We start from the raw sequence: 92,337 nt of genomic DNA, 5'->3' as shown, positions 1-92,337 counted from the left end.
GTCATCCTTGGTGGTCTGCCAAGCGGCGAGCGTCCGCTTTTATCCCGACACCCGCATGTTCCGCTCGAACACGAGCCTCAACCCGAGCAACGTCAGATCCGGCACGTGCCCCTGGATCGTCGCCGACTCGGCCACCACCAACGAGGCAAGCCCACCGGTGGCGATCACCGTGACGGGTCCGGGCTCCGCCGCCTGCAACTCCGCCACGATCCGGCGCACCAGGCCGTCCACCTGCCCGACGAACCCGTACACGATGCCGGATTGCAGGCACTCCACGGTGTTCTTCCCGATCACCGACCGGGGACGGACCAGCTCCACCTTCCGCAACTGCGCGGCCCGCAGCGCAAGCGCGTCCACGGAGATCTCGATCCCCGGCGCGAGCGCTCCACCCAGGAACTCGCCCTTGGCGGAGATGACGTCCAGGTTGGTGGACGTCCCGAAGTCGACCACCACGCACGCGGTGCTGTAGAGGTGGTGCGCCGCCAGGGTGTTGATCACCCGGTCGGAGCCGACCTCCTTGGGGTTGTCGACGAGCAGCGGCACCCCGGTCCGCACGCCCGGCTCCACCAACACCTTCGGCACCGCCGAGTAGTACCGGCCGACCATGACCCGCAGCTCGCGCAGCACCGCGGGCACCGTGGACAGCGCCGCGATCCCGGTGATCTTGTCCGCGTACTCGCCGAGCAGGCCCCGCATGGTCAACGCGAGTTCGTCGGCCGTCATCCGCGCGTCGGTGCGCATCCTCCAGTCACGGACCAGGGCCGCCTTGTCCCCCGTGCCGTCGTACAGGCCCAGCACGATGTTCGTGTTGCCGACGTCAATCGCAAGCAGCACTGCGCTTCCTCTCCCCTGACCGGGCTCAGCTCTCCGCTTGCAACAACGCGTCCAACGCGGTCGCGTCTTCAGTCTCGGAGGCACTCTCTTCAGAGCCAACGCCCCCAACCACAACCGAGGACCCGCTGACCAACCCGGACCCTTCAGGCGCACGAGCCGGGTCGACCCCCAACTCCACCACCTTGTTGTCCGCGTCCACGAACACGACCTTCGGCCGGTAGGCACGGGCCTCGGCGTCGTCCATCTGGCCGTAGGCGATCAGGATGACCAGGTCCCCCGGCCGCACGAGGTGCGCCGCCGCGCCGTTGATCCCGATGACGCCGCTGCCGCGCTCGCCGGGGATGACGTAGGTCTCCAGGCGCGCCCCGTTGGTGACGTCCACGATCGCGACCTGCTCGCCCGCCAGCAGGTCGGCGGCCTCCATGAGGTCCTCGTCCACGGTCACCGAACCCACGTAGTGCAGGTCGGCCTGGGTCACCGTGGCGCGGTGGATCTTCGACTTGAGCATGGTGCGGAACATCGCGGTTCCCCTCACTCGTCGCCCGTGCCGAGCAGCACGGGCACGTTGTCGATCAGTCGGGTGGACCCCACCCTCGCCGCGACGAGCAGTCGCGCGTCCCCGTTCTCCGGCGCCGGCCCCAGGTCGGGCGCGCGCAGCTCCAGGTAGTCCACCACGACGCCGGGTTCGGCGGCGAGCACGCCCGCGGCCGTCTCCAGCACCGCGGCGGCGCCCTGACCGCTCACGTGCGCCCCGGCCACCAGCGCCGCGGACAACGCCACCGCCGCCGACCTCTCCTCCTCCGACAGGTACCGGTTGCGGGAGGACAGCGCCAGGCCGTCGTGCTCGCGCACCGTCGGCACGCCCACCACCGCGACCGGGAAGTCCAGGTCCCTCGCCATCCGGTGGATCAGCGTGAGCTGCTGGTAGTCCTTCTCGCCGAACACCGCGTACGTCGGCTGCACGATGTTGAACAGCTTCGACACCACGGTCAGCACACCCGCGAAGTGACCCGGGCGGGACGCGCCTTCGAGTTCGTCGCCCAGCGGACCCGCCGACAGGGTGATCGACGCGCCCGGCAGGTACATGTCCTCGGCCGACGGCGCGAAGACCAGGCCCACGCGCTCCTCGCGGCAGATGTCGACATCGGACTCCAACGTGCGCGGGTACTTCGCGTAGTCCTCGCCCGGTCCGAACTGCGCCGGGTTCACGAAGATCGACACCACGACCACCGTGTTCTGCATGACCCGCGCTTCGCGGATCAGCTTGCGGTGGCCCTCGTGCAGCGCGCCCATGGTGGGCACGAGCGCGATGTTGCGCCCGGCGGCACGCAGGGCGCGCACCACCCGCCGCAGCCGCTCCGGGTCGCGGTGCACCGTGACGTCGTCGGGCGCGTAGTCGTCTTTGCTCAGCGGCTTGGTCATCGGTCCTCAAGGGTGGTGCGGACGTCGTCGGCCGGTTCGGGCTTGAGCAGCCCGGCGGCCTGCGCGCGGTCGACGGTGCGGCGCGCGAGAACTCGGTACGGGGCCAGCGTGTCAGGCGCTTCGGACGCCAGTACGCGCAGGTGCTTCGCGACGGTGCCGCGGTCGCCACGCGCGACGGGCCCGGTGAGGGCGCGGTCGCCGTGCCGCAGCACGTTGTCCAGCGCCGCGGACAGCAGCGGGCCGAGCACCCGCTCGGCGTTGGCGACGCCCGCCGCGCGGAGCAGGTCGGCGCAGTCGGCGACCAGCGTCATCAGGTGGTTGGCGCCGTGGGCCAGGGCCGCGTGGTAGAGCGGGCGGGCGGCTTCGGGCACGCGCACGGGTTCGGCGGACATCTCCACGACCAGTGCTTCGCCGACGTGCCACGCGGCGTCGTCGCCGTCCGCGGCGGTGATGCCGACCGAGCACGCGGTCATCCGCTCGACGTCCTCGGGGCGACCGGTGAACGTCATCACCGGGTGCAGCGCCACGCACAAGGCACCCGCTTCGGCCGCCGGTGCCAGCACCCCGACGCCCTGCGCCCCGCTGGTGTGCACCACGATCTGCCCGGCACGCAGCGAGCCGGTGGCGACCAGGCCGCGGACGAGTCCGGGCAGCTCGTCGTCGGGCACGGCCAGCAGCACGAGGTCGGCCGACGCGGCGACGTCCGGCGGCGGTGCGACCGGCACGCCCGGCAGCAGCTCTTCGGCCCGGCGCAGCGAATCGCGCGACACGGCGGCCACCGCGCTGACGACGTGGCCGGCCCTGGTCAGGGCGGCGCCCAGCACCGAGCCCACCCGGCCCGCCGAGATCACCCCGACGGCCAGCCGCGCGGGGCGGGGGGTCGCGTCCATGCGACGTACTCCTTCAATGGCGTTCCAGTCCCGTTGCGGGTACCGGACGACGGCCGCGAGCGTAATCCCGCGTCCGCCGGACCGAACTCAACTGCGACGAACACCACCCGCGGCCTTGAGCGCACCCGGTGCGTCGACAGCCGCCTGACGTGCGGTGACCAGCGAATCCAGCAGCTCGGCGTGACGTTCGTCGGCCCGGCTGCCCGCCGTGCCGAGCGCCATCCGGTGCCGCAGGAACGCGAGTTCGGTGGCCGCCACCTGGTACCCGGCGACGGCACGCGCCGCCTGGTCGCCGACCTTCCGCCGGACCGCGCGCCGCCACCGCCGCCTGCCCTGCAACGACGCCAGCAGCGTCACCTCGCTGGAGGCGATCCACCGCCGCGAGGCCATCTCGGGGAGCTGCTCCGCGACGATCCGCTGCTCGCGGCGGCGCTGCCAGACCACCAGCCACACCATGCCCGCGAACACCGGCACCATGATCAGGAAGTACAGGTTGATGAACGTCGAGCCGGTGCCCACGGTGGTGGAGAAGTTCCACAGCGAGTGCAGCCCGACCGCGCCCAGGTAACCCAGCAGCGGCGCGACCACCCGCAGCCGCTTGTTGCCGGTCAGCGCCGCCACGCCCACGCCGATGCCGGTCATCGAGGTGAACAGCGGGTGCGCGAACGGCGACAGCACGCCGCGCAGGATGAACAACGCCACGACTCCGCTGCTCAGGTCGCCGAAACCGCTGTCCACGAACACGCGCGCGAAGTAGTAGATGTTCTCGGTGAACGCGAAGCCGGCGGCCGTCACGCCCGCGTAGACCATGCCGTCCACGACGCCGTCGAACTCCTCGCGGCGGCGCAGGAACAGGGCCAGCACGAACGCGGCCTTGGTCGCCTCCTCCACGATCGGCGCGCCGACCACCGCCGCGAACGTCGAGCCGTCGCCGTTGTTGATCAGCTCGCCGAGCACGTGCGCGGTCTGGTTGAACACCAGCGACGTGATCGTCGCGCCGCACGCGCCCCAGGCGAACGCCAGGAGCAGGATCTTCGCGGGTTCCGGTTCCCACCGGTCCACCCAGAGGAAGGCGCCGAGCACCGCGACGACCGGCACCAGCGCCGCGACCGCGCCCACCAGGATCGGGCCGACGCCGATCCGGCTGGTGCCCAGCGCGAGCAGCACCAGCCCGCACACGCCCAGCGCGATCAGGCCGACGACCGGCAGGAGAACGGTCCAGCGGCGCTGGTTCGCGCGCTTGCGGGCGGGTGACGTCACAGTGGGCAACCTTAAAGGGACACTTGACCAGTGCGGGATTCGGAATCGGCGTGGCGGTCGGCGCTGTACGGGCCGAACGGCTTCTTCAGCGGCGGCGCGGTGCCCGCCGACCACTTCCGCACGGCACCGCTGATCGGCCCTGAGCTGGCCGAAGCCCTTCTGGTGTTGCTCGATCGGGTGGACTTCCACCTGGGCAGGCCGAGCCGGCTGGACTTCGTCGACATGGGCGCGGGTGGTGGTGAACTCGCCGCGGCCGTCCGGGAACTCGCGCCACGCGCGTGCGCCGACCGGTTGCACGTCACGGCGGTCGACCTGGGACCGGTGCGCCACCACCCCGGTGTCACGTGGACCCGCGAGGCCCCGTCCGCCGTGACCGGTCTGCTCGTCGGCCACGAGTGGTTGGACGCCGTCCCGTGCCCGCTCGTGGTCGGTCCGCACGACGACCCGTGGCTCACGCGCTGGTGGCCGCTCGCGCCGGGGTGGCGGGCCGAGATCGGCACGCCGCGCGACCGGGCGTGGGCGGACGTCGTGTCCCGCGTGCGTGGTGCGGCGCTCGCCGTGGACTACGGGCACCTGCGAGCCGACCGCGCCGCCGGGCGCTACCGGGACGGGACGTTCGCCGCGTACCGCGCTGGGCGGCGCGTGGAGCCCGTGTTCGACGGCACGTGCGACCTGACCGCGCACGTGGCTCTCGACGCGTGCGCCGCGGCGGCCGGTGGCGACCACGTGCTGGTGTCCCAACGCGACGCCCTCGCCGCTCTTGGCCTCTCCACCGCACCCACCGGGTCCGGTCTCGCGTGGCTGGAGTCGGCGAGCCGCGCGTCACGCGTGGCCGAACTGCGCGCCCCGGGCGGGCTCGGCTCGTTCGGCTGGCTGCTGCACGGCGTGGGCGTCCGCACGGCCGACCTCCTGCCGCCGCTGCCGCCGTGGCGGCCGTGAGGCGATGTCCGAAGACCGCCGGCCGCCGGGTTTCCACGCCGCGAGGCTTGGCGGCATGAGGATTCACGCGCTGCCCACCGACGTGGTGGAGCGGGCCCGGCGGCGGGCGGGCACGGACGACTACCACGAGCTGCGGGGCGAGGAGGTGGGCGCGCCGCTGCGGTGCTGCCTGCGCAAGGCCGGTCCCGGCGAGCCGGTCGTGTTGTTCCGCTACTCGCCCGCCGCCGGGCGCGGGCCGTACGAGGAACTGGGTCCGGTGTTCGTGCACATGCTGCCGTGCGAGGGGCCCACCGAGGTCGACGCCGTGCCCGAGGCGTTCCGGCACAACCACCGCCTGCTGCGCGCGTACGACGCGGACGGGCGCATCCACCGCGGCGAGGTCGCCGAGCCCGCGGTGTTGACCGACCGGATCGAGGCGTTGCTCGCCGCGCCCGCAGTGGCGGAGGTCCAGGTGCGCAGCGTGTCGCACGGGTGCTTCCTGTTCACGGTGACCGCCGGCTGACGCGCACGCACGACCCGACCGCCGGCTGACGCGCACGCACGACCCGCACGCCGGCTGACGCGCGCGCACGACCCGCACGCCGACCGACGTGCGAGCATGACCGGGTGGAGATCACCGTTGGCGTCGGTGCCGGCGCGCGTCACCTGGGCGTGGACCGGGTGGTCGACCTCGGCCCCCTGCACCCCTCGGCGCACGGCGCGTACCGGCTGCGCCTGACCGTCCGCGACGACGCGGTCATCACCGCCGCCGAACCCCTGGTGGGGCACCTGCACCGGGGCGCGGAGAAGCTGTTCGAGGTCCGCGACTACCGGCAGGTGCTGACCCTGGCGAACCGGCACGACTGGCTGGCCGCGTTCTGCAACGAACTCGCGGTCGCGCTCGCCGTGGAGCGGATGACCGGCATGGACGTGCCCGCGCGCGCCCAGGTGCTGCGGGCGTTGCTGTGCGAGCTGAACCGCGTCGTGGCGCACCTGGTGTTCCTGGCCCCGCTGACCGCGGCGCGGGGCCGGGAGGCCGTGCAGACCGTGCTGGAGGAGGCGTCCGGCGGGCGCGTCCACTTCATGTTCAACCGGGTCGGCGGGCTGCGCGAGGACGTGCCCGCCGGGTGGACGGGCCGGGTCCGCGCGGCGCTGGCCGAGGTCGACCCGGGCGAGGCGCCGACCGGCCTGGCCGGTCTCGGCGTGCTGACCGCGGACGCCGCGCTCGCGCACGGCGTGACCGGTCCCATCGGGCGGGCGTCCGGCGTGGACCTCGACCTGCGCCGCGACGACCCGCTGCCCGGTTACCGCGACCTCGGCGTGACGCCCGTCGTGCGGACCGAGGGGGACGCGGAGGCACGCGTCCGGTGCATGGTGGACGAGGTGCGCCAGTCCGTGCGGCTGGTGGAGCGGTGCCTCGACGTGCTGCCCGCCGGTCCCGTGAACGTCCGGCTGCCGAAGGCCATCAAGGCGCCCGAGGGGTCCGTCTACACGCGAGTCGAAGCGCCGTTGGGCACGTCCGGCGTGCACCTGGCGTCACGTGGCGAGAAGACCCCGTGGCGGCTCAAGCTGCGGACGCCGTCGTTCAACAACGTCCAGGCGTTGTCGGCGTTGCTGCCCGGCACCGGCGTCGACGACCTGCCCGCCGTGCTCGGCTCGTTCGCCGTCGTCGTCGGGGACATCGACAAGTGATCAGTCCTCACCGCGCCGCCGACGCCGACGGGGCGACTCGCCCCCGCCGAACGCGGCCAGCAACTCGCTGACCGACTTGCCGTCCGCGTGCGCGCCTTCGGGTTCGGGCGCCTCGCGCCGCGCGGGCCGGTCCTCGGCCCGCCGCCGCCCACCGCCGTCCGCCCGGTGCCCGCCCGCCTCGGCGGCCGGCTCGCCACGCGCGGGCTCGGCCGGCTCGGCGTGCCGCACCTGAACCGATTCCGAGTAGCCGCTTTGCTCGGCGGCACGACGCGTGGTGGCGGGCTCCGCCTTCGGCGGCGCCGCACGCCGGACGGGTTCGGCCAACGCGTCACGACTGATCATCTCGGTCCGCTCGGCGACCCGGCTGCGCCGCTGCGGCGCGGGCTCGGCCGCGGACTGGCCACGGGCCGGGGCGAAGAAGTCCTGCCCGGCCGCCCTGCCCGCGTCCACCCGCGACACGTCACCACGCACCGGGGCCATCCGCGTCTGCTCCGCCTTCGACTGCCCCTGGGGCTGTCCTTGCGGCTGCGCTTGCGGCTGTCCGGCCGGCGACTGTCCACCACGCGACGGTCCACGCGGCGGCTCCTTCGGCGGCTCCACTCGCGACACCGGCCGGCCGACGAGGTCGGCCCGGTTCACCCGTTCCGTCGGATCGGGCACGCGCACCGCGCCTTCCGCCGCACGCACGGTCGCCGGGCGCTGCCCACCGCGACCCGCCTCCCGCCGGTTGGGCTGGGGACCCTCCCGCCGGGACTGGTCGGGGCGCACGGGCTCGGGCCGGCGGGCCTGGTCCTTCCGGGACGTGTCGTGCGGCACCCGCTCGATCAGCTCTGTCCGGTCCGCCGCCTTCTCCCGGTCGGCCGACTTCGCCGCCTTCCCGGGAGCGGCGGCCTTCTCGGCCGCCTTCTCAGAAACCTTCTCGGGAACGGGAACCCTCTCCGCGCCCTTCTTCCCCACCGCCTTGGCGGGCGCGGCGGTGATGATCCGCTGGTCGCTCACCGCCATCAGCCGGGACTGGTCGGACAGGGCGCGCATCCGGGTCGACTCGGCACGCAACGCGACGCGCTCCACCAGCACCTCGCCGCCGAGCAGGGCCTCCAGGTTCTCCCGCAGGGCACGCAGCTCGCCGCGCAACGCCTCCAGGTCGTCCTTGGCCTCCTCGCGCACCCGCTTGCGCGTCTCGGCCTCGACCTCCAGCTCGTACTCGCGCCGCGCGGCGACCTCGCGCTCCAGCTCCAGCTCGTACACGGACTGGAGGTCGGCCACCTCGTCGGCGCGGTCCGCGACCTGGCGGCGGTAGCGGGCCGCGAGGAAAGCGCCCACCAGCGCGGCCCACAGCGCGGCGACCACGGCGAGCCGGAGCCACCGCGCGCTGTCGCTCAGGACCAGCACGGCGGCGGCCCCGAGGGCCAGCGCCAGTGCGGCCACCAACAGCAGTCGCCCAGTGGCACGACCGTGATCTTGCTGCTCGTCGTCCTGCGACGCGCCTCGCGCGGTCATGGGCCCTACCGTACCCGGCAGTTATCCGATTGAGACCAAGACGTCGGTATTCGGCCCCCGGCCGGGCGGTCCTCACGCCTCCCGGTGGGGCTCGTCCGGGGTGCGGCAGCAGTGCTCCAGCCACAGCCCGGCACCGACCAGGACCGCCGCGCAGCACACCCCGATGACCGCGCTGACCAGGTCGTGCCGCGCGGCGTCCACTTCGGCGCGCACCGGGAGCACGTAGATCAGCACGCCGCCCCACGCGCCCGCCATGATCGCGCCGAGCACCGACGAAGCCTTCGCGAGCGCTACGGCCCGCGCCGCGGTCAACGGTTGGACAGGCGCGGCACCGGGCCGGCGCTGGATGCGTGCCCGCAGCGAGAACGCCAGCACCAGGTCGACCGCGGCGATCACGAGGAGGGTGAACCCGGCGAACGTGGGCAGCGGCGGCAGCGTGTCGTAGGCGAGCCGGAGCAGCAGGTGCGCGAGCAGACCCGCGACGAGGGCGGCGGCGAGCAGGTCACGGGACTTGGTGAACCTCACGGCTCCCATGGTGTCATTCGACCAGCGCGGTATCCCTGGTGCCGAACAGCTGGAGCGCGGCGAGCCACCGGGTCGGGTCGGCGTCCCAGTCGAGCGACCGGATCTGGCTCTCGCTGCGCCGCCCGCCCACGACCCGCAGCAGCTCGAACGCCGACGTGCGCAGCGTCGCCGTCGGCTCGCCCTCGCCGAGGATGCGGTCCCCGTGCTCCAGCACGACCCGCAACGCGGGCAGTTGCCGCGCCCGCAGCCGCTGGTCGACCTCCTGCAACGGCCTGGTCAACGCGGCGCGCACGGACACGCCACGCCGGTCCCCCGGCCGGCCCAGCGCGGTCCGGATGTCGTGCTCGTGCTCCACGACCTCGGCGATCAGCACGGCGCCCGCGGGCGAGTCGAACAACCCCTCGGCGACCTGGAAGTTGCGCTCCCACTCGGCGAACACCTCGCCCAGCGTCCGGGACCGCCGGTCGCGGACCTGGCGCTCGCCCCACTCGCCGGTGTCGACGCCGTCCAGGTTCCGGTTGGCGAAGTCGCCGAGCCCGCCCGCCAGGTGCGCGACCACGTCCTTGACGGTCCAACCCGGACACGCGTCGACGGCGGCACCGGGGTCGCCGGCGATGACCAGGCCGATGATCCGCCGACGCGCGGCGTCGTACGTGACCGCGTTGCTCATCGCCGACCTCCCGTGGCCGACGCTAACCCGGCCCGCCGATCAGCGCAGCACGAGGTCGTCCCGCCGCCGCACGCCGCTCACGTCGAGGCCGGCGACCAGGTCGGCGACCCGCCCGTGCCCCGGCAGCTCGGCGTCCGGCGCGACGTCGAGCCACGGCACCAGCACGGTCGCCCGCTCGAACGCGCCGGGGTGCGGCAGCAGCAGCTCCGGGTCGTCGGACGTCACGCCGTCCACGGTCACCACGTCCACGTCGAGCGTGCGCGGTCCCCACCGCAGCGTCCGCACGCGACCGGAGGCGTTCTCCAACGCCTGCCCGCGCCGCAGCCAGTCCCACGGCCCGAGGTCGCCGGACACGACCAGCACGGCGTTGAGGAAGTCGTCCTGGTCGGTGACACCCCACGGCGCGGTCTCGTACACCGGCGACACGGCCACCAGCTCGGCCCGGAAGCCCTCGACGGCCGCCCGGAGGTACCCGAACCGGTCGCCCATGTTCGAGCCGATGGACAGGACGGCGCGGCTCACCCGCGCTCCCGCCGCACGGTCACCGACACGTCGGCGAACTCCAGCGGGATCGGCGCGGACGGCTTGTGCACGGTCACCTCGGTGGCCCGGACCCGCAGGTCGGCCATCACCTCGTCGGCGATCTTGGCCGCGACGGTCTCGATCAGGTCGTACGGCCCGCCCGCCACGATCGCGGCGGCCCGCTGCGCCAGCTCGCCGTAGTGCAGCGTCTCGCGCAGGTCGTCGGTGGCCGCCGCGCGGGACAGGTCCAGCCACGCGGTGACGTCGACCAGGAAGTCCTGGCCGTCGCGCTTCTCGTGCTCGAACACGCCGTGGTGCCCGCGCACCCGCAGCCCCCGCAACGAGATCCGGTCAGTCACGTCCTGCCCTCCACGCCCGCGCCACGGCCACCGCGTCCAGCGACTTGTCCACATCGTGCACCCGCACGCCCCACGCGCCGCGGAACGCCGCGAGCGCCGACACGGCGGCCGTGGCGTCCTCGCGGCCGTCCGGCGGGCGGTTGCCGAGCAGCGTGCCGAGGAAGCGCTTGCGCGACGCGCCGATCAGCACCGGGAAACCCAGTGCCAGCAGCTCGTCCAGGCGGTTCAGCAACTGCCAGTTGTGCTCGGCGCGCTTCGCGAACCCCAGCCCGGGGTCCAGCACGATGTCGTCGGCCGCGACACCCGCGGCCAGGGCGACGTCGACCCGGGCGCACAACTCGTCCCGAACGTCGCGCACGACGTCGTCGTACACGGCGAGCCGGTCCATCTCCCGGCTGTGCCCGCGCCAGTGCATCACCACGTACGGGACGCGGGCGGACGCCACGACCGCCGCCATCCCGGCGTCGGCGAGCCCGCCGGACACGTCGTTGACGATCGACGCGCCCGCCTCCAGCGCCGCCGCCGCCACCTCGGCGCGCATGGTGTCCACCGATACCACCACGCCGGCCGCGACCAGCTCGCGGATCACCGGAGCGACCCGCGCCGCCTCCACGGCGGGCGCGACGCGTTCCGCGCCCGGCCGGGTGGACTCGCCGCCGACGTCGATCACGTCCGCGCCGCGCCGGGCCATGGCGACGCCGTGCGCCACCGCGTCGGCCTGGTCCAGGTACCGGCCGCCGTCGCTGAACGAGTCGGGCGTGACGTTCAGGACGCCCATCACGACGCAGTGCCCGGGTCGCGGCAAGCTCACCGCGTGCGTCCCCGGATGAGTTCGATGGCCTCCGCCCTGGTCGACGCGGAGGACCGCAGCAGCCCGCGCACGGCCGACGTGGTGGTGCGCGAACCGGGCTTGCGCACGCCGCGCATACCCATGCACAGGTGCTCGGCCTCGACCACGACGATCACGCCGCGTGGCTCCAGCCTGCGCACCAGCGCGTCGGCGATCTGCGACGTCAGCCGCTCCTGCACCTGGGGCCGCTTCGCGTACAGGTCGACCAGCCGGGCCAGCTTGGACAGGCCGGTGACGCGCCCCTGCTCGTTCGGGATGTAACCCACGTGGGCGACACCGTGGAACGGCAGCAGGTGGTGCTCGCAGAACGAGAACATCGGGATGTCGGTGACCAGGACGAGTTCCTCGTGGCTCTCGTCGAAGGTCTTCGCCAGCACCGAGTCCGGGTCGGTGTACAGGCCCGCGAACAGCTCCCGGTACGCCCGCGCGACCCGCGCCGGCGTGTCCTGGAGACCTTCGCGCTCGGGGTCCTCGCCGCACGCGAGCAGCAGCTCGCGCACCGCCGCCTCGGCCCGCTTCTGGTCGAACGCCCGCCTCGTGGGGCCGGCCTCCCCGTTGGCGGGAAGGCCGGCCTGGTGTGTCTCGGTCACTGGCGGTTGTCCGGATCCGCGTCGATCGACCGCTTGTCCGCCTCCGTGGGCTCCGGCTGCCACGGCTGGGCCGGCTGGCCGCCACCGGGGACGGTCGCCGGGGTCCACCCGGGCGGCGCGCCGTAGTTCGGCGGGCCGGAGGACGGGTGCTGCGGCTGGTAGGACTGGCCGTTGCCGTTCGGCGCGGGCACCGCGGGCGGCGTCGGCACCGGGTCCTGCGCGGGCGGCAGCTCCTGGTCGATGGTGTCCTCGATGGCGGGCGGCCACGGCTCGCCGCGTTCCTTGGCGAGTTCCGCGGGCGTCTTCACCGGGGGCTTGTCCGACGGCGTGCGGTTGCCGAAGTCGTTGAACTTCGTGATCCGCGGCCGCTTCTCGACGGAGGCGAACACCCGCTCCAGGTCCTTCTGGTGCAGGGTCTCCTTCTCGATCAGCTCCAGCGTCAACGCGTCCAGCACGTCGCGGTAGGTGTTGAGCACCTCGTACGCCTCGGTGTGCGCGGCCTCGATGAGTTCACGCACCTCCTCGTCGATCTCGTGCGCGACCTCCAGCGAGTAGTCGGCCTGGCGGCCGGCCGTGCGCCCGAGGAACGGCTCGCCCTGCTCCTGGCCGTACTTGACGGCGCCGAGGCGGGCGGACATGCCGTACTCGGTGACCATCGCGCGGGCGATCTTGGTCGCCTGCTCGATGTCGTTGGACGCGCCCGTGGTGGGCTCGTGGAACACCAGCTCCTCGGCGGACCGGCCGCCGAGCGCGAACACCAGCCGGGCGATCATCTCCGACCGGGTCATCAGGTCCTTGTCCTCCTCGGGCACGGACAGCGTGTGACCGCCGGTCCGCCCGCGGGCGAGGATGGTGACCTTGTAGACCGGGTCGATGTCCGGCATCGCCCACGCGGCCAGGGCGTGCCCGGCCTCGTGGTACGCGGTGATCTTCTTCTCCTTCTCGGAGATGATCCGGCTCTTGCGGGCCGGACCGCCGATCACGCGGTCCACCGACTCCTCCAGCGCGGCGGTCGTGATGACCGTGCCGTTCTGGCGCGCGGTGAGCAGGGCGGCCTCGTTGATGACGTTCGCGAGGTCCGCGCCGGAGAACCCGACGGTGCGCTTGGCCAGGCCGTCCAGGTCCGTGTCCGGGGCCAACGGCTTGCCCTTGGCGTGGACGCGGAGGATCTGCTTGCGGCCCTTGAGGTCGGGCGCGGACACCGGGATCTGCCGGTCGAACCGGCCGGGGCGCAGCAGCGCCGGGTCCAGGATGTCCGGGCGGTTCGTCGCCGCGATCAGGATGATCCCGCCACGCGAGTCGAACCCGTCCATCTCCACGAGGAGCTGGTTGAGCGTCTGCTCGCGCTCGTCGTGGCCACCGCCGAGGCCCGCGCCGCGGTGGCGGCCGACCGCGTCGATCTCGTCCACGAAGATGATGCACGGCGCGTTCTGCTTGGCCTGCTCGAACAGGTCGCGGACGCGCGAGGCGCCGACGCCGACGAACATCTCCACGAAGTCCGAGCCGGAGATCGAGTAGAACGGCACGCCGGCCTCGCCGGCGACGGCCCTGGCGAGCAGGGTCTTGCCGGTGCCGGGCGGGCCGTAGAGCAGGACGCCCTTCGGGATCTTCGCGCCCAGCGCCTGGTAGCGGCCGGGGTTCTGGAGGAAGTCCTTGATCTCCTGGAGTTCCTCGACGGCCTCCTCGGCGCCCGCGACGTCCGCGAAGGTCGTCTTGGGCATGTCCTTGGACAACTGCTTGGCCTTGGACTTGCCGAAGTTGAGGACGCGGTTGCCACCGCCCTGGGCGTTGTTCATCATCCACATCAGCAGCAGCAACAGCAGGCCGAGCGGGACCAGGTACAGCAGCATCTGCATCAGGAACGAGTCCTGGCTGACCTTGGTCTCGACGGTCGGCTTGTTGTTCGCCTGGTCGAGGATGGTGAAGACCTCGTCGGTGGAGCTCGCCGGGAACTGCGTGATCAACCGGTTGTGACCTTCGAAGGTCACCCCGTCGTTGAGGGTCAGTTTGAGGCGCTGCTCCTTGTCCTCGATCGTCGCCTCTTTGACCTTGCCGTCCCGCACTTGCTGGAGTGCCTGGGACGTCTTGACCGGGGTGTAACCCCGTGCGTCGTCAAAGAGCACGGTAAAGGCGTAGTAGAGCAGCAACACCGCCACGATCCACAGCAGCGGGTTGCGAAGCAGGCGCTTGCGGTCCATTCACTTACGGCCGGCGGGCGGCCTCGACCCTCCCTGACTTGGTGACGGGCGCGGACGGGCACGACCCGTCCGACCAGCCTACCGCCCTGGACGCGGGCGGAGCGCTCCGCGTGCGGGGCTGTCACGTCTCGTCGGAGCAACGGACGAGGGGCGTCAAGTGTTCCCGGTGGTGAGCGCGAACACGCGACGCAGGTCAAACGGGTCGCCGGCGGTGGCCGGCGGGTGGCCGCGTCGCCCGAGCGGGTCGAACCCGCCCGGTGGGACGCGCCCCGCCGGCGTGACGCAGGCCACTACGGACTGCCACCGACCGACCCCACCCGCTCGCATGACGCCGGACCGCCACGCGGCGGCCCCGCCTGGTCGGCCGCGCCCGCACGACGCCGGCCACTACCGACCGCCACCCGGCAGCCCGCCCGGTCGGCCCCGCCCGCACGCCACAGGCCGCTGACCGCCACCCGGCAGCCCCCGCCCGACCGGACGCGCCACCCCTACAACTCAGGCCGCTACCGACCGCCACCCGGCCGGCCCCGTCGGGTCAGGACGAGTAGACCTTCGGGTCCAGGGAGCCGATGTAGGGCAGGTCGCGGTAGCGCTCGGCGTAGTCCAGGCCATAACCCACGACGAACTCGTTGGGGATCTCGAAGCCGACGTACTTCACCGGCACCTCGACCTTCACCGCGTCCGGCTTGCGGAGCAGCGAGCAGACCTCCAGCGAGCGCGGCTTGCGCGACGCGAGGTTCTTGAGCAGCCAGGACAGCGTCAGACCGGAGTCGATGATGTCCTCGACGATGATCACGTCCCGGTCCACGATGTCGCGGTCCAGGTCCTTCATGATGCGCACCACGCCGGACGACGAGGTGGAGGAGCCGTAGGAGCTGACCGCCATGAATTCCAGCTGCACGGGCACCGGGAGGGCGCGTGCCAGGTCGGTCATGAACATCACCGCGCCCTTGAGCACGGTGATCAAGACGAGGTCGGAACCGCCGTCGGCCGGGTAGTCGGCCGCGACCTTGTTGGCCAGCTCGGTGACCTTGTCGCTGATTTCCTGCTCGGTGATGAGCACGGAGGCGATGTCGCCGTCGTACACGGACGATCCCCTTTTTGTCATGACTGAACTGGTTCAACCGGTGGTTCGTCGGGCCGTTCAACCGCCAGCCTGCCACGTGCGCGGCGCGCCACAAAGCCGCCGGGGAGCCACACGCCGCCCTGCCCGTGCCATTCGCCGACCAGCGCGTCCACGCGCCTCAGGTGCGAGTCGGACAACTCGGGCACCCCCGCGGCGAGCAGGTGGAGACGAAGAACACGCCGCCGCAGCGCCGCCGGCAGCTCCGCCAGGTCGGCGGCCGACGTCGGGTCGCCCGTGAACCGGGCCGCCAGCTCGTCCAGCGCGTCGGCGTCCTCGCGCAGCTGGGCGGCGGTGCGGGCCAGGGCGTCGGCCACGCCCTGCTGGAGCACGTCCTCCAGCAGCGGCAGGACCTCGGTGCGCAGCCGGACGCGGGTGAACGCCGGGTCGGCGTTGTGCGGGTCGGCCCACGGCCGCAGGCCCAGTTCGGCGCAGGCGGCACCGGTCGTCGCGCGGGACACCGCCAGCAGCGGGCGGCCCCACGGCGGGTCGTGCGGGCGCATACCGGCGATGCTGCGCGGCCCCGAGCCGCGGCCCAGGCCGAGCAGGACGGTCTCCGCCTGGTCGTCGCGGGTGTGGCCGAGGAGCACCACGCCGCGGTCCGGGCGCAGCGCCGCGTACCGGGCACGCCGGGCAGCGGCCTCCGGACCGCCGGGACCGGACACGACGACCCTTCGGACTTCCGCCGCGAGGCCGAGTTCCCGGCACGTGCGCGCGGCCCGCTCGGCGACCTCGGCCGAGCCCTCCTGGAGGCCGTGGTCGACGACGACGGCCCGCGCGCCGGGCACGAGCCGGGCCGCGGCGGCGGCCAGCGCGAGGGAGTCCGCACCGCCCGACACGGCGACCGCGACGTCGTCGGGCCGGTGCTCGGCGAGGTACCGCTTGACGGCGGTCCGCACCTCCGCCAGCGGACCGCTCACGGTGCGACGCGGCGCAGCCAGGCGGCCGGGTCGGCGATCTCGGCGCGGGTCGGGAGGGTGTCCGGGCCGGTCCACACGGCGTTGAAGCCCGTCATGCCGACCTGGCCGACGACGTGCCGGGTGAACGCCGCGCCCTCCGCGTACTGGCGGACCTTCGCCTCGACGCCGAGCAGCGTGCGCAGGACGCGGTCCAGCATCCCGCCCGCCTTGCGGCGCGCGGTGAACCGCTCGCGGATCACCGACACCGAGGGCACCACGTCCGGGCCCACCGCGTCCATCACGTGGTCCGCGTGGCCTTCGAGCAGCGTGGACAGGGCGATCAGCCGGTCCAGGACGTCCCGCTGCGCCGGGCTCTGGAGCAGGTCCACGAACCCGCCCGCCTCGCGCAGCTTGCGCGGCAGGTCGCGCAACCGCGGCGCGACGCCCTCGTCCATCGAGCCGACCAGGGTCGCCACCAGGCCGGAGAAGTGCTCGCCCAGCCACGGCACGGCCGTGAACTGGAGCCGGTGCGTGCCCTCGTGCAGGCACACCCACATGCCGAAGTCCGCGCCGGGCACGTCGAGGGCGCGTTGCGCGCCGACGATGTTGGGCGCGACGAGCAGCAGCCGACCGCCGTCGGTGAACGGGTCGTACTGGCCCAGCACGCGCCCGCTCAGGAACGCCACGACCACGCCCGCCTGGACACCGGCGGTACCCGCGAGGACACCGCTGAACAGGCCGGACTGGCGCGGCAGGACGCCGTCGGTGAGCGCGGAGAGGCCCTGGACGGCCGCCCGCACCCAGCCGGGCCGGTCCACCACCTCGCCCGGCCGCAGCGGCAGGCCGCGACCGAGGCCGGTCAGCTCGCGGACGTGCACCTCGGCGTCGATGGCCTGCTCGCGCAGCCGCCAGACCGCGCTGTCGGCCTCCGCTCTGGGCACCACGGGTCCGGGCCGCACCAGGCGCTCGGCGGTCGCGACGGCCAACTCCCAGTCGACGGGGTCACTCCCCGCCGCGCGGTGATCCTGCGTTGCGGCGCTCACCTCGCTGACGCTACCTGCGCGGAGCCGTGCCGCGACACACCGACTCAGGCGCACCCGCAGCCGCGCAGCGCGGCGGCGAGTTCGTCCAGCGCGCCGCGGACCGTGGTGGCGTCGGTCGTGCTCAACGACATGAACGTGAACACCAGCAGCCGACCGTCGGTGTCGACCACCACGCCGGCCAGCGAGTTCACCCCGGTGAGCGTGCCGGTCTTGGCACGCACCCAGCCCTTGCCCGCCGCGCCGGCCGCCTCGTAGCGGCCCGCGAGGGTGCCGCTGCCGCCCGCCACCGGCAACGCGGTGAGCAGCGGGCGCAGCTTCGCCGTCTTCGGGTCCCCGGCGTCCGGGGCGGCGGCGGCCGACAGCAGGTCCGCGAGCAGCCGGGCGGGCACCTTGTCGTTGGGCGACAGGCCGGACGCGTCGACCACGTCCGCGCCGGTCAGGTCGAACCCGTTCTCGGTGAGCACGGAGCGCACCGCCTGCACCGCGCCGGCGAACGTCGGCTCCGCGCCGCGGGCGAGCGCGACCTCCCGCGCGATGGTCTCGGCCAGCACGTTGTCGGAGATCTGCATCATGTTCTCGACCAGGTGGTCCACCGGTGCGGACTCGACCTCGCCGAGCACCTGCGCGCCGGCGGGCGCCACGCCCTGCGCCGTCGCCGCGGTCACGCCGAGCTTGGCGGCGAGCGCACCGGCCGCCACCGCGCCGGGCGTGCCGGTGCGGGGCGTGTCCGGGAGCGTCGGGTCCTGCCGGCCGCCGTCGAGCATCAGCGGGCCGATCGGCGCGACGTAGCCGTTCGGCACGTCCTCGGGGTCCCAGCCGGGTGCGAGGCCGTCGCCCCGGTAGCGGCTGGTGTCGTAGAGGACCTGCGTCACCGGCCCCTTCGCGGCGACCTGGGAGGCGAGGTCGTCCAGCGTGGGCGCGCCGGGGTAGACCGTGTCGCGGCCGGCGGGGAAGGACGACAACGTCGGGTCGCCGCCGCCGACCAGCACCACCGTGCCGGGCTGCTCGCCCTTGACGACCTTCGTGGTGAAGCGCTCGGTGTGGTCCAGCGACAGCAGCGCCGCGGCGGCCACCAGGTTCTTCACCGTGGAGGCGGGCGTCAGCGGCCTGGTCGGCTCCTGCTTCCACAGCGCGGTGCCGGTCGCCGGGTCGACGACCGTGCCGGTGAGGGTGCCCAGCACGCCGTTGCCCACGGGTCCCCGCAACGCCGCCGCGACGCCGGACGCGGAGGGCGTCGGCGCGTCCACGCCGACACCCCGCATCGCGAGGGCTACCGGTGCGGGCGGCTGGGGCGCGGCCGTGGTGGCGGCGGGTGCGCCGCCGAGCCACCCCTGCTGCCACGACACCAACCCGCCACCGGCCAGCACGAGCACCGCGACGAGCACCCCGACGACCACCAACGGCCGCCGCTTGCGCGGTGCCTCCACCTCGGCCGGTTCCACCCGTTCGGGTTCACCACGCGCGCCACCCCCGTCGGGACCGCTCGCTCCCGGGCCGCCCGCACCCGCCTGGGCGGCACCGGGCCGGTCCTCCCCCGGGAACCCGCCCGTGCCGGGACCGTTCGGTCCCCACGCGGGCCGGGCGCCGCCGTTCGGCCCACCACGCCCCGTCGAACCACCCGATTGAGCGGGGTTCGGCCGGGCGGGGCCGGGCGGGGCGGGTTGCGGTTCGGTGGACGTGGAGTGCCTTTCACGTTCCGTGATCGGTTCAGCGGGTGAATTCCGATCTTGCCCACCCACGTCCCCGGAGGTGTCCGGACGCGGCTCCGCGGGCGGCGGCACGGGGATGCGCATGGTCGGCGGGTCCGCCGGGCGAGAGGCCCTGACCTGCACCGTCGGCGGCTCGTGGGCCGCCTCGTCCCCGTCGACGGTCGGCCACGATGGCTCGTCGGGCACGCAGTCCTCCGCGGTTGATTACGGGCAACGTCACACACACGAGCAGGCACGTGGGTGACGGGTGGCGACACCTCGTGGTCCACACTAGTGGCGTAACGAACGTCAAAGACGAGCGAGGACCGCGCAGTGGAGTTCGACGTCACCATCGAGATCCCCAAGGGGGTCCGCAACAAGTACGAGATGGACCACAAGACGGGGCGCATCCGACTGGACCGCACGCTGTTCACGGCCACTCAGTACCCGGCGGACTACGGCTTCGTAGACGACACGCTCGGTGAGGACGGCGACCCGCTCGACGCGCTGGTCCTGGTGCAGGAGCCGACGTTCCCCGGCTGCCTCATCCGCGCCCGCGCCATCGGCATGTTCCGCATGACCGACGAGAAGGGCGGCGACGACAAGCTGCTCTGCGTGCCCGCCGAGGACCCGCGCACCGAGCACCTGCGCGACATCCACCACCTCAGCGAGTTCTACCGGCTGGAGATCCAGCACTTCTTCGAGGTCTACAAGGACCTGGAGCCGGGCAAGAGCGTGGAGGGCGCGACCTGGGTCGGCCGCGTGGACGCGGAGGCCGAGATCGTCCGGTCCTACCAGCGGCTGAAGGACGCCGAGGCCAGCGGCGAGCTGCACTGAGCGCGTGCACCCGGAAGCGTGCACCCGGAAGCGGGCCGCCCCGATCGGGGTGGCCCGCTTCCGCGTACGGGGCTAGTGGACCGCGATCGCCGCCGCGTCCTTCTCGTCGTTCACCCGCTCCAGGCCGGACCGGCTGGACAGCGGCACCTCGCGCAGGAACCAGATGAGCGCGAAGCCGATCGTGGTCACCAGGCCGCCGACCAGGAACACCAGGTCGATGGAGCCGGAGAAGCCGTCCAGGAACGGGCGGGCCAGCACCGGGTCCAGGGTCTTCAGGAACTCGGTGTTGTCCAGGCTCATGCCGGCGCCGTCCTTGGCCGCCGCCGCGAACTGCTGGTTCTCCGGCCGGGCGAGCGCCGCCATGAACTCGGGCTTGCCCGACGCCTCGGCCATCGCGTCGCGGATCTTGTCGCCGACCGTGCTGAACAGGATGGACAGGAACACCGCGGTGCCGACCGTGCCGCCGATCTGCCGGAAGAACGTGGCCGACGCCGTGGCGACGCCCATGTCGCGGGGCTCCGCGTCGTTCTGGATGGCCACCAGCAGGGTCTGCATGCACAGGCCCAGACCCGCGCCGACGAAGAACATCAGCACGAGCGACTGCCACACCGGCGTGTCCGTGCCGATGGTGCTGAACACGAACAACGAGATCGCCATCAACGCGAACCCGACGACCGGGAACACCTTGTACCGACCGGTCTTCGCGGTGATGCTGCCGCTGCTGCCGGCCGCCGTCATGATGCCGAACGTGAGCGGCAGCATCATCAGGCCGGACTGGGTGGCCGAGTAGCCCTTCACGATCTGGAGGTACAGCGGCAGCGAGACCATGCCGCCGAACATCCCGATGCCCAGCACGAAGTTCACCGTGTTGCCCAGCGAGAACGTCTGCCGGCGGAACAGCCGCAGCGGCAGCAGCGCCTCGTCGCCGGCCCGCCGCTCGGCGAACACGAACCCGACCAGGCCGAGCACGCCGATGACGTACATGGCGATCGCGGTGCCGGAGGCCCAACCCCACTCGCGGCCCTGCTCGGCGACGATCAGCAGCGGCACGAGGCCGATCGTGAGCAGCGCCGCGCCGAGGAAGTCCACGCGGTGGTCGACCCGCTTGTGCGGGATGTTCAGCACCTTCGCCACCACGGCCAGCGCCACCAGCGCGATCGGCACGTTGACCAGGAACACCCAGCGCCACCCGGCGGTGCCGAGGAAGTCGTCCATACCCGCGAACAGACCGCCCACGACGGGGCCCGCGACGCTGGAGATGCCGAACACGGCCATGAAGTAGCCGGTGTAGCGGCTGCGCTCCCGCGGCGACGTGATGTCGGCGAGGATCGCCATGGCCAACGACATCAGACCGCCCGCGCCGAGGCCCTGCACCGCGCGGAACGCGGCGAGTTCGTACATCGAGTTCGCGATGCCGGACAGCAGCGAGCCCGCGAGGAACAGCGTGATCGCGGTGAGGTACATCGGCTTGCGGCCGTAGATGTCGGACAGCTTGCCGTACAACGGCGTCGAGATGGTCGCCGTGATCAGGTAGGACGTGGTCGCCCACGCCTGGAGCGTCTGGCCGTTCAACTCGTCCGCGATGGTCTTCATGGCCGTGGCCACGATCATCTGGTCCAGTGCGGCCAGGAACATGCCCAGCAGCAGGCCCGACAGGATCGTCAGGATCTGCCGGTGGGTGAGCAGCGCGGCACCTGGTGGCGCCGCGTCCGCTCGGGTTGTCGTCTCCGACATCACTTCTCCCCTTCTGAGCGCGGCCCCAGTCCGCTCTCAGCGATGAAATCCGGTAGCGCCCGCTCGTAGTCGCCGACGAAGCGCTCGAAGTGGTCGATGAACGCCACGAGGTCCTTTTCGGACCAGTCGGCGAGCATCCGGGCGATGGCCTGGTTGCGCGACCGGCGCCGCTCCTCCAGCAGGCGCATCCCCGCGTCCGTCACGGCCAGCACGCTGGCCCGGCCGTCGTCGGGATCCGCCCGGCGCTCGACCCACCCCTCCTTGACGAGCGACGCGACCTGGCGGCTGACCGTCGACGGGTCCGAGAAGACCGCTTCGGCCAGGGCGCTCGACCGGGAGGGCCCCAGGTGGCTCAGGTTCGCCAGCAGCACGAACGAGGACTTGTCGAGCCCCGTCCGGCTCAGGTGCGCGGCGACGCAGGCGTGCATCTTGTTGAGCCGCACCAACGCCATGCCGATCCGCTCGGCACGGGCGAGCTGCTCGGCACGCCCTTCGTCACCCGCAGGCGTCACCATGGAACACTCCGTTGCTTGCATCATCCAACTAGTTGCTGGATACAAGCTTGAACCTGGAGAAGAGTCTTGGCAAATGAAATAACCGGTGACCCCGGTCTCATGACTACCGCTCGGTAACATGTGGCGGCATGAGCGCTGACTACTCGTTCGTCGCCGACGCGATGAAGCAGGCCGTGCCGTGGGTGAAGACGAGCGGGGTGGAGTTCTCCGAGGTCACGGGCGACCGGGTGGTGGCCGGGCTGCCCGACGACCCGGCCACCCACAACCACGTGGCCGGCCCGCACGCGGCCATGATCTTCGGCCTCGGCGAGACCGCGTCGGGCGCGGTGGCGATGGCCGCGTTCGGCCCGCACATGGCCAAGGCCACACCGCTGGTCGTGCGGTCGGAGATCCACTACCGGAAGCTCGCCCTGGGCGCGCTCCGGGCGGAGGCGGTCCTCGGCCGGCCGGTGGCCGAGGTGGTGGCCGAACTCGACGCGGGCGCCCGCCCCGAGTTCCCGGTGCACGTCACGATCACCAACGCGGAGGGCGTGCCGACCGCGGAGATGGTCGTCGTCTGGACGTTGCGCCCCAACCGCGCCTAGTCCTCGACGGCCACGCCCATCGACCGGGCGGTGCCCGCGATGATCCGCTCCGCGACCTCCGGGTCCGCGGTGTTGAGGTCGGGCAGCTTCCGCTCGGCGATCGCACGCAGCGCGGCGCGGCTCAACGTGCCCGCCGACGCGTGGCCGGGCGTGGCCGCCCCCTTGCCGCCCAACGCCTTCCGGATCAGGAACGCGGTGGGCGGCGTCCGCACCGACAGGTCGAACGACCGGTCGTCGCGGACGGTGACGACGACCGGCACCACGTCGCCGCGCTGACCCGCGGTCACCTCGTCGTAGGCGCGCTTGACGGCGACGAGGTTCACGCCGGTCTGCCCCAGCATCTTGCCCAGGTCCATCATGGACGCGTTGCCCGCGTCCAGGTTCAGCTTGATCACGTGCTTGCTCGCTGCCATGCGGGCGACGCTAGGAATTGACGTCGCGGCAGACTCAACTCCGATTTCACGGCGGCACGGCGCGAGCCGTAGGTTCCACCGGGTGAAGGTCGACCGCCTGGAGATCAACTACGACCCGCGGACCGTCGTGGACGCCGCCCGGCACGCCGAGGCGACCGGGCACACCGGCTTCTGGCTGGCCGAGACCAGGCACGACCCGTTCGTGGGCCTGGCGCGGGTGGCCGGCACGGGGCTGGAGGTCGGCACCGCCATCGCCGTCGCGTTCGCGCGCAACCCGATGAGCACCGCCGTGCAGGCCAACGACCTGCAACTGCTCTCCGGCGGCCGGTTCCACCTCGGCCTCGGCTCGCAGGTGGAGCCGCACATCACCAAGCGGTTCGGGATGCCCTGGTCGCGGCCCGCCGCGCGGATGCGCGAGTTCGTGCTGGCGCTGCGCGCGATCTGGCACGCGTGGGAGACCGGTGAGCGGCTGCGGTTCCGGGGCGAGTTCTCCACGCACACGCTGATGACGCCGTTCTTCGACCCCGGCCCCAACCCGTTCGGGCCGCCGGCCGTGTGGCTGGCCGGGGTCGGCGAGCTGATGACGGAGGTCGCGGGCGAGGTGGCCGACGGGTTCCTGTGCCACAGCTTCACCACCGACCGGTACCTGCGCGAGGTGACGCTGCCCGCCCTGGCGCGCGGGCGGGAGAAGGCGGGCAAGCCGTTGGCGGGGCTGGAGATCAGCGGCCCGTCGTTGATCGCGACGGACGAGGCGGGCGTCGCGGAGGTGCGGCGGCAGATCGCGTTCTACGGTTCGACGCCCGCCTACCGGAAGGTGCTCGACCTGCACGGCTGGGGCGACCTGCACGACGAGCTGCACCGCCTGTCCAGGCGCGGCCGGTGGGACGACATGGCCGCCGCGGTCGACGACGAGGTGCTGCACGCGTTCGCCGTGGTGTGCGACCCGGCCGACGTCGGTGCCGAACTGGACCGCCGGTACGGCGACGTGGTGACCAGGGTGCTCAGGAGCGCGTGAGCCGGTGGTGGAACACCACCTCGGCCCGCACCCGGGCCGCCTCGCACCGCCGAGCCCACCGCCGCCTGCCGACCCGCGCGGCCAGCACGACGAACGGCAGCGCCAGCACCGTGAGCAGGATGGTCGGGACCATGGTCATCACCTCCGCGGTGGCAACGACAGGGTGAACGAAGCCTGACGCCAACGGGCGCAACGTCACCCTGATGGACCAACGCCAGCCACGCAACACCCAACCGGCCGACCATCCCGCCCCGCGGGAGGCCGCGCGCGTGCCACCGACCCGGGAAAAAGAAAGGACCAGGCCGGAAGACCTGGTCCTTCATCTCACCGAGCCGCCTATCGGAATCGAACCGATGACCTGCTCATTACGAGTGAGCCGCTCTGGCCGACTGAGCTAAGGCGGCGAGACGGGACAACTATAGCCCAGCCCCGGGCGTCACCCACCAGGGGGTCCCGTCGTTGGGCCGTACGTGACGCCGCTCACGTCGTCACGGACGGGAGGTCCGGATGCGCCTCATGGCCCTGCCCGCCGCCGCCGTGCTGGTGGCGCTGTGCGCCGCGCCCGCCCTGGCCCAGCCGACCACGCCGGTACCCGGCCCGCGCGACCCGAACCAGCCGCCGGTCTCCGGTACCCCGCCGACCACCCACGTGATCGCCGACGCGGGCACCGGGCTGGCCGTGGTGCGGCTCGCGCCCGGCTCGACACCCGTCAACACGACCCTCCCGGGCCTGGGCGGACCCGACCAGGCCACCGCGGAGATCGGCGTCGGGCTCGCCAACGCCCAGGCCAACACCGAGGCGTTCCTCTCCTACGAACGAGCCGTCGCCCAGGCGTCGCCGCTCGGCTTCGCCGTCCGCGGCCGGTCGCCGCAGACGCCCGGCACGCTGGCGCAGACCGCGTCCCCGGACAACGCCGAACCCCTCACGGGCGTGCTCGCACCGCCGCCGACGCCGCTCGACGCGTTGCTCCGCGTGGGCCTGCTCAACGGCAGCACGCACGCGCGCTGGGACGACCGGCTCGGCCCGTGCGTGCGACCGATCGCGGACGCCCGGACGTCCGTCGCGAGCCTGTCGGCCCTCAACGCCATCCCGACGCTGCCGAGCACGTCCGACCTGACCGGCGTGGCCGAGCAGTCGCCGGCCGACCTCAAGCACCTGCCCGGCCCGCTCAGCCTGCTCGGCGGCCTGCTGTCCGGCTCGCCCGACACCGGCGCGCGGGGCTCGCTGCTGAGCCTCCCGGACACCCTCGCCGCGCGCTCCACCGTCGAGCTGGTGGACCTGCCGGGCAGCCCGAACAAGGCGGTGCGCTCGACCTCCACGCTCCAGGCGACGAGCGTGCGCCTGCTCGCGGGCACGCCGGCGGAGATCCGGGTCGACGTCGTCAGCCCGCCCACGCTGACCGCCCTGTCCACCGGCGACGAGAGCACGTCGGAGATCACCTACACCGCGCCCGTGCTGCGGGTGGCGCGTGGCGACCGCGAACTGGGCGCGCTGGACGCCGCGCACCCCGTGCTGGACCTCCCGATCGGCCTGCCCCTCGACGACCGGGCGGTGCCGGTGGTCGGCGGCACGCCGGCGGACCGCAAGCTCGACATCGGCGTGCTGCGCCTCCAGGCCGCGCAGCTCACCGAGAAGACCGCCGTCATCAACGGCCCGCTCCAACCAGGCGGACCCGTGATCAACGGGTTCATGCTCGGGGCGACCGCGCGGCTGCTCGACCTCCAGCTGCTCCCGACCGAGGCCCTCGGTCTGCCGAACCTGCCGTCGGCACTGGCGCAGGTGTCCCTGGGTGAGCAGGTCGTCCGCGCGGCCGCCCCGACCGGCGGGGCGGTGTGCGCACCGCCACCGGCGCCCCGCGGCGGGCAGGCCGCCCCGCCCGCGGGCGCGCCGCGGCAGCTCGCGCACACCGGGGCCGGCTACCGGACCGTCCCGATCTTCTGGACCGGCACGGCGTTGCTGCTGCTCGGCGTGGTCGTGGTCGCGGCGGTGCCGGCGCGGCGGCCGGGGTGAGCCGGGTCAGCCGCGGTGGAGCGAGGTCAGCATCGCCTCGACGGCGATGCGCGGCTTCACGTTCAGCTCCAGCGCGTCCCGGCACGCCAGCACGGCCTCCAGCCGGCGCAGCACCGACTCGGGCGGCCACGCGTCGGCGGCGGCGCGGCTGTCCGCCGCCCGGTCCGGGTGGTTCAACGCGGCCCGCGCGCCGGTCGCCGTGACCAGCACGTCGCGGTAGAACGCGGCCAGGTCCACCAGCGCCTGGTCCAGCGAATCGCGCTGGGTCCGGGTGGCCCGCGACTTCTGCCGCTTCTCCAGGTCCTTCAACGCGCCCTTCGCGCCGCGGGTGGCCGCCGCCGTGCCCTTGCCGGTGCCGCCCGCGCCCATGGCGGTCTCCAGGGCCTGCCGCTCGGCCTCGTCCCGCGCCTCGTTGGCGGTCGACGCGTCCGCCTCGGCGGCCTGCACCAGGCTGTCCGCGCAGGTGAAGATGTCCGCCGGGCGGCGCAGGGCGAGCGGGATGCGCAGCACCGACTCGCGACGCGCGCGCACCGACTCGTCGGTCGCGAGCCGCCGCGCGCGGCCCACGTGCCCGCCGGACACCGACGCCGCCCACGCCGCCCGCTCGGCGGGCACGCCCTCGTCCACGAGAGCCGTCGCGATCGCGTCCGGCCGCGGCGTGCCCAGCGGCACGACGCGGCACCGGGAGCGGATGGTCACCGACACGTCGTCGGGGTGGTCGGACGGCGCGCAGAGCAGGAACACGGTCCGCTCCGGCGGCTCCTCCACGGCCTTGAGCAACGCGTTCGCCGCGCCCTCGGTCAACCGGTCGGCGTCGGCGATGATCACCACCTGCCAGCGCCCGGACGTCGGCCGCCGGGCCGAGACCTGCACCAGCGCCCGCATCTCGGCGACCGGGATGGACAGCCCCTCGGGCGCGACCACGCGCACGTCGGCGTGCGTGCCGGCCAACGCCGTGTGGCAGCCGGGGCACGCGCCGCAGCCGGGCCGGTCGTCGGTGGCCACGCACTGCAACGCCGCCGCGAACGCCCGCGCCGCGCCGGTGCGCCCCGAACCGGGCGGCCCGGTGAACAGCCAGGCGTGGGTCATCGCACCCGGCGCGGGTGTCCCGCCCGCCACGATCGACGCGGCGGCCTCGGCGGCGGCGCTCAGCACCGCGACCGCGTCGGGCTGCCCGACGACCTCGCTCCACACCCCGTTCCCGGCCACGGTCGCCAAACCTACCGAAGCTCCGGCGACCGCTCCGCCGCCGTCCGCGTCAGCAGCGGCACCACCATCGAGCGCACCCGCTCGGCCACCTCGTCCACGGTGCCGTCGCCGTCCACGACGACGTACCGGCCCGGGTCGGCGGCGGCCATCTCGGTCAGCAGCCGCTGCACCCGCCAGTTGTGCTCGACGGCGTCCACGGGGGCGCGGCCGTCCGACGGCGACCGGTCCAGCAGCACCGTCACGTCCGGGCGCAGCCGCCCGGTGGCCCAGTCGACCAGGCCCTCCACCTCGCGTGGTTCCACGCTGCCCGCCGCGCTGAAGTGGGCCAGCGGGCTGTCCACGTACCGCTCCATCACCACCACCGAGCCGTTGTCCAGCGCGGGCCGCACGGCGCGTTCCACGACGTCCGCCCGCACCGCAGCGGCGACCAGGGCGTGCGCCCGCACGCCCGCCAGGTCGGCGGTGGACAGCAGGCTGCGCAACCGCTGCTCGTCCAGGTCCGGGTCGGACGCGAGCAGCACCTCGTGGCCCGCCTCGCGCAACGCCGCCGCGAGCCGCCGCGCCTGCGCCGCCGTGTCGACCCGGCTCTCCCCCTCGACGGCGATCAGCACGCCGGCGCCGGAGCGGGTGCGCCCGCGCAGCACCCGCAGCAGGTCGGACAGGATCGGCTCGGCCCGCCGGTCGTCCATCTGCCGGTAGGCGATGAGCCCGAGCAGCACCGCGATGACGGCCGCGCCGAACAGCACCGGCCGGGTGCCGTCGACCTGCATGACGTGCCCGAACAGCTCCACGTCCCGCTGCTGCACCAGGCTGACCAGCAGCGGCGCGGTGCCGGAGGCGACGAACAGGACCACCTTGAGCAGCGACTGGATCAACGCCACGGTCCGGCCGCGCATGGCGTCCTCGACCTTGGACCCCACGATGGTCAGGCCGGTCAGGAACGCCATCCCGGCACACCCGCCGACCAGCGCGACGGCGGTCAGCGCGATCCACAGGTGCGGCGCGAGGGCCACCACCATCAGGCTCAGGCCGGCGAGCACGATGGTGACGCCGAACAACCGGTCGTAGGGCAGCCGGCGGGCCATCCGGGGCGCGGTCGCCATGCCGACCGCCAGGCCCGCGAACACGGCCACGAACAGCAGGCCGAACGTGGAGTCGCCGCCGAGCAGGGACAACGCGTAGAGCTTGGCGGTGCCGATGACCGCGCCGGCCGCGGCGAACGCGCCGACCATGCCGATGACCAGGCCGCGCACCAGCGGCGTGCGGGCCGCGAACTTCAGGCCGCCGCGCAGCATCGCGAAGAAGCCCTCGCCCTGCTCCCGCTTCACCGGCGTCGCGCGGCCGGACAGTTCGGGAATCCGCACCGCGACGAGGATCGCGGACGTCACGTAGAGCGCGCCGTTGACCATCACGGCGATGGTGGCGATGCGGAACTCGATGTCGGTGTTCTGGACGTTGAGGTAGCCGGGGATGCCGGAGATCAACGAGTACAGGCCCGCGCCGCTGATCACCGCGAGGCCGTAGGTCATCACCAGGCCGAGCTGGTTGGCGGTCTCCACCTGGTCCGGGCGGCGCAGCAGGTTCGGCACGGCCGAGTCCTTCGCCGGGATCCACAGCATCGCGCAGCAGCCGACCAGGAAGTTCGCGATGAACAGCCACCAGGCCGTGCCGACCAGGGCGATCGAGATGAACAGACCGCCACGCAGCAGGTCGCAGACCACCATGATCTTGCGGCGGTCGAACCGGTCCGCGAGGACGCCGCCCAGCGGGGCGAACAGGATGCCCGGCAGGAGCTGGGTGAGCACGACCAGGCTGAGCGCGAAGCTCTCCCACTGGTAGCTCTGGGTCAGCCGGGACACCAGGCCCGTCAACGCCAGCAGTGACAGCCAGTCACCCACACTGCACAGATAGGTGACACCCCAGAGCCTGCGGAACGGCCGGATCGCCAACACGCTGCGAATCCGGTGGCTGGTCGAGGCCGCTGTGCCGCCGTCTCGGATGGTGCTCACCCCCGCTGTTCATGCAGGGAAACAGGGTAACCGGGGGGTGACCACGCCACGGCCGCATCCGCCGTTCGGGTGGTGGCCGGCTCGTGGGCCGGCCACCACCGCGACTAGCTCTTCGACTTGGCGGGCGCCTTCTTGCGCGCCGGCGCCTTCTTCTTCGTCGTCGGGCCCTTCGCGCGCTTCTCCGCCAGCAGCTCGGCGGCCCGCTCGTCGCTGAGCCCCTCGACGCTGTCGGACTTGCGCAGCGACGCGTTGGTCTCGCCGTCGGTCACGTACGGCCCGAACCGGCCTTCCTTCACCACCATCGGCTTGCCCGACACCGGGTCCGCGCCCAGCTCCTTCAGCGGCGGCGCGGCGGCGGCCCGACCACGCTTCTTCGGCTCGGCGTAGATCTTGAGCGCCTCGTCCAGGGTGACCGTGAAGAGCTGGTCCTCGCTGGTCAGCGACCGCGAGTCGGTGCCCTTCTTCAGGTACGGCCCGTACCGGCCGTTCTGCGCGGTGATCTCCGCGCCGGTCTCCGGGTCCGCGCCCACCACGCGTGGCAGCGACAGCAGCTTCAACGCGTCGTCCAACGTCACCGTGTCCAGCGACATCGACTTGAACAGCGAACCGGTGCGCGGCTTCGGCGCCTTCTTCCCGTCCGGCGGCTCCGGCAGGACCTCCGTCACGTACGGCCCGAACCGGCCCTCCTTGGCCACGATCTCGTGACCGGTCACCGGGTCGGTGCCCAGCGTGCGGCCCTCCTGTGGGGTCGCGAACAGCTTCTCCGCGACGCCCCGGTTCAGCTCGTCCGGCGGCAGGTCGTCCGGCAGGTTCGCGCGCTGCGACGTGACCTCGCCGTCCGGGCCCTCCACCTCGCGCTCCAGGTACGGCCCGTACCGGCCGACCCGGACCACGACCGTGCGGCCCTCCAGGTCCACGAACAGCGGGATCGAGTTCACCTCGCGCGCGTCGATCTGCTCGACGCTCGACCCGACCAGCTTCTTCAACCCGCCGGACCGGCCCACCGACGACTCCGGGCCCACGTTGCCGCCGAAGTAGAAGCCGGACAGCCACGTGGTGCGCTCCTGGCGACCGGCGGCGATGCCGTCCAGCTCGTCCTCCAGCGCGGCCGTGAAGTCGTAGTCCACCAGCCGGCCGAAGTGCCGCTCCAGCAGCCCCACCACGGCGAACGCCACCCAGGACGGGACCAGCGCGGAACCCTTCTTCCACACGTAGCCGCGGTCCTGGACGGTGCTGATGATCGACGCGTAGGTGGACGGGCGGCCGATGCCCAGCTCCTCCATCGTCTTGATCAGGCTCGCCTCGGTGAAGCGCGGCGGCGGCGACGTGGCGTGGCCGTCCGCGGACAGCTCGGCCGCGGTCAGCGCCTGGTCGCGCACGAGCTGCGGCAGGCGCGACTCGGCGTCGTCGGACTCGCCGCCCGCCTCCGAGTCGACCGTCTCCACGTACGCCTTCAGGAAGCCCGCGAAGGTGATCGTGCGACCGGACGCGGCGAACGTGACGTCCTCGCCCGCCGTCGTGCGGCCGGAGACGCGGACGCTGGTCGTGTTGCCCCGCGCGTCGGCCATCTGCGACGCGATGGTGCGCTGCCAGACCAGCTCGTACAGCTTGAACTCGTCGGACTCCAGCTCGCGCGCCACCTGGCCGGGCGTGCGGAACACCTCGCCGGCGGGCCGGATGGCCTCGTGCGCCTCCTGGGCGTTCTTCACCTTCCGGTTGTACTGGCGGGGCGTCTTGGAGACGTACTGCGCGCCGTACAGCTCGGTGGCCTGCGCACGGGCGGCGCTGATGGCCGTCTCCGACAGCGTGGTGCTGTCGGTGCGCATGTAGGTGATGTAGCCGTTCTCGTACAGCTTCTGCGCGGTGCGCATGGTGCGGTCCGCGGAGAACCGCAGCTTGCGGCCCGCCTCCTGCTGGAGCGTCGAGGTCATGAACGGCGCGTACGGCTTGCGCGTGTACGGCTTCTCCTCCACCGAGGAGACCGTCATGGCGGCGTTGGCCAGGCCGTCGGCGATGGCGCGGGCCTGCGCCTCGTCCAGGACGCGCACCTCCGCGCCCTCCTTGAGCCGACCGGTGGACTCGAAGTCGCGGCCCGTGGCGAGCCGCACGCCGTCCACCGCGACCAGGCGCGCGCCGAACGTCCGGGGCGCGGCGTCCGCGCCGGCGTCCATGGTCGCCGACACGTCCCAGTACGAGGCGGTCACGAACTTCATCCGCTCGCGTTCCCGCTCGACCACGATCCGGGTCGCCACGGACTGCACGCGGCCCGCCGAGAGCTTCGGCATGACCTTCTTCCACAGCACGGGGCTGACCTCGTAGCCGTAGAGGCGGTCCAGGATGCGGCGGGTCTCCTGCGCGTCGACCAGGTCCTGGTCCAGGTCGCGCGGGTTGGCCGCGGCGGCGCGGATCGCGGGCTCGGTGATCTCGTGGAACACCATCCGGCGGACCGGGACCTTCGGCTTCAGGGTGTCCAGCAGGTGCCAGGCGATGGCCTCGCCCTCCCGGTCGCCGTCCGTCGCCAGGTACAGCTCGTCGACGTCCTTGAGCAGCTCCTTCAGCTCCGCGACGGTCGCCTTCTTGTCCGGCGTGACGACGTAGAGCGGTTCGAAGTCGTGGTCGACGTCCACGCCGAGCCGCGCCCACGGCTGGCCCTTGTACTTGGCGGGCACGTCCGCCGCGCCGCGCGGCAGGTCGCGGATGTGCCCCTTGGATGACTCCACGACGAAGCCGTTGCCGAGGTACGACGCGATCTTGCGCGCCTTGGCGGGCGACTCGACGATCACCAACCGCCGATTGCCACCCGCTGATCCCCCGTTGGTCTTCCTCGTCCGTGTCGATCCAGCCACGCCGTCCCGCTCTCTCCGAACACTGTGTCCCGACCCGCCAGTGTGCACTGTCCTTTGTCGCCGCATGGGCAGCCCTGGTCGGGACAGGGTGACACAACTGTGCCCGATCGACTGCCAGGAGGACCGCCTAGGCGGCCGGCCAGGTGCGTTCGAGCACCCCGCGCGGTGGCCGCCCGACCAGCTCCGCGAGCCGTTCCAGCCGACGCCTGCCGACCACCTTCAACGCGGGTCCGCCCGTGGTCAGCAGGGTCGCGGGCAGGCCGGACCCGGCCAGCGCGACGCGCAGCGGCTCGTGCGTGCCGGGCGCGTCCGGGTCCAGGCCGAGCACGTACGCCGACTCGGCCCACCGCCCGGCGGCCAGCGCCCACAGCCGCAGCACCCCGCCGTGCAGCGCGAGGTCCGGCGGCACCACCTTCGCGTCGCCGGCCAGCCATTGGCCCGCCAGGCCGCGCAGGTCGGTGCGGAACGCGGTGGCCACCTCCAGCTCGCGCTCGACCACCCGGACCCGCGGCGGTGCCGGTTCGGGCGTCGGCTCCGGTTCGACCCGTTCGGGCGATCCCTCCCCCGTCCCCACCGGCGAGGCGTCCGTGAACGCGTCCTCCGGGTCGTATTCCACGTCCGGGTGCACGTCCTCCTCGTCCGGGTGAACGTCCACGACGGGCTGCTCCGGGGGCTCGTCTTCGCCGGGCCGGGGTCGCTCAACCACCGCCAGCTTGGCGTCCACCCCCCGCTCGGCCAGCGCCGCGACCAGCGCCACCCCGCGCCACCGCTCCGCCAGGCCGACCGAGATGCGGGCCGCCCGACCACGCGCGAAGCCCACCGCCCGACCGGGCCCGCACAGCAGCCCCGCCAGGTCCGCGACACAGGGCTGACGCGCCTCGGCCGAGAAGAAGGACAGTTGCCCCACGGTCCGGCAGCGTAGAACACACGTTCGACCGCGGCCAGTCTCCGACCGGGCGATCCCGGGGCGTCACCCGCCGATCGTCTGCAACCGCTCCGTGAGCGCCGAGCACTCGGGCGAGTTCCGGAACGCCTCGGCCAGCTCCGGGTTCTCCTTGAGCTTCTTGACCTGCTCCCCGACGACGGTGACGTCGTCGCCACCCAGCTCGCCCATCCGGTCGGCGAACCGCGGGTCCTGCGGGTCCAGCCCGGACAGCTCCGCGCCCGTCGTGGACCAGGTCTTCGACAGGTCGGTGAAGAAGCCGACCGCCTCGTCGTGCAGCGCCCGCGCGCCGGCCGACGGCGCGCCCAGCTCCTGGAGCCGCCGCGCGGCGTCGCCGAACGCCTTGCCGGTCCGGTCGGCGAACTCCACCATCTTCGGCTTCAGCGCCGCCGGGTCGTCCGCGCCGCCGAGCATGGTCGTGAGCACTTCGGCGAGCCCTTCCACGGCCGTCGTCAGGCCACCGCAGTACGCGCCCGCCCACCGCGCCGGGTCGGCCCCGGCGGCGGCGGTGGTCCCGGTCGGCCCGGCGGTGCCGCGCGTGCCGGTCGGGGCGCCGCTGCTCGCGGGCGCCGGTCCGGACGAGCCGGAGCACGCGCCGGTCACCAGCACGGCCGCCAGCACCGCGACGAGCGTGGTGCGCAGTTTCACGGTTCCCCCAAGGCTCGCGGTGATCCTACGACGTGGGCGCGCTCGACGACGGCCGCGCCGTCCGGAGCTTCTGGCACGCCTCGGCCCGCTCCGCCGCCTCCTTCAGCTCCGGCGTCGCCTCCAACTGCTTCAACGGCTCCACGAACTGGTCCAGCCGGGCGATCGCCTCGCCCGCCGCCTGGAGCCCGCCCACCGGGTCGTTGGCGTCCGCCTGGTCGACGCTCACCTTGGCGTCGTTGAACGACTTGGCGATCTCGGCGAACGTGGTCGCCATCCGGCCCACCTGCTCGTCACCGCCCGGCACGGGTGACGGGCCGACCTCGCGCAACTGGTTCGCGGTCCGGTCGAACGCCGCCGAGAGCTGGCCCATGTAGGCGCTCATGTCGGCCTTGAGCTTCGCCGGGTCGTTGGCGTCCAGCTTCGGCGGTGTCTTCGGCACCGACGCGAACGCCGCCGAAGCCGAGCACACCTTGTCCATGTACGCCACGGGGTCGCCGGACGTCCCGGTGGGCGACGTGGTCGTGGGGGACGCGGTGTCGCCGCCGGAACCACACCCGGCGACCACCGCCAGCGACGCGGCCACCACGGCCAGGCGGAACTTCATCAGGACTCCCATCCGAACGCGAACCCCAACAGTGTGCCCACGCCACGCGTGCCGCACACGCCGGAGCGGGCGCCCCGTGGGGGACGCCCGCTCCTGGTGGTGCGGTTCAGCCGGTCACGAGCCGACCGCGGCCGCCGCGGGCGACTCCGCGATGGCCGTGCCACGCCGCTTGGAGACCACGACGGCGGCGATGATGACCACGGCCGCCACCGCCGCGATCGCGTACCGCACGCCCGGCGAGGCGCTGTCGCCCACCGAGAACGTGACGATCGCCGGCGCGATCAGCACCGACACCAGGTTCATCACCTTGATCAGCGGGTTGATGGCCGGGCCGGCGGTGTCCTTGAACGGGTCGCCGACCGTGTCGCCGATGACGGTGGCCGCGTGGGCGTCCGAGCCCTTGCCGCCGTGGTTGCCGTCCTCGACGAGCTTCTTCGCGTTGTCCCACGCGCCACCGGAGTTGGCCAGGAACACGGCCATCAGGGTGCCGCACGCGATCGCGCCCGCCAGGTAACCCGCGAGCGGCCCGACGCCGAGGCCGAAGCCGACCGCGATCGGGGCCATCACCGCGAGCAGGCCGGGCGTGGCCAGCTCGCGCAGCGAGTCCTTGGTGCAGATGTCGACGACCTTGCCGTACTCCGGCTTGACCGTGCCGTCCATGATGCCCGGGTTCTCGCGGAACTGGCGGCGCACCTCGAACACGATCGCGCCGGCGGCCCGCGTGACCGCGTTGACGGCCAGACCGGAGAACATGAACACGACGGCCGCGCCGATGGCGATGCCGACCAGCACGTTCGGCGAGAACACGATGTTGCTGAAGGACACCGGCAGCACGCCGGTGACGCCCTCCAGCGCCTGCTTGATGGCGTCCTGGTAGGAGCCGAACAGGGCGGTGGCGGCCAGCACGGCGGTCGCGATCGCGATGCCCTTGGTGATCGCCTTGGTGGTGTTGCCGACGGCGTCCAGCTCGGTGAGGATGCGCGCGCCCTCGCCGTCCACGTCACCGGACATCTCGGCGATGCCCTGGGCGTTGTCCGACACCGGGCCGAACGTGTCCATGGCGACGATGACGCCGACCGTGGTGAGCAGGCCGCAGCCCGCGAGCGCCACCGCGAACAACGCCACGACCAGCGTGCCGGACAGCAGGAACGCGCCGTACACGGCCGCGCCGATGACCAGCGCCGTGTAGACGGCCGACTCGAAGCCGACCGAGATGCCGGACAGGATCACGGTCGCCGCGCCGGTCAGCGACGTCTTGCCGACGTCCTTGACCGGCTTGTGCTCGGTGCCGGTGAAGTAGCCGGTCAGCCACAGGATGACGCCCGCCAGCACGATGCCGATGATCACCGCGATGGCCGCGATCAACGCCGGGTTGCCCGACGCGGCCTGCACCTCCGGGTCGTTCAGGCCCTTCAGCTCCCCGAACGAGCTGGGCAGGAACACGAACGCCGCCACCGTGCACAGCACCGCCGAGATGACCGCCGAGATGTAGAACGACCGGTTGATCGCCGACAGGCCGTTCTCGCCGGTCCGGGCGCTGGTGATGTAGACGCCGATGACCGCCGTCAGCACGCCGATCGCCGGGACGATCAGCGGGAACAGCAGGCCCTTCGCGCCGAACGCCGCCGTGCCGAGGATGAGGGACGCGACCAGCGTCACCGCGTAGGACTCGAACAGGTCGGCCGCCATGCCCGCGCAGTCGCCGACGTTGTCGCCGACGTTGTCCGCGATGGTCGCCGCGTTGCGCGGGTCGTCCTCGGGGATGTTCTGCTCGACTTTGCCGACCAGGTCCGCGCCGACGTCCGCGGCCTTGGTGAAGATGCCGCCGCCGACCCGCATGAACATGGCGAGGAGAGCCGCGCCGAAACCGAAGCCCTCCAACACCTTCGGGGCCTGGCCGGTGTAGACGAGCACGACCAGCGCCGCGCCGAACAAACCGAGGCCGACGGTGAACATGCCCACCACACCGCCGGTGCGGAAGGCGATCCGCATCGCCTTCTCGCGAGCGCCCTCGGACTCCTTCGCCGCCGCCGCCACGCGCACGTTCGCGCGAGTCGACAGCCACATGCCGAGGTAGCCGATGAGAGCGGAGAACACCGCCCCGACAATGAAGAACAGCGACCTGCCGATGCGTTCCGCGGTGTCGTCCGCGGGTAGCAGGAACAGCAGCACGAACACGATTACCACGAAGATGCCGAGCGTTCGGAACTGCCGGTTGAGGTAGGCCGCTGCGCCCTCTTGAACCGCCCTGGCGATGTCCTGCATCTTGGAGGTGCCCTGGCCGGCGGCCAGCACCTCCCGGAGCAAGACGTAGCCGACGACGAGGGCTGCCAGGGCGACCACGGCGACCACGGCCACGAGACCTTGGTCACCCCCGGAGAGCTCCAGGCCCTCCGCGAGGAATTGCCGGGACATCCGTCCTCCTGGTGAGTTTTCCGAGTCCAAGGCGGGGTGCACCGCGCTGCGCCGGGACCGGCCATGCTGCTCACGCGACGGTCTGTCCCGACACAACGTGACGCATCCCTCATTGGATGCGATAGCGGCGGAGTCTATTCAAGGTTCGCAAGTGCTCGACAGTGAGTCCCGACACGTGCACGCACGGTTATCGACGCAGGAAGGAACCGAGGTGTCGGAGTCGTGTGCGAAGCTGCGCCCCGTGGCGAACCAGGGACGTCGACTGCTGGACCGGGTGCTCGCCGGGGTTCCCGCCGGCGAATCGCCGTTGACGCACAGCACCGACCTGCCGCAGCGCGCCGCGCGGTCCGCGCCGTGGCCCGCGTGGGCGGCGCCGGAAGTGGTGTCCGCGCTGGTCGAACGGGGTGTGCCGGAGCCGTGGCGGCACCAGGTGGAAGCGGCCGAGCACGCCTGGGCGGGACGGCACGTGGTGGTCGCCACGGGCACCGCCTCGGGCAAGTCGCTGGCCTACCAGCTGCCGGTGCTCAGCACCCTGCGGCGGGACCCGAGGGCGACCGCCCTGTACCTGTCGCCGACCAAGGCCCTGGGCGCCGACCAGCTCCGCTCCCTGACCGACCTGGACGTGCCGGACGTGCGGGCCGCGGCGTTCGACGGGGACACCCCGATGGCGGAACGCGACTGGGTCCGGGCGCACGCGAACTGGGTTTTCTCCAACCCCGACATGCTCCACCGGGGGATCTTGCCGAACCACGCCAAGTGGATCAGGTTCTTCCGCCGGTTGGCGTACGTCGTGGTGGACGAGTGCCACGCCTACCGGGGCGTGTTCGGGTCGCACGTGGCGCTGCTGCTGCGGCGGCTGCGGAGGGTCGCCCGGCGGTACGGGGCGGACCCGGTTTTCGTGTTGGCGTCGGCGACCGCGGCCGACCCCGCGGCTTCGGCTTCCCGACTCGTCGGGGTGCCGTGCGAGGCGGTGACCGAGGACGGCTCGCCACGCGGGGCGCGCACCGTGGCGTTGTGGGAACCGCCGCTGCTGGCGGAGCTGGAGGGCGAGAACGGCGCGCCGGTGCGGCGGTCGGCGGGCGCGGAGACCGCGCGCATCCTGGCCGACCTGGTCGTGGAGGGCGCGCGGACGTTGGCGTTCGTGCGGTCGCGGGTCGGGGCGGAGCTGACGGCGCTCGGCGCGCGGCGCGTGCTCGACGAGGTCGACCCGGAGCTGTCGACGCGGGTCGCCGCCTACCGCGGCGGGTACCTGCCGGAGGAGCGGCGGGCGCTGGAGCGGGCCGTGTCGAGCGGTGACCTGCTGGGTGTCGCGACGACCAACGCCCTGGAGCTGGGCGTGGACATCGCCGGGCTGGACGCCGTGGTGGTGGCCGGGTTCCCGGGGACGCTGGCGTCGTTCTGGCAGCAGGCCGGGCGCGCGGGGCGGACCGGGGACAGCGACGCGCTGGTGGTGTTCGTGGCGCGGGACGACCCGTTGGACACCTACCTGGTGCACAACCCGGCGGCCGTGCTGGACCGCCCGGTGGAGGCCACCGTGCTCGACCCGGCGAACCCGTACGTGCTGGAACCGCACCTCGCCTGCGCCGCCGCCGAGCTGCCGCTGACACCGGATGCGCTGGACGAGTTCGGTGGCGAGCGGGCGCGGGCCGTGCTGGACGCGATGGTGGCCCGGAAGGTGTTGCGGCGCAGGCCGAACGGCTGGTACTGGGCGTCGCACGACCGGCCGCACGGCGACGTCGACATCCGGGGGTCGGGTGGCGAGCAGGTCGTCGTCGTGGAGGGCGACTCGGGCCGGGTGCTGGGCACGGTCGACCCCGGCGCGGCGTGCTGGACGGTGCACGACGGGGCGGTGTACCTGCACCAGGGCGAGTCGTACGTGGTCGACCACCTGGACCTGGAGAGCGGTATCGCGCTGGTGCACGCGGAACGCCCGGACTGGTCCACGACGGCCCGCGACACCAAGGACATCGGCGTGGTGCGGGTGCTGGAGGAGAAGCACTTCGGCGGGGTGACGGTGCACCTGGGCGAGGTCGAGGTGACGTCCCGGGTGGTCGGCTACCTGCGCCGCCTGCCGTCCGGCCAGGTGATCGACTCCGTGGCGCTGGACCTGCCGCCGCAGACCCTGCGCACCAGGGCGGTGTGGTACACGGTCGCGGAAGACCTGCTGGCCGGCTTGACGCCCGCACGCGTCCCCGGCGCCCTGCACGCGGCCGAGCACGCGGCCATCGGCCTGCTCCCCCTGTTCGCCACCTGCGACCGCTGGGACATCGGCGGCGTGTCGACCGCGTTGCACCAGGACACCGGCGAGGCGACGGTGTTCGTGCACGACGGGCACCCCGGGGGAGCCGGCTTCGCCGACCGCGGTTACGCCGCGCTGGCCGAGTGGCTGGCCGCGACCAGGGAGGCGATCGCCTCCTGCACGTGCCCGGCCGGGTGCCCGTCCTGCGTGCAGTCGCCCAAGTGCGGTAACGGCAACGACCCGCTGGACAAGGCGGGTGCCCTGGTCGTGCTGGACACCGTCCTGCGCGAGATCGACAAACCCGCCGACCAGCCCTGACCCTGCGGGCGGCCGACTCACCCCCGGTTCGCCGGGGCGCGCGAGCCACCAGGCCCGTCCGCCCCGGCGAACCGGGACCACCAGCACGGCCACCCCTGTGGCGCGTGCGGGCCGGAAGCCGTGGCACCGACTCCGACCACCACTGCATCGAGCCCCGCCACCCTCGGCCGACGGACCCCGGCGGGTGCGCGAACCGGGTCCCGCCGGCGAAGTGCGACGGTGGTGCATCACCGGCCCCTCACGGACCCGGCGCGATACCGCCGGGCCCGGAAGCCGGACGGGTAGTGCCCCGCCGGACATCGAAGCCAGGCAGGCGGTGCCCCACCGGCTCTCAAGCGCCCGGCAGGTGTCCCACCAGACCCCGAAGGGTCCGGCAAGCGCCCCCGCCAGACCCGAAGGACCGGTGGGTGCCCCCGCCAGACCCGAAGACCCGGTGGGTTCCCCCACCAGACCCGGAGACCTGGTGGGTGGCCGCGCCGGATTCGAAGACCCGGCGGGGCCACCCGCCAGACCCGAAGGACCGGCGAGCGCCCCCGCCAGACCCGGAGGCCCGGTGGGTGCCCCCGCCAGACCCGAAGGACCGGCGGGTGCCCGCGCCGGACCCGAAGACCCGGTGGGGCCACCCGCCAGGCGCGCGGCCCCGGCGGGCGATGCCACCCGGTGCCCAGGCCGGGCGGGCATCGCCGCCCGGTACGCGACCCGGCGGGCGTGGCCACCCGGTGCGCGGGCCGGGCGGGCGTTGCCCGCCGGACCCCAGAACCGGTGGGTGATGCCCGCCCGGCCCGAGAGCCGGGTGGGTGGTGCGTGCCGGTCCCCCGGGTCCGGCAGGGCGATGCCTGCCGCCCTCCGGTGTGCGGGTCCGGCGGTTGGTGCGAACTGGGACTCCGTTACCGGGTTCCCAGCCGGAGGTGCTTGCCGACTCGTCGGCCGTGGGGTGCCGACGAGCCGGCGGTGGCGCGCTCGGGGCCGTCCCGGTGAGGTGGACGGCCCCGGCGAACCGCGGGCTCCGAGGTGCGACGACGCCGGCGAGGATTCGGCGCACACACCCGGGACCGCGATCCGCTGCGACACCTTCGCGCTCCACCACCGGCTCACCCGGCCGCCTCGGGCCGGGCCAGGTTCGACCCGGCTCCAGCCCGGCCGAACCGACTCGGCCCGCCTGGCCCAGCCCGGCCGAACCGCCCGGTTCGACCCGACCCGGCTCAACTGGCCCGGCCCGGGTCAGACCAACCGCGTTCGTCCGGCCCTGCGGCCGGTCCGGTCGCCCGGTCCGGCCCGCGGGCCGGTCCGACTGCCTGATCCGGTCCGGCGGTTCGGCCCGGTCGCCCGGTCCGGCCCGGCGGTTCGGTCCGGTTGCCCGGTCCGGCCCGGCGGTTCGGCCCGGTTGCCCGGTCCGGCCGTCCGGCTCCGTTGCCTGGCCCTACCTAGCGGCCCGGTCCGGTTGCCCGGTCGTCCCGGCCGGTTGTCCGGTCCGGTCGCCTGGTCCGGTCCGCGGGCGGCCGGTGGGTGGTGCCTGTGGGCGGCTGGGCCGGGGTCGGGGATGCCGGTGGTGGTGCGCGATGTCCCGCTCCCCGCCGGGTCGGGGTTCCGGCGGGGAGCGGTCGGTCAGGACCGGTCTGCGACGACCAGACCCCGGCCGTAGTCGAGGGGCGCGTGGACGGCTTCGGTCAGGGCGTCCTGGACGATCCCCGACTCGGGCAGCTGCCAGGCGCAGATCTGCGGCTTCACCCGCCAGTGCACGACACCGTGCTGGAACGGCGTCGGCGGTAGCGGAACGTATTCGGTTGTTCCGTAGTGGTGGACGTCTTGATCGGCGGCCCAGTCGGCGCGCAGCGGCTGCCCCGTGCGGACGAGGAACATCCAGCGGCCGGAGGGTGTCGCGGCGATCGGCACCGGGATGCCCGTCGCCCGCAACGCCACGGCGGCCCGCCGCCCGAGGTCGGCGTCGACCTCGATCGCGTCCACGCCGTGCCCGGTGGCCAGCAGGATGCTGTAGGAACCGCCCGCCCACCAGGTGGCGACCTGCTCCGACCTGGTGCCGACCCGCTCCTGCCAGTCGCTGTGCACGGGGACCGGACCGGCCGACTCGACACCGTCCCGACCCGCCCAACCCGGACCCGCCGGATAGGTGCCCGGCAGCACAGACCACCCGTGCCACGCGAGGTTGGCCGCCTCCGCGCGCAGCTCGATGCGGAACGCCCCGCGCCAGCTATCCGACCACTCCATTTTCGTTCGCCTCCTCGGGAACCACGACACCGTGTCGGGCGGTTCTCGACACCGCGTCGGTGCCACCACTTGAACTAACGACATGGCGAGGACTTCTGGTAACCACCTGTCGACAACTGGTAGGTACGGAACGCCGAACGCCGCTCCACCGGAAGCACGGCAGAACGCCGCCGTTCCGGCGGAGAACCCGCGAACCCGCATCCAGAGGGCATGTGAGTCCGCTCACCGCCGCAAGGCGACCGTTCGTCGCGCAATCCGCACCTCACCCTTCGCCCGCGCCGGCCCGTGCCCGCGCGCTCGCCGTGCCGAACACCGAGGCGAACCCCCGAACCTCGACCACCACCTCCGTCCCGAACACCTCGCACGACACCAACTCCACGCCCATCCGCTCGGCCACCCACCGAGCTTTTCCGCACTCGTGCGGTTTCCCGGCCAGCACCTGGCCACCGGCGGCGAGCGCGGCGAGATCAGCGGCGGCACCCGCCCGGTGCCGAGCGATCACCACCTCACCCATCCGCACCCCGAACACCACCACCACGCACAGCACTCCCAACACGGCAACGGCCACCACGCTCGCCGCACCGCGGTCGTCCCCGAGCCGCCGCCCGACCCGACTGCCGCACACCGGAGCACGAGCCCCGGATGCCCGAGCCCTCCCCATTCCCGACACCTCCTCCCGAACCCAGGCGACAGCCCACGACACCGGACCGCGCTGCGAGCCGCTGTGGTCGCGCTCCCACGACGGCGTCAGCAGCACGAGGTCAGGGCGCGAAAGCCAGTCGCCACAAGGCAACCAGGCGGCCGAGGCACGACGACGAACGCGCGTGTGGAGAACGACCGCTCGCCGTCAGGGCGGCTCACACGGCGGACTTGGCGTGGTACAAGGGTTTCCGCGTTGCCGCACCGGGAGCTCCGAGACGACGAGGGCTGGTGTGGGCCGGAAGTCGTTGTGCATCAGTGTCTCCTGGTGATGTGGTGGGAACGCCTGGTTCGAGCACCGCGTAGGCGGTCGCGTGGATGGTGATCAGCTTGTGCCGTGAGGTCACCCGCACCTGGACGGTGTCGTCGGTCTGCCGGACGGACAGCTCCGCACCGGCCGGAGCGATCGCCGCCACCGCGGTCGGGGCGCGTGGTTGCTCACCGCGCGCGATGAGGCGGGCGGCTTCACGTGCGGCGTCGGTGCAGCGAAGCTGGTCGACCACCGCGAGGACGACCTCGACGCCCAGCACCACGAAGGTCACCAGGCCGCAGAGGGCCAGGGCGGCTTCGACGGTCACCGCACCGCGATCACCCGCCACCCTCACTTCGTGACGGTCAGGGCTTTCTGCAACAGCCCGCGCAGCATCTCCGTGACCCACTCACCTCCCACCAGCAGCAGGAGGACGGTGGCGAGCCCCGCCGCCGCCAGGGTGCCGATGGCGTACTCGGCGGTTGCCGTTGCATAGTTCCCGTGTCTCGTTTCCCAGAGTGTCTTCCCTGTATGAGTCTCTAGTCCGTTGCCCTCAATGGAGTATCGAAAGTACGTTCGCATCATGATGTTGATCGACTTCGAGCCACGTGGCTGGGAGGCCTGGAGCGTCGATCGCAAGCCGTTGATCCGCGATGGGATGCCCGTCCTGATTGATGACGACCTGCAGTTCGAAGACGGTCTGGGCGCTCCCCGGCCAACTGTGGTGGCTAACAAGTGGCTGCGCGAGCTTCCGGTCAACGGAGCGCCGGCGAGACGGACGTGGAGGGTGTACGGGCAGGTTCTGCTGGCGTGGCTGAGCTTCCTCGACTCAGCTGGTGTAAACCCGTTCGGTCAGCGGGAGGAGTTGCGAGCAGCGCTGAGTGCGTACGCCGGGCGCAGGTTGTCCGGGCCGCTGGACGTCCGCTTGGACGTGGCGACGTGGGGATTGCACATGACCGCGCTGTCCCGCTTCTACGGATGGGCGGTCGAGGAGGGCCACTGCCAGGCGGTGCCGTTCACCTATGCGCGAGCGTGGCGGATGGTCGATGGGGTGGTCCTGGAGTACGAGCGGAACCTGGCGAAGCTCCGGCCGGCGAAGCGGCATTCCACGATCAAGTATCTGGAGCAGGACTTCGCCGACCTGTTCCTCAAGGCACTGGCGGGGTCGCTGCCGGACGGCAGCCCCGACGAGTCGTACCGGGGCCGGGAGTTGGGCCGCAACGCCGCGATGGGACGCCTGGCGCTGTCGACGGGACTGCGGCGGCGGGAGTTCACCTACTTGCTGGTGTACGAGCTTCCGCCGTTGCCCGCCCGGCGTTCCCCGGTGCCTGTGCCGTTCCCGTTGGGACGTGGGACCACCAAGGGCTCCAAGCCGCGCACGACGTGGATCGACTACGAGGCGTTGGCCGAGGCGTACCAGTACATCGAGCTTGAACGCGAGGCCGCCGCCGGTGGCTTCGTCTGGCGGCCTCCGGCGAAACTGGGCGAGCCGCTGTACGTCGAGGCGCCCGATTGGGAGGGAGCGAAAATCGACGGGAGGCGTCGCTCCTGGCGTTCGCTGTCCCCGAGCGAGCGGCTGCGGCTGATCTCTCCGGAGGGCGGGTCCTGTCTGCTGGCGTTGCAGTCCACCGGCAAACCGTTTACGGACTGGGCGACGGTGTTCCGTCGGACGTCGGAGCGCATCCGAGCGCGTTTCGAGCCGCGCTTCCCGATCGTCAACCCGCACCGGCTGCGCCATTCCTTCGCGATGTTCACCCTGGAACAGTTGGTGAAGGGCTACTACCAGCGGGCCGCGGCCCTGGTGAAGGACACCGACCCGGACGCCGGGCTCGCGCTCTACCTGACCAAACACGATCCCATAACGGTGTTGCGCGATCTGTTGGGGCATACGTCTGTGACCACTACCGAGATCTATCTGTCCCGCATGGACGTGACCCGCATCTACCAGGACGCCTACATCCGCACCGGTGAAGACGCCGGGCTGCTAAACGCGGCCGGTGTAGAGGCGATGGCGGAGTTCGATGACGCGGAGGACGACTGATGCCGGCGTCAGTGCTCCAGGAGCCGCTGACGGTCCGGTGTGAGTTCCCGGATCGGACCACCTGGACGGCGCGGCTGGACGGCCTGCCGAACCCGAGGTTGGCCGAGGATCTGGCGCATGGCTTGGCGATGCTGGTCCATCCGCACGGCCGGGTCACGGCCAAGAAGACGGTGGAAATCTACGCCGTCACCGCCCGCAAGATGACCAGGGTGCTTGCCGAAGCAGGTTTCAGGGCAGGCGCTTCGGAGTTGACTCGTCCGCTGCTGTCGCGCTTCTGGCTGGGCAGCAGCTACGCCGACGAGCGGCGCGGTCGGATGCTGCTGCGCGGGTATGACGCGGCCACCGGCGCGCTCACTCCGGAGATTCGCGAGCACTTGTCCGGGCGCAGCTTCCACGTCAAGGCCAGGCGCGGGACCTACCAGCCCTATACCGAGTCCGAGTGGAACCGCCTCACGGAGTGTTGCAAGAAGACCGTGAACGACAGCTGGGCGGCGCACACCGCCGTACTGGGGTCCGCCGCTGGGGGAACCGACCCACGGATCGGCGGTGTAAGCCAGGAGAACGTCGCGTGGCTGTTGCTGCGCAACGGGCCGATGACCACTGAAGCCGTCCGCGACCACATCCGCGGGCACGCTCGCTGGGGCACCGGCAAGGTCCGGCCCCACTACCTGGTCTCCAGCACGCGCGACGCGTTGTTCCCCACCTACGACACCCAAATCGCCTACCGCCTGCTGTTCGGCATCTACACCGGCATCGTCCCGGACGGGATCGACGACCTCGGGCTGGGTGATGTCGAGTGGGCCGGCGACCGATCCGTTCTGCTGGACTACGTCAAGGGCCGCACCGGTCCCGAGGGGATCACACTTCCGCCACGGGCGGTGCGGCTGCTGGTCCGCTGGTTGGAACATTCCTCCGTACTGCGCCGCTTCGCCTCCCCAGAGCACCAGGAGAACCTGTGGATCGCGACCTCCCTGCACGTTGCTGGGCGCGCCGCCGAGGTCGTAACGGTGCCTACAACCGGCAAGGCCCAGCGAACGTGGGTCAGCAGCCGTGAACTGACCGGCGACGACGGCGCGCCGCTGTTGGTGCACCGCGGCCGGATCCGCACGACCTACCAGCAGCTGCTGGCACGCCGGGGATGGACCGGCCGCACCACGATCGACCCGAACCACACGGCGCAGGTGGAGGGCGACCACTACCTGACCGCCACCACGCCGGCCCAGCGGGACGCCGTGGAATCGATCATCGAGGATGGTCAGGCCGACATCCTGCGTAAGGCGCTGCCCCCAGTGGTGTTGCCCGACGAGCAGACCGCACAGCTGGTGAACGACTTCCCGGAGGCGGTGGCGCGGCTCCGGCTCGACGACGCCGCAGTCGTCGAGCTGGTCGGCGGGGAACGGGACGTGTTCACCGCCGCGTGCGCGGACCAGCTCGCCGGCGAACACGGCCCGAAGGGCACGCCGTGTCCGGCACGACCATGGGTTTGCCTGATGTGTCCGCTGGCGGTGTTCCTGCCCCGCCACGCGCCGAACCTGCTGCGGTTGAAAGCGTTCTTCTACCGCCAGTTCCGGCAGATGACCACCGACCAGTTCGTGCGGGTGTTCGGCCCCTACGCCGATCGTCTGAACGGCGAGATCCTTCCCCGTCTCAGCGCCGCGGTGATGGACCAGGCCGCCGCGCAGGTCCACGACGACGACACCGAGATTCCGCTGCGACCGGAGGAAATCACCCGATGACCAGCGCACCCGACCATCGCCATGAAGCCGCCGACCTGTCGGTATTCCTGGGCGCCGATGTCTGCGGCACTGCCGGACTGGCCCTGCTTCCCGGTTCTCGTGGCCCGGTGTACGACGAGGACGTCTGGGACCTGACCGGCCTGGCCGACGCGAACCACTCGATGCTGCCCCACGAGAAGCGCTGGGAGTTCACCGACATCGCGAACCCGCGGTGGCGGCATGTGGCCAAGGATTTGCTCCTGGCGCTGATGGCGGCCCGTGACGAGCGGGTGCTCGACGTGCCGCGCGCGTTCCGCCGGCCGCGCAGCCCACGGACCTGCTTCCGCTACCTGAGCCAGGTGAAGTCGTGGTTCGGGTGGCTCACCGCACAAGGTGTCATCTCGTTGGCGGAGGTGACACAGGCGCAGATCGACACCTACCTGGAGGAGCAGTCCTGGAGCCGGGCGGAACCGGGCAAGCCGCGACGGCGGCTTGCGGACACCACCATGCACGAGCCGATCAAGACGCTCCAGATCCTGGCGTTCTACGGCCCATTGTTCACGGCGGACCGCTACCGGCCGGGGTTCATCCCCTGGGGAAATCGGAGCGCGTTTCGCGTCAGCGGTAGGAAGGGCAGGACCGGGAACACCACACCACCGGTTCCTGACGAGGTTCTACGCCCGCTGCTGGCCGATTGCCTCTACCTGGTCGACGTCGTCGGTCCGCACATGGCGGATCTGCTTGACCAGGTAGAGGCCGACGTCTCATCCAGCAACGCGACGGTCTCGACGAGTCGGATCGGCGCCACCCGTCTTGCCCGCTTCGAGGAGGTCGTGGCCCGATACCGGCGGACTGGAACCCCGCTTCCGCGAACGCAGGACCAGGTCGTGCTCGATCGTCTCGCCAAAGGATGGAGCCACGACGACCCGCTGTTGCACCTTCACGTGAACCGCGTGGCCAGCGAGGCCGGGTTCGTCCCCTGGAGGGCCGAGCACATCACCCAACTACGGCCCTTCCTGGAGCCCGCTGTCGCCGAACTGGGGATTCTGGACTGGTGGGGGCGTGACGCCGCGCTGGTGCCGAAAGCCGATTCAGGGGAGATGGTGCCCTGGACGGAGCCGATAAACGCCCGGGAGGTCCGCGACAACGCCAGCTTCATCGTCCACGCCGCCCAACTACTGACCGCCGCCGTCACCGGCATGCGCGCCAGCGAACTGAAGGAGATCGTGGCCGGCTCCCGCCTGCCGCCGACAGAGGTTTCGGGCGGCGGGCGGCGTTTCCGACTGGCCAGCAAACTCATCAAGCACCAGGCGTTCGGGGGTGTTCCGGACGAGTGGGTCGTGGTCGAGGAAGTCGATCGCGCCATCGCCCTCGCCGAGCGGATCAGCTCCGCGCCGCCCGGAAAACCGCTGTTCGGCGCCAGCGACGTCAGCACCAGCCACATCCACCTGCGGGACTGGCTTCGACGGCCCTTCGCTCGACGCCTCGGCTTGGCGGAATTGCCGGACGGACCGCTCAACGCCCGCATGCTGCGGCGAAGTCTGGCCCTGGAACTGGCCAAACGACCCGGTGGGCTGCTGGCGGCGAAGATCCACCTCAAGCACGTCTCCGTGGCCACGACCGAGGGCTACGCGCACCGCCCCGGCGGGTCTCAGGCACTGTTCCAAGCCGAGGTCGAGCAAGCCGAACACGACCACCACATGAGTCTCATGGTGGCCGCGTTCCGGCAGTACCAGTCCGGGATCCTGCCCAGTGGGCCGGGGGCACGGGACCTGATCGAGACGTTTCAGCACGTCGATGCCGCCCTCAAGGACACCGGTCGGTCGGAGCCGGTCGTGCTGGACGGCGAGCGGAGATTGGAAAATTTGCTGCGCAAGCAGGCCAAAACGTTGCATGTGGGCACCGCGAACTACTGCTGGTTCAAGGACCCCGCGAAGGCGTTGTGCCTGCGGCTGGCCGGGACGCCGCAGGCGACGCGGCCGTTGGTGGGGATGTGCGACTCGGCGCGGTGCCCACAAGCCACCCACCACCGTGAACATCGCGCGGTGTGGGCCGACAGGGTCAGGACCGTCGAGGTGTTCCTGGGCAACCCCCGTGTGCCCAAGGGGGAGAAGCTGCGCCTGCGTGCCGAGTACGACCGCGGGGTGCGAGTGGTGGCTGAGATCGACGCCAGCACCGACGGGGCCGGCCCCGAAGGGGTGGCCTGATGCGCATTACCGAGCAGCAGCGGCGGCAGAACGAGGACCGCATCCGCGCCGCGTCGGACAGGTTGCTGCGCGGCGAGATCCCGCCGGGCGGTGGGTGCGACGTAAAAACCCTCGCCAAGGAGGCGGGTGTCACCCGGGCCGCTCTCTACAGCACCTACCTGCATTTGAAGGAGGAGTTTGAAGCCCGCCGTGACCGGATGCACGAAGCCGGTGAGGTCACTGACCCACGCGCCGCGCAGATCGAGCGGCTCAAGGAACACGTCGCGGAACTGAAGAAGCGGGTGGCCGACCGGGACTCGGAGATCACCGCCCTGAAGGAGTTCCGTACGACGGCGGTATCTCGCCTGGCCGCCCAGCACGACGAGATCACCAGGTTGCGTACCGCACTGGCCGGCCACAGCAACGTGCGGGGCTTGTCCAGAAGTCCCGATCACACCGACGGGTGACAGCCCGGCGGCCTCGATCGTCATGACGACGGGCAGGACCGGAGCCGCTCGCGCTGGATACCCGCATCGCGCGGGAGGTCACCTCAGGCCAGTGGGTTGTGGTGGCGCACCTGCTGCGGGTCGATGTCCTGGCGGACTGGCGCGAAGTGGGCATCGCGCGGGGGGTGATCGGCCGCGACACCACCGCTGGGTTCGCCCGTGACTGGTCGGGCAGAAGGACCTCTACCGCAGGACCGGATCGGGTTGACCGCCGCGGAAATCGGCCGGGACCGCCGCGCCGCGCTCGGCTGCTCAATGGCGATGCCGTCGGCAACGCCCCGGTCGCCCCTGTGGAATCCCCACCGCCTCACCGCGCCGGTCGTTCCGCGACCGCCGCCGAGTCTGAACCGGTCGACGCGGCCACCGTCGAAGACCTGCCCGAGGTGCTGGTACTGCTGGCCGCCGTGATCACCGAGGGCGAGACCGGCACCGTGGCGACCGTCGACCTTGCCCACCGCACCGACTGGGACCCGAAACAACTCGGTGAAGCGTTGTGACGGCTGGACATCCCGCCCCCGACCCCGTCACGGCAACGGGTCGGCCGCAAGCACCCGGTGTCGGTCCAGGACATCGGCACGGTCACCGCCGCCATCCGGTCGCCCCCGGCACGTTAGGTCGGCTGCGGCGCGGCGGCCGGATGTGCCGACTCGTCATGCGTGTCCCGCGCGTCCCCCCGCGAACCCGACATGTCAAACGGATGCTCTCGTACCCCGCGGTCGCCGCTCGGTCTGGCTTCGACAGGCAAGGCACTCCGACGGGCACGCGGGTCCACGGATTGATTCCATGCTGCGACGAATGTCGATAGATCGCGATCTGGCAGTACCGGATCCAACGATCGGGCGGATGTTGCAACGCGAGACGGGCAGCGTTTTCGCACGTCAGGACGCTCGCGTGAAGGTCACGTCCGTGTCGCCCGTCTCAGGTCAGGTGGAGTTTTGGGGCGGCAGACGTTAGTTTTGCCGCATGGCCGGCAGTACACCCGGACGGGTGAACTTCCGCCGGAACGCCAACGGCCGAGAAGCTGGACCACGGGCGGCACCCCGTGAGCCTCCCGGCCGCCGGCGTCGGGTCGTCTACCGCTGGTGCAGTCGCTTGGCCGCGAGGTGGAGACCGAGACCGAGGAGCCCGGTGATCACGTAGATCACCGGGCTTCCGTCGGTCAGGACGGGACCCGTGAGAGTCGCCGCTTCCAGACCGACCGCCAGGTGATCAAACGTCTGGGCTGCTCGTGCTCGGGACCACCACCGTGATGGCCGACCCTGGGCGTTCTGTTCCTCGTTCAACGAGTGGTCGTCCTGCCCTCCTCGGCCGGAGTGGACCTTGGGGGGTCCTTCGCCCCCGGCCGGATCCGTGCCGGGGGTGACGCCGCGTGCAGCAGGAGACCGGCTCGAACACGGAGCCGAACACCGTGGCCGGAACCCTACCAACGAGCCACGCCGGCACTCATGGCCCACGACCGTCCATCCGGTACGGGATGATCTTGTAGGAGCGTGGTTGACCAGGCACAACGATCTTCCGAATCCAACAAGGATCTCCGACAACATCGCTCGTAAGGCTGGTGGATGTCCTTCCGGTGCCACCGGTTTTGAGGGTGATCACAGGTGTACGACGACAAGTCCTCCGACCTGCCGGGCCACGCTCCGGTGCAGGCGTCCGGCGAGGACGTCCTGCGCGTACCACGGTGCCCGTCTTCGCAATCCACGCGGCACGGACGGCCGACTCCGGTTGGCCGAGATGAGCCGGACGGCTATCGAACTGCAGGACAAGAGCGACGCGCTGGCGTCGGTGACCGCCAACCTTCACCGCGAGAACCACCACAATGGGCCTCCATATAGGACTGGAAGACGCGGACTACACCACAGGCACCATCGAATGAGCTGCAGATAACCGCCGTCACCGGACTGAGGCCCTGGAAGCCGAACCTCGCACCGTTGCAATGGCGGGCGGCGAACCGTCGGTGCAACGCGCGTTCCAGCCACAGGCCCGATCTCCGTAACCCCGCTGCCGGCTCGGGACCACCTCATCCCAACGGCCGGAGACTCGGCCGCCAAAACCTGTCGCCGACCAAGCTCGACCGGTCCGATGCCTCACGGTGTCTGGTGCCTGCTCGTTCGGGCGAAACAGCCAAACAGGCCGAGCGTGTGGGCAACAGAGGCGCTTGACTCTGCTGCATGGTCACAGACAGCGGTCGGGCAATAAGGTCCAAGCTGCCGAAGAAAGCCCGTCTGGCGGCCGACCGCGCTCAGGAACTGGATCGAGTGTGGTTCATCGAACACCCAGAACATGATCGTTACTGCCGATGGGCGTTGCCGCGTGAGTGGGACAACGATCCCTGCACGGGTGAGCCCATCCAGCTCAATGCCTCCCCCACGCACTGGACGGCTGTCGACCGCGCCCGCATCAGGGTCCTGGTTCTGGTGACACAGGTGTACGAGGGCGCACGTCTTCGTCTGCCACTGTTTGGGTTCCGTCCTCCAGTCACCGAACACGATGTCCCGGAGGCGCTGTGGCCAGCGCTGCACCAGATCACAACGGCGGAGACGATGACTCAAGGACTTGACGACTTCTGGCGGTGGCTGGCCTTCTGGGGAGACCGGCTCGGTGCCGAAGCGGAGTCGTGGCTACTCGAAGCCGAAGCGATGGGGTTCGCAGTCCGCCGGATCGCCAGGACGAGGAACCAACCCATACTCCCGTCTTAACCACGGCCAGCGGTCGACTGACATTTTGGCGGCACTGGTCGCCGAGCAGGCGTGCCCCGAGACAAGCGGACCGTGACTCGAGTGCCGCAGAGGCCCACAGCGGACGGTCAACGCGCGCCGCAGCCGAACTCCTCCCCCGTCTTAGCAGGATCAGCGCGTCGATGCGCTGCCGCGCGATGAGCCCTCTGGAGGGCGACCCCGAAAAGCCGTTCGGAGCAACACCGCTCTTGTGCAGATCACCGTACCTACCCTTCCGCGGCCCGAGCCCGGCGGCGACGACACTGCAACGCGAAGCGGTCGCACTCGGTCGATGACACGCGGCACGCCGCACCACGGATCCCCCGGCCCCGCGCGAGGGGGACCGGGGTTCTCTTTCCGATCGGATGGACGGTCCCGCCACCGGCCAAGCGGAGGTCGCGCGGACGATGCGCGCCGGTCGGTCAGACGATGGTGGCGGTGACAGGCACGTTGGGGCACCCGGCAGCCAGGTCCACGAGCCGGTCACGCTCGGCCTGGTCCACCGACAACCCCCAACGGACCTTCGTCGTCACCCAGGCCAGCAGGTAGCCGCAGTGCGCCGGCGCGTACGGCGGCAACCAGCTCTGCGGGTCCTGGTCACCCTTGGACCGGTTCGTGGTCGCGGTGACCGCGATCAGCGCCAACGGCTCGTCCAGGTCGTTGGCGTAGTTCTCGCGGCGCTGCGGCGTCCACTCGTGGGCCCCGCTGTCCCACGCCTCGGCCAACGGCACCATGTGATCGATGTCCAACCCCGACGGGCCGTCCACGTAGACGTCGTCGTAGGAGCTGTACCAGCGACCCCCGGCCAGGGTGCAGCGGCCGGTCCGCACCGGCGCGTCCACCGCCTCGACCAGCAACACCTCCGCACGCGTGCTGCACCCGTTCCCATCCGCGTCCACCCAGTGTTTGAACTTGTCCCGCGAGTACCCCTCACGGGACTCCTCCGCGACCGGCAACGCGACCACCGCGTCCCGCAACGGCACCCCCGCCACCACCCGCGGCGAACCCGACCCCGCCTCCCGCGCGGACGCGACACCCGGCGCGACCGCCCCCACCACCAGCCCGACCGCCGCGCACACCACCACCGCGCGGAGCAGCGTCCGCCACCGACCACCCGACACGACCGCCTCCTTCACGTCCCCGTCCCGGGCAGGCTGCCCAAGCCCGGTGGTGATCAGCAGTACCGGCTGCGCGCTGCGAGCGCCGGAGACGGGGCGGGCGCCAACCGTTCAGGTGAAGCTCGTCGCGAGCCGATTCCGAACTTCACCCTGCGTAGGTTCAGGCCGCAGGAGTGCTGTGCACGGTGGCCGGGCAACCCGTAACTCACCGGATCTCGATGGCAGGATGCTCAGGGCAATGCTGCTCGCAGCCGGCCTGGTCGCTTAGGTGTCCCACCTGCTCGCAGCGCCCGGCGTCCGGCCTCGCATGGCCCGCGACTGACCGCTGGCATGGAGGTCCGGAGTCCCGACATGTTCATCACATAGTCGGCGGGCATCGTGGTAGGCGCTCAGGCGTTGCTTCGCTCAGGGACGGGCACCAACCTGGGCCGCGACCGGAAAGGGTGAATCCCGTTCGGTCGTCGCAAACGGTGCCTCCCGACGGCGATCGGGAGGCGTGACGTGAGTCTTGGCGAGCGTGGGGTCTCACCCGGCCCTGGCGATGACCAGTTTGGGTGCCATTGTGGGCTGGAAGGCCATGGTGCGGGCGAGCAAGTCGGCGTGGACGATGCCGTGGCCGTCGTGTTCGCGGAGCTTGTGCCACATGGCGTAGCCGTCGAGTATGGCCCGACGCCAATCGGCGGGTCGGCGGGTGGCGACTTCCTGGGTACCTGCCAGGAGCGCAAGGTTGTCGAGCAGGACCGGGTCGACGTCGGTGCGGAAGTAGTCGTTGGCCGGCGCGTGGCTGAACACCATCGCGGAGGCGGCTTCCTCCACGACGATGGCACGTCCGCCGTCTTCGCTTTCGTCGACGGCTGGGTTGCTCCGTCGCTTGCGGTTGAGCAGGGCGCGGGTGACCGGCGACCAGCCGAGGTGGGTGGCGTAGGCGAGATGGAAGGCATCGTGCAGGCGGTAGCCGTCCGGGCGGGCACTCGCGTCGGTCAGGGGGTCCCCTACCTGCTTGCCGTCGAAGTGGATTCGGGTTCGTGCCACTCCGTCTTCGCGCGCGTCACTGACGAACTCGTAGGAGATGTGGCGGGGCAGTTGCTCGCAGGCAGGGAACCCGTCGTCGTAGAAGGATCCGGCCGGAGTTGGTACGGCACGGTAGGCGAGGTTGGTCAGACTGGCGACGGCGATCTCGCCGAGGTCCAGGCCGTAGGTGTCCGCCACGGCGCTGGCTCGGAAGAGGATCTCGGCCAGGGCGTCGCGGACCTTGGTCTTCTCCCAGCCGGCGTCGGCTCCGCCGCGGGGCGGACGGACAACCCGCGCGAGGTCGCCGACGGCACCGGTCAGGTGGGCGACCTTGCGGTGCGCCTTCCCGTCGGGGTCGACTGGATCAACGGTAAGGGTACGAGCTTGGTTCTGAAACTCGCGTAGCTGCATGGGGCGCTCCTGCCCGTGCTGTCGGGGGCCTACGGCTACGTCGGAAAATCCGGCTGGGGTGGTCTGGATATCCGACACCCTTCTGTCGTATCATGGGACAGACAGTGTAGGCAAACACGACAGGGGGAACCTGTGGTCGCGTCGTCGGACACGCTCCGCGACAAGGTCGAGTCGTTCATCCTCGACCTGCTCGCGGAGGAGGAGCAGCGGAACGTCGAGGAGTTGCGTGCGGAGTTGACCGCCGCGGGCACCGACCTGCCCTACGACTCGATCCTGTTGGTGGAGTTGATGACACGAGTACGGGCCCGCTTCGGGGTGAAGCTGAAGCCGACGTTGCAGACGGCACAGGACATGCGCTCGGTGCGGGGGTTCGCCGAGCGGGTCTGCCTGGAACTCGACGAGGCCAGCGACGGCTCCGACCACGACGGACCCCTGTCGGGAATCGAGGGAGATGGTCTCGATGAACGAGACGACTGATCCACTTGCACCGGACACCGGACAGTCCGACGAAGGACCTCCTGGCCTGCCGACACTTCCCGAAGGAGGCGACGAAGCGCAACGCCGCATGGGTTCCAGACTCAAGGAATGCCGCGAGTACCTGGGGTTGAGTCAACAACTGGTGTCCGAGCGGACCGGCATCCCCCGGACGGCGATGTCGGACATCGAACGCGGGCAACGCAAGGTCGATTCGTTCGAGCTGGGCAAGTTGGCGTTCATCTACCGTAAGCCGCTTGAGTATTTCCTGGATGAGGACCCCGATGCCGACCCCGACGAGCACGCCGTGCGGTTCCTCGCGCACGCCGCAGCCGGGATGAGCGAGGACGACCGGCGCAAGCTGGTCGAGTACGCCAAGCTGTTGGAGGTAGCGGCCAGGGTCGAACGCAGGACCCGCCGATGAGCCGCTGGTCGGTCGCGCACCGGATCGCCCACATCGCCGCACAAGGGGCACGCGGCGACGCCGGATGGGCGTCCGACCAGCGCGCGGACGTCGTGGGGCTGATCGAGTCCAACGGCGTCCAAGTCTTCGGGCAGCATGGGTTGCTTTTCGGGGCATATCTGCCCGCCGAACCTGGGCGCGCTCCCGGCGTGTGGCTCAACGCCGGACTTGACGTCACTGCCCAGCGACACACAGCCGCACACGAGTGGGGACACCACTCGCTCGGCCACGGTGCCCGATGCGACCTCGACATCGAAGGCGTCGCACCCCCACGCCACGGGGCGTCACGCAGTCTGGAGGAGACCTCTGCGGAAGCGTTCGCCGCCTGGCTGCTGATGCCGCGAGCCGCTCTCGCCTCAACACTGGCGGCGTTAGGGTGCCCGCGCGGCACCGTTCCGACTGCCCTCCACTGCTACGAAACGTCGTTGGTTCTGGGCACCTCCTACCGCGGCACCGCCCGCCAGTTGGGGACGTCGCGCCTGGTGTCGCCTGAGGTATCAAAGGCGCTGATGCGCGTCGCGCCAGGAAAGATCAAGCGGATGCTCGACGAGCCCACCGTGCCGCCAACCGCACGTGCCGACATCTGGTGCCTGGCGCACTTTGCTGGCTTCGACGACCTCACCATCCCGGCGGGTGACCGCCTGATCGTGGATCACCAGGATGCGGAACACGGAACCGTCGACGCCCTCCTGCATGCGGGCCTTGCCGAACTCGTCACCGAAACCGCCCGCGGGATTGTACTGACTGTGTTGCCGGCCTCGGACCGGATGACGTCACCACCGGTGAACATCTGTCTCCGGAACCGTCCGACTCGGATCCACTTCGACCAGCGGGTGGTCGGTCTCGCCGACGCGAACACGGTTCCAGACCTGACTGATCTGACACCCGGAGAGTTGGCCCGCTTGCTCGCCGACATGTACGGACCGGCACACGACTGACCACCTCGCCCAGCGAGCGCGCGGGCGCCCAAGGCACAAGGAGCACGTCGTGCAGACGTCTACACGAATCGCGTTCGGATCCGACACCGGAGCCGCCTGGGTCGCCGCGGTGGACATGGTCGACCGCGCTCCCGGGCGACAACTACTTCAGCTGCACACCCATATCTCGCAGCCCGGCACGGAGAACGACGCGACGCGCGCGGTGGTAGCCGACCTGCTGCACGACACCGGCAAACAGCCCATCGACACCGTGGTCAACACGCTATTCCCAGTCCACCTGGCCGCCCGCGCAGCCGGTCCCGTGGAACTCGCCGCCCGCTACCGCGCCCTCTACCCCGCGCTGCGTAAGGAAAGCCCGCTCAACGGTCGCGGCACCTACTTCGGTCGCCTGGTCGACTACCCGGCACGCGACGGCAACATCGATCAGCTCAACCGCCTGATCAACCAGCTGCGCCGCGACCACCAGAAGGGAGGCCGGCCCCAGGCGATCTACGAGAACACCTCCACAGTCCCCCACCCGAGACTGGAGCCTCCAATCGAGCCGGACTGCGGAGAGCCTCAAGGCATACCTGTATACGCCCCAACCCCAGACACGATCCCGCAATCTTTCCCATGCTTGTCGCACCTGTCGTTCCAACGAGTCTCCGGACGGCTGCACCTCACAGCGACGTACCGTAGCCAGTACCTGATCGAACGCGGGTACGGCAACTTCCTCTCGCTGGGCCTGCTCCAACGGTACGTCGCGCACCACAGTGGACTGGACGTGGGCGAGCTGGTCGTGAACACCTCGTACGCCACGGTCGATGTAGCCCACAAGACCGTGACCTCGTACCTCAACCGGCTCACTCAGGGCACCCTGCTCTGAGTAATACCGAAGATCCCTTGAGCGCGTCCGCCCCACGTAGGCAGTGCCGCAGTCTAGGTTGACCGCATGGTGCCTGCCGTCCTCTCCTCGCAGACTGCTCGTGTGGCCCGGCCACCCTCCGCTTCACCAGGCCAAGCGGCACCCATCGGCACCGTGAAGATCGCAGGCAGGGTGCTGCGGCCCACTACGGTGTTTGATACCTACTGGCGTTTCGCTGCCCAAAGGCAGGCCCTGTACTACGCACGTGCACGCAATGATCCACAGCCGTGGACCCGAGACCCGATCCTCAGCGCGCACCGGTTTACCAACTGCTACCGTGCCGCCGATCGCGTCAGTCAGTTCCTGATCGGGCACGTCGCCTACCCTGGGCGTCAAGAGCCGACTGGCCGCCATGCCCTTGTCGACACAGTCTTTCGCACCCTGCTGTTCAAGTTTTTCAACCGCATCTCCACCTGGCAGCTGCTGGAAGATGAACTCGGACCCATCTCATGGAAGACGTGGCACCCAAGCGCTGCCCGCTCCGTTCTAGACCGCGCCGCAGCCCAGGGACAACGACTCTACTCCGCCGCATACGTCATTCCTCCGCCTGGCCTAGGCGGTCCTCGTAAACACCACGACCACCTCCTGTTGCTCGAAACGATGATCCGAGACGGGCTTCCAGCAGCGCTCGCCCGGGCTACCCAAATGGAGAGTTCCTACCACCTGCTCCGCGCCTACCGCGGGCTTGGCGATTTCCTTGCCTTTCAGTTCACTATTGACCTCAACTACGGTGTAGCGATCAACTTCGACGAGAACGACTTCGTAGTTGCCGGCCCAGGTGCACGAGGCGGAATCCGCAAATGCTTCGGCGCCGCAGCGACCGGCATCGAAGCCGACATCATCGCTTACATGGTGGATACTCAGGAACACCACTTTGAGCGCCTCGGGCTGAACTTCCCACACCTAGGTGGCCGTCGCCTTCACCGCATCGACATGCAGAACCTGTTCTGTGAGACAGACAAGTACGCTCGAATCGCTCACCCCGAATTCACTGAACTCTCCGGCCGACACCGTATCAAGCAACACTACCGCGCCGATGCTGCTCCAATGCCCAAGCCGTTCTTCCCTCCAAAGTGGGCCATGGACACCACAACACTCCCAGGAGGACGACGGACTGGCAACGCCACCAGCAGTTTCAAAGCACGGGAAAGCGTGCATGTCAAGGAGGGCTGACCGCCTCGAACTTAATTCGACACCGGCCACCAAGTCTACTAACGCGGTCTAGCGGTGCGAGGTGCACCGCACCCACCTGCGGCGTTGATCACCCGTCGCCCTCCTCGGCGACGGAATGCCTTACGCGTGAAGTGAAACGTTCGTCGTGGACAGAACAGGCAAACAGGCATGCGCCCGTCGAGTGCACATGCCACACCCTCATCGCCGATGTGGTCCGAACCGGGTGATGACACTGCGCAAAGCCAAGGCCTCACCCCCGGAGGAAGAGATCAAGACATGGAGGCAGGGTAGGGATCTTCGTGTGAGGTCCGTCACTCGTTATGTGCGGAAACGAGACATGACCCAACTGGGCGCACGCACTGCGCCCACCGTTGAACACGGCTCCAACCAGGACACGAAGGCATCAAGACACGGCCACTGCAACGACAAAAATCGTCGTCATTCCCTTGTCGTTCAACATCTTCTCTCCATCGAGTCGTCGGAACGGTCCACTGTGGTCACCACTGCGTGCTCACCCGCCCCGCCAGGCCGATCACGACCGGCAGGACGCCCAGGCACAGGAACGCGGGCAGGAAGCACAGGGCCAACGGCCCCGCCACCAGCACGGCCGCCCGCTGGGCCCGTGCCTCCGCCTGGTCGTCGGCACGGCGCCGGACGTCGGACGCCAGGTCCGCGACCGCACCGGCCAACGCCGCCCCGGAACGCGCGCTGCGCCTCGCCGCACGGGCCAACGGCGCGGTGTCGGGGTGGCCGAGCGCGGCCTCCCACGCCGCCACCGGATCCGCGCCCAACGCCAACAGGTCGCCCACCTTCCGCAGACCCTCGGCCGGACCCGGCGGCACACCGGGCAGCACCGCGTGGACGGCGGTCGCCACGGGCAGCCCGGCCCGCAGCACGGCCGCCAGCAGGTCCCACGACGCGGGCAACGCGAACGGGTCCGCCGGCGGTGGCCTGGTCCGGGGCGCCGGCCGACCGACCGGACCCAGCCGGGCGAGCACGGAACGACCGGCCGGGTAGAGCAGCAGGGACACCGCGAGCAGCAGGTACGTCACGTGACCACCTGCCTGGTCAGGCGTGCGCTCCACCGCAACCCGGCGCAGATCAACGCCACCCCGGCGACCAGCAGCACCTGCCCCGCCGCGGTGGACGCCAGGACACCGGCCGGCCCCGAGCCGGTCAACTCGCCCAGCAGCACCCCGAACACCGGCAACGCCGCCAACACCGCCGCACTGGACCGCGGCCCCGCCATGCGGGCGTGGAACCGCTGCGCGAACGCCACCCGCCGCCGCAAGTCCCGCCGCACCTCCTCCAGCACGTCCGCCAGCGGCACGCCGTGCTCGCCCGACAGCCGCCACGCCCGGCCCAACGACCGGGAATCGCGGTCGGCCAAGGCGGTCTCGACGTTCCCGCCACGCGCGGATGTCGCCGCGATGACCCGGAAAACGTCCTTCGCCGGGGGCTCCGCGTCCTCGGCCGCGTTCGCGGCGGCCCGGGCGGGGTGCGCGCCGGAGCGCAGCTCGGCGACGAACCCCGACAGCCCTTCGGCGAGCGCCGCCGTGGCACGCAGGCGCTCCCGTTCCACGCGGCGGTCCTTCCGCGTGGACCACGCCGTCACGGCCACCAACGCACCCGCGACCACACCACCGACGCCCGCACCCGCACCGAGGACCGCGCCCGCCAACACCACCGCCCACCGGCCGGGCGGTCGCCACCGGAAACGACGCGAACGCTTGCCGCTCAACGCCCTCCAGCGCTCCGCCGAAGCCGACGGCAGGGCCAGCAACGCCGCGGCGAGCAGCAGCAGGGTCATGACGCACCCGCCGGCACCACCTGCCGCAACACCGCGCCCGCGGGTTGCCCACCGTCGACCCGCCGCCACGCGGTCCGCACCAGCAACGTGTCCCGCCGCCGCTCGAACACCCCGATCTCGGCCAGCCGCCGCTCGCCACCCGCCTCCCGGCGCATGTGCAGCACGACCTTCACCGCCGCCGCCAACTGGCTGTGCAACGCACGCCGGTCGAGCCCGCCCAACGCGGCCAACGCCTCCAGCCGCGCCGGCACCTCGGCCGGCGAGTTCGCGTGCAGCGTCCCGGCACCGCCGTCGTGGCCGGTGTTGAACGCGGTCAGGAGGTCGACCACCTCCGCGCCACGCACCTCACCCACCACGATCCGGTCCGGCCGCATCCGCAGCGCCTGCCGCACCAGGTCGCGCAGGGTGACCCGGCCCGCGCCCTCCACGTTCGCCCCGCGCGCCAGCAGCCGGACGAACTGCGGGTGGTCCGGCTGAAGCTCGCCGGCATCCTCCACGCACACGATCCGCTGGTCCGGCGGCACGCAGCCGAGCAGCGCCGCGAGCAGGGTCGTCTTGCCCGAGCCGGTGCCGCCGACCACCAGGAACGCCAGCCGCGCCCGGACGAGAGCCCGCAGCACCTCGCCCGTGTCCCGGTCGAACGTGCCACCACGCTCCAGCGCCGCCAGGTCGTGCGCGGCCGGGCGCAGGACGCGCAGGGACAGGCACGTCGACGGGCTGATCGGCGGCAGCACGGCGTGCAGCCGCACAGACCCGGGCAGCCAGCCGTCGACGTACGGCATCGCGTCGTCCAGCCGACGCCCCGCCTCGACCGCGAGCCGCTGCGCCAGGCGGCGGACCGCGCGCTCGTCGGTGAACGCCACGCCGGTGCGCCGCAGCCCGCCCGCGCCGTCCACCCACACCTGGTCCGGCGCGGTGACCAGCACGTCGGTGTTGTCGGGGTCGCGCAGCAGCGGTTCGAGCACGCCCGCGCCGACGAACTCGCGCTGCAACGCCGTCAACGCCAGCCGCACGTCGTCCTGGCTGACCACCCCGCCCGCCTCGGTGCGCACGGCGGCGGCGACCGAGGCGGAGGTGAGTTCGCCGGCGCCGTCCGCCAGCCGCCGCCGGACGCGTTCCACCAGCTCGGTCATCGCGGCCCACCGCCGGCACCGAGCACGGCCAGCACCTCGCGCGCCGCCGTCGCCAGCGGACCGCGCTCGGGCAGCCTGCCCCGGTCGAGCGCGGCGGCCAGGCCGCGTTCCGGGCGCATGGCCGTGAGCAGGGGCAGGCCGACGGCCTTCGCCACCTGACGGGCGTGGACCCCGGTCGGCGACGGTCCTCGCACCACGGCGTGCAACGGCACACCACGGGCCTTCACCTGCTCGACCACCCGTTTGGCCGCAGCGCACGCACGCACCCGCGCCGGGACGACGAGCACGACCAGGTCCGACCGGTCCAACGCCGCGCCGGCCGCCGGTGAGAGCTGCCGGGGCACGTCGCAGACGACCGTCTCACCCGCCCGCCGACCGGCCTCGACGACGGCCGCCACCGCCTCCGGCGTCGGTCCGGGCCCGGTGCGGGCGCAGGAGAGGAACGCGAGCCTGCCGCCGCCGCGTGCCCGGCCGGGCAGGGCCGAGCGCAGCTCCGCCACGGGCACCCGGCCGCCGCTGAGCGCCAGGTCCGACCAGCGCTTCCCGGTTTCCCGCTCCGCGCCGAGCGCCAGGTCCAGCCCGCCGCCCAGCGGGTCGCAGTCGACCAGCAGGCCGCGTCCGCCACCGGACAGCACGGCCTGCCCCACGGCGGTGGCCAGCACGGTGGCGCCCGCGCCGCCGCAGCCACCGACCACGGACAACACCCGTCCACCGCCCGGTGGTGACTCCACCAGGTCGGACAGGGCTTCGTGGAGCCGGCCGGCCGACACGTCGACCACCTCCTCCACGCCCTGCTCGACGGCGGCGGACCACACGTCCGGGTCCGGCGGACCGGTGGTCACGACGAGCACGTCGGTGCGGCGCGGCAGCGCTTCCCGGGCGCACGCCACGACGGCGTCCGCGTCGAGCAGCACGGCCGGCGCGCCGCGCCACCGGCGGCGCAGCGCGGGCACGTCGGGCACGCGCTCGACCTCGCAGCCGGCCACGGCGGCGGCCTCCAGCACCTCGTCCAGCAGTTCCGTCCCGGTCACCAGCGCGGGCAGTCGGTTCACAGTCACTCCTCGGGTTGTTCACAGCGGGTGGTGACCACGGTCCCGAGTGGTGAGCAAGGCCACAACCTCACTTGATCAACTTGTGGACAACTCAGGGGGGTGTGGACAACTCGAAGCCGCGAATCGGCGGTCTGACCACCGGCGGAAGGCCGAGAGGTGAACAACGCGCTCAACGGCGCGAAACGGGCGCGAGAGGGGTTCGGCGACTGTCGACAGGGCCGGCGATCCGGCCCCGGACATGGGACGACCCCCGCCAGGGGGGAGGGACGGGGGTCGTCAACGGTTCAGTCCCGGGGGTCGGACTGAACCCGTCCGGCACAGCCGGACCTGTCTACTGTATCCCCACGGGACAGGGTCATGCGTGTCTTCCGTTAGAGGGACGCGGAAAATTCGGTAGACCGCATCACTGTCAGTTCGTAAAGCTGCGAATGACGGCCGGCGCCCGCACCGTCGAACCCGCCCTTAAGCTGGAGCCGTGACCGAGCACGCCACCGAAGGCAGCAGAGTCGCCGCGTTCTTCGACCTGGACAAGACGGTCATCGCCAAGTCGAGCACGCTGGCGTTCAGCCGGCCGTTCTTCCAAGAGGGTTTGATCAACCGGCGTGCGGTGCTCAAGAGCGCCTACGCGCAGTTCGTGTTCATGCTGGCCGGCGCGGACGCCGACCAGATGGACCGGATGCGCTCGCACATCACGGCGCTGTGCGAGGGGTGGGACGTCGAGCAGGTCCGCTCGATCGTGGAGGAAACCCTCCACGACATCGTGGATCCGTTGGTCTACAAGGAAGCCACGCAGCTCATCGGCGACCACAAGGCCGACGGGCACGACGTCGTCGTGGTCTCCGCGTCGGGTGAGGAGCTGGTCGCACCCATCTCCGAGATGGTCGGCGCGACGCACAGCGTGGGCACCCGGATGGTCGTCACCGGTGGCCGCTACTCCGGTGACGTGGACTTCTACTGCGCGGGCGAGAACAAGGCCGTGGCGGCGAAGCACCTGGCCGAGGAGCGCGACTACGACCTGGCCCGCTGCTACGCGTACTCCGACTCCATCACCGACCTGCCGCTGCTGGAGGCCGTGGGGCACCCGACGGTCGTGAACCCCGACCGGGCGCTGCGCAAGGTCGCCGCGCAACGCGGGTGGCCGGTGCTCACGTTCTCCGACCCGGTTTCCCTGCGGGCGCGCATCCCGCGGCCGTCCGGCACGGCGGTCGCGGTCACCGCGATCGGGTTGGGCGCCGCCACCGCGGCCGGTGTCGCGTGGTACGGCCTGCGCAGGCGGCGCAGGAGCTGATTCACCCGCCGGTGCCCCGCTCAGCGGTACCGGTGCGGCGCTCACCGCGAAAACGCCGTCACACAAGGGCTTCTGCTACGGACGGTCGCTTGACCGGTGCACCCCATCGAGCCCTTGCCGCCGCGTCTCCCACGGATTACAAAGGAAGTGCGGACCCCCGGGTCGGCCAGGGACGGAGCGGAGGAGAAGCACCGTTCACCCCGACAGGGCTCCGTGCGCGGACTTCGAGCACCCACGCGCAGCACGCCGCGGGAGGCTTGTCGTCTAGGGCCTGCGTACTGGGACGCCGGACGCCGAGGCCAGGGTTGTACGACACGAGTTGCACGCTTGGTAACTCGAAAGTTCGCGCCGTTGGCCGTGCCCCCACGCTCGTGGGGGCACGGCCTGTTTTTGTGCCCGACACCCGGGCGACCTCCCGCGGAACCACCCGTCCGAGTGACGTTCCCGAGCCCCGGATTGTCGGTGCCCGTCCGGAGAATGTCGGCACAGCGCAAGTCCGTTGACCCACCACTGTGACGTGGGTAACTTCCCGAACAGGCCCACCAGTGGTGGGAGATTTCCAAGTGAGGAGGGCGTCGTGCTCCGTCCGCTCGTGGTCGCGGTCCTGGTCGCGACGTCCTTCGCCGTGCCCGCGGCAGACGCGGCGCCCTCCGCGATGACCTTGCTGCGCGGCATGTCCCTGGAGCAGAAGGTCGGCCAGCTCTTCGTGACGTACGTGCACGGGCAGGCCGCGGACGAGGTGTCGGCGGGCAACCAACGCGACTTCGGCGTCGGCACACCGGCCGAGGTCGTGGCGAAGTACCAGCCGGGCGGCGTCGTCTACTTCGACAACTCCAGCCGCGACAACATCGACCACCCGCGCCAGATCGCCCGCCTCTCCAACGGGCTGCAACGCGCGAGCCGCCTCCCGCTCACCATCGCCACCGACCAGGAGACCGGTCTGGTGACGCGGATCGGCGCGCCCGCCACGCAGTTCCCCGGCAACATGGCGCTCGGCGCGGGCCGCAGCACGCGGGACGCCGAGCGCGCCGCCGCCATCACCGGTGCCGAGCTGCGCGCGATGGGCGTCAACCAGAACTACGCGCCCGACGCGGACGTGAACTCCAACCCGGCCAACCCGGTCATCGGCGTCCGCTCCTTCTCCGGGGACCCGGCCCTGGCGGCCGAGCTGACCGCCGCCCAGGTGCGCGGCTACCAGCGGCGCCCCTTCGCCCCGGGCGCGGTGTCCGCGACCGCGAAGCACTTCCCCGGCCACGGTGACACGGACGAGGACAGCCATTCCACGCTGCCGCGCGTGGACCGGACGGCGGCGGAGTGGCGGCGGCTGGACGCGCCGCCGTTCAAGGCCGCGATCGACGCGGGTGTCGACTCGATCATGACCGCGCACATCCAGCTCCCCAAGATCGACCCATCGGGTGAACCCGCGACGTTGTCCAAGCCGGCGATCGACCTGGTGCGCCGCGACCTCGGCTTCGACGGCGTGGTGATCACCGACTCGCTGGCCATGGAGGGCGTGCGGCGGCTGCACACCGACGCCGAGATCCCCGTGCTGGCGTTGAAGGCGGGGGTGGACCAGTTGCTGATGCCGGTCGACCTGGGGACGGCGATCGACAGCGTGGTGGCCGCCGTGCGCCGCGGCGAGCTGACCGAGCAGCGGATCGACCGGAGCGTCCTGCGGGTGCTGCGGGTGAAGCTGCTGCGGGGGCTGTTCACCGACCGGTACGTGGACGAGGAGCGGGTCGGCACGCGCGTCGGCACACCGGAGCACCTGGCCGACGCGCAGGCGATCACCGATCGGACGATCACCGCCGTGCGCACCGGATCCCTGCCGATGAAGCCGACCGCCGCGCTGGTGACGGGGTGGGGCGAGACGACCACGCGGACGCTCGCCGGCCTCCTCGGCGGCACCGCCCTGCCCACCGGCAGCGCGCCCGACGAGGAGCGGATCGCGGCCGTGGTGGCTCGCGCGGCGAGCGCGGACCTCGTCGTCGTGCTGACCAACGACCTGGCCGGGCAGCCCGCGCAGCGCGCGTTGCTGGACCGGTTGACGGGCACCGGCGTGCCGGTCGTGGGCGTGGCCGTGCGGAACCCGTACGACGTGGGGTACAGCGCGCCGAGCTGGCTGGCGACCTACTCGCACAGCGCGGTCTCCATGGCGGCGGTGGCGAAGGTGATCACCGGCGTGGTGCGGCCGGCCGGGAAGCTGCCCGTCGCCGTGCCCGGTCCCACGCCGTACCCGTTCGGCCACGGGGTGACGTGGTGAGGCGGCGGCACCTGCTGGCGGGCGCGGCGCTGGCCGTGCCGGTGCTCAGCGCGCCACCCGCGCGGGCCGAGCGGGCGCTCGCCACCGGGGCCGAACTCGCCGCGGCGGACGGGTGGCGGCTGCTCGCCGGGCGGCGGGTCGGGGTGCTGACCAACCCGACCGGCGTGCTCCGCGACCAGACGCACGTCGTGGACTCGATGGTCGCCGCCGGTCAGCCGCCACGCGCGGCGTTCGGGCCGGAGCACGGGTTCCGCGGCACGGCGCAGGCGGGCGGGTCGGAGGGCGACTACCGCGATCCGCGCACCGATGTCCCCGTGTACGACGCGTACGGCGCGAACGCGTCGAAGCTCGCCGGGATGTTCGTGAAGGCGGGCATCGACACGGTGCTGTTCGACATCGCGGACGTGGGCGCGCGCTTCTACACCTACATCTGGACCATGTACACGGCGATGCAGGCCGCCGCCGCGACCGGTGCCGAGTTCGTGGTCCTGGACCGGCCGAACCCGGTCGGCGGCACCGCGCGGGGGCCGCAGCTCGACCCGGCCCACGCGAGCGGCGTCGGGCGAAAACCCGTGGTGCAGCAGCACGGGATGACGGTCGGCGAGCTGGCGGACCTGTTCAACGGCGAGTTCCTGCCGCACGACGGCGGGCCGGTGCGGTTGCGGGTGCGGTGGGCGCGCGGGTGGCGGCGCGACGACTTGGACACGGGGCTGCCGTGGGTGCCGCCGAGCCCGAACATGCCGACCCGCGACACGGCGCTGGTGTACCCCGGGACGTGCTTGTTCGAGGGCACGTCGCTGACCGAGGGCCGCGGCACGACGCGGCCGTTCGAGACGGTGGGCGCGCCGGGCGTCGACTGGCGCTGGGCGGAGGACCTGAACGCGCTGGGCCTGCCCGGGGTGCGGTTCCGGGAAGCGCATTTCACGCCGACGTTCGGCAGGTTCGTCGGCGAGGCGTGCGGCGGGGTGGCGCTGCACGTGACGCGGCCGGGTTCGTTCGACGCGATCCGGGCGGCCGTGGCGATGATCGTGACGGCGCGGGCCCGGTACCCGCGGGTTTTCGCGTGGCGGTCCGACCTGTGGATCGACAAGCTGACCGGCTCGGACCGGCTGCGCCGCATGGTGGACGCGGGCGCGGGGGTGGACGAGGTGGTCGGCGCGTGGAGCCGGGAGCTGGCCGACTTCACCCGGCTTCGCCATCCCTACCTGCACTACCGGTGAGGAGTGACCGTGCGTGCTTTGCTGACCATCGCCGCTGTGCTCGCGTTGTTCGGTGGCGGTACGGCTGTCGCCGAGCCGGGTTGCACGCCGGCCGCGTGCGAGGTGGGGCACGCGGCGGACAGCGACGCGGCGGCAACAGCCGGGAGCACGGCGCAGGACGCGGCGGGCGGCAGTACGGCGCAGCATCCGGCTGACGGCAGCACGGCGACGGGGGCGGCGAGGACAGCGGACGGCGACGAGGGTGTGGAGGCCGCGGGCGCGGTGGAGGGTGAGGCCGGCCGCGGTTCGGGGCGGTTCGACGTGGTGCGGCGCGGGTGGGCGGATGCCGTGTTGCGGAACGGGACGCCTGCTGAGGTCGGGCTTGATCCCAAGCCGATCGGAATGGCGCTCGAACGAGTTCAAAATTTCACTCGGCCGAGTGCTGGTGGGCATCCGTTGTTCGCGGGCGCGGTGACGTTGTTGGTTCACGACGGGGTGATCACGAACGTGGACGCCGCCGGGTGGGCATTGCGGTACGCCGACGCGGCCGGGGCGGAACTACCGGTTGATCAACGGGTGGCGATGACGCCCGACACGATCTTCGACGTGGCGTCGATCTCCAAGTTGTTCACCTCGATCGCGGTGATGCGGCAGGTGGAACTGGGTCGGGTCGAAATCGGTCGGCCGGTGGCGCGGTACCTGCCCGAGTTCTCCGTCAACGGCAAGGCGGGCATCACCGTCGAGCAACTGCTCACGCACACCTCGGGCCTGCCGTCGTGGCTGCCGTTGTGGTCGGACTACCCGGACGTGCCGGCGCGGGTCAAGGCGGTCATGGACGTCGCGCCCAGGAGCACACCCGGTTCGGCCTACCTCTACTCCGACCTGAACCTGATCACGCTGGGGCTGCTCGCCGAGCGCGTCAGCGGGAAGCCGCTGGACGTGCTGGTGCGGGAGGACGTCACCGGGCCGCTCGGGTTGCGCGACACCGGCTACCGCCCGCCGAGGTCGGAGCTGCACCGGATCGCGGCGACCGAGTTCCAGGGCGCGCGCGGGCTGGTCCGAGGCGAGGTGCACGACGAGAACGCGTGGTCGTTGGGCGGGGTCGCCGGGCACGCCGGTGTCTTCTCCACGGCGCGCGACCTCGCCGTGCTGGGCCAGGCGATCCTCAACGGCGGTCGGTACGGGGACGTGCGCGTCCTCCGACCGCGGACCGTCGAGCTGATGCTCACCAACTTCACCCAGCGGTTCCCCGGCAACGCGCACGGGCTCGGGTTCGAACTCGACCAGCGCTGGTACATGGGCGCGCTGGCCTCGGCCGCGACCGCCGGGCACACCGGGTTCACCGGCACCTCGCTGGTGCTGGACCCGATGTCCGGCTCGATCGCGGTGCTGCTGACCAACCGCGTGCACCCGAACCGGGACCGGGGTTCCGTCAACCCCGCGCGGCAGGCGGTGGCGGACGGGCTGGCCCGCGCGTTGGCGGTTCGGCCGCGGTGGGGTGACAGCGCGTGGACGGCGGACGCGCCGAACGGCACCCTCACCACGGCCGCGCTGCCCGCCGGGACGGGGCGGCAGACCGTGGACTTCAGCGTCTTTGTCGACTTGGAGACCTCGGACCGGCTGGTGGTGCAGGCGAGCGCGGACGGCCGGACGTGGCGGGACCTGCGGGTGCTGTCGGGTCACGGGAAGCGGCGGTGGGAACGCGTCCGGCTGGTCGGCGAGCCCGCCGCCCACTACCGCTGGCTGTTCGTGCGGGGAACCGGTCTGGCGGGGCGCGGGGTGTACGTCGACGGTGTCCGCGTGTCGGACCGAAGCGGGGTGCTGCTCGACGCGGAACGCGACCCGACCGCCTTGCGGGCCAACGGTTGGCACGCCACCGACCGCTGATCAGGGCGGCCGGACCGCGAGCGGGGAGGTGCCGGCCGGGGCGGGGTCGGGAGCGGAAAACGAGCCGGGGAGCACGGGGGCGGTGTGGTTGGACCGCCCGAAAGCGAAACCGCGGTGTAGTGGAACCGGCGAGGAGCGGAATCGGGAGTTGTGGGCGATTGGCCGTCGGTTCGGTGTGGTTGGCGGTGATCGATTTTTATCGTCCGCCAATGCGTCGAGGGGCGGTAAGCGAATGGTTAGCCGGTGGGTGGAAGCTGTGGGGGTCACGTAGGTGGGCCAGTAGGCCAACCGACAGTGAAGGGCCGGCCGAACAGCCCACGCCGGCGGGTGGGAATTGATGGCGCTCGGGGTGACTGGTGCGCTGTGCGTTGATTTTCCACAGTACGGTTAGTAAGTTTCCCACGTGTCCACCGAAAGCAGCGAGGCCAGTCCCCTCGTCAAGATCCGGTCCCTCCTGCCCGGCCTGGCCCGCGCGGAACAACGGGTCGCCAAGGTCGTCCTCGACAACCCGGCGACCGTGGCCCACCGGAGCATCACCGAGGTGGCCGAGGCCGCCGGCACCAGCGAGACCACGGTGACCCGCTTCTGCAAGGCCATCGGCGTCGGCGGCTACCCGGAGCTGCGCATCGCCCTCGCCGCCGACACCGCCCGGACGGCCGCCCGCACCGACCGCGACCTCGGCGGCGACATCGGCCCGACCGACGACCTGCGCCAGGTGGTCGGCAAGGTGGCCTTCGCGGACGCCCGCGCGGTCGAGGAGACCGCCGAGCAGCTGAACGTCGAAACCCTCCAGCAAGTCGTGGAGGCGGTCGCGGGCGCGCGGCGGGTCGACGTGTACGGGTTCGGGGCCAGCGCGTTCGTCGCCTTCGACCTCCAGCAGAAGCTGCACCGCATCGGCCGGACCTGCTTCGCCTGGAACGACACGCACATCGCCCTCACCTCGGCGGCCGTCCTGACCGACGCCGACGTGGCGGTCGGCATCTCGCACACCGGCTCCACCTCGGAAACGGTCGAGGCGCTGCGGGTCGCCCGGGAGCACGGCGCGACGACCGTGGCCCTCACCAACTTCCCGCGCTCGCCGATCAGCGAGGTCGCCGACCACGTGCTCACCACGGCGGCCCGCGAGACGACCTTCCGGTCCGGCGCGATGGCCAGCCGGATCGCCCAGCTCACCGTCATCGACTGCCTGTTCATCGGCATCGCCCAGCGCCACGTGGACAGCGCCAAGGCCGCCCTCGAAGCCACCTACGACGCCGTCTCGGGCCACCGCCTCGGCGCCCGCCCGGACGGCAGGCGGCGGCGGGAGACCGGTAAATGACGCCGCCCCGGCCGGACGTCGCGGTCCAGGTGGAGTCGCCCACCGAGACCCGCAACCCGCGCACCGAGGACATCGACCGGCTGTCCACGCTGGACGTCCTGCGCCTGATCAACACCGAGGACCGGGAGGTGCCCGCCGCGGTGGCGGCCGTGCTGCCGGAACTGGCCAGGGCCGCCGACCTCGCCGTCGGCGCGCTGCGCGCGGGCAACCGGGTGCACTACGTCGGCGCGGGCACGTCCGGCCGGCTCGCGACGCTGGACGCGGCGGAGCTGCCGCCGACCTTCAACGCGCCACCGGACTGGTTCCTCGCCCACCACGCGGGCGGTCCGGAGGCGCTGGTCAAGGCGGTCGAGGACGTGGAGGACGAGGCGGCGGGCGGCGCGGCGCAGATCCGCGCGCACGCGGTGGCGGGCGACGTCGTGCTCGGCCTGACCGCGTCGGGCCGCACGCCGTTCGTCGTCGCGGCCCTGGCGGAGGCACGCACCATGGGCGCGCGCACGGTCCTGGTCTCCAACAACCCGTCCGCTCCCCCGGTGGACGTGGACGTGCTGATCGCGGTCGACACCGGGCCGGAGGCGATCGCGGGCTCGACCAGGATGAAGGCGGGCACGTCGCAGAAGCTGCTGCTCACGTCGTTCTCCACGGCGGTGATGGTGCGGCTCGGCCGCACCTACTCCAACCTCATGGTCTCCATGCGCGCCACCAACGCCAAGCTGCGCGGCCGGACCGTCCGCATCCTGCGCGAGGCGACCGGCCTGGCCGAGGCGGAGTGCACGACCGCCCTCGCCGCCGCCGGCGGCGACCTCAAGGTGGCCCTGGTGCACCTGCTCGCGAACGTGCCGGCGAACCGCGCGGCCGAAGCGCTGGCCGCCGCCGAGGGCCACGTCCGGCAGGCGCTCAGCCTGCTGTCACCGGACGCCAGGGGATAGGCGTCGACAACACCATCGCCGACGACGTCTCGCCGTACCCGCCGAGCCGCACCAGCAGCCGCTCCAACTCCGCGATCGAACTGGTCACCACCTTCACCACCGAGCAGATGTCACCGGTCAGCCGGACCACCTCGACCACTTCCGGGCAGTCGTCGAGCAGTTCCGGGTGCACCGTGATGCACCGCGGGCCGTAGCACTTCATCCGCACCAACGCGACCACGGAACGCCCCACCGCCGTGGGGTCGACGGTCGCCCGGTAGCCGGTGATGACCCCCACGTTCTCCATCCGGCGCACGCGCTGCGCGACCGTCGGCGGTGACACGTGCACGCGTCGCGCCAGCTCGTTGTAGGACAGCCGCGCGTCCTCCTGCAACGCCTCCAGCAACGCCCAGTCCACCCGGTCCAGCTCGATGCTCATGAACCAAAAGCTAGTCGACGGATCGGGTTCCGAGCACAAAAACATCTGCCCGAAATGACCACCGAAGGCCATTCAAATCACCAGAACAGCCGGTCATCATGGAAGTCATGGACTGCCCGGTCGCACCCAAGCTGGACTTCGGCGGCACCACGCCCTACGAGGACTACGTGCACGCCTCCGTGCTGCACTCGCTGCAACAGCAGTGGTCCGAGGACCCGCGTGAGATGTCGTTCCTCGTCATCACGCAGATCATGGAGCTGTACTTCGGCCTGCTCTGCTTCGAGTGGCGGCAGGCGCAACGCGAGCTGCGCGCGGACGACGTGCGTGCCGCGATCCGCACGTTGCGCCGCAGCGACCTGCACATGCAGGGCCTGAACGCGGCGTGGCGGCCGATCGCGCGGATGACGCCGGCGGAGTTCAACTCGTTCCGCGACGCGCTCGGCGAGGGCTCCGGCTTCCAGTCCGGCCGGTACCGCGAGGTGGAGTTCCTGCTCGGCGAGAAGTCCCGGTCGATGCTGGTGCCGCACCGCGCCGTGCCCGCGCAGCACGACGCCCTGGAGGCGTTGCTCAACGAGCCGAGCCTCTACGACGACGTGCTGGCCGCCCTGCACCGCCGCGGCCTGCCGATCCCCGACGACGTGCTCAAGCGCGACCTCACCACGTCGCACGAGCCCAACGCCGAGGTGGAGCGGGTGTGGGCGGACGTCTACCGCGACGGCCCGCGCGACCTGCTGGAGCTGGGCGAGGCGTTGACCGACATCGCCGAGGAGTTCGCCCGCTGGCGTTACGACCACCTGCTCGCCACCCGCCGCGCGATGGGCGCGAAGGTCGGCACGGGTGGTTCGGCGGGTGTCGCGTGGCTGGAGAAGCGCACGCGCCGCACCGTCTTCCCGGAGCTGTGGACCGCGCGGAGCTACGTGTGAACGCGGACCCGTTGGCACACGTGCGCGACCTGTTCGACCTGGACGACGACGTCGTCTACCTGGACGGCAACTCGCTGGGCGCGCCGCCCAGGCACGTCGCCGAGCGCGTCCGGGACGTGATCCGCCACCAGTGGGGCGGCCGGTTGATCCGGAGCTGGTCGGAGGGCTGGTGGGAGACCCCGGAACGGGTCGGCGACCGCGTGGGGCGGCTGGTCGGCGCGGCGCCGGGCCAGGTCGTCGTGGCCGACTCGACCAGCGTCAACCTGTTCAAGGCGTTGATGGCGGCGGTGCGTGGCACGGACCGGTCGGAGATCGTGGTGGACGCGGGCACGTTCCCGACCGACGGTTACATCGCGCGCTCGGTGGCCGAGCTGACCGGTCTGGAACTGCGGGCCGTCGACCCGGAGCGGCTGGACGTGTCCCCGGCGACCGCGGTGGTGCTGCTCAACCACGTCGACTACCGCACGGGCCGGTTGCTGGACATGGCGGCGTTGACCGCGCAGGCGCACGCCGCGGGCGCGAAGGTCGTGTGGGACCTGTGCCACAGCGCGGGCGTGCTGCCGATCGAGCTGGACCGGCTGGGCGTGGACCTCGCGGTGGGCTGCACGTACAAGTTCCTCAACGGCGGACCCGGGTCGCCCGCGTTCATCTACGTGCCCACGCACGCGCAGGCGGATTTCCACCAGCCGTTGACGGGGTGGACGGGCCACGAGGCGCCGTTCGCGATGACGCCGGGCTACGTGCCCGACCCCGGCGTGTCCCGGGCACGGGTCGGCACGCCGGACATCATCTCGATGCTCGCCCTGGACGCGGCGCTGGACGTGTGGGACGGCGTGGACCTCAAGGACGTCCGCGCGAAGGGCCTGGCCCTGACCGCGCACTTCCGCTCCCTGGTGGAGGGCCTGCCGGGGGTGGAGGTGATCACGCCGGACAGCCCGTGGCGCGGCCACCAGGTCTCGCTGCGCCACCCGGACGCGGCGGTGCTCATGGAGCGGCTGGTCGAGCGCGGGGTGATCGGCGACCACCGTCCGCCGGACGTGCTGCGGTTCGGCTTCGCGCCGCTCTACAACACGTTCGAGGAGGCGGAGCGGGCCGCCGCGGCGCTGGCGGCGTTGCTCTAGGGCCTGTCGGCAGGCGGTGTGGTTGGAGCCGTTCTCCCCGCGCCGGCGGGGTGGTCCCGGGTCCTGCCGCCGCCACGAAACTTTCAGGGAGCCTGCCTGATAGTTAGCGCCCCGCCCCCATCGCCGTCCGCCCGCGCGCCGGCGGGGCGGGGCGGGGCGTGCCCGGCTTTGCGGACCGCTCCTAGGCGGCGGCGTCGGCGATGCCGCGGGCCTCGCGGGCGCCGGCCTCCAGCGCCTCGCACCAGAAGCGGATCCAGCGGCCGATGCCCTCGGGGTCGCCGGTGGAGAAGCCGTGCAGTGCGGCGGCGTAGTCGTTCTGCCTGCGCAGGCACCACACCTCGGGCACGCCGAGTGACTTGGGGTCCAGGCCGGTGGCGATGGACGCCAGCCGGGACGCCGCGCGGGCCACCACGCCGTTGGCCGTGGCGAACGGGGCGAGCGACATCAACTCGCCGTGCACGACGGCCACCACCAGCGGACCGGGGGCTGACGTGCCCCCGGTGACCAGGCCGGCGAGCAGGTCCAGCCGCTCGGACACGCCCGGGGCGAGGCGGGGCCGCCCCGGTTCGCCACCCAGGTCCGCGCCGGCCAGCACGTGCAGCCGCGCCAGGGCCTGCAACGGCGCGCGTTGCCACGTCGGCAGCAGCACGCCCAACGCCTCGGCCACGCGCAACGCCCCCGCGAGCACGGGATCGGTCACCGACCCGTCGGTCGGGATCTCGGTCGACCCGCCGTCCAACGCGGCGGAGGCACGCGCGGCACGCACCGACGCCTCGGCGGCGGTGGTGGCCCAGCCACGCAGGTTCACGCGGTGCCGGTGCACCTGGAACACGGCGTCACGAGCGGACTGGACGGCGTCGGGCACACCGGGCAGGTCCAGCAGCGGGGCGAGCGGGTCGGTCACACCGGAGCACACTACGCGTCGGTAAGTGGCCCTTCAAAACCAACCGGAATTGGCCATTAAACATAGCCACTAGGCGGGTTACCGTCGGAGTATGACCTGGTACGACCGCCCCGTCCTGACCGGTGAGCACGTCCGCCTCGAACCGCTCTCCACCGAGCACGCCGAGGGCTTGCTGGAGGCGGGCAAGGACCCGGACATCTGGACGTGGCTCAGCACGCGTCAACCACGTGACGCCGACGAGTCCCGCGCGCTGGTCGAACAGGCGCTCGCCGACCCCGGCCGCCGCGCGTGGGCGCAGGTCGACCCGGCCACCGGCGAGGTCGCGGGCACCACGTCGTACTACGAGATCGACCCGAAGCACCGCGGCCTGTACATCGGCTACACCTGGATCGGCACGCGGTGGCAGCGCACCGCGCTCAACCGGGACGCCAAGCGCCTGCTGCTCGCCCGGGCGTTCGAGGACCTGGGCGCGCACCGCGTCGGCTGGCACACCGACATCCGCAACGAGCGGTCGCAGCGGGCCATCGAACGGCTCGGCGCGACCCGCGAGGGCGTGCTCCGGGTGCACCGCGTCCGACCGGACGGGACGCTGCGGGACACCGTCGTCTACTCCATGACCGCGGCCGAGTGGCCGGCGGCGAAGGCGCGGCTCACGGCGTGAGTTGCCTCACGAACAGCCGCCGTTGGTCGCAATAGTTGTGTCATTTAGCGGGATGCCCATGGTCAGGCGGGGGCGGCACGGGTTACACAGTGGACGACGTGTTTCGAACCCGCCTTGAATTGGTCTGAACCTTTTGGGTGCGCAGTGAGCCGGATCGCACTACCGTCGGTGCGCACCCCACGGATTCAGGAGGTCCTCCCCCATGACCCAGCCGCAAGCCCAGGGACCGGCCCTGGACAACCTCCTCACCGAGAACCGGACGTTCCCGCCCAGCCCGGAGTTCGCCGCCCAGGCCAACGCCGGCGCGGACCTGTACGACGAGGCGGACGCCGACCGCGAGGCGTTCTGGGCGAAGCAGGCCGAGCGGCTGGCCTGGGACACCAGGTGGGACCGGGTCCTGGACTGGTCGGACGCCCCGTTCGCCAAGTGGTTCGTCGGCGGCAAGCTCAACGTCGCCTACAACTGCGTGGACCGCCACGTCGAGTCCGGTCACGGCGACCAGGTCGCCATCCACTGGGAGGGCGAGCCCGGCGACAGCCGCGCCATCACCTACGCCGAGCTACAGCGCGAGGTCTCCCGGACGGCGAACGCCCTGGTCGAGCTGGGTGTCGGCGCGGACGACCGGGTCGCCATCTACATGCCGATGGTCCCCGAGGCGATCTTCTCCATGCTCGCCTGCGCCCGCCTGGGCGCCCTGCACAGCGTCGTGTTCGGCGGCTTCTCCGCCGAGGCGCTGCGCACCCGCATCGAGGACTCGCGGGCCAAGCTCGTGATCACCACCGACGGGCAGTACCGGCGCGGCAAGCCGGCGCCGCTCAAGCCCGCCGTGGACGAGGCCGTCGCCAACGCCGCGAGCGTCGAGCACGTCCTGGTCGTCAAGCGCACCGACACCGAGATCGCGTGGACCGACGACCGCGACATCTGGTGGCACGACCTGGTCGACCGCCAGTCCGACCAGCACACGCCCGAGGCGTTCGACTCCGAGCACCCGCTGTTCATCCTGTACACGTCCGGCACCACCGGTAACCCGAAGGGCATCCTGCACACGTCCGGCGGCTACCTGGTCCAGGCGTCGTACACGCACCACAACGTGTTCGACCTCAAGCCGGACACCGACGTGTACTGGTGCACCGCCGACATCGGCTGGGTCACCGGCCACAGCTACATCGTGTACGGCCCGCTGTCCAACCGCGTCACGCAGGTCGTCTACGAGGGCACGCCGAACACCCCGCACGAGGGCAGGCACTGGGAGATCGTCCAGAAGTACGGCGTCTCGATCTACTACACCGCGCCGACGCTGATCCGCACGTTCATGAAGTGGGGCGCGGACATCCCCGCCAAGTACGACCTGTCGTCGCTGCGCGTGCTGGGCAGCGTGGGCGAGCCGATCAACCCCGAGGCGTGGATCTGGTACCGCGAGCACGTCGGCGCGGGCAAGGCCCCGGTCGTCGACACGTGGTGGCAGACCGAGACCGGCTCCATCATGATCTCGCCGCTGCCCGGCGCGACGTCCACCAAGCCCGGTTCGGCGCAGCGCCCGCTGCCCGGCATCAGCGCGAAGGTCGTGGACGACCAGGGCGTCGAGGTCGGTCCCGGCGGTGGCGGCTACCTGGTGCTCGACCAGCCGTGGCCGGGGATGCTGCGCGGCATCTGGGGCGACGAGCAGCGCTACCGCGACACGTACTGGTCGCGGTTCGGCGAGCAGGGCTTCTACTTCGCGGGCGACGGCGCGAAGTACGACGCCGACGGCGACATCTGGCTGCTCGGCCGGGTGGACGACGTGATGAACGTGTCCGGCCACCGGATCTCCACCACCGAGGTCGAGTCGGCGCTGGTGTCGCACCCGACGGTGGCGGAGGCGGCGGTCGTCGGCGCGACCGATCCGACCACCGGGCAGGGCATCGTCGCGTTCGTCATCCTGCGTGGCGGCGTGGCCGACGAGGCGTCCGGCGCGGAGGCGATCAAGGCGTTGCGCGACCACGTGGCCAAGGAGATCGGCCCGATCGCGAAGCCGCGGCAGATCATGGTCGTGCCGGAGCTGCCGAAGACCCGGTCCGGCAAGATCATGCGCCGCCTGCTGCGCGACGTGGCGGAGAACCGCCAGGTCGGTGACGTCACGACGCTCGCCGACTCGTCCGTCATGGACCTGATCTCCAAGGGCCTGAAGACGGGGTCCGGCGAGGACTGAGCGGTCACGCCGGGTGCCCTTCCACCGCGGAGGGCACCCGGTTGCGTTAAAGTGGCTCGCAGGTGAGCCGGGAAGTCTGGTCGGCACGAGGATGTTCCACAGCCGACCCACCCGGGAGACCGCCTTGAGCCGTCGCAAGAACGACGTCGTCGCCGAGTTCGCCCGCTACCTGCGCACCGAGACGGTCGGCGGCACGGTGCTGCTCGTCGCCACCGCGATCGCGTTGATCTGGGCCAACTCGCCGCTCGGCGACTCGTACACGGCGGTGCGGGACTTCCGGTTCGGACCGTCGGCGCTGGGCCTGGACCTCAGCGTCGGCGACTGGGCCAAGGACGGCCTGCTCGCGGTCTTCTTCTTCGTCGCCGGGCTCGAACTCAAGCGCGAGCTGGTGATCGGCGAGCTGAACAACCTCAAGGCGGCCACCCTGCCCGTCGTGGCGGCGGTCGGCGGCATGGTGGTGCCCGCCCTGATCGCGCTCGGCGTCGGCTGGGGCGAGCCCGGCATCGAGCGGGCGTGGGCCGTGCCGGTGGCCACCGACATCGCGTTCGCGCTGGGCGTGCTGGCGATCACCGCGTCCGGGTTGCCGAGCAGCCTGCGGGTGTTCCTGCTCAGCCTGGCCGTGGTGGACGACCTGGGCGCCATCGCCCTCATCGCGATCCTGTTCACCACCGGGTTCAACGCGCTCGCCGCGCTGGCCGCGGTCGCACTGCTCGCCCTGTACGCGTACCTCCAGCACCGCCGGGTGACGACGCCCTGGCTGTACGTGCCGATCGCGGTCGGCACGTGGGCCGCCGTGCACGGTGCCGGCATCCACGCCACCATCGCGGGCGTGGCGCTCGCGTTGCTCACCCGCGTGCGACGCGACCCCTACGAGAACGAAGCGCCCGCGCTGCGCCTGGAGCACAAGCTCCAGCCGTGGTCGGCCGGTGTCGCCGTGCCGGTGTTCGCGTTGTTCGCGGCGGGTGTGCCGGTGAACGGGGAAACGCTCTCCTCGTTGTTCTCGGACAAGATCGCGGTCGGTGTCGTCCTCGGCCTGGTGGTCGGCAAGGTGGTCGGCATCGTGGGCGCGTCCGCGTTGGCCGTGCTGCTGAAGGCGGCGGTGTGGCCGAGCGGCGCGGGGCCGCGTGACATCGTCGCGGTGGCCATGCTCGGCGGCGTCGGGTTCACCGTCAGCCTGCTGATCGCGGACCTCGCGCTCGACGGCCAGGCCGCCGAGCAGGCGAAAGCCGCCGTGCTGCTGGCCTCGCTCACCGCGTCCCTGCTGGCGGCGGTCCTGCTGGTCCGGCGCAGCCGCGTGCACCAGCGCGCCGACGAGGACGCGTGAAATGGGCCGGTCGAGAGGCTCCCGTGCCGCGTGCATGGCACGATGAGCGGCGTGACCAGCGCTCGGGAGAACACCAACGGCAGCGGGCTGCCACCTGTTCCGTCGATCCCGTTGACCGCGGAGAGCGCGGAGAAGATCGCGGGGGAGACGTCCATCGGCGGGCTCGTGCGTGATGCGACGACCCACCTGTCCACGCTGGTCAGAGCAGAGGTCGAACTGGCCAAGTCGGAGATCGCGCAGGAGGTGAAGAAGGGGGTCAAGGGCAGCGTCTACTTCATCGTGGCGTTGACCGTGCTGCTGTTCAGCTCCTTTTTCTTCTTCTTCTTCGGCGCCGAACTCCTGGCCGAGTGGCTGCCGCGCTGGGCGGCGTTCCTGATCGTGTTCGGCGTGATGCTGCTGACCACCGCCGGGTTCGCGCTGCTCGGCTACCGCAAGCTCAAGAAGCTGCGGGCGCCGGTGCGCACCATCGAATCCGCCAAGGGCACCGTCGCGGCGCTCACCCACCGCGGCGCGGAGTCCTGAACCACGTCATGTCACCGCCGGACCCGTACACCGCCCGGGTGCCCGGCCCCTGGGCGCACCGGGACGTCTCGGCCAACGGCATCCGGTTGCACGTGGCGGAACTCGGTGACGGCCCGCTGGTGCTCATGCTGCACGGCTTCCCGGAGTTCTGGTGGTCGTGGCGGCACCAGGTGGTGGCGCTCGCCGACGCCGGGTTCCGCGCCGTCGCGGTGGACCTGCGTGGTTACGGCGACTCGGACAAACCACCGCGCGGCTACGACGGCTTCACGCTGGCGGGTGACGTCGCGGGCCTGGTGAAGGCACTCGGCGCGGCCCGCGCGCACATCGTCGGCCACGCCTGGGGCGGCCTGCTCGCGTGGACGGTCGCCGCCATGCACCCGCGGCTGGTGCACACCGTCACGGCGGTGTCCGCGCCGCACCCGCTCGCGCTGCGCCGCGCCATCCGCCGCCACCCGCGGCGGCAGGGCCGGGCGAGCGCGCACGTGTTCCGCTACCAGCTGCCGGTGTGGCCGGAACGCAGGCTCACCGCGGACGGCGGCGCGGAGGTGGCCCGGCTGATCACCGCGTGGGCCGGTCCCAAGTGGACGGTCTCACCGGAGTACGACGAGGTGCTGCGCCGCAACCGGGAGGCGGTGCTCGTGCCGGGCGTGGCCCACTCGGCGATGGAGTACCACCGGTGGGCCGTGCGCTCGCAGCTGCGTCACGACGGCCGCCGGTTCGTCGAGGCCGTGGACCGCCGCCTGGAGATGCCCGTGCTGCAACTGCACGGCGCGCTGGACCCGGTGATGCTGGAGAGCACCGCCGCCGACTCCGGTCAGTGGGTCGGGCCGCGCTCCCGGTACCGCTGCCTGCCCGAGGTGGGGCACTTCCCGCACCAGGAGGCGCCGCACACCACGGGCCGGTTGATCACCGAGTTCCTGCGGCAGAGCTGACCGCGGGCCGCAGCACGGCCGTGAACAGCACGAACGTCGCCAGGAACGGCCCCGAGCGCAGCTCGGCCAACCACTCGGCGGCGCGGTCGGCGGCCAGCCGCCCGGCACGCACGGCCCGTTCCGCGTTGCGGCTCAGGCCCAGCACCTCGTCGGCCACGCCGAAGTCACGCAGCACGGGCGCGGTGGCGTCGAGCACCACCTCGAAACCCGCCCGCTCCGCCAGCCGGGCGACCCGCCGACCGGTGGTCGCGCCGGGCATGGCGGCGCACACGTGGTCGCGCACGGCCCGGTTCACCGCGTCGTCGCCGGGGTCGACGGTGATGCTGTCCCAGTCCGGCTGCGCCACCACGGCGATCCCGTCGGGCCGCAGCACCCGCCGCAGCTCGGCCAGCGCCCGCTCCGGCTCCGGCACCTGGTGCAGCACCCGGTCCAGCCGCGCCCGGTCCACCATCGAGTCCGCCAGCGGCAGGTGGCGGGCGTCGCCGACGTGCACGGACACCGCCGGGTACTCCTCCGCGCGCCGCCGCGCCTCGGCGACCATCAGCGGGTCGGCGTCCACGCCGATCACCCACTCCGCGCCGGTCTCGGCGAGGTCGGGCAGGTCGGTGCCGGGGCCGCAGCCGACGTCCAGCACGGTGTGCCTGCGCTCCGGGTCCAGCACGCTCAACAACCTGCTCTTGTAGGCACGCGTGGCGGCTTGGGCGGCCACCGCGTCCAGGTACCTGATCGCGTCCACGCGGCCAGGCAACCAGCCGGATGTGGAGATCCGGTGATCAGGACGCGCAGGTTTGGGTGGAGGCGCGCCGCACCATGCCGGGCGCGTTCGCCACCTCCTCCGCGACCTCCTGGGCGGTCAGCACGAAACCGGTCTCCTGGTCGTCCACGGCCGCGCCGAACACGACACCCATCACGCGGCCCTGCGGGTCGACCAGCGGGCCGCCGGAGTTGCCGCTGCGCACCTTCGCCCGCACGGTGTAGACGTCGCGCGTCACGGTCGACGCGTCGTAGATGTCCGGTCCGCGCAGCACCGGGAGGCGTTCCCGCACCCGCGCCTCGGACGCCGTGTACGGACCGTCCAGCGGGTAGCCGAGGACGATGCCGTCCTCGCCCTGCTTCACCTCGTCGGTCCGGAACTCCAGGGGCTCGGCGTTGAGGTCCGGCACGGCCAGCACCGCCAGGTCGGTCTGCGCGTCGTAGTGCACCACGGTCGCGTCGAACTGGCCCCGCCCGACCTCAACGACCACCTCGGTGGTGCCCGCGACGACGTGCGCGTTGGTCATCACGCGCTCGTGCGCGACGACGAAACCGGTGCCCTCCAAGGCCCGCGAGCAGGACGGCGCGCGCCCGCGCACCTTCAGCACCGACGGCCGCAGCTTCTGCACGACCGGGTTGGCCGACAGCGCCGGGTCGGGCGGCCCGACCTCCTTGAGCGGCGTCCGGTTGAACGGGTCCATCGCCGCCGGGAAGCCCGACACGTCGAACAGGCTCTGGAGGTCCTGCGACAGCGTCCGCGCCGCCTGCGGCATGGTGCCGTCCACGGTGGACAGGATCAGCGACTGGTTGAGCGCCTTGGCCAGCGACGGCAGGCCCGCGACCACGGTCAGCGGCAGCGCGATCATCCACGCCACCACGAACACCACCGCGCCCTGCACGATCGCGCCGAGCGCGTTGTCCGCGCCGCGCAGCGGGCTGGACCTGATCTTGGACTTGATGAGCCTGCCGAAGTACACGCCGACCGTCTCGCCGAGCGCGACCAGCAACACCACGATGCCGACCGCGAACACGACCTTCGTCACGACGTGGTCCACCCGTGCCACCACGAGCGGCGCGAGCTGGGTGCCCAGCACCAGCCCGATCAGCACGCCGACGAACGCGGGCAGCGCGACGACCACACCCTGCCGGGCGCCGGAGACCGCGGCGAAGGCGGCCAGCGCGAGGACAAGCAGGTCAACCCAGTTCACGCAGCCCAACCCTCCATCACGTGGCGCGCAACGCCGGCTCCAGGTCGCGCACGTCGGACTGGTCCCACGGCCGGGCCCAACCGCCCAGCTCCAGCAACCCGCTGAGCAGGCCCGCCGTGAAACCCCACACCAACATGCCAGGCGCGCTGAACGCCGGGCCGGTGAACCCCGACGGGTGGGTCACCCGGAACCGGTTGGCGGGGTCGGCCAGGTGCGCGATCGGCACCCGCGCGACGGCCGCCGTCTCGGCCGGGTCGACCGCCGCGACCGGTGTCGGCCGGTCCCAGTGCGCGAGCACCGGCGTGACCACGAACTTCGACACCGGCACGTACAGCTCGGGCAGCGTCGCGACCGGCCGCACGCCGGACCGCAGCACGCCGGTCTCCTCGTACGCCTCGCGCAGCGCCGTGTCCACGGGCCCGTCGTCGGTCGGGTCGGCCGCGCCGCCCGGGAACGCCACCTGGCCGGGGTGCGACCCGAGGGTGTCCGCGCGGCGCAGCAACAACACGTCCGGACCGTCGCGGCCCTCGCCGAACAACATCAGCACGGCCGCGGCGCGGCCACCGCCGGCGGGCGGCGGCGAGACCCGGCTGAACGCGCGGGCGTCCACCTCGGCCGTCGCCCGCACCAGCCCGGCCATCCACTCCGGCACGTCGTCCGGACCGACCAGCGCGGTCATCCCACCACCTCGCGCACCTGCTCGACGCGGTCGAAGACGATCGGGGAGGTCACCTCGCGCAACGAACCGCCCGCGTCGACCACGTAGCTGACCGGCACCCGGGGCGGCGTGCGGACGGCCACGCGCACCGCGTCGGGTTCGCTGAACACGGTGGGCAGGTGGACGCCGAGCTTCGCCAGCAGCTCCAGCCCGTCCCCCTCCTTGCTGCTCACCAGCACGGTCACCACCGGCACCGCGCCGGGTTGCCGGGCGTACTCCTCCAGCACCCTCAGCTCGTCCTGGCAGGGCAGGCACCAGGTGGCCCAGAAGTTCACCAGCGCCGGGCCGGGCACGGTGGCCGCGGCGTCCACGGCGGACCCGTCGCCGAGGCACGTCACGCGCACGCCGCGCAGCTCGGCCGGTCCGCCCGCACCCGCGGGGCACGCGTCCAGCGCCGCCCGCTCCCGCAGCCGCCCGAGGTCGGGCGCGGGCCGCCCCGCGCTCGTCGCGCCGCCGGGCGACGTCTGGTCCCCCGTTCGCGGCCACACGGCCACCACGCCGGCCACGGCCAGCACGAGCACCACGACCGCCCACCGCGCCGCGCGGCTCACGCCAGCCTCTCCCCCGCCCGCACGCGTTCGGCCAACGCGATCAGGTGCGGTGCCTCCTCGCCCTTGACCAGCTTCTCCGCCTTGGCCGGGTCGGTCTGGCCGATGCCGTAGGACGGGCACTGCGGCGCCAGCAGGCACGCGCCGCAGGCGGGTGTGCGCGCGTGGCAGACGCGCCGGCCGTGGAAGATCGTCCGGTGGGACAGCAGGGTCCAGTCCTTGCGCTCCACCAGCTTGCCCACGGCGTGCTCGACCTTGACCGGGTCCTCCTCCGCGGTCCAGCCCCAGCGGCGGACCAGGCGGCCGAAGTGGGTGTCGACGGTGATGCCGGGCACGCCGAACGCGTCGCCGAGCACCACGTTCGCCGTCTTGCGGCCCACGCCGGGCAGCGTGACGAGGTCGGCCAGCCTGCCCGGCACCTCGCCGTCGAACCGCTCGACCAGCGCCGAGCCGAGCCCGATCAGGGAGTTGGCCTTGTTCCGGTAGAAGCCGGTGGAGCGGATGTGCTCCTCCAGCTCGGTGCGGTCGGCGGAGGCGTAGTCGGCGGCCGTGCGGTAGCGCTGGAACAGGGCCGGCGTGACCATGTTCACGCGCACGTCCGTGGTCTGCGCGGACAGGACGACCGCCACCAGGAGTTCGAGGGGCGTGGTGAAGTCGAGTTCGCAGTGCGCGTCGGGGTAGCCCTGCTGGAGGACCCGGACCATCCGCCGCGCCCGCCGGGTGAGGCCGAGCGCGGTCTCCGGCTTTTTCACCGTGCTGGGTGCCGCCATGGCAATCAGGCTACTGCGTTGCGTTGCGGCGCTTGCGGTCCGCGGTGATCACGTGCGCGGTTCACCACACGGTGCGCGGGTACTCGCGCACCACGCGCAACCACCCCTGCCCCTGGCACGTCCCCATACAAGATGACCCATGCGACCAAGTAGAGACCCCCTCGGATGCGCGTCCCAAGTGGATGCGCAAGGATCGGAGCCATCATGACTGCCTGGTTCGTCATCGCCGTTCCGATCGTGATCATGTTCTTCGCGCTCTTCATGGAGCGCGTCGAAGCTCGGCTACGCCACGTCGCCGTTCAGGAGGACGAGGTCGAGGAGTTCCTGGAGTCGGCCCGGCCGGACGAGGTCCGGGCGCTCTACGGGCACGGCATCGGCCGCGCGCTGGAGCTGTTCCGGCTGCGCAGGCTGGGTGGTCGTGCCAGGAACCTGCGGCAGCGGCGCACCCGCCGCTAGCGGGGCTAGGACCGGCGAGGCCCACGGGGTCATCCCCCGGCGGGCCTTATCGGGCTGTCCGGGGCTGGGTCGCGGCGCGCCGAAAGGCGATCCACGACACAGCGCTTAGACTGCACTCAGTGATCGACGGCAGGCGCTGATCCGCCAGAAGGCGGAACGCGCTCGACCAGCCGTCGCGTCTCGACAGGAGGGACGAGGTGGACGAGACCCTGGCCCGCGCGGGCATTTTCCAGGGGGTTGAACCGGCGGCAGCGGAGGCACTGGCGCAGACGCTGGAGTCCGTTGAATTCCCGCGTGGCCACGTGATCTTCGCGGAAGGCGAGCCGGGCGACCGGCTCTACATCATCCAGTCCGGCAAGGTGAAGATCGGGCGCAAGTCGCCGGACGGCCGGGAGAACCTGTTGGGGATCTTCGGACCCTCCGACATGTTCGGCGAGCTGTCGATCTTCGACCCCGGTCCGCGGACGTCCACGGCGACCACGGTGACCGAGGTGCGCGCGGTGAGCATGGACCGACCGGCCCTGCGGCAGTGGATCACCAACCGCCCGGAGATCGCCGAGCAGCTGCTGCGCGCGCTGGCGCGCAGGTTGCGGCGGACGAACTCGATGCTGGCCGACCTGATCTTCACGGACGTGCCCGGCCGCGTCGCGAAGGCGTTGTTGCAGCTCGCCCAGCGCTTCGGCAGTCAGGAGGCTGGCCTGCTGCGGGTCACGCACGACCTGACGCAGGAGGAGATCGCCCAGTTCGTCGGCGCGTCGCGCGAGACGGTGAACAAGGCGCTGGCCGACTTCGCCCACCGCGGCTGGCTGCGGCTGGAGGGCAAGAGCGTGCTGATCCTGGACCCGGAGCGGCTGGCCCGCCGGGCGCGGTGAGCGCGTGATGGACCCCGTTCGGACAACAAGACCGGGCGCCGCCCCCGACGCGGCGCACCGGCCTTGTTGTTCTCGCGCGGCCCATCCCCCGACAGACCGCGCCACCCACACTTCCGGCGCCCGCAGGCCCCGACCCTTCGGCACCGGAAGGAGGTTCGGTTACCCGCCTGACCTCGACGGAAACGGGCCGGCGGTGCTGCTTCCCACGATCGCACGGCACCCACCACCGAACTCAAGCCCGTTCACCCTCAAGGACCGTCTGAACAGCGCTTTCGTTGCGCGGTTTCACCCGGTCATCCCATAGTTGTAATCGAACCGCAACACAACACCGGGTGATGGACCTCATCGGGGCCGACACTGGTACGCCCGTACCACTGTAAGGCACACTGGTACGCATGTCCCACTCTGCCCGCCTGTCCGACTACCGCACGGCCCTGACGACCCCCGGTATGCGCGGCCCCGTCGCCGCGTCCCTGCTCGCCCGGCTGCCCATCGCCATGGTCGGCCTCTCGCTGCTGCTCTACGTCCAGCGCGAGACGGGGTCCTTCGCCGCGGCCGGTCTGGTGTCGGCGGCGTCGCTGGTCGGCGTGGCGGTGGGCTCGATCATCCAGGGCCGCCTCATGGACCGGCTCGGCCCGACCCGCCCGCTGCTCGGCACGGTGTCGTTGTTCGCCGTGTTCGTCACGCTCGCCGTGTTCGCCGTCGAGGCGCACGCGCCGCTGGCCGTCCTGCTGCCGGTCGCGTTCGCGGTCGGCCTGCACGAGCCGATGGTGGGCGCGGCGTCGCGGGCGTTGTGGGCGCGGATGCTGCCGCCCGGCTCCGCCCGGCACGCCGGGTACGCCTACGAGGCGATCAGCATGGAGGTCTTCTTCATCCTCGGCCCCGGCCTGGCCGGCCTGCTGGTCGCCGCGCCGTGGGCGGGCACCGGCGTCGTGCTCGGCGCGGGTTCGATGGTGGTCGGCGCGTTGTGGTTCGCGCTCAACCCCACGGTCCGCCGCGTGCGGCCGGAGCAGGCCAAGCGCAGCCTGCTGGGCGCCCTCGCGTCACCGGGTATGCGCACCGTGGCGCTGGCCGCGCTGGGCTTCGGCGTGACCATCGGCTTCATCGAGGTCGCCGTGCCCGCCGCGGCCTCCGACGCGGGCCACGTCGGGCTCGGCGGCGTGCTGCTGAGCCTGTGGTCGGTCAGCTCCGTGCTGTTCGGCGTGCTCTACGCGACGCGGCCGTTCCCGAAGGCCATGCACCTGCGCCTGCCGGTGCTGCTCGGCGGGTTCGCGGTGCTGTCGCTGCTGCTGGCCGTGCCCACCACGCTGCTCGGGCTCGGCGCGGCGCTGCTGGTCGTCGGCACGCTCATCACGCCGCAGGCCACCACGCACTCGGCGGCGATCGAGCAGGTGGCGCCCGCGGGCACGGCCACCGAGGCGTTCGGCTGGGTGATCACGTCGGTCACCGTGGGGCTCGCCATCGGCCAGTCGATCAGCGGTCAGCTCGTGGAGCGGCACGGCACGTCGACGGCCTTCGTGGCCGCCGCCGGCGCCGGTCTGCTGGTCGCCGCCCTGGTGTGGCTGTTCCGCGGCACGGTCGCCGCGGGCGTGCCGCTGACCAGCCGCGAGGACGTCGACCTGGCGTCCCGCTGAAGGTTCCCTGAACGTCGCCGCGCCGACCGCCCCATCGGCTGACGACGGCCCTCTTCCCCAGCACACTGTCGTGATCATTCACCCGCACGACCCGCTGGAGGAAGCCATAGACAGCACCGTGGTGGTGGAAGCGGACGCCCTGGCGTGCGCGGTCCGCCGGGCGACGCCGCGCTCCGGCCCGCACGGCTCCGTCACGCTCCAGGTCGAGGACAGCGTGCTGCGCGTGCGCGGCAGCGACCCGCGACCGGGAGCGGCGGAGGAGTCGGTCCGGGTCACCACCGGAGGCGGCCACGTCACGAAGACGTTCCAGGCCGGCTACCTGGCCGACGCCCTGACCGCGTTCCGCGGCAGGCAGGTGGAGCTGCGCATCCAGGACGGCCTGCGCACGACCGTGGTCACCGCACCGCCCGGCGAGGACGGTGTGGAGCTGATGTACCTGGTGGTGCCGCTGCGCACGCCGGCGTGACCAGCGCGGACCGGCGACTCCGCAACGCCGGCCCGCGTGCCCGCCGCCGCGTGCCCCTTCCGCGTGGGGCGCGCGGCGGCCTCAGCCCTCGGCCAGGTAGTCGAGCTGCGCGCGCACGGACCACTCGGCGGCCTGCCACAGCGACCGGTCCACGTCGGCGTACACCAGCTCCACCACCTGCCGCGCGGTCGGCGAGCCGCCCAGTTCGGCGACGGCCGCACGCACCTGCGCAAGGCGTTGCTCCCGGTGCGCCCGGTACTGCCGCGCGACCACCGCGACGTCCGGCAGCTCGGGCCCGTGACCGGGCAGCGCGGTGGTGCCGGGCGGCAGGTCGGCCAGCACGTCGAGGGACGCCAGGTAGTCGCGCAGGCTGCCGTCGAGCACGGTCGTGCCGCGGCCCAGCACGGTGTCGCCGGTCAGCACGGCGCCCGCCACCAGGAAGCACAGCGAGTCGTCGGTGTGGCCCGGCGTGGCGAGCACCCGGACCGCCAGCCCGCCCGCCTCGACCACCTCGCCGTCGACCAGGTCGGCCGCGGCGCGCACCGGCGCGTCGACCAGCGAACCGAACTCGGCCGCGCCCTCCGCGTGGTCGGCGTGGCCGTGGGTGAGCAGCACGACGTCCACCGGCCCGTGCGCCGCGACCCGCGCCAGGTGCTCCCGGTCCAGCGGACCGGGGTCGACCACCACGCACGACGACGAGCCGGGCGCGCGCAGCACCCACGTGTTGGTGCCCTCCAGCGTCATCACCGACGGGTTCTCCGCCAGCACCACCGACGCGAACGGCGTGACCTCGCGCAACCGCCCGTACGCCGGCGTCACGGGAAGACCACCCGCACCGCGTTCCCGTCCCGCACCAGCTTCGGGATGATCTTCTCCACCACGCGCGGCGCGTCCAGCACGTCCGCCACCCCCGAGTGCTCGCCCAGCTCCGACAACGTCATCCAGGTCGGCGGCATGAGCATCCGCCGGCCCTCCCGCCAGTCCTCCAACGCCTCGGCCGGCGTCTGCCAGACCGCGTCGGACGCCTCCGTCGTCCACCCGTCCGCGCGCTGCCCGGTCGGCAGCACGGCCACGAAGAACCGCGTGTCGTACCGGCGCGGCTCCTCGACGGGCGTCACCCAGTTCGCCCACGGCCGCAGCAGGTCGGCGCGCAGCACCAGCCCCTCGCCGGCCAGGAACTCCGCCAACGACACCTCGCGCGCGACCAGCGCCGCCCGCGCCGCCGCGTACGCCGAGGTGTCGGCGACCACCGAGTCCGCCGACGCGCCGGCCAGCAGCACGCCGGACTCCTCGAACGTCTCGCGCACCGCCGCGCACACCAGCGCCCGCGCGAGGTCCGGCGGGCACGCGAAGCGCTCCGCCCACCACGTCGGCGGCGGACCGCTCCAGGCCGTGGACGTGTCCGCGTCCCGCGGGTCGACGCCACCGCCCGGGAAGACGGTCATCCCGCCCGCGAACGCCATGCCCCGCACCCGCCGCTGGAGGAACACCTCCAGCTCGCCGGCGCGGTCGCGCAGCAGCACCACGGTGGCGGCGTCCTTCGGGATCGCCGGCACCGCCTGCTCATCCGGATGTTCGCGCACAACCCGAGCCTACGGCGAAGATGACCACGTGGACGCGAAGACGCGGGGATGCCTGGCCAAGGTGCTGTTGTTCGTCGTCGGCGGGTTCGTGGGCGCGGGCATGACGGGCGTTCTCGCCGTCGTGCTGCTCCTGCCCTCGACCGAGACGATCCACCACCACCCGGGCACACCCGGGGTGTGGGTGAAGGAGGAGAAGTCGCTGCTGTTCGGCCCGGAGTACGAGGTGCTGCTCGGCCCGTCGGAGAACTACGGGCACGTGGTGCGCATACCGGCGGCGTGGGGCAGCGATCCACGCGTGGTCCGGGAAGCGGACGGCATCGGGCTGGAGTTCCCCAACGGCGGGCGGATCTTCGTGCCCGCCTCGGCGTACGAGGGCGGCCGGTGACAGCATGGTCGGCGTGGACGAGCAACTGCGCGTAGGTCTCATCGGTGCCGGCCCCTGGGCGCAGCAGGTGCACGCGCCGGGCATCGCCGACCACCCCGGCACCCGGTTGACGTCCGTGTGGGCACGCCGCCCCGAGGCCGCGGCGGCGTTGGCCGACCCCTACGGCGCGGCGGTCGCCGCCGACCCGGCCGAGCTGCTGTCCACCGTGGACGCGGTCGCGTTCGCCGTGCCGCCAGCCACCCAGGAGGAGATCGCGCTCCAGGCGGTGGCCGCGGGCAGGCACGTGATCCTGGAGAAGCCGGTCGCGGCCACCCTGGCGGGCGCGGAGCGCCTGGCCGACGCCGTCGACCGGGCCGGTGTGGTGTCGCTGGTGATGCTCACCCGGCGGTTCGCACCGGAGACCGAGGAGCAGCTCGCGCAGTTGCACGCCACCGGCGGCTGGACCGGTGGCAACGCGCGTTGGCTGACCGGCGCGCTGCTCGGCGGGCCGTACTCGGCCTCGGCGTGGCGGCACGAGCGCGGACCGCTGGACGACATCGGCCCGCACGCGTTCGACCTGCTGGACGCGGCGCTGGGCCGGATCACCGACGTGCTCGCCGCGCACCGCTCGGACAGCGGGCTGTGGCACGTCGTGCTCGGCCACGAGGGCGGCGCGACCAGCAGCGCCACGTTGACCATGAACGTGCCCGTGACGCCGAGCGTGGTCGAGGTGAGCTTCTACGGCGACCACGGCTACCGGGCGCTCGCCGACCGCGGGACGTCCGCCCAGCAGTCCTACACGAACCTGCTGGACGACTTCGTCGCCATGGTCGAGAGCGGCACCACGGCGCACCGCTGCGACGTGCGCCGCGGCCTGCACCTGCAACGCGTGATCGAGCTGGCCCGACGCGCGGCCGCCCCGGTCGCGTGACCGGGGCGGCCGGGCTCAGCCGGGGAACTTGCCGTTGCCGCCGGGTTTCGGCACGCCGTTGACGTACTCCGGGCCGTGCGGCCAGGACTGCTGCTCCCGTTGCGCCAACTCCTCGTGCAACTGCTGCAACAACGCCCGTTCGCGGTCGCTGAGCTTGGCGTCCACGGTCGGCGGCAGCGCGACCGACGACGGCACCGGCCCGTCCGCGAGCGCCGCCTGCAACGCCGCCAGGTCGTCCGCGTTCAGCTCCGTCGTCACCTCGGCCCGCGACAGCGGGTGCTCGGGCAGCCGCACCGGTTCCGGCTCGGGCTGAGCCGGTTCCGGGGTGAACTCGGGTTCACCGTGTGCGACCGGTTCCGGCTCGTCCTCGTCCGGCGGCGGCACCTCGCGCAGCCGCTTCACCGGTTTCGGCGGGAACGGCTGGCCGCCCTCGAACCGGGGAGTCTCGATCTGGGGCGCCTCGACCTGGACGCCCTCGAACAGGGAACTCCCCGCCTCGACGGGCTCGACGGCCTCGTCCCGGCCGTCGTCGACCCGGACGTCCTCGAACGGGGTGTCCTGGACACCCTCGAACTCGAACGGGTCGACCCGCGCACGACGTGACGTGGAGCCGGCTTCAGCTTCCACCGCGGGCACCGGTGCCGGCTCTGCCACCGGTGCCTCGTCCCGGCTGTCGCCGTCGAACCAGGTTCCGGAGTCGGGTGGCGGGGGCACCGGCACCGCCGTCGCCTGGAAGAACACCTCGCGCGCCGTGGTGACCGCGGCGGCGTGGTACTCGCTGAGCGGCGTGCCCGCGGTGAGCACCTCCACGGCGGCCTGGACACCCGCACGGCGCAGCACCACGCCGAACCGGTACGCCGTGGCCGGCGCGAAACCCGCCGGGCCGATGTCCACCAGCACGACGCGTTGCGGCAGCGGTCCGGGCACGGCACCCGCCGGGCTGGACCGCCAGGTGGCGCGCACCGAGCGGACGTCGGGCAGCACGGTCGCCGTGTGGGCGACCACCTCGGCCAACCCGTCGGCCGGGTCGGACTCGATGGTGAAGCGGTGCCTGACGGGCGGTAGCTGCTCGACCGCGAACAAGCGGTCCGCGAGGGTGCGGTCCGACCGCACCTCGTCCAGCAGCCCACCGATCTCGCGCCGCTCGTCACCGGTCACCGGGATGCGACCGGCCAGCAGCACACCCACCACCAGCTCGACGGCCCGGTCCGGCTCGGCGACCGCCAGCAGCTCCCGTGCCCGGGTGAGCGCGTCGTCGTCAACGCGCCCCGCCAGCGCCAACAGGAGGTCGTGTAAACGGACGGGAAGTCCCACTCCGTCGTTCGTCACGCCTGCTCTCCTTCCGGCCCGCGCGGCAGCGACGAGCGTCTAGACGGGCACCAGGTGTCCGTCGGCCTCGGCACCGGTGCACACCAGCTCCGACGCCGCCAACGCCGCCCGGTGGTAGGGCGGCAGGTCCAGTCCGACGGGCAGGACCTCCACGCACGGGTCCTGCTCGCCCAGCGCCCGCAGCACCCGCTGGAGTTCGCCGGCCAGGCGGGCGTGCTCGACGGTGGCCGCGACCAGGATGATCCGCCTGGTCCCGTCCCCGCCGCGCCGCCACGTGGACCGGACTTCGCCGACCCCCTGGCGACCACGCAGGGTCGCGCCGAGCACCACGGACGCGGAATCGCCCATCGACACCCGTTCGGGTGATTCCGGGGTGAATGTGTAACCGGGATCGGGCTCCTCGTCCAGCCCTTCCACGGAACTGATCGCACCGAGGTCCGCCCCGTGCGGCACCAGCGCCTCGACCAGCAGGCGCTGCTCGTGGTCGGTCAGCCCGATCCGGTCGTGCAGCAGCGTCCGGGGCAGCGCCCGCGCGAGCACCGGCACCGCGTCCGTCACGGCCCAGTCGCGGTACCGCCACAGCACGTCGTCGGGCAGCCTGCCCGCGAGCCGCAGCAGCACCTCGTGCAGGGTGTCCGCCATCCTCACCCCCCGACTTCGACGATCAGGTCCACCTCGA

88 protein-coding genes and 1 tRNA gene (1 of these 89 only partly in view) are annotated in these 92,337 nt (G+C 72.0%); 38 read left to right on the top strand and 51 right to left on the bottom strand.

What is annotated here, in order from left to right; translation table 11 throughout:
- Positions 1-39: 39 nt before the first annotated feature.
- From KZQ38_RS21905 to KZQ38_RS21885, 5 genes are all read right to left on the bottom strand, one after another.
- Positions 40-834: a type III pantothenate kinase gene (locus KZQ38_RS21905; protein WP_219443989.1), complete on the bottom strand. Its 795-nt coding sequence runs from the start codon at positions 832-834 to the stop codon at positions 40-42.
- A 25-nt stretch (positions 835-859) separates the two neighbouring features.
- Entirely contained in the window at positions 860-1,354 is a 495-nt protein-coding gene (gene panD / locus KZQ38_RS21900) for an aspartate 1-decarboxylase (RefSeq protein WP_219443988.1), read from the bottom strand.
- An 11-nt stretch (positions 1,355-1,365) separates the two neighbouring features.
- A complete protein-coding gene (gene panC, locus KZQ38_RS21895) occupies positions 1,366-2,256 on the bottom strand; it encodes a pantoate--beta-alanine ligase (RefSeq protein WP_219443987.1) in 891 nt (296 codons plus the stop codon).
- Entirely contained in the window at positions 2,253-3,146 is an 894-nt protein-coding gene (locus KZQ38_RS21890) for a Rossmann-like and DUF2520 domain-containing protein (RefSeq protein ID WP_219443986.1), read from the bottom strand. The genes panC and KZQ38_RS21890 overlap by 4 nt, the downstream gene beginning before the upstream one ends.
- Before the next feature lie 87 nt (positions 3,147-3,233).
- Positions 3,234-4,406: a PrsW family intramembrane metalloprotease gene (locus KZQ38_RS21885; RefSeq protein ID WP_308258521.1), complete on the bottom strand. Its 1,173-nt coding sequence runs from the start codon at positions 4,404-4,406 to the stop codon at positions 3,234-3,236.
- 30 nt (positions 4,407-4,436) lie between these two features.
- Between KZQ38_RS21885 and KZQ38_RS21880 the strand changes: the two genes are divergently transcribed.
- The 3 genes from KZQ38_RS21880 to KZQ38_RS21870 all read left to right on the top strand — a co-directional run bounded on the left by KZQ38_RS21880 (position 4,437) and on the right by KZQ38_RS21870 (position 7,016).
- A complete protein-coding gene (locus tag KZQ38_RS21880) occupies positions 4,437-5,345 on the top strand; it encodes an SAM-dependent methyltransferase (RefSeq protein ID WP_219443985.1) in 909 nt (302 codons plus the stop codon).
- 55 nt (positions 5,346-5,400) lie between these two features.
- The gene (locus tag KZQ38_RS21875) at positions 5,401-5,847 is read left to right on the top strand and encodes a DUF1203 domain-containing protein (RefSeq protein ID WP_219443984.1); all 447 of its coding nucleotides are present in this window, start codon (positions 5,401-5,403) and stop codon (positions 5,845-5,847) included.
- 104 nt (positions 5,848-5,951) lie between these two features.
- Positions 5,952-7,016 carry an NADH-quinone oxidoreductase subunit D gene (locus KZQ38_RS21870; protein WP_219443983.1) on the top strand — a complete coding sequence of 355 codons (1,065 nt, stop codon included), beginning with the start codon at positions 5,952-5,954 and terminating at the stop codon, positions 7,014-7,016.
- Here KZQ38_RS21870 and KZQ38_RS21865 read toward each other — a convergent pair whose 3' ends face one another.
- The 12 genes from KZQ38_RS21865 to dacB all read right to left on the bottom strand — a co-directional run bounded on the left by KZQ38_RS21865 (position 7,017) and on the right by dacB (position 18,737).
- The gene (locus KZQ38_RS21865) at positions 7,017-8,516 is read right to left on the bottom strand and encodes a DUF6779 domain-containing protein (RefSeq protein ID WP_219443982.1); all 1,500 of its coding nucleotides are present in this window, start codon (positions 8,514-8,516) and stop codon (positions 7,017-7,019) included.
- A gap of 72 nt (positions 8,517-8,588) precedes the next feature.
- Positions 8,589-9,050, bottom strand: a complete 462-nt coding sequence (locus KZQ38_RS21860) for a DUF3180 domain-containing protein (protein ID WP_257901836.1) — start codon at positions 9,048-9,050, stop codon at positions 8,589-8,591.
- 4 nt (positions 9,051-9,054) lie between these two features.
- The gene (locus KZQ38_RS21855; protein ID WP_219443980.1) at positions 9,055-9,711 is read right to left on the bottom strand and encodes a maleylpyruvate isomerase family mycothiol-dependent enzyme; all 657 of its coding nucleotides are present in this window, start codon (positions 9,709-9,711) and stop codon (positions 9,055-9,057) included.
- 39 nt (positions 9,712-9,750) lie between these two features.
- The gene (gene folK, locus KZQ38_RS21850; protein ID WP_219443979.1) at positions 9,751-10,233 is read right to left on the bottom strand and encodes a 2-amino-4-hydroxy-6-hydroxymethyldihydropteridine diphosphokinase; all 483 of its coding nucleotides are present in this window, start codon (positions 10,231-10,233) and stop codon (positions 9,751-9,753) included.
- Positions 10,230-10,592: a dihydroneopterin aldolase gene (gene folB / locus KZQ38_RS21845; RefSeq protein WP_219443978.1), complete on the bottom strand. Its 363-nt coding sequence runs from the start codon at positions 10,590-10,592 to the stop codon at positions 10,230-10,232. Before folB ends, folK begins: the two co-directional genes overlap by 4 nt.
- Positions 10,585-11,370 (bottom strand): dihydropteroate synthase, encoded by a 786-nt coding sequence (gene folP, locus KZQ38_RS21840; RefSeq protein ID WP_219444029.1) that lies wholly within the window; start codon positions 11,368-11,370, stop codon positions 10,585-10,587. Before folP ends, folB begins: the two co-directional genes overlap by 8 nt.
- A gap of 29 nt (positions 11,371-11,399) precedes the next feature.
- Positions 11,400-12,032 (bottom strand): GTP cyclohydrolase I FolE, encoded by a 633-nt coding sequence (gene folE, locus KZQ38_RS21835; protein WP_219443977.1) that lies wholly within the window; start codon positions 12,030-12,032, stop codon positions 11,400-11,402.
- Entirely contained in the window at positions 12,029-14,230 is a 2,202-nt protein-coding gene (ftsH, locus tag KZQ38_RS21830) for an ATP-dependent zinc metalloprotease FtsH (RefSeq protein WP_219443976.1), read from the bottom strand. The genes folE and ftsH overlap by 4 nt, the downstream gene beginning before the upstream one ends.
- Before the next feature lie 535 nt (positions 14,231-14,765).
- Complete coding sequence (hpt, locus tag KZQ38_RS21825; RefSeq protein ID WP_219444028.1) at positions 14,766-15,317, bottom strand: hypoxanthine phosphoribosyltransferase; 552 nt, start codon at positions 15,315-15,317, stop codon at positions 14,766-14,768.
- Positions 15,318-15,334: 17 nt separating this feature from the next.
- Entirely contained in the window at positions 15,335-16,273 is a 939-nt protein-coding gene (tilS, locus tag KZQ38_RS21820; protein ID WP_219443975.1) for a tRNA lysidine(34) synthetase TilS, read from the bottom strand.
- Positions 16,270-17,295, bottom strand: coding sequence for an Rv3626c family coenzyme F420 biosynthesis-associated protein (locus KZQ38_RS21815; RefSeq protein WP_219443974.1), 1,026 nt, complete (start codon positions 17,293-17,295; stop codon positions 16,270-16,272). Before KZQ38_RS21815 ends, tilS begins: the two co-directional genes overlap by 4 nt.
- Positions 17,296-17,339: 44 nt before the next feature.
- The gene (gene dacB / locus KZQ38_RS21810) at positions 17,340-18,737 is read right to left on the bottom strand and encodes a D-alanyl-D-alanine carboxypeptidase/D-alanyl-D-alanine endopeptidase (RefSeq protein ID WP_219443973.1); all 1,398 of its coding nucleotides are present in this window, start codon (positions 18,735-18,737) and stop codon (positions 17,340-17,342) included.
- A gap of 579 nt (positions 18,738-19,316) precedes the next feature.
- Here dacB and KZQ38_RS21805 point away from each other — a divergent pair.
- The gene (locus KZQ38_RS21805; protein ID WP_219443972.1) at positions 19,317-19,820 is read left to right on the top strand and encodes an inorganic diphosphatase; all 504 of its coding nucleotides are present in this window, start codon (positions 19,317-19,319) and stop codon (positions 19,818-19,820) included.
- Positions 19,821-19,892: 72 nt separating this feature from the next.
- Here KZQ38_RS21805 and KZQ38_RS21800 read toward each other — a convergent pair whose 3' ends face one another.
- Together KZQ38_RS21800 and KZQ38_RS21795 are read right to left on the bottom strand one after the other, a co-directional pair.
- Positions 19,893-21,554 carry an MDR family MFS transporter gene (locus KZQ38_RS21800; protein WP_219443971.1) on the bottom strand — a complete coding sequence of 554 codons (1,662 nt, stop codon included), beginning with the start codon at positions 21,552-21,554 and terminating at the stop codon, positions 19,893-19,895.
- Positions 21,554-22,069: a MarR family winged helix-turn-helix transcriptional regulator gene (locus tag KZQ38_RS21795; RefSeq protein ID WP_219443970.1), complete on the bottom strand. Its 516-nt coding sequence runs from the start codon at positions 22,067-22,069 to the stop codon at positions 21,554-21,556. The genes KZQ38_RS21800 and KZQ38_RS21795 overlap by 1 nt, the downstream gene beginning before the upstream one ends.
- Positions 22,070-22,197: 128 nt before the next feature.
- Between KZQ38_RS21795 and KZQ38_RS21790 the strand changes: the two genes are divergently transcribed.
- Positions 22,198-22,653 carry a DUF4442 domain-containing protein gene (locus KZQ38_RS21790; RefSeq protein WP_219443969.1) on the top strand — a complete coding sequence of 152 codons (456 nt, stop codon included), beginning with the start codon at positions 22,198-22,200 and terminating at the stop codon, positions 22,651-22,653.
- Here the strand turns inward: KZQ38_RS21790 and KZQ38_RS21785 are convergent.
- Complete coding sequence (locus KZQ38_RS21785; protein ID WP_219443968.1) at positions 22,650-23,066, bottom strand: uL11 family ribosomal protein; 417 nt, start codon at positions 23,064-23,066, stop codon at positions 22,650-22,652. The two genes, KZQ38_RS21790 and KZQ38_RS21785, sit on opposite strands and share 4 nt — an antisense overlap.
- 82 nt (positions 23,067-23,148) lie before the next feature.
- Here KZQ38_RS21785 and KZQ38_RS21780 point away from each other — a divergent pair, with 82 nt between their 5' ends.
- The gene (locus KZQ38_RS21780; RefSeq protein ID WP_308258520.1) at positions 23,149-24,081 is read left to right on the top strand and encodes a TIGR03617 family F420-dependent LLM class oxidoreductase; all 933 of its coding nucleotides are present in this window, start codon (positions 23,149-23,151) and stop codon (positions 24,079-24,081) included.
- On the opposite strand, the gene KZQ38_RS21775 is transcribed toward KZQ38_RS21780, so the two are convergent.
- Complete coding sequence (locus KZQ38_RS21775) at positions 24,068-24,214, bottom strand: hypothetical protein (RefSeq protein ID WP_219443966.1); 147 nt, start codon at positions 24,212-24,214, stop codon at positions 24,068-24,070. The two genes, KZQ38_RS21780 and KZQ38_RS21775, sit on opposite strands and share 14 nt — an antisense overlap.
- A gap of 197 nt (positions 24,215-24,411) precedes the next feature.
- A tRNA-Thr gene (locus KZQ38_RS21770) sits at positions 24,412-24,485 on the bottom strand.
- A gap of 103 nt (positions 24,486-24,588) precedes the next feature.
- Here KZQ38_RS21770 and KZQ38_RS21765 point away from each other — a divergent pair.
- The gene (locus tag KZQ38_RS21765; RefSeq protein ID WP_219443965.1) at positions 24,589-26,091 is read left to right on the top strand and encodes a hypothetical protein; all 1,503 of its coding nucleotides are present in this window, start codon (positions 24,589-24,591) and stop codon (positions 26,089-26,091) included.
- Between the two features lie 6 nt (positions 26,092-26,097).
- Here KZQ38_RS21765 and KZQ38_RS21760 read toward each other — a convergent pair whose 3' ends face one another.
- From KZQ38_RS21760 to KZQ38_RS21730, 7 genes are all read right to left on the bottom strand, one after another.
- Complete coding sequence (locus tag KZQ38_RS21760; protein ID WP_219443964.1) at positions 26,098-27,300, bottom strand: DNA polymerase III subunit delta'; 1,203 nt, start codon at positions 27,298-27,300, stop codon at positions 26,098-26,100.
- 11 nt (positions 27,301-27,311) lie between these two features.
- The gene (locus tag KZQ38_RS21755; RefSeq protein ID WP_308258519.1) at positions 27,312-29,309 is read right to left on the bottom strand and encodes a bifunctional MFS transporter/dTMP kinase; all 1,998 of its coding nucleotides are present in this window, start codon (positions 29,307-29,309) and stop codon (positions 27,312-27,314) included.
- Positions 29,310-29,413: 104 nt separating this feature from the next.
- Complete coding sequence (gene topA / locus KZQ38_RS21750) at positions 29,414-32,155, bottom strand: type I DNA topoisomerase (RefSeq protein ID WP_308258518.1); 2,742 nt, start codon at positions 32,153-32,155, stop codon at positions 29,414-29,416.
- A 127-nt stretch (positions 32,156-32,282) separates the two neighbouring features.
- Positions 32,283-33,062: a hypothetical protein gene (locus tag KZQ38_RS21745; RefSeq protein WP_219443962.1), complete on the bottom strand. Its 780-nt coding sequence runs from the start codon at positions 33,060-33,062 to the stop codon at positions 32,283-32,285.
- Positions 33,063-33,125: 63 nt separating this feature from the next.
- A complete protein-coding gene (locus KZQ38_RS21740; protein ID WP_219443961.1) occupies positions 33,126-33,746 on the bottom strand; it encodes a hypothetical protein in 621 nt (206 codons plus the stop codon).
- Positions 33,747-33,771: 25 nt separating this feature from the next.
- On the bottom strand, positions 33,772-34,350 hold the full coding sequence (locus KZQ38_RS21735; protein WP_219443960.1) for a hypothetical protein: 579 nt from the start codon (positions 34,348-34,350) through the stop codon (positions 33,772-33,774).
- A gap of 114 nt (positions 34,351-34,464) precedes the next feature.
- Positions 34,465-36,765, bottom strand: a complete 2,301-nt coding sequence (locus KZQ38_RS21730; protein ID WP_219443959.1) for a sodium-translocating pyrophosphatase — start codon at positions 36,763-36,765, stop codon at positions 34,465-34,467.
- 211 nt (positions 36,766-36,976) lie between these two features.
- Here KZQ38_RS21730 and sftH point away from each other — a divergent pair, with 211 nt between their 5' ends.
- Complete coding sequence (gene sftH / locus KZQ38_RS21725; protein WP_219443958.1) at positions 36,977-39,322, top strand: DEAD/DEAH box helicase; 2,346 nt, start codon at positions 36,977-36,979, stop codon at positions 39,320-39,322.
- A 1,605-nt stretch (positions 39,323-40,927) separates the two neighbouring features.
- On the opposite strand, the gene KZQ38_RS21720 is transcribed toward sftH, so the two are convergent.
- The 4 genes from KZQ38_RS21720 to KZQ38_RS21705 all read right to left on the bottom strand — a co-directional run bounded on the left by KZQ38_RS21720 (position 40,928) and on the right by KZQ38_RS21705 (position 43,082).
- Complete coding sequence (locus KZQ38_RS21720; protein WP_219443957.1) at positions 40,928-41,548, bottom strand: bifunctional DNA primase/polymerase; 621 nt, start codon at positions 41,546-41,548, stop codon at positions 40,928-40,930.
- Positions 41,549-41,810: 262 nt separating this feature from the next.
- A complete protein-coding gene (locus tag KZQ38_RS21715) occupies positions 41,811-42,209 on the bottom strand; it encodes an Rv3654c family TadE-like protein (protein ID WP_257901831.1) in 399 nt (132 codons plus the stop codon).
- A gap of 196 nt (positions 42,210-42,405) precedes the next feature.
- Positions 42,406-42,825: a TadE family protein gene (locus tag KZQ38_RS21710; protein WP_219443955.1), complete on the bottom strand. Its 420-nt coding sequence runs from the start codon at positions 42,823-42,825 to the stop codon at positions 42,406-42,408.
- 23 nt (positions 42,826-42,848) lie between these two features.
- Positions 42,849-43,082, bottom strand: a complete 234-nt coding sequence (locus tag KZQ38_RS21705; protein WP_257901830.1) for a DUF4244 domain-containing protein — start codon at positions 43,080-43,082, stop codon at positions 42,849-42,851.
- Between KZQ38_RS21705 and KZQ38_RS21700 the strand changes: the two genes are divergently transcribed.
- From KZQ38_RS21700 to KZQ38_RS21675, 6 genes are all read left to right on the top strand, one after another.
- Complete coding sequence (locus KZQ38_RS21700) at positions 43,081-44,538, top strand: tyrosine-type recombinase/integrase (RefSeq protein WP_219443954.1); 1,458 nt, start codon at positions 43,081-43,083, stop codon at positions 44,536-44,538. The two genes, KZQ38_RS21705 and KZQ38_RS21700, sit on opposite strands and share 2 nt — an antisense overlap.
- Positions 44,538-46,274 (top strand): hypothetical protein, encoded by a 1,737-nt coding sequence (locus KZQ38_RS21695; RefSeq protein WP_219443953.1) that lies wholly within the window; start codon positions 44,538-44,540, stop codon positions 46,272-46,274. The genes KZQ38_RS21700 and KZQ38_RS21695 overlap by 1 nt, the downstream gene beginning before the upstream one ends.
- A complete protein-coding gene (locus KZQ38_RS21690) occupies positions 46,271-48,460 on the top strand; it encodes a site-specific integrase (protein ID WP_219443952.1) in 2,190 nt (729 codons plus the stop codon). The genes KZQ38_RS21695 and KZQ38_RS21690 overlap by 4 nt, the downstream gene beginning before the upstream one ends.
- Positions 48,460-48,906 (top strand): hypothetical protein, encoded by a 447-nt coding sequence (locus KZQ38_RS21685; RefSeq protein ID WP_219443951.1) that lies wholly within the window; start codon positions 48,460-48,462, stop codon positions 48,904-48,906. Before KZQ38_RS21690 ends, KZQ38_RS21685 begins: the two co-directional genes overlap by 1 nt.
- A 101-nt stretch (positions 48,907-49,007) precedes the next feature.
- Positions 49,008-49,442, top strand: a complete 435-nt coding sequence (locus tag KZQ38_RS21680; RefSeq protein ID WP_219443950.1) for a hypothetical protein — start codon at positions 49,008-49,010, stop codon at positions 49,440-49,442.
- A 1,674-nt stretch (positions 49,443-51,116) separates the two neighbouring features.
- On the top strand, positions 51,117-51,644 hold the full coding sequence (locus KZQ38_RS21675; protein WP_219443949.1) for a hypothetical protein: 528 nt from the start codon (positions 51,117-51,119) through the stop codon (positions 51,642-51,644).
- A 440-nt stretch (positions 51,645-52,084) separates the two neighbouring features.
- Here KZQ38_RS21675 and KZQ38_RS37195 read toward each other — a convergent pair whose 3' ends face one another.
- Both KZQ38_RS37195 and KZQ38_RS21665 read right to left on the bottom strand, forming a co-directional pair.
- Positions 52,085-52,798 (bottom strand): HNH endonuclease family protein, encoded by a 714-nt coding sequence (locus KZQ38_RS37195; RefSeq protein ID WP_219443948.1) that lies wholly within the window; start codon positions 52,796-52,798, stop codon positions 52,085-52,087.
- A gap of 507 nt (positions 52,799-53,305) precedes the next feature.
- Positions 53,306-54,202 (bottom strand): MazG C-terminal domain-containing protein, encoded by an 897-nt coding sequence (locus KZQ38_RS21665; RefSeq protein WP_219443947.1) that lies wholly within the window; start codon positions 54,200-54,202, stop codon positions 53,306-53,308.
- A 132-nt stretch (positions 54,203-54,334) separates the two neighbouring features.
- Here KZQ38_RS21665 and KZQ38_RS21660 point away from each other — a divergent pair, with 132 nt between their 5' ends.
- The 5 genes from KZQ38_RS21660 (at position 54,335) to KZQ38_RS21640 (ending at position 58,154) form a co-directional block, all read left to right on the top strand.
- On the top strand, positions 54,335-54,679 hold the full coding sequence (locus KZQ38_RS21660; protein WP_219443946.1) for an acyl carrier protein: 345 nt from the start codon (positions 54,335-54,337) through the stop codon (positions 54,677-54,679).
- Positions 54,663-55,100, top strand: coding sequence for a helix-turn-helix domain-containing protein (locus KZQ38_RS21655; protein ID WP_219443945.1), 438 nt, complete (start codon positions 54,663-54,665; stop codon positions 55,098-55,100). The genes KZQ38_RS21660 and KZQ38_RS21655 overlap by 17 nt, the downstream gene beginning before the upstream one ends.
- Positions 55,097-56,077 carry an ImmA/IrrE family metallo-endopeptidase gene (locus KZQ38_RS21650; RefSeq protein WP_219443944.1) on the top strand — a complete coding sequence of 327 codons (981 nt, stop codon included), beginning with the start codon at positions 55,097-55,099 and terminating at the stop codon, positions 56,075-56,077. The genes KZQ38_RS21655 and KZQ38_RS21650 overlap by 4 nt, the downstream gene beginning before the upstream one ends.
- Before the next feature lie 49 nt (positions 56,078-56,126).
- A complete protein-coding gene (locus KZQ38_RS21645; RefSeq protein ID WP_219443943.1) occupies positions 56,127-56,942 on the top strand; it encodes a thymidylate synthase family protein in 816 nt (271 codons plus the stop codon).
- A 153-nt stretch (positions 56,943-57,095) separates the two neighbouring features.
- A complete protein-coding gene (locus KZQ38_RS21640; protein WP_219443942.1) occupies positions 57,096-58,154 on the top strand; it encodes a nucleotide kinase domain-containing protein in 1,059 nt (352 codons plus the stop codon).
- A 497-nt stretch (positions 58,155-58,651) separates the two neighbouring features.
- Here KZQ38_RS21640 and KZQ38_RS21635 read toward each other — a convergent pair whose 3' ends face one another.
- Genes KZQ38_RS21635 through ssd form a run of 4 tightly spaced genes read right to left on the bottom strand, consistent with a single transcriptional unit; the run spans position 58,652 to position 62,149 of the window.
- On the bottom strand, positions 58,652-59,206 hold the full coding sequence (locus KZQ38_RS21635) for a type II secretion system F family protein (protein ID WP_219443941.1): 555 nt from the start codon (positions 59,204-59,206) through the stop codon (positions 58,652-58,654).
- Positions 59,203-59,964 (bottom strand): type II secretion system F family protein, encoded by a 762-nt coding sequence (locus KZQ38_RS21630; protein ID WP_219443940.1) that lies wholly within the window; start codon positions 59,962-59,964, stop codon positions 59,203-59,205. Before KZQ38_RS21630 ends, KZQ38_RS21635 begins: the two co-directional genes overlap by 4 nt.
- Positions 59,961-61,097, bottom strand: coding sequence for a TadA family conjugal transfer-associated ATPase (locus tag KZQ38_RS21625; protein WP_219443939.1), 1,137 nt, complete (start codon positions 61,095-61,097; stop codon positions 59,961-59,963). Before KZQ38_RS21625 ends, KZQ38_RS21630 begins: the two co-directional genes overlap by 4 nt.
- Positions 61,094-62,149, bottom strand: a complete 1,056-nt coding sequence (gene ssd, locus KZQ38_RS21620) for a septum site-determining protein Ssd (RefSeq protein WP_219443938.1) — start codon at positions 62,147-62,149, stop codon at positions 61,094-61,096. The genes KZQ38_RS21625 and ssd overlap by 4 nt, the downstream gene beginning before the upstream one ends.
- Positions 62,150-62,624: 475 nt before the next feature.
- On the opposite strand from ssd, the gene KZQ38_RS21615 reads away from it, so the two are divergent.
- The 6 genes from KZQ38_RS21615 to KZQ38_RS21590 all read left to right on the top strand — a co-directional run bounded on the left by KZQ38_RS21615 (position 62,625) and on the right by KZQ38_RS21590 (position 71,033).
- Positions 62,625-63,437 carry an HAD family hydrolase gene (locus KZQ38_RS21615; RefSeq protein WP_219443937.1) on the top strand — a complete coding sequence of 271 codons (813 nt, stop codon included), beginning with the start codon at positions 62,625-62,627 and terminating at the stop codon, positions 63,435-63,437.
- A gap of 577 nt (positions 63,438-64,014) precedes the next feature.
- The gene (locus KZQ38_RS21610) at positions 64,015-65,700 is read left to right on the top strand and encodes a glycoside hydrolase family 3 protein (protein WP_308258517.1); all 1,686 of its coding nucleotides are present in this window, start codon (positions 64,015-64,017) and stop codon (positions 65,698-65,700) included.
- Positions 65,697-66,920 (top strand): exo-beta-N-acetylmuramidase NamZ family protein, encoded by a 1,224-nt coding sequence (locus KZQ38_RS21605; protein ID WP_372452268.1) that lies wholly within the window; start codon positions 65,697-65,699, stop codon positions 66,918-66,920. Before KZQ38_RS21610 ends, KZQ38_RS21605 begins: the two co-directional genes overlap by 4 nt.
- A 243-nt stretch (positions 66,921-67,163) precedes the next feature.
- Positions 67,164-68,786, top strand: a complete 1,623-nt coding sequence (locus KZQ38_RS21600; protein WP_219444024.1) for a serine hydrolase domain-containing protein — start codon at positions 67,164-67,166, stop codon at positions 68,784-68,786.
- A gap of 403 nt (positions 68,787-69,189) precedes the next feature.
- The gene (locus KZQ38_RS21595) at positions 69,190-70,104 is read left to right on the top strand and encodes a MurR/RpiR family transcriptional regulator (protein WP_219443935.1); all 915 of its coding nucleotides are present in this window, start codon (positions 69,190-69,192) and stop codon (positions 70,102-70,104) included.
- Entirely contained in the window at positions 70,101-71,033 is a 933-nt protein-coding gene (locus tag KZQ38_RS21590; protein WP_219443934.1) for an N-acetylmuramic acid 6-phosphate etherase, read from the top strand. The genes KZQ38_RS21595 and KZQ38_RS21590 overlap by 4 nt, the downstream gene beginning before the upstream one ends.
- Here KZQ38_RS21590 and KZQ38_RS21585 read toward each other — a convergent pair.
- A complete protein-coding gene (locus KZQ38_RS21585) occupies positions 71,002-71,451 on the bottom strand; it encodes an Lrp/AsnC family transcriptional regulator (RefSeq protein WP_219443933.1) in 450 nt (149 codons plus the stop codon). The two genes, KZQ38_RS21590 and KZQ38_RS21585, sit on opposite strands and share 32 nt — an antisense overlap.
- A 107-nt stretch (positions 71,452-71,558) precedes the next feature.
- On the opposite strand from KZQ38_RS21585, the gene KZQ38_RS21580 reads away from it, so the two are divergent.
- Together KZQ38_RS21580 and kynU are read left to right on the top strand one after the other, a co-directional pair.
- Positions 71,559-72,374 carry a tryptophan 2,3-dioxygenase gene (locus KZQ38_RS21580; RefSeq protein WP_219443932.1) on the top strand — a complete coding sequence of 272 codons (816 nt, stop codon included), beginning with the start codon at positions 71,559-71,561 and terminating at the stop codon, positions 72,372-72,374.
- Positions 72,371-73,495, top strand: coding sequence for a kynureninase (gene kynU, locus KZQ38_RS21575; RefSeq protein WP_219443931.1), 1,125 nt, complete (start codon positions 72,371-72,373; stop codon positions 73,493-73,495). Before KZQ38_RS21580 ends, kynU begins: the two co-directional genes overlap by 4 nt.
- Positions 73,496-73,676: 181 nt before the next feature.
- Here kynU and KZQ38_RS21570 read toward each other — a convergent pair whose 3' ends face one another.
- Positions 73,677-74,399, bottom strand: coding sequence for a Fic family protein (locus tag KZQ38_RS21570; protein ID WP_308258515.1), 723 nt, complete (start codon positions 74,397-74,399; stop codon positions 73,677-73,679).
- Between the two features lie 91 nt (positions 74,400-74,490).
- Here KZQ38_RS21570 and KZQ38_RS21565 point away from each other — a divergent pair, with 91 nt between their 5' ends.
- The 5 genes from KZQ38_RS21565 to KZQ38_RS21545 all read left to right on the top strand — a co-directional run bounded on the left by KZQ38_RS21565 (position 74,491) and on the right by KZQ38_RS21545 (position 80,026).
- Positions 74,491-75,060: a GNAT family N-acetyltransferase gene (locus KZQ38_RS21565; protein ID WP_219443929.1), complete on the top strand. Its 570-nt coding sequence runs from the start codon at positions 74,491-74,493 to the stop codon at positions 75,058-75,060.
- A gap of 202 nt (positions 75,061-75,262) precedes the next feature.
- The gene (acs, locus tag KZQ38_RS21560; RefSeq protein ID WP_219443928.1) at positions 75,263-77,248 is read left to right on the top strand and encodes an acetate--CoA ligase; all 1,986 of its coding nucleotides are present in this window, start codon (positions 75,263-75,265) and stop codon (positions 77,246-77,248) included.
- A gap of 124 nt (positions 77,249-77,372) precedes the next feature.
- The gene (gene nhaA, locus KZQ38_RS21555) at positions 77,373-78,572 is read left to right on the top strand and encodes a Na+/H+ antiporter NhaA (RefSeq protein WP_257901828.1); all 1,200 of its coding nucleotides are present in this window, start codon (positions 77,373-77,375) and stop codon (positions 78,570-78,572) included.
- Positions 78,573-78,614: 42 nt separating this feature from the next.
- Positions 78,615-79,094 carry a phage holin family protein gene (locus KZQ38_RS21550; protein WP_219443926.1) on the top strand — a complete coding sequence of 160 codons (480 nt, stop codon included), beginning with the start codon at positions 78,615-78,617 and terminating at the stop codon, positions 79,092-79,094.
- A gap of 8 nt (positions 79,095-79,102) precedes the next feature.
- Entirely contained in the window at positions 79,103-80,026 is a 924-nt protein-coding gene (locus tag KZQ38_RS21545; RefSeq protein WP_219443925.1) for an alpha/beta fold hydrolase, read from the top strand.
- On the opposite strand, the gene KZQ38_RS21540 is transcribed toward KZQ38_RS21545, so the two are convergent.
- The 5 genes from KZQ38_RS21540 to nth are packed head-to-tail and all read right to left on the bottom strand — an operon-like array spanning position 80,001 to position 84,023.
- The gene (locus KZQ38_RS21540) at positions 80,001-80,762 is read right to left on the bottom strand and encodes a methyltransferase domain-containing protein (protein WP_308258514.1); all 762 of its coding nucleotides are present in this window, start codon (positions 80,760-80,762) and stop codon (positions 80,001-80,003) included. The two genes, KZQ38_RS21545 and KZQ38_RS21540, sit on opposite strands and share 26 nt — an antisense overlap.
- Before the next feature lie 37 nt (positions 80,763-80,799).
- Positions 80,800-81,987 carry a MarP family serine protease gene (locus tag KZQ38_RS21535; RefSeq protein ID WP_219443924.1) on the bottom strand — a complete coding sequence of 396 codons (1,188 nt, stop codon included), beginning with the start codon at positions 81,985-81,987 and terminating at the stop codon, positions 80,800-80,802.
- Between the two features lie 16 nt (positions 81,988-82,003).
- The gene (locus KZQ38_RS21530) at positions 82,004-82,666 is read right to left on the bottom strand and encodes an NUDIX hydrolase (RefSeq protein WP_219443923.1); all 663 of its coding nucleotides are present in this window, start codon (positions 82,664-82,666) and stop codon (positions 82,004-82,006) included.
- Entirely contained in the window at positions 82,663-83,256 is a 594-nt protein-coding gene (locus KZQ38_RS21525; protein WP_219443922.1) for a TlpA family protein disulfide reductase, read from the bottom strand. Before KZQ38_RS21525 ends, KZQ38_RS21530 begins: the two co-directional genes overlap by 4 nt.
- On the bottom strand, positions 83,253-84,023 hold the full coding sequence (gene nth / locus KZQ38_RS21520) for an endonuclease III (protein WP_219443921.1): 771 nt from the start codon (positions 84,021-84,023) through the stop codon (positions 83,253-83,255). Before nth ends, KZQ38_RS21525 begins: the two co-directional genes overlap by 4 nt.
- Before the next feature lie 204 nt (positions 84,024-84,227).
- Between nth and KZQ38_RS21515 the strand changes: the two genes are divergently transcribed.
- The 4 genes from KZQ38_RS21515 to KZQ38_RS21500 all read left to right on the top strand — a co-directional run bounded on the left by KZQ38_RS21515 (position 84,228) and on the right by KZQ38_RS21500 (position 87,451).
- Entirely contained in the window at positions 84,228-84,479 is a 252-nt protein-coding gene (locus KZQ38_RS21515; protein WP_015097743.1) for a hypothetical protein, read from the top strand.
- Between the two features lie 197 nt (positions 84,480-84,676).
- Positions 84,677-85,351: a Crp/Fnr family transcriptional regulator gene (locus tag KZQ38_RS21510; RefSeq protein WP_015097742.1), complete on the top strand. Its 675-nt coding sequence runs from the start codon at positions 84,677-84,679 to the stop codon at positions 85,349-85,351.
- 395 nt (positions 85,352-85,746) lie between these two features.
- Positions 85,747-86,985, top strand: coding sequence for an MFS transporter (locus KZQ38_RS21505; protein WP_219443920.1), 1,239 nt, complete (start codon positions 85,747-85,749; stop codon positions 86,983-86,985).
- A 70-nt stretch (positions 86,986-87,055) separates the two neighbouring features.
- Positions 87,056-87,451: a hypothetical protein gene (locus KZQ38_RS21500; protein ID WP_308258513.1), complete on the top strand. Its 396-nt coding sequence runs from the start codon at positions 87,056-87,058 to the stop codon at positions 87,449-87,451.
- Positions 87,452-87,532: 81 nt separating this feature from the next.
- Here KZQ38_RS21500 and KZQ38_RS21495 read toward each other — a convergent pair whose 3' ends face one another.
- Together KZQ38_RS21495 and KZQ38_RS21490 are read right to left on the bottom strand one after the other, a co-directional pair.
- Positions 87,533-88,270, bottom strand: a complete 738-nt coding sequence (locus KZQ38_RS21495) for an MBL fold metallo-hydrolase (protein WP_219443919.1) — start codon at positions 88,268-88,270, stop codon at positions 87,533-87,535.
- Positions 88,267-89,034, bottom strand: coding sequence for an NUDIX hydrolase (locus KZQ38_RS21490; protein ID WP_219443918.1), 768 nt, complete (start codon positions 89,032-89,034; stop codon positions 88,267-88,269). The genes KZQ38_RS21495 and KZQ38_RS21490 overlap by 4 nt, the downstream gene beginning before the upstream one ends.
- A 28-nt stretch (positions 89,035-89,062) precedes the next feature.
- Here KZQ38_RS21490 and KZQ38_RS21485 point away from each other — a divergent pair, with 28 nt between their 5' ends.
- Both KZQ38_RS21485 and KZQ38_RS21480 read left to right on the top strand, forming a co-directional pair.
- Entirely contained in the window at positions 89,063-89,419 is a 357-nt protein-coding gene (locus KZQ38_RS21485; RefSeq protein ID WP_219443917.1) for a hypothetical protein, read from the top strand.
- Between the two features lie 4 nt (positions 89,420-89,423).
- On the top strand, positions 89,424-90,329 hold the full coding sequence (locus KZQ38_RS21480) for a Gfo/Idh/MocA family protein (protein WP_219443916.1): 906 nt from the start codon (positions 89,424-89,426) through the stop codon (positions 90,327-90,329).
- A gap of 15 nt (positions 90,330-90,344) precedes the next feature.
- Here KZQ38_RS21480 and KZQ38_RS21475 read toward each other — a convergent pair whose 3' ends face one another.
- The 3 genes in view from KZQ38_RS21475 to KZQ38_RS21465 are tightly spaced (at most 39 nt apart) and all read right to left on the bottom strand, a layout consistent with a single transcriptional unit that may run on beyond the window.
- A complete protein-coding gene (locus KZQ38_RS21475) occupies positions 90,345-91,658 on the bottom strand; it encodes a hypothetical protein (RefSeq protein WP_219443915.1) in 1,314 nt (437 codons plus the stop codon).
- A gap of 39 nt (positions 91,659-91,697) precedes the next feature.
- Entirely contained in the window at positions 91,698-92,300 is a 603-nt protein-coding gene (locus KZQ38_RS21470) for a hypothetical protein (RefSeq protein ID WP_219443914.1), read from the bottom strand.
- Positions 92,301-92,302: 2 nt separating this feature from the next.
- Positions 92,303-92,337: the 3' portion of a RidA family protein gene (locus KZQ38_RS21465; protein ID WP_219443913.1), read on the bottom strand. The gene runs 424 nt beyond the window's last position; the window shows 35 of its 459 coding nt (coding positions 425-459); the start codon falls outside the window, past its right edge; the stop codon is at positions 92,303-92,305.

Origin of the sequence: Saccharothrix obliqua (genome assembly GCF_019375475.1) — a bacterium.
GTDB lineage: Bacteria > Actinomycetota > Actinomycetes > Mycobacteriales > Pseudonocardiaceae > Actinosynnema > Actinosynnema obliqua.
The sequence above is the reverse complement of the archived record's forward strand: the minus strand, read 5'-3'. Positions and strand labels throughout refer to the sequence as shown.

What these genes read in the sequence shown, in the direction of transcription:
- panD (WP_219443988.1), bottom strand. Translation starts at nt 1,354, where the DNA reads ATGTTCCGCACCATGCTCAAGTCGAAGATCCACCGCGCCACGGTGACC.
- panC (WP_219443987.1), bottom strand. Translation starts at nt 2,256, where the DNA reads ATGACCAAGCCGCTGAGCAAAGACGACTACGCGCCCGACGACGTCACG.
- KZQ38_RS21890 (WP_219443986.1), bottom strand. Translation starts at nt 3,146, where the DNA reads ATGGACGCGACCCCCCGCCCCGCGCGGCTGGCCGTCGGGGTGATCTCG.
- KZQ38_RS21875 (WP_219443984.1), top strand. Translation starts at nt 5,401, where the DNA reads ATGAGGATTCACGCGCTGCCCACCGACGTGGTGGAGCGGGCCCGGCGG.
- KZQ38_RS21865 (WP_219443982.1), bottom strand. Translation starts at nt 8,516, where the DNA reads ATGACCGCGCGAGGCGCGTCGCAGGACGACGAGCAGCAAGATCACGGT.
- KZQ38_RS21860 (WP_257901836.1), bottom strand. Translation starts at nt 9,050, where the DNA reads ATGGGAGCCGTGAGGTTCACCAAGTCCCGTGACCTGCTCGCCGCCGCC.
- KZQ38_RS21855 (WP_219443980.1), bottom strand. Translation starts at nt 9,711, where the DNA reads ATGAGCAACGCGGTCACGTACGACGCCGCGCGTCGGCGGATCATCGGC.
- folP (WP_219444029.1), bottom strand. Translation starts at nt 11,370, where the DNA reads ATGGGCGTCCTGAACGTCACGCCCGACTCGTTCAGCGACGGCGGCCGG.
- ftsH (WP_219443976.1), bottom strand. Translation starts at nt 14,230, where the DNA reads ATGGACCGCAAGCGCCTGCTTCGCAACCCGCTGCTGTGGATCGTGGCG.
- KZQ38_RS21800 (WP_219443971.1), bottom strand. Translation starts at nt 21,554, where the DNA reads ATGTCGGAGACGACAACCCGAGCGGACGCGGCGCCACCAGGTGCCGCG.
- KZQ38_RS21795 (WP_219443970.1), bottom strand. Translation starts at nt 22,069, where the DNA reads ATGGTGACGCCTGCGGGTGACGAAGGGCGTGCCGAGCAGCTCGCCCGT.
- KZQ38_RS21790 (WP_219443969.1), top strand. Translation starts at nt 22,198, where the DNA reads ATGAGCGCTGACTACTCGTTCGTCGCCGACGCGATGAAGCAGGCCGTG.
- KZQ38_RS21785 (WP_219443968.1), bottom strand. Translation starts at nt 23,066, where the DNA reads ATGGCAGCGAGCAAGCACGTGATCAAGCTGAACCTGGACGCGGGCAAC.
- KZQ38_RS21775 (WP_219443966.1), bottom strand. Translation starts at nt 24,214, where the DNA reads ATGGTCCCGACCATCCTGCTCACGGTGCTGGCGCTGCCGTTCGTCGTG.
- KZQ38_RS21765 (WP_219443965.1), top strand. Translation starts at nt 24,589, where the DNA reads ATGCGCCTCATGGCCCTGCCCGCCGCCGCCGTGCTGGTGGCGCTGTGC.
- KZQ38_RS21735 (WP_219443960.1), bottom strand. Translation starts at nt 34,350, where the DNA reads ATGAAGTTCCGCCTGGCCGTGGTGGCCGCGTCGCTGGCGGTGGTCGCC.
- KZQ38_RS21730 (WP_219443959.1), bottom strand. Translation starts at nt 36,765, where the DNA reads ATGTCCCGGCAATTCCTCGCGGAGGGCCTGGAGCTCTCCGGGGGTGAC.
- KZQ38_RS21720 (WP_219443957.1), bottom strand. Translation starts at nt 41,548, where the DNA reads ATGGAGTGGTCGGATAGCTGGCGCGGGGCGTTCCGCATCGAGCTGCGC.
- KZQ38_RS21715 (WP_257901831.1), bottom strand. Translation starts at nt 42,209, where the DNA reads ATGGGGAGGGCTCGGGCATCCGGGGCTCGTGCTCCGGTGTGCGGCAGT.
- KZQ38_RS21700 (WP_219443954.1), top strand. Translation starts at nt 43,081, where the DNA reads ATGATGTTGATCGACTTCGAGCCACGTGGCTGGGAGGCCTGGAGCGTC.
- KZQ38_RS21705 (WP_257901830.1), bottom strand. Translation starts at nt 43,082, where the DNA reads ATGATGCGAACGTACTTTCGATACTCCATTGAGGGCAACGGACTAGAG.
- KZQ38_RS21695 (WP_219443953.1), top strand. Translation starts at nt 44,538, where the DNA reads ATGCCGGCGTCAGTGCTCCAGGAGCCGCTGACGGTCCGGTGTGAGTTC.
- KZQ38_RS21690 (WP_219443952.1), top strand. Translation starts at nt 46,271, where the DNA reads ATGACCAGCGCACCCGACCATCGCCATGAAGCCGCCGACCTGTCGGTA.
- KZQ38_RS21685 (WP_219443951.1), top strand. Translation starts at nt 48,460, where the DNA reads ATGCGCATTACCGAGCAGCAGCGGCGGCAGAACGAGGACCGCATCCGC.
- KZQ38_RS21675 (WP_219443949.1), top strand. Translation starts at nt 51,117, where the DNA reads ATGGTCACAGACAGCGGTCGGGCAATAAGGTCCAAGCTGCCGAAGAAA.
- KZQ38_RS21665 (WP_219443947.1), bottom strand. Translation starts at nt 54,202, where the DNA reads ATGCAGCTACGCGAGTTTCAGAACCAAGCTCGTACCCTTACCGTTGAT.
- KZQ38_RS21655 (WP_219443945.1), top strand. Translation starts at nt 54,663, where the DNA reads ATGAACGAGACGACTGATCCACTTGCACCGGACACCGGACAGTCCGAC.
- KZQ38_RS21650 (WP_219443944.1), top strand. Translation starts at nt 55,097, where the DNA reads ATGAGCCGCTGGTCGGTCGCGCACCGGATCGCCCACATCGCCGCACAA.
- KZQ38_RS21630 (WP_219443940.1), bottom strand. Translation starts at nt 59,964, where the DNA reads ATGACCCTGCTGCTGCTCGCCGCGGCGTTGCTGGCCCTGCCGTCGGCT.
- KZQ38_RS21625 (WP_219443939.1), bottom strand. Translation starts at nt 61,097, where the DNA reads ATGACCGAGCTGGTGGAACGCGTCCGGCGGCGGCTGGCGGACGGCGCC.
- KZQ38_RS21590 (WP_219443934.1), top strand. Translation starts at nt 70,101, where the DNA reads ATGACGCCGCCCCGGCCGGACGTCGCGGTCCAGGTGGAGTCGCCCACC.
- KZQ38_RS21585 (WP_219443933.1), bottom strand. Translation starts at nt 71,451, where the DNA reads ATGAGCATCGAGCTGGACCGGGTGGACTGGGCGTTGCTGGAGGCGTTG.
- KZQ38_RS21580 (WP_219443932.1), top strand. Translation starts at nt 71,559, where the DNA reads ATGGACTGCCCGGTCGCACCCAAGCTGGACTTCGGCGGCACCACGCCC.
- KZQ38_RS21565 (WP_219443929.1), top strand. Translation starts at nt 74,491, where the DNA reads ATGACCTGGTACGACCGCCCCGTCCTGACCGGTGAGCACGTCCGCCTC.
- acs (WP_219443928.1), top strand. Translation starts at nt 75,263, where the DNA reads ATGACCCAGCCGCAAGCCCAGGGACCGGCCCTGGACAACCTCCTCACC.
- KZQ38_RS21550 (WP_219443926.1), top strand. Translation starts at nt 78,615, where the DNA reads ATGAGCGGCGTGACCAGCGCTCGGGAGAACACCAACGGCAGCGGGCTG.
- KZQ38_RS21545 (WP_219443925.1), top strand. Translation starts at nt 79,103, where the DNA reads ATGTCACCGCCGGACCCGTACACCGCCCGGGTGCCCGGCCCCTGGGCG.
- KZQ38_RS21530 (WP_219443923.1), bottom strand. Translation starts at nt 82,666, where the DNA reads ATGACCGCGCTGGTCGGTCCGGACGACGTGCCGGAGTGGATGGCCGGG.
- nth (WP_219443921.1), bottom strand. Translation starts at nt 84,023, where the DNA reads ATGGCGGCACCCAGCACGGTGAAAAAGCCGGAGACCGCGCTCGGCCTC.
- KZQ38_RS21515 (WP_015097743.1), top strand. Translation starts at nt 84,228, where the DNA reads ATGACTGCCTGGTTCGTCATCGCCGTTCCGATCGTGATCATGTTCTTC.
- KZQ38_RS21505 (WP_219443920.1), top strand. Translation starts at nt 85,747, where the DNA reads ATGTCCCACTCTGCCCGCCTGTCCGACTACCGCACGGCCCTGACGACC.
- KZQ38_RS21480 (WP_219443916.1), top strand. Translation starts at nt 89,424, where the DNA reads ATGGTCGGCGTGGACGAGCAACTGCGCGTAGGTCTCATCGGTGCCGGC.
- KZQ38_RS21470 (WP_219443914.1), bottom strand. Translation starts at nt 92,300, where the DNA reads ATGGCGGACACCCTGCACGAGGTGCTGCTGCGGCTCGCGGGCAGGCTG.